We start from the raw sequence: 115343 nt of genomic DNA, 5'->3' as shown, positions 1-115343 counted from the left end.
GCGCGGCAGAATTTTTGCACGCAGAGAGGTCGTTCTGACGGCCGGTGCGATCCAGACACCGCAGCTTCTTATGCTGTCGGGTATCGGGCCGCAACAGCACCTCCGGAAACATGGTATTCCGGTCGCCGTGGATCTGCCGGGTATCGGCTCCCATCTTTTGGACCACGTCTGTGTTTCTGTCTGCTGGGAGTTGAAGGAGCCTGTCCCGCAATGGGTTCATACCCCTTACCAGGCGACCCTGTTGGCCAAGATTGACCGCGATGCTCCGGCACCGGACCTGCTATTTCATTTTGGCCTGCGTCCGGACGATGCGCAGAATCCTGGCGCGTCGTCTCACGCGGATCCTGCGGACTGCGTTGTTGTTCAGCCGAACGTTGCGCGTGCCCGGTCAGAAGGTTGCGTAAAGCTCTCCTCTGCCGATCCGTTTGATAAGCCACTTATCAGACTTAACTATCTGTCTGACAAGGACGGGTATGACCTGCGCATGCTGTGGGAAGGGCTGAGGCTGGCGCGGCGTCTCGGTTCTACTCAGAGGATGGGACAGCTGATAAAAACAGAAACAGCACCTGGTCGTGACATCCAAAGTGATGACGGGCTCAAAGCCTATATCCGTGAAGCCTGCAAAACCGTATTCCATGCATGCGGGACCGCTGCAATGGGGAATTCGGAAAACCCGCAAACAGTTGTTGACCCCCGTTTACGGGTAAAGGGTGTTACAGGATTACGGGTCTGCGATGCGTCAGTGTTTCCATCCTTAGTAACGGTCAATATCAACTGCACCGTCATGATGGTTGCAGAGAAAGCAGCTGACATGATCCTGGCGGACAGGCGCTGAGTTTACGAGTTGCGCCTGCTGTCTGAACGGGAGCGGCGGTGGTTACCGTAATCTCTCCCTTGCAATATCAAGTACATACTGCCGAGTAAGGGGTGCAAGCAGGACAGAATGGGCCTCTTCCGGCCGCATCCACAGAACCTCCGAAAGCTCCGCACACGGCTCTGCTTCAAATCCAATCCTGATCAGAAACAGCTCCGCCCGGACTTCAAGGTCGTTTTCATTAGCCGCCCGGGCCCGGAACCGGCCAAGGTATTCCGGTTGTTCAGGTTCAATCTGCAATCTCAGTTCCTCACTGAGTTCACGACACAGGGCTTCAACGGCAGACTCGCCGGGTTCGATCTTACCACCGGCCTGCATGAAGGCATCTGTGAATCTCTTACGAACTAATAAAAGTTCTCCCTGTTCGTTAATGATTACTGCAGCGGCTATTCGTATTTCATTCATCCTAAACCTCGTACAAGTGCTAAATCATCTTGATGATCAGATTTACTTAGCCTTGACTTTAATTACGACGCGATGCCGTTTCAGTTTGTGACGTTGCGCGGAGCCGCTCCTCAGAACCGAAATACAACTGCCCCCTGACAGGCTCTCCGAAAAATTAGGTAGTCCGGGCTTGAAACGCTGTATGGTCCAAGAATCGCATCCCCGATCTAGCAAGCGTATCCTGACGTATGTAATTCAGTGGCGCCCACGTCCGATACAGGGATATCCTCAACCCTAACATCAATGTCGTGACTTTCGAGGAACGAAACCGCGCCAGCTGGATCTCGGTGTCTCTCTGCAAAGAATATTCCCCCCGTGCGGGGCTCGCTGCCGTCCAGACCAATCGTGTGCGTGACATGTAGGACAGCACCCAAAGCCGTGAGGTGGGTTTGCGAAACCGCATCACGTAAAAAGATTTGTCGCCGGATCTCCTGACCGTGCTTCAGTGTGCCGTGAATAGTAACGGTAACCTCATGTGGTGCACCTTCTCCGGGGTTGTATAGTAAGGAGTTTCGGAACGAGTCAAACTCCTCTGCCTGCAGTTTTGACCAAATACCTGAGGTCACCAGCCGCGCCATCAGATCCATCGTCGACTGATCGTCATAGGTTATTCGGGTAGCTACGCTTGAAGCTCCTGTGACTGCCGGCAAGGTTAGATGGTCAGGTGTATCAAACCTGTAACATACGCCTTCCGAACCGCCGAAAAACCTCGCCGGTTTTGGGTCGGACAGGCCCGACATCTCTTTCCAGACACCGTTTTCAAGAACCGGAAACGGCGCGGCAAGACGGTCCACATATTCAACGGAATCTGGCCCAGCTTGGTCTGCAAGGCTATAGCGGATATCTGTATTAATCGTTTCAATTCGTTCGAATGTAGCCGCCTCATGTGATGCGATCAGTGCGGGAATACCTGCCATCCAGGAAGACGCAAAGACAACGGGAGATTGCAGATTTGCGAGCGCAGCCTCGATCACTCCTGACCGGACACGATCAGTCCACCGGGTAATGTCTACAAAGGGTATCGACTGTGAGATGCATGAGCGCATCAACCTGCTCTCTTTATCGTTGACCGCAGTGACGACCGCCGACAAGGGTTCTGGAAAGTTGCTCAGCGGGTCCTTGTCTTCTCCGAGGTCGAAGAAATAGGTGCCTGCATTGGGAAGCTGCCCCGAAAGTTCTGCTGCTTTTTGCTGATCTCTGCCTCCAACGACGACCCTGACACCGGGAAACCCTTCCGCCAGAATTCTGCAAATTTGTGACCCGACAACACCATATCCACCGGCAACCAGAATCGTTGCTGAATTTTCACCTAACATCTGACTTTCCTTTTTAGAGCCTGATTTGCTGAAGTGGCTTGCACCAACAGTTGGTAAAACTTAAATAGGTCAATCGTATTGTTTTTTTCAAGCCCGGTATAAACAAAATTGTAGGCTGGACAATCAGGAGGCATTATGCGGCTCTGGAAAACCACCCGGCCTAAGCCGGTGATTGTTCAGAGCCCAGAGTATCTGGACTCCCGTGTAGAAGAATGGAAACAACCATTGTCAGATCAGGAAAATTCCCCCAAGCACGAACATCCTGTCGCAAAACACTCAAAAGGGCGCCTTAAGGCGCAACAAATTTTAGACGCCGCAACTCGCCTTCTGATCAATGGGGGTTACAGCGCACTTAGCATGCGGACGGTATCTTCGGCCTGTGATATTTCGTTGGGAAATTTGCAGTACCATTATCCGACAAAGGGAGCTCTATGGAGGGCGCTGCTCCGGCGCGAGATCGAAAGATTTGAAGAAAATCAGAAGAAGTGGGGCGCTAATGCCTCCGGAGGAGATGCTGAAGGAGTTCTAGAGCATGCCGTCCGATATCTGCTTGAAGATCAGAAAAATACAGGTAGCTGTGCGCTATACAGAGAGCTTTGGGCATTGTCGTCGCACGACAGTGAGGTCGCCGACGTTATGACCGATATCTATGATCTCTACACATCCAAAATTGCAGATCTGGTATGTCAGGAAAATCCGCACTTGTCTGTAGCTGACGCGGGTCACCGCGCGGTTATCATCGTTTCTCTGCTGGAGGGCGCATCGCTGTTTCGTAGCGGCAGTTTTATCGCCGTTGTCCGGGAAGATGTGGTTCAGGAAGATATACTCGGCCTCATTTTGACCATAGCCCGTGCGAAAGGTACGCCTTTAGGTGGCTTGGTGCTGTAGGCCGGAAGTTGGCGTTTATCTGATGGGATCGTTCAACCCGTTATTGCAACGTGCTCAGGCGCCGCGTCCAACCAAACCTCTTCTGAGGAATTTCTGTCCTACCCACGTCACCTGACCGGGGTCCGGGTCGTCATATCTGCAAACCAACGTGCTTACCGGACCCGTCCGGGAGATCTGCAGGAGCGTGAAGTGACAGATATCTCAAACCCTCAAAACGCCAGATGGCGCGACCTGATAACCCCGGAGCACCTGCCATATTCGGCAATTCTGGGCGGTGGCGTCGTACTGCATGCAATGAATGTTTTTGTCTCCACCACGATCTTGCCATCGGTAGTAAAAGACATTGGAGGGTTGAGCTACTATGCGTGGAGCACGACGCTATTTGTTGTTTTTTCCATTGTCAGCGCCGCACTGACATCTCGGCTAAAAAACGCACTTGGTCCGCGAGAGGCTTACCTAACAGCCCTCGCAATTTTTGCCGTTGGCACGATCCTGTGTGGATCCGCGACCAATATTGCTATTCTGAATGCAGGCCGTGCGGTTCAAGGCGCGGGCGGAGGAATTCTTTACGCTCTGGCCTACACGGTTATCCGGATGGTTTTCCCGGAAAAGCTCTGGCCGATCGCAATCGGGCTGATTACGCTCATGTGGGGCGTCGCGACACTGCTTGGGCCTGCCGTTGGAGGTGTCTTCGCGGAAATTGGGCAATGGCGCATGGCGTTCTACGCGCTACTACCAGTATCAGCATTCATCGCTTTACTGAGCATCATCAGCCTTCCCGCTACTAGAAACCACCTGGTTAAAGCAGAACCAATTCCCGGTATTCAGCTTCTCGTTCTTGTTGCTATAGTTGGCATCCTGTCGATCGCAAGTTCTGACCCCACGATTAAATCGGTGGTTTATGGTCTCCTAATTTGCTTTGCGCTTGGCTACATTGCGATACGTGTCGAAAAAAATGCTAGAGGTCGAATACTACCTCGTGGGGCACTTAATTTTCTTTCGCCCTTTGGCGCACTGTATGCCTGTGTCGCATTTCTTCTAATCGGTATGCAGCCTGAAACTTTCGTACCGTTTTTCCTCCAGAAACTACATGGGCAGTCGCCGCTGATCGCGGGATACATCGGAGCCCTGATGGCCCTTGGCTGGACACTAGCCGCTTCAATATCAGCGGGTTACACCGAGGAGCGCGCGAACCGCACAATTTTACATGGCTCAGTGATAAGTTTAGGGGGATTGATCATTCAGGTGGTTTTTCTTCCCTACACCGTGAGCAGCCTCGCAATTTTGAGCGCAATCTGCGTCGGGCTGACCATGGTTGGTTTTGGGATTGGCTATTGCTGGCCGCATGTCACCACTAAAATTTATCATGCCGCGCCATCCGACGAAAGTGATTTGGCTGCAGGGGCGATTACGACCGTTCAGCTCTTTGCAACAGCCCTCGGCGCGGCACTCGCAGGTATGGTGGTAAACTTGGCGGGGCTTGCGGAGCCTGGAGGCATCGAAGGCGCCTCGTCCGCTGCATTTTGGATGTGTCTGGTATTCCTTGCAGCTCCCATGCTTAGCATTTTTTTCGCAATTCGAGCCAACAAAGGTGTCCAGATAAAACAGGAGAAAGCAATATGAGCAGTACTATTTTCCAGCCAATAGCCCTAATGTGTCTGACGGGAGGACTCGCTTGCTGGACTACATTGGCAGCGCTTAACAATCTGCGCTCATTTAGACATGGTGTCGGCTATATGGGCTTTATCATGGGAATGAGCGCCGTAAACTTGCCCGATACTCCTGCAAACCCACTAACATCGCGTGCTGTACACAGCAGCGCTCTACATAAAGCAGCGCTTGGTGTAATTATTCTAACCGAAGTCTGCGTCAGTACACTACTCTGGGCGGCAGCAGCAGGCGTCGTAATCCATATTTTTAGTGATGGGCCAGAACTAGCGGCCATGCAGACTGTGTACGTATCACTAATAGCGTTTATGTCGTTGGCATTTCTGCTATTAGTCAGCGGTTCCTGGTTCGCCTATTACACACATATGGAACAGTCGCAGATAATGCATTTCATTATGATTGGCACCGCTTTACTAGGGCTGAACTTAATTTAGGGGCTTCCCGTCAGCGCAACAGTCAATCGCTGGAAATCATCACGAAACCCGCGATTGACTAGTGTTTTCAAGTTTAGATTTGATGGGGAACAGTTCTGCTGCCTCCGCTGAGCAAATAAGTTGGACAACTAGGCAATGTCCTACGTCAGTTCCAATTTATGGGAAGTCTCGAGGTTTAGTTTGCCTCTGATTGAACGGAGAAGCCGTACAGCGACTGAAACTGTTAGGGTCAGTCGAGCGACGTTCACAACAACTAAAGGACGCAAACTAAAAAGGATAGCAGTCTTCATGAAACCAAAACCCACCGTCCGTGATCCGCTCTTTAGGTTTGCTCGGGCAACGTCAGAGCACCTTTTATACTTCTCCCAGGAGTATTGTTACGGGGAGCATAAAGAGTTTTTGCAAACAGTGAGTACTACTTTACTCGCACCGAAAACTACGTTTGACGCGGCAGAATCGCGAGTGCCTACCCCCGTTCGTGCTTTAAAACATATGCCTAAAATATTTAGAGACAACTCGCACAAATCATCAAGTTATCTACAAGAATCTGCAATTTTGGCATTTGGCTTTGTTAATTGGTCGGAGTACTTCCCCGATAGCGGGAGTAGCCAGACATTATCGTCAGAATATGCAATTGGCGAAGGTATTGGTCCTTATGGAACACTGAGAAGCAAAAATACTGCCTTAGGGCTGTTCATAATCGGACCTAACACGTTATATCCTCCGAAAATACAATCTGTTGCTGAGTATTTCATAGTACTCTCAGGTGACGCCGCATTTCAAGTTGGAGCCGATACTCATTTTTTGAAAAAGAAATCGGGAGACATCATTGTTCACAAAGGTGACCAACCATATGCAATACAAACCGGAGATAACCCCCTCTTTGCTGTTTTTGGTCGGATTAGCAAAACGCACTATTGAAGCTGGTGTCGCAATGACGTGAGCGGTCTGTCAGAACAACTGGTATTCTGGAAATCTGGAAACGACCTTCGCTCGAGCTTCCTGCTGCAATCCACCCTGTTGACTGATTGCTGCAGACGCTCGCTCTCTATCGACTAGTCGGGTCCAGTTTCGTTATGCCGATTGCGCCAGGGTGGCCATAGTTCGGCTCCACCTGAAGGCCTCAAGCATCACACCCATGCGCAGCATCCCATAGGGAAATGCACACCTACCATTTTAGTTTCGGGCTAGTTGGGTTGCGCATTCACAGATCTCTGTGCTCTGGTTTCCCTTAATTGCTGTGGGATAAATCCGTGATAGGTATCGAGCCGAGAAAGCAATTTCCTGAAGGGCATTGTAATGTCTGTTAACGGTTCGCGCCGACAATAGCCTTCAGCCAACAGGGTGAGGAATTGTCTAGTAAAAATTCCAAATTCGGTTACGAACAAACTTATCCTATTGAAATTATGAACCTAAGCCGCTGGCTCCAGAAAATTCTATCAATACTGCACAAAAAATATCTTATGAACACGTCACTTCTTTTTCTCAAGTTTCGTCAGGTAGTAGGGGGCTGATAGGAACCCTTGATCAAAAGTTGCTAACTGGAAGTGTAGTATGTAATGCGCGTTACATGTTGGAAAGGGGCCGTTGCTGAGAAACCCGCGCATGAGACAACCTGACCTTTCCCAGCCATTTTGTCCTATGAGCCGGCAAGGGAAAACCTGAAGCCCAGTAGCACTTGTGATTTCTGACCACATATCTAACTCAGCCGGTATAAATTTGTTAAATCTATTCAAGTTAATCAAGAAAACTGCTTCGCACGTCTTAAAACTGGGAACCGAACTCATCTCGCGGGTTCTTAACTTAGGGAACACAAATTTCCCAACGTCAAACATAAAAAGAAGATTGAAACGTATTCACAGAATATCGATTACCTTTTACATAGCCTTTCAATCGTCAAATGAAGCGAACGAAGTTCATTCACTACTAGAAAACAAGGGTTTCGAAGTTTTTCGGAGAATGGCTATATTCGACCCTTACCCGTATACAGTTATGGCGAAAACTTGGATAACGGGTGATGACTACGAACTATTTAAACATGATGAGTTTTTTCAACAACTTTCAAATACTTACTCCGCTCGTTACGACGAGTACCTTTTTGATGTAGCACTACCAGAGGGCGATTGGGTTTGAAAATGTTACTACGCCCACCTTTTTCATGTTTATCGCGAAATAGTTGACTTGGACTATGAGAGTTGGGGTAAGGGCTGTAATAGCAAGACTAGACTGATTGAACCACGACAGCAGGACATCTACTGAACCAGCGAATCCGGCCAAATTTGGTGACGCCAGCAAGGTGGCTAGCCTGCTATTTGTGGACGGTGCACCAAAAAGATTCCAGTCTTTAACCTACGAAGACGCGTGCGTATTGTGTGGTACTCTGCCTATCGAGTGACAAATCTGTCATTGCACTGGACCGTCAGCGGCAATTGCGGAGGCCAATTGCAACTTCTTCAGTGGGAACCGGCAATTGTAGTTCTGATCGAACTATAACCGCAACCCTGCAACAAACGACGCTGCCATCGTGGGATCAGTTCGCTACTTCAACCTCCGACTTGCTCGCCACCTAGAAACTTACAGGCCCGCGTCACAAAGTTGCTTGCAACTTCGTCGTTAAGGCGAACAACAGAATGAACTTGGGGACGTCCATTCGATTGGGCGGCGCTAAACCGAGCCTTGCAACGCAGGCGCCGCCTTGGAGGGCTGGCATACCGATTGGGCCAGCCCTCCACCTTTGTGACTCCCTCAATTCAACGCTCAATTCCTAGGTTCCAGAGTCAAGGGTATAGTGCCAGAGTAGAATGGTATCTGCGAAAGCGCTGGCCGACAGGCAGAGCATTCGGGCTTCTGTCGCACCAAACAGATTTGTGGCGCGCATTTCAACTTCGAGCGCAGGACCTAACTGCCCCGCGATAAGGGTCTGTGCGAAAACAATACGCGTCAGAAACGCAATCGCGCAGCAGCTAGTCAGCCGATGGAAGATATTGCAAATGGGCAGTGTATTCGCTGACTTACCCAGCGGATAGAAAGAAACAATGGGGGTTCGGGGCCTTTAATAGTGGGGTGGAATTTAGTATTCATGCCACCCGGTGCATCCCTTCAGCCATCCGCCCCCGTTTTCCGTTGCAAGCTGGAGGTCGTGCGGTGCGCTTTGAGTTAGGGGTCTGCTTTGTCAGTCATGATGATCTTGTATCGGTACCTTCCGCGGCCAGCCGAGTCATGATCTGAGTGATTACACCCATATCATTCCACAGGGTGTACAGGGTTCTGAGCGGGTCATATTAGCGCGGCGCATCGGACCACCACATCCCATCGCGCCTGATGAAGATAAACCCACTCAGAACACGCGATCATAAATCCTCGGCTTGCGATGGCTCTTTAGAGAATAAGGCTGATACCGCCCATCTGTTCGCCGGAATATCCGAATAGAATAGGGAAGCTCACGGGACTGGACGGTCAATGCGCGCGACAATGGAAGAACACGTACAACCTGGAAACTTGGAAGTCGTTTTGGAGGGATGCACGACAGATCTCCCGCCCTTCTACCTATACTTTCCTAAACAGATTACAGAACTGGAATCACTTGGGTTACTTATAGAAGCCGTGAAGCAACATATATCCAAATTCTAAAGATTTAACCCTCTCGGCTATCTGGTGAACTGACAAGCTAAACCCTTCACCATCAGACGTCACAAGCAATTCAACCTAATTTTGCGGTCATAACCCGCCGACACTGGCGTTCTGGGCCTTGATCCAAATCACCACCAGCTGACCCAATTTCTGGCCGCCGGTCTTCGGAAACTGAGTTAGACGCAATAAAATGATACACTAGAAGATTTACTTGACTATCGTATGCATTTTTCAAGTAGTTGAACGCTGCGCATTTTGATAGCTTTCTTTAGAAGTTTACTTGGACCTATACAAACTGAACTTTCGGTTTGTTGATAAGTGGGTTTCTGGAAAATCGCTTGGTCGGTACCCATCCAAATAGGCCTGCAACAGCCGAATTGTACTTGGATGGGGCTCCACTTTCCCGTATTCGATCGCGGACAACTCTGCGGTCAATGGTAACCCCAAGAGCGGGGCCATTTCTCGCTGCGAAAGACCAAGGGATAACCTTGCAATTTTGACTTCACTGGAATGTTCCGTACAAATGTAACCTGGTTGGGAGTCGTTTGTTTTCTGCTTCATTTTGGTATCAAGAGCTTCCTAAGTAGCAGCACCGTATCGGTGTGATGACGATTCAAGTTATCGATCTGTGACAACTCACTCGTTGCAAAGATGGATGTGAAAATCAGATGGTTACGAATTGAAAGTGCGTTTCTGCGCGATTACCATTGCCAACAACTACTGTTCACCGGCCTACAATCGTCTTTCATAAACGCCATATTGCATATGAGCCTTTCCAACTAAATTTACCCACCGCTACAATGTACTTGCGTTTCGCTTCTGAGTGTAGCTGTCATAAGTGAACATATGCTCGGTGTTTGGACGTGCTGCGGGTTCCATCACCTCTCTGGAAAGTAAGTAGCTATGGGTGTCACTCCTAAACTGGCAGCAATTGCTGTGCTAATTCGGAACAAGAAAGTACTTTTGGTGAAACGCCGAAATGCGCCGGATATAGGGCTATGGGGATTTCCAGGCGGTCACGTAAATCTTGGAGAGACAGCAATGGATGCTGCTGCACGAGAGTTACGTGAAGAAACTGGAGTTGTTGCAAAACCTCTTAAGTATCTGACAAACGTAGATGTTATTGTAAGAAATGAGAAAAAAAATCTACGGTATCATTTCCTGCTTGCCGCTGTGTGGTGCCAATACCTTTCGGGTGAACCTATTGCTCAGGACGATGTGAGTGAAGCTGAGTGGCACCCAATTTCCAGTGTAATGTCAGGAAATCTTCGATGTAGTGAACAAGTTGACACGGTAGTCCAAATTGCAGAAAAACACGAAAGGAGTTTATCCTATTAGTTTTGTACAGCGAGTACAGCCATTCCATTCGTGAGGCGAACAGCGCGAGCAACTTTGCACCCGGATTGGTTGAACCAATCCCTCCGTCAAAGCCCAGCAGCCATACTCTTGACCATGACGTCGCGAGTGAAAAAAATGCAAAAAAGCCACTCAAATTCTGTCTCAAACCGAAGGTTCGATACAACTGATTTTTTAGGTCTGCTCTTAGCCGAGGAAACTAATTTCAGTCTCTAGCTAAAAGCATCGCAAGAGCCAACGCAACATCACCAATTACCCAGGACGTTATAACTAACCCGGTGCTATCCAATAAGGTCAATTTCTCGAAAGCTTGCGGCACCCTACCACCAAATTGTTGCACCGATGTTCTCATGTTTTCGGAACTAGCTGCCATCCATATGGCCATGGGAACGTTAAACAGTAGAACTGCCAGCTTCATCGATATTTTTAAACAAGCGCCACTCGCACCTTTTGGCAATGTTCCACAACATGGACATCTCAAAACCGCTTTCCGTTGCGCCCTTGTAGGTGGTAACTGACGAAACTTGCGCATGAAAACCAAATTCCATTTTCTTACCCGAGGTCAACTTATTGAGAAATTGACCCCCGAGTCTACATTTTTCATCCAAAGGTTGTGAGGCTGGCTGGTCGAACCAAGGGTGGGCGGTATGAATACCAAACTGCATGCCGCCATACCTGGACTTCAGCTTGTAGAACGTGGCCGGGCTAAGCCCGTGTCGACGGCAAACCTCCGCCGTCGGCATGCCTGCCTCCTGTTCCTTGATCATCCCGATAATCTGCGCCTCGGTGAAACGGCTCTTTCGCATTCGTCTGCTCCTTCAAGGTTGGGCAGACTCTACATCATGGTGAGGGATTTCGCGGGGGGCAGGTCAGACGATTTAAAATCTGCTATATCAAGGTTTATGACGTTCGTCTCTGGGACATAACTAATTTGTCTGCTTAGTGTATCTTGTTCGACCCATCCTTCTATTCAATGAACTCCTCGGCAAACCCTCTACTCGGAAGGTATGGTAGAGAGCGTTGAACTAGGTAATCGGAAACTGCATTGGCGTTTCGCATGAATTTCTTCGCCGAAACTCGAAGCCCTTCAGGAGCAGTGTATTCGTAAATACTCATGTTAAGTGCTGCGGCGTTTTCGCTAGCGGCAGACCGATTATACCAGACTTTGCTTATTATATTGCCACCATTTTCTCTCAGATCTGCAATCTGAAACATATCCCGATCATTCTCGCCTATACTTATTATAGGCAGAACTACATGCCCCCGCTGTCCGACCTGCAAGTCGGGCTCCACATCGGAGATGTACTGAAGGATGTCCGTTAACGTGAGGGCATAAGAGGTTAGAGTTTTCAGGTCGAACCCTTGTACACTCATCGGTACAACAAGCGTTGAAGCCGCTACAAGACCATTCATATGCAACGGTGTGATTGAAGATTGTTGGTCTATGATAATCACATCTAGTGTTTCATTAAGGGCTGCCTGATAAGCTTCTAAATTGAAGCTACTGTCTGATCTCCGTAGATCTGCTGGATGTGTCTTCGGAGGATAAGCTTTATCCCATTGGGCGATTGCGTCTTTCAGAACGCAGTAGACTCGGGTCTTCATTTTTTGACCCATCAGATACAGATTTACATCCCCAGATAGGATGTTTGGGCCGCCAGCCATCAACCGAACACCTGGCCAGGAAGTTTGTTGCCAAACAGCATTGAGTTGCTCGTCCGTGCGTGCGACTGGGACCTCGCCGAAAGAATCATCCATTCCCAAAAAATTGACCAAAGATTGCGCATCACCATTCTGTATGTCGTGTTGAGCATCGGCAAAGTAGCGGCTGATGGTGCCTTGCGGATCGCTATCAATCACTCCAACTCTGAGGCCATACGCCAAAACGAGATACTGGGCGAAGTGCGTTGCAGTTAGGCATTTTTCTATGCCGCCTTTTTGCGCGCCAAAAGTTATGACGGAGAGAGGTTCGCCAGGCCTTCTCCAATGAATGTGACTGCGCTTTAAATGTGACTTAGATCCCATAACAGCCCGCATAAGGCAAATGTCTTTAGGAGAGTAGGAGAGCTCGCGACCGGCGCGCTCTCCTAGTGGAAAGCAATCGCTATCGCTCTTCGCTGTGTAACTCAGAAGCTTATGATTTATTCCCAAAAGCTCAGCTACCTCCCTCTTACTAAATCGCCTTAACACGCGCTCATTAGGCGCTTCGTCTCGAAACGACCAACTATCCAGTTGGGACATTGCGACGTCCAAACGTTTAGCGAATTCGAGGATCGATAATTTCGGTGCTTCGGCCGTCCCACCAAAACTCAATGCTTCCATCCTCAACTCCCATACATCCTGTTATTCAAGCGTTTTTCTACCATTAGGAGAAACTACGCCGCCTTTGGCAACCCAGAACTTGATTTGAGCCATGTTGAGTAATGTGAAGCAATTACTCTAAGCGCTATTCCTTGCTGGTCATAACTCTTGGCCTTTTCGATCATCCCGGCGAGTTGCTTTGGGGCAGGGGGTTTGCGCCAGAATGGCTTCCAAAGGGTTTTAGCGACTTGCAAAAAGTATTCAAAGTCAGTTGTAGTCATTTGCTTTTGTCTCATCATTGCGAGTTGCACTTTCAGATCTTCTTGACCTAGATCGACGCCAAGATTCGACCACAGAGCTTTGATATTTTCAGTTGTGACAGTCGTCATACTCTCCCGACAAGCGGGCTTTAGTCGCGCAAGAACTTTGTCTGTCAAGTTTATAAGCTTGGAACACGGTGCTTCTCGGTATGAAGCATAGCTTTGGCCCTTCGTTAGCCATAACCATTGATCGAGAACTTGGCGAACTTCACGACTGACTTCGCTCGGCGTTAGCGCCGTAGAAGTATTTGTTTTATCTTTTTTGTGTTTTTCCGAAGGAAGGCGTTCAGTATTCTGAGCGCGGCGATCATTCAGCTGAACCGACTTGAGTTTCTTTTTTCGGATCCCAATCCACTCGGACCAAAATATCACTTGGATTTTCAGCCGGTAGTTATATCCGCTAGCCATCTTCTGGTTCACAGTTCCAATAACGCCCTCCTTGCGTAATTCAGCGATGTAAGAACTAATCGATGCTTTGGAACGATTTAGCTTTTCCCCGAGCTGTTTGAGAGATGGCCAGCACCATCCGTCATCGTTGGCAAGATTGCAAAGATGCGTGAGAACCCGAAAGGCGCCTGGACTTATATTTAGGTCAAGAACCTGAGCGGGTAGCGCGACAAATCCCCTAGCGGGGTCGATCTGAAGTGGATTGGGCATGCGATCTCCATTGCCGCAAGAAATAATTCTTGCGAGCCGATACAAGCCTTGTTACCCTGAAGGTGCTAATCATAGGGGCGTTGCAAGGCGTTTCTGATTTCCGAGACCGGGCAGGTGCAACTGTTCGGTCTCGTCATTTTTGTGGGAGCTATGTCATACGCTACCTCGTGCTCGTTGTGAGAGGTACACTATGGCACCCTTAACCTCAATTGAAACGCAGATTTTTATGTTCTGTGTTGTACCTAATTGATTGAGTAGGTTGGGGAATAAATCAAGAACTTTCATTTGGAACTCTCCTGGGCCTCAGAATTCCAACAATCGAACTCACTAAGACTGTTGATTTTATTAAATAAAAACCGCGTCAAATCAAATTTGACTGGAGATTGCTCAAAGTTCAACGGGATACTAAATCCGTGCGTCAAGCACTCTGGTTGCCACAACATATAGAATCGAAGGTTGTTAAAGCCTTTGACGTAAAAGTTTTAATGGGTATTGAGTAATTCATCCCATATCTTGTTTTCTTGACATGATCGGTCGGAGAACCGGATTTTGCAGTACATAATTTCAACGCCTGTGAACGACCATGTCCGAACAACATTGTTTTGAACTGTCAGGCTCTTTTCGTAAGGCCCTGAATGAGCCTGTTTGCGTCGAACAGCGCAGCGTGTAGGTTTCTGCTGGTGATCGCATCACCAAGCCGGACAAGATTGAAGGTGGCCGAGGGATTTATCTGTGGAAACGTCATTTCCCCTTTCGTGAACGCCCTCTGATCGAACTGCCCCGCATTGCGCGATTGATTCAGAAGCTCAAAATAGAGCTCGTCCATTGGTGTGCAACCCGACTCGACAACCACATGATCAAAGGTCCGTTGCGTCGAAAACCCCGATAGTGTGTTCCGCAGATGCACGGTTTTGCGGTCTCCATCTGGCTCAATTTTCTCCACTTTAATATTGGGAATGAATTGGACGCCCCTCTCATACAGGTGTTTCATGGCAACCGATTGGGTCGTGGGTCCCAGCTCGGTAAGAGGACATGCATCTGGAGTGGCGAAAGTAAGCGGCGCGCAATGATCCCCAATGAAATCGGCCGTGACCGAAGCTGGTTGATTTCCATGCATGTCCCACAACAGCACGTCACCAGATATCCGGACGTTGCCGCTGAGCACGTCCCATGAGGAATGCGCAAGATTGCTCCCCATGAAAGCGGGTTCCGACGACCAGCCTCCTGTCGCAATAACAATCAAATCGGGGTTGATTGCCAAAATATCTTCCGCTTCGGCATAGGTGGCGAGATGGACCCGCGCCGAAGAACACTCGACCTCCCGAACCAACCAGTCGAGGATGCTATCGATCTGCCGTCTTAATGTTCCCTTACTTGCGAGAATGAGTTGACCACCAAGCCTGTCGGCGGCCTCGAACAATTTCACATCGTGACCGGCTTCTGCGGCAAGACGAGCGGTCTCCAGCCCGCATGGGCCACCACCGACAACCACAATCTTTTGGGGATTTGCACTTGGCAGAAGACGATGCTGCAGAAAACCCTCTCGACTTGTGACAGCATTCTGGCCACATATTGCGTCTTTCCCCTGGTTCACACGATCTACGCAGTATCCCAGACCGACACAGAGCCTGATCCGATCTTCCTGACCAGAAGCCATTTTTTGAACCAAGTGGGGGTCGGCCATATGCGCTCGGGTCATGCCAACCAGATCGACCATTCCTTCCTGAACTGCAAAACGCGCGGTGGCGAGGTCGTTGATGCCACCTGCGTGAAGAATAGGCAGATCGACCGCTGCGCGTATCCGTTGAGCAACTTTAAGGTCGCGTGCCGAAGGCAAACCCATTGGCGGCACCCATCCCGCCAACCCGAGATCGTCATAAGGTGCGCCCGCCAGAATATTCAGGAAATCCACGTGGCCGCTCTGCTCCAGCCTCCTTGCAATCTCGACACACTCATCGGCGGTCAGGCCTCCGTCGATAAACTCGTCGCCCGTGATGCGCATGCCAACAATGAACTCAGACCCCACCTTGGTGCGAACGGCATCCAGAGTCTCTAATGTTAGGCGCAATCGATTTTCGAGTGAACCGCCATAAGCATCTGTTCTATCATTGACAAATGGTGAAAGAAATTGGCCCAGCAAGTGGGAGTGAGACAGGATTTCGATACCATCAAACCCGCCTTCTTTGCAGCGCCGCGCCCCTTCCGAAAATTCCAGAACGATTCGATCAAGATCGCCTTTTTCAGCAGTCTTTGGCATCGCACGGTGAGCCTGCTCCCGCCGCCCGGACGGACCGACGACAGGAAGCCAATCTCCTGTGTCCCAGCCCGTTCGCCGCCCCATATGGGTGATTTGACACATGATTGCTGCCCCATGTGCCTTGACCCCGGACGTAAGCTTTTTAAACCAGGGAATAATAGAATCGTCCCCAGCATAGAGTTGACCAAAGACAGAGGGGCTGTCGGGCGCGACGTTGGTTGACCCGCCGATCATCGTCAGTGCTATGCCACCCTTAGCCTTTTCCTCGTGGTAAAGACGGTATCGGTCCTTTGGATGACCATCCTCCGCGTAGGCCGGCGCATGTGCCGTACTTATCACGCGGTTGCGCAGGTGCAGGTGCTTCAGCTTGAACGGATGAAGGAGTGGGTCTGAAGAGGCTTGTCTGTCCATCGCTGCCTACTTTCGAGTTATTGGCTGAGCTGTAACATAGCAGCGACGATGGCTTCTGGCGCGTCCTCTTGAACCAAATGTCCAGCGTCCGGGATCACCGTGATCTGCCCTTCAGTCAACAAACCTGCCAATTTGTGGCCGCGTTCCAGAGGTATCCAGTCATCCTTTGCGCCCCAAAGCAACGTTGTGGGACAATCCAGCGACACATACTGGCTTTCAACCTCATCCGTGTATTTCTGATCCATCTGAGCGATCTGACGATAGAAAGCAGGCTGCCCCACCTCTCCTTGCCAAGGTTCCATGTAGATCTGTAGCGCTTCCTCCGTGAGTTTCTTGTGCGCGGCGCTTTGCAAATAGACCTGCAAAAGCGCATCATGGGCATAGGCTGGAAGACCTGCAAATGCGGCTTCGTACTGTCTGACATGCGCAACGAATGGCGATCCCCAAGGGGCAACCGCGACAGGGTCAAAGATCGTCATGCGCTTATATCTCAGGTTATTCAGATAATAAGCCCGCAGAACGGTCGCGCCCCCAAAATCATGACACAGGATCTCGGGGCGGTACAAACCCCAATGGTTGAACATTGCGGCCAGAAGATCGTTCTGCACGGCCAGAGATACATCCTGATTATCTGTCTTCTCCGACAGGCCGTAGCCAATCAAATCGAAAAAAAAGACAGTCCATCGCTGGGCCAACAGAGGCGCGATCCGTCGCCAGACCTGAGACGAAAAGGGCGTCCCATGCACTAAAACAAGAGGGTCACCCGTTCCCATTTTCCCCCAGGCTATAGATTGTCCATTGTGATTGTAACGTTCGGAAAGCGACAGCATGGCAATTCTCCTGTAATGGTTTATAATAGAAAAGAGGTTACACGTATTTCCAATAGATGTAACCTATAAAGTACTATATAGGGTTACTATGTGGTCAAATGAAAATTTCATCGGGGGGCACATAGCCTTGGATTTCCTCAACACCGTTGGGGACACCGATAAGTCGCGGTCAGACAACCTGATCACGTCACCGGACGTGCTGTTGGATTGGCTCACGGCCAGCAATACTGAGGTTGAAGACGCAAAAGGCATCCCACCATCGCAAGATGACGTAGACGCGCTCGTCAGGTTTCGGGAGCTTGCGCACCGCGTTCTATCGTACTCATTGGAAAATAACACAGTCGAACCTGACGACATCCAGACGTTTGAGGCTCAGATCAAGTCCTCGCTGGGACGCGCACATTTGGATTTAGGCACCGCTCCAGCCAGATGGATCACCGCCGGCGACAATAGTCACTACTGGATTGACCGATTTGTCCTACTTGTCGAAGGATTCCTCAGTTCTCCCGAAGCAGCAAAACTGCGCCAATGCGAAGGATGCAGTTGGTTCTTCTTGAACTCAGGCAGGGGTCGGGGCCGTCGTTGGTGCAATATGTCAACTTGCGGCAACCGTCATAAAGTTGCCGCGCATCGCAAAAGGCTTTTGGACGGTGATCAAAGGTAACAAAAAAGGGATGCAATGCTGCCAATGTGTCAACCGCTTTCCCCAAATTCACCTCAAGTTTCTGCTTGCGTTTCCGGAGGCGACCACACATTAATGTTCGATCCTGTTGGCCCCCAAAAGGGAAGCCTCTTGAGGTGGTGCATAAATCAGGTGCGTATCGTAAGATGTTTAAGTACACCGGGGTCATGCTTTTGGGATACGCCTGAGCGTCCAGCCACGGACAATCCCTTGATCGTCAGATCGGTGTTTTGAGCGCGACGATCGGTGACAGGATTATCCGAGCGAAAGTATCTGGGAAAACGCTGAAGAGTCGGCCTCAACTTGAGTGCGCGATAGACGCGCTTGGGTATGCGATGTGATTGTAATCGCAGATTGGGACAGGGCCACACGATCCATGATCCATGGCATCATTTTCATCTAGTGGATCGCAGATCGTAGGGCTTTCGTAAAGGTGCGTGATAAGCCCTGGCTCGATCTGACCACTCCAATAGGCCAGGGCATCCTCGCTTTCCTTTCCGCTTTGGCCGAAGACGTAAGGGAACGTATCACTCGACGCGCGAACGAGGGTCGTGCCATCGCTGCGAGAGCGAAATCAGATGCAACCTGAACTCACGCAGCGCGGACATAGCAAACATTCGCTACACCCGTGCTAATGTCTGTTGTTAGTAATCTGCGATATAGAATACTCTTTGGTGACCTCTCGAATTACTTCGAAAATCCCCGACAACTCCTCTTTCGGAATACCACCAAATGCTAAGCGCAAGGCCTGAGGAGTTGCAACTGAAGTTGCAAAGGGCTCGGCTCCAGATGTAGAGATACCACGCTCCTTCAAGCGCGTGACAACAGGCTCGGCTCTGACACCCTTTTCGAGTTGCAGCCAGGCAAAGCCTGCGTTGTGATGCGCGAGAATATCCGATCCACCAAGAACGGCCCGACAGATCTGCTGACGTTCAGCACCATCCCGCCTCCTGGCATCTTCGGATTTGGCGAGCGTGCCGTCTTCGATCCAGCCCGTGACCAGCCCGGAAATCAAAGCTGGAGCGTTCCAGGTCGTCGCTCTGATCACCTCAAGTAATCTATCGATGTGTGATTTGGGGGCAATCACGTATCCGAGGCGTAATCCCGTCCCAATGCTTTTCGAGAAACCGCTCACATAAATCGTCCGCTCCGGCGCAACGGAGATGAGACTTGGTGGTGGGTCAGTTTCGAGGAAGGCATAAGCGGCATCCTCAATGATCAACAGGTCATGTTTGAGAGCGATCTCTATCAGTCGTAGTCGTGTCGCGGCATCCATAACCGTGCCTAACGGGCTATGGACAGTCGGCATCACATAGATCGCCCGCAGTTTGCGTGCGCAGCATTGTCGTTCAAGATCCTCAGGGTTCATCACACCGTCACTGCCTTCGACCGGAACGAGTTCGAGACCCTTCAGCGCCGCGACGGATTTGAAGCCGGGATATGTTATAGTGTCGACCGCGATTGCCTCCCCAGATCGAAACAGCCCTAGTGCAATGATTGCCAACCCATGTTGACCACCGGATGTGACCAGAAGGCATTTCGGATCAATGGGTCCGAGGGTGCTGCCGAGGCTTTCGGCTATAATTTTGCGTTCATGCGCTCGCCCACCGTGAGGTTGATAGCGCAGCATCGTCTCAAGGTCGCCCGCTGATGCAAGTCGCCGGAGCCCTGTGCGAAGCATATCAGCATCAGATGCCTCGCCTGGCATATTGAAGATAAGATTAACAAGGCCATCGGTATCAGTTTGCTGAACGCCGAGCGTTGGCGGCAATCCGAAGTCGCGCACGAATGTACCCCGACCGGCTTCGCCGATTATCATGCCTCTCTTTTCAAGCTCTCTGTACGCACTCGTTGCGGTTGCAAGAGCTACACCAGCCTGTTCCGCAAATGCTCGATGCGTCGGTAGTTTTGTGCCCGGAGCCAGCTTGCCATCCTGGATCGCGGTAGAAAGCATGTCGGCCAAACGCACGTACTTGGGTTTCCTCATAATTTCACTGTACCTAGTACAATAGAAAAATTGTCATAAACAGTTCATCATGGCATTTCGATCTCAAGTCAATCTCGAGGTCCCCCCATGCCCAAAGCGATCCCGATTTCATTTCTCGCTGTTGGTCTATTCACGGTAACATTTGCCGTGAATCTTCAGGCCCCTCTCTATGATGCCTACGCGGCGGAAAGTAATGTGGGTGCGACGGCCGTAACGGTAGCATTTGCGGCCTATGTCGGGGGTCTTATGCCAACGCTGTTGTTGCTCGGCGGCCTTTCGGACCGGATTGGTCGGCGGATTCCGATTGCCTTGGCATTGATCCTTGGCACCACGGCGACAGCGCTACTTGTGCAAGCCCCAAGCTGGATTAGTTTGGTGATCGCACGTTTCATGCTCGGGATCGGCACCGGCCTCGCGACAACAGCTGGAACCGCCTACATGACAGAAATCCTGGGTGCTGACCGTGCCAAGAATGCTGCTCTCATTGTGACTTCGGCTACGTCTCTTGGATTTGGCGGTGGCGCACTGGCAACCGGTATCAGTCTCGGCCTGCAAGGTCATACGCTGGTACCGGCCAGCTACATTGCACTATTCGTCGCGGCTCCTGTCCTGGCGATTATTGCCCTGACATTGCCCCGCATCGACAAGCCAAGGCCAGTCTCACTTTTGCGCCTTCCGGTGTTCCCTAGTGGAACATGGGTCTTTGGAGCGGCAATGGCACTGGCATGGTCCACAACAGGCATGACCATCGCTGTCGTTCCACTGGAGCTGGCTGCAAACGGTTTCGGAGGATGGACCGGCCTCGTTATCTTTCTGGCAATCTTCGTGGGGTTCCTTTGCCAGCCGATTGCGCGGCGCATGACCAACGGGCGCGCTCTCGCTCTGGGTTTCCTTCTGATCCCACTTGGCTTCTTGGTTCTTCTAGCCGGTGTTTGGATGAAAGTGCTGGCATTTGTTCTTCTTGGCACCTGCATCACCAGCGCAGCAAGCTACGGTTTCACCTATCTGGCCTCCTTGGCAGAGGTCTCCTTGCGTGCGCCGGATGATCGGGCACGGGCAATAGCGGGACTATTTGTCTACGCTTACTTTGGCTTTTCTCTTCCGGTGATCGCTAGCGGAGCACTTGCGGATATGTTCGACCTTCAATCAGCGATGGTGGTGTTTGCGATAGCCCAGATCACTGTGACTGCGGTCATCGTACTAGTATGGAACCGGAGGCCAGAACCTTCTGCGGCCGCAATCAATGCAGGATAAGAACATGAAGACGAACAAGAATATGAGAAGCGGCTGCGCGTGATGGTGCTATTTGGCGGCGTGGGAGGAAAAGCTAAAATTTGGTTTGTGGAAGCTTCATTGGGCGGTGATACTGAGGGCAAATTAGACTGTGTCTCGCCATAGCTTTTCAATTGATGTGGTTCTGCCGCGTGACAGAAACCAAAGCGACCGAATTGGGAAAGTAAGAAAAGCTGAGAGTTCACGATAAGGATCCCTCGCTGGTTGCACGAGGGGACAAAAGGTATCAATTAAAGCATCGTGTCTACAAAAGAATAGGAGACAAGATGCAAATTGATCACAAGAAGCTTGACGTGCTTTTAGGGAAAATTCTTGATGCGCATGCTTCTGGCGAGGTTTCCATGATGGCGGCCACAGGTGCTATTGCGCACGTGATTGCTGCTGTTGAGAAGGGTAACGAATCCGAAGTTGAAAAGTGGATTAATGATCCGGATGTTTTTGAGCGCTGGGTAAAGCTGGCTGGTGAATAATCGATAGGATGCTTGGGTGCAGTTTCATCTGCACTCAGGTCCGCAAAATTGGAGATAGAATTACAATGGCGAAATGCCCCCATTGTGAAAAAGTGCTGATGAGTACGAATTTTCAGGCGATAGAAACAAAAGAAAAGTTCAAGATGAACAATGGTTTCCGTGCTGTAGCGCACTGCTGCCCTATGTGTGACTCGGTGCTTTCGGTCGAAATCGACCCCATCGCTGTGAAATCAGACATACTAGGTGGGCTTAAGAAGCTGCTGGGTAGATAAAACATCTGTGGTGGGCGGATGCTGAAAAAATGTTCCGCCCCGCAGTTAACAATAACGAGCATCCGTGGCAAAAGACTTCGAACATACCAACCCGAGAGCCCGCAAGCCGGGTGAGTTCAAGGGCACGTGGAAGGCGCGGAATTACCGCCGTGGTGTTGTCAGGGCCTTGGCTATGAACTTGCTGATTTTTTGTGCGATCCTTGGATGCGCGATATATGCTGTCCACCTCAAGGATGAGGCTAGACAGAACCCCAGAGTTTGGACACTGAGTTCTCAATAAGGAGGCCTCAAAACCTAATTCTCAACTTTTCTTGGAGATTGTCACTCACTCAAAAACCTAAGCCCTGCTTGTATTCTGCATGGACGGTATATGTCTTCGGCTGAACAAAATCAAAATTCTGCGTTCTCATCTGCGTTTCGAGGTTTTTCAGGTCTTCGCTGTCGACAGCGCCGTTGTTATTGTAGTCAATCGCATTCAAATCCGCAGCATCGCCGTAGGCATGTCGACTGTTGGGAACTCCCCCAACGGCGACATTTCGTTTGGGGTTCCGATAACCACTTTCAATGGTGAAGCCAAAATAATGGCCTTGATTTGATAACAACTGAAAAATGTTGTCCAAGGCCAGAACGATTCTGTTGCTCGCAATAAAGTATGAATAATCGCCTTTATTGTAAGTTTCGGGAATCCAAAGGTGGAAGCCGGGGATTGCCTTGATAAAGTGATGCTCACGCGGAACGTACATTCCATACTGCGCGTACTCATCTCTTAATCTGTCGAGTTCAGATATCCAAGATTTTTCATCCAACTGCTTAGACACCGAAGCCGCGCGCTCCCAAAATTCCTTGGCGCGATTGTCGTGCTGAGGCACATTCCACTTACCAAAATCAAACTCAAAAACTTTATTAAGCTCATCCTTAGCTTTTTCAATCGCGGCATTCAGTGCTTTGAGACCTGGATTCCCTGTGGTCATCTGGTCAAAATCGAGACGAGCCCGATCGATATTTTGGAGTTCGGCGTAAACCGAACTCAATTGCTCCTCTGCGTTGTTGAATAACCAAGCATGTGCAGCGCGAGCAGCTTCAGAAGCCCAGGCATAGTGTTGAATAAACTTTGCTTGTTCCTCTTGAATGGTCACTCCACTTGGCAGGCATAACCAATACTCAATCGTATGAGCCACCGCTGTCGAATTGAAATGGTGGATAGCTGCCTCGAGGGCGGCACCATGTTTGCTTTGCTCGTTAACTGAAAGCGCTGCTGCCCTGATTTGAACTAAGCCCATCGTTCGTTCTTGAGCAAACTGCAGAACTGACGCGTTGTGCTGTGCCTGAGCGGGATTGCACTGGTTGCTGGGAACATCAATCGTTATCGTAATTGAACCGCCGTCTACAAGGGAGAACCCACCGTTGAGTGCTGGAGCCGTCCGATCTCTGCTCTCTCGATTGCCGCTTTCGGAAGCAGGTGGCATTCTTGGGTCGTCTTGGCTGGCATAGAGTTTCGCTGTCAATTCCCGGGTTTCGTCATTTGGCGAATATGCTTCCAGTTTTTTTACTATTCTCTGGTCCATAAATTTCCCTCCAAATGTTCTCAGGTTATGTTATTCGGCTGGAGGCACTATGTCACCTTCACAGTAATTTCATCTTATATTTCCCATATATGTCAAATATTTCCCGAATTATGTTGGGTAGGCTTAAAGTTGGCTGGGCTTGCCCTTGAATTCAAGCATGAGTGTGCGTTTGGATCAATGCGCTGCCTGCAACCGCCGAACGCAAGTGCAGCATGACTTTGCGTGGTAGCTCTGGACTCAAACTAGACATTCAAAAGTTCACAATAAGGAGCACTTGCCGCTTCCTTCCGCATGTCTAATATCGCGCGCATGAGCTCCTGACCCCACCGAATCCCGGTCGATCTCCACAAAGAACTTGAAGCCCGCCGTGTCGATGACTGGCAAGCGGTGCTGGGTTGCCCGGCTCGAGCCCGAAGGACGCCTGTAGGCTCAGAGCCGTCATCTGACAGCTTCTATCAAGCTTGAGGCGGATCAGCGGTGCCCAGCGTCCGCTGTGCGGAAGTAGCCGACATTCATCTTAGGTCGCCCGGACAAGTTGGAAGGCCACAGAGTTGACGTTCGCCGCAGGCGCAACACTAGTAACCACAGCCTTAGCAATGCACAGGAGTCGCCCAACGGGGCAAAGATTCCGAACATCTTTAGACACTTCAAGACCCCGTGTGTGTCGCTTGAAGGCATCGTGGAAACTGCAAGGTTTTTAGATCTTTCCATTCTCAGTTTCAATAATTCGGTCTCATTATTAGCGTACTCCGACAAGTTGTGTCGGATCACCTAATTGCTGAGACTGCGGTTGCAACAAAATCAAATACTTAGTGTTTCTAGTTATTGAGACTCTGGAATTTGTGAATTTCTAGCTGACCCATTGATTAGCAGCCATTCGATTGACGCGCAGAGAACGACCGTGAAGAGCTCAAAGTTCCTGATGCTGCGCAAGCACCTTGAGAATTGCCGTGTTCAGTATGAAAATGATCCGGACAGTACAGTCTGGTTGGTCATTGCAAGAGGGTTGATCGACAGCCTAAGACAGACGTGGGAAACTGCCATTGAAGATGCTGTTTCGCCGGTATTGAGAACTTTTTCATCCAAGGTGGACACTAAAGGTTTTGCGAAGCTCTCAGCGATAACGGAAGCGGATGCGACAACTTCGATCATCGCGCTGAACTCAAAGATGCGCATGACCTCTGCTATTGCCTTGAGCATTACAAAGGCGGAGCGGAGGCTTTGCGTTCTGCATTTGACGCCGCACTAGCTGGCAAACACGCAGAAACCGTCAAGGCGGCTTCCCCTCAAGCGCTGTCTGCGCGCGGGCCTATCGCACCATGATCCGGCGCATCAGCCCCTGGCCGAGCCTGCCGCCCTTCGGGGTCTGCACCTTTACCCAAGTGCCGGTCGAGCTGGGTGGACCCGGCGGGGAGGGCGAACTCGACACCAACCTGCCGGAATACGAATGGCTAAACCGCACTCATGTGATCTGGTTTACCGGACGCTCCTACGAGTCGCGCGACGAGCCGCGTCAGTGGGACTGGTCGATCCGCTCCTGCGATCGTGAGAACCGGACCTGCCGTTACATCCAGCGGGTCTACGGCTCCCACACGCCCTGGCCCACGACATTCGTCTCGGAAAGCGGTCAGGAGCTCGCCTATCCGACCAGTGGACGGCTTTGGCACTTCTACGCCCGCAGCATCCTGGTGGAATACGGCGACTACGAGGGCAACATGGGCCACTCGGAGTGGTTTTCCTACTGACCCGGAGCGCCGGATTCCTTCAGGGAGACCGGACGAAGGACGGCAAGGCCAGCATCATAGTATTCAGGATCAACATGCCAGCGGCGGCTCACCGAGCCATCATTCCAACGGTAGTCCGTGAACAGATGAACCTCTCGCCTGCTGTCCGACAATAAACCCTCTTGGAAAGGCCAGGCTGCGCATTTCTTTTCGTTACGCTCACTGAAGTTGCTTGGCCGTTTTATGTCCATAATTTAAAATTGTCTGAATAGTATTGTTGAAGGCGTCAATAAAAAGCGTAACGAAGAAAGAGTTGAGTTTTGCCAGATGATCTCTGGCAAAACTGAATTAGCAGAGTTAGTAAATTTCGATCAATCCTGCAGCACCCTGGCCGCCGCCGATGCACATAGTCACGACCGCATATTTCGCATTACGCCGCTTGCCTTCATAGAGTACGTGGCCAACCTGTCGTGCACCCGTTGCGCCATAGGGGTGGCCGATTGAGATTGAACCACCGTTAACGTTCATGATCTCGTCGGGAATGCCAAGCTTGTCGCGGCAATAGAGCACCTGACTCGCAAAGGCTTCGTTCAATTCCCAGAGGCCGATGTCGTCCATTTTCAATCCTGCACGCTCCAACAGACGCGGCACAGCATAAACTGGCCCAATACCCATTTCGTCTGGTTCGCATCCTGCGATTGCAAATCCACGGAAGGCACCCATGGGCTCGATATTCTGTCTCTCGGCTTCTTTGCCTTCCATCAAAACGCAGGCGGACGCACCATCGGACAACTGTGAAGCGTTTCCGGCAGTGATGAATTTGTCAGGCCCGAAAATTGGCTTAAGGCTTTGCAGGCCTTCCAAGGTGGTATTCGGGCGGTTGCTTTCATCTTTGCTTAGGGTGACTTCCTTCAGCGACACCTCCCCGGTTTCACGGTCTTTCACCTCCATGACAGTGTCATATGAAATGATCTCGTCCCTGTATCTTCCAGCTTCTTGCGCAGCGGCTGTTTTTTGCTGAGAGGCCAATGAATATAAATCCTGATCAAGCCGGCTGATCCCATAGCGCTCAGCAACATTGTCAGCGGTTTCGATCATGCTCATATAGATCGCGGGCTTGTTGTCTGCGATCCATTGGCTGCGGTGACTGTAGAGATCCCGTTTACCCTGAGCCTTGGTAATGGATTCCAACCCGCCAGCCAACATTGCAGGTGCACCGTCTTGAATGATGCTGTTGGCGGCCAGAGCAATGGCCTGCAATCCGGATGAACAGTAGCGATTTACCGTCATACCAGCAGTTGTGACCGGCAGGCCAGCCCGAATGGCGATTTGGCGACCGATGTTTCCGCCCGTTACGTTCTCGGGCAGACCGCAGCCAAAAATGGCATCTTCAAGCAGGTTCGGGTCTATTCCGGAACGTTCAACGGCAGCCGCGGCAGCGGCACCGCCGAAGTCTGCGCCATGGGTGATGTTCAATCCACCTCTGAAGGCCTTGGTCAATGCCGTTCGGGCGGTTGAAACGATGACAGCTTCACGCATCTTGGTATCCTTTACTTGGTCTGGGAAGGTTTGTTGAGCGAGTCAAAGTTTTGCCCACGCTCCGCCAAATCAACGAGCAGTTTGGCTGGCGACCAGAAATCGGGGTCTTCTTCTTCGAAGCGGCGGATGTCAGCCAAAACCGCATCCAGCCCCATCAGGTCGGCATATTTCATCGGCCCACCGCGCCAACGCGGGAACCCGAACCCGAAAATCATCGTCATATCGATATCCAGCGGACGCAGGGCGATGCCCTCTTCGAGGATGCGAGCCCCTTCGTTGATCATGGCGGCCATGAATCGCTTCCGGATGCCTTCTGCCCGAAGGGATCGCGGAGCGATGTCTTTTTTGGCCTGAATGTCAGCGAGGATTGATATAACCTCTTTGTCTGGTTGCCCGGATCGGTCGCCGTCGGCGTAGATATAGACCCCGCGCCCGGTTTTTTGTCCCAGCCGCTCCTGTTGTGTGATCCGGTCCAAATAGTCGGCTGAGTATCGTCCGACCCACCCCGCGGCCAATTTGCGTCGACGGTTGGCATAGACAATGTCCAGTCCAGCAAGGTCCAGCATCTGATGCGGACCCATGGGGAAGCCAAGTGATGTGACCGCCGCGTCGATATCGTAGGGGCTGGTGCCGTCTTCAACCAGATTGGTGACAAGGTTCAAGTAATTATCAAGGATGCGGTTACCGATGAATCCGTCGCAGACACCAGCGCGGACACCAACTTTCTTTAAACGTTTTGCCAGGGCGAACCCGGTAGCCACAACATCCGGACTCGTTTGCTTGCCAACGACAATCTCCAGCAACTTCATGATGTGGGCCGGAGAGAAGAAGTGCAGTCCCAAGACGTTTTCGGGTCGGGACGTCACCGATGCGATTTCATCAATGTCCAGGAATGACGTATTGCTGGCAAGGATCGCGTCAGGCTTGGCGTGTGCATCCAATTGCCGGAATAGGGTCTTCTTGATGTCCATGTCTTCAAACGCTGCCTCAATGATGATATCGGCGTCGCTTAGGTTGGAAACGTCCGTTGTCACGCTGAAGGCAATATTGCTCAGGTTCGTGTGTTGTTCGGCGTTGATTTTGCCCCGTTTCAGTGCCCCATCGAGAAGCGAATGGACATTCGTCTTGCCACGTTCTGCGCCATCTTGATCGCGTTCCAGCATACGGACTTTGAACCCGGCTGTGAGCAGGGCCATCGCGATGCCTGAGCCCATTGTGCCGCCGCCAATGATGGCAGCTTCGTTCAGGTCGCGGGCTTTTCCTGTGGCCAGTTCTGGGATTTTGCCAACTTCGCGTTCAGCAAAAAATGCGTGGATCAAGGCTTTGCTTTGATCCGTTTCCACAAGCGCATCAAAAATCCGTCGTTCTTGTATCAGTCCTTGCTCAAATGGCAGTGATGCAGCGGCAATCACAGATTCAACAGACGTAACTGGCGATTGCTGGCCTTTTGCGTTTCGGCGTGCTGTTTCGATGAGTTCTCGAAACAGGTCTGAGTTCTCGTGGTCCCGTTCTATTTTGTCCGTTTGATCGCATGTTCTGCGTAGCGACCGCCCCTCGGTCACCAGCGTTTTGGCAAATGCGATGCCAGCGACTTCTGGATTCGAACCAACAGCGATTTCGTCAATGATGCCAAGTTCCAGCGCTTCTGCAGCGGGCACCTGACGTCCACTGGAAATGATGTCTGCAGCTGCGGCGATCCCGGTTAGGCGGGGCAGGCGTTGCGTTCCACCTGCACCCGGAATGAGACCAAGGTGTACTTCGGGTAGGCCAACGCGTGATGTCGCCAGTGCAACGCGGTAGTGGCAAGACAGTGCCAATTCCAAGCCGCCTCCAAGCGCGGTGCCGTGTAATACGCAGACGATTGGCTTTTGCAGACCATCCAGCGCCGCGTTGACCTCTTCCAGATCGGGCGCTTGCAACGGTTCACCAAATTCCTTGATATCGGCACCAGCAACAAAAGTGCGACCAGCTCCAACCAAAACCGCTATGTCGGCCTGCGCATCCTCTGAAAAACGGCTAATCGTGTTCACCAATCCGACCCGAATGCCGTGAGACAGCGCGTTGACGGGGGGATTGTTGACAGTGAGAACCGCGACGCACAATGCATCGTCTTGGACAAGCTCATAGGAAATAAGTTCAGGCATAACGTCTCCGCTTTGCTGTGAAGGCAACAAAGGCTCAATTGGTTGAGGTCGAAGGAAAAGACGACGGTACGATGACACGTCATTTTAGATTTTCGAGGGTCCGCCAGCTCAAGGACTAGTTTGGAGGAGGAGCTGGCGGACATCGAGAGGGACTTAGTCCAGATACGCAGGGAACTCTGGCAGTTCAGCAAAATCGCGCTTGTCATGCTGGATGACAAGACGGGCGTTCTGGTACTTAACAATCCCTTCTAGCCGATCCATGGAGGCCAGCGTATCGGCTCGGCTAGTATTAAATGAGGGCACCAAGCGAGCGGTTCGAGTTTCACGCTGGTGGAACGCGTCACCGCAAAGAATGACATTGCCGGCGTTCTGCAAGCGCAATAGCAAGGACTGGTGCCCATGTGTGTGACCAGGGGTAAACAAAATTTGCACCGTGCCATCGCCAAATACATCGTGATCGCCCTGGATCTCAACTTTTTCAGCGGTTTCATAGTCGGCAACCAACGCCTTTTCACCGAGATCATCCTTCATGGTTTCCCACTCGGTCGTGTTCATGATCCAGGTTGAGTCTTTGAAAGTGTTCGCTTCTCCGATGTGGTCGATATGCAGATGCGAGAAGGCCAGATAGTCGATGTCCTTCGGAGTGAGGCCAATTTTTTCCAGCTGAGGGGCAATTGGATTTGCCTTCAACTGCATAAAGCCAAAATCCTGATCAGTGCCATTGCCGGCTTCCCAGATCATGTTACCTTTCGGATGCATAATAAGGTAACTGGGGACGCGCACTTCATGTGATACTCCGTCAAAATAGCCTATGTCCGAAAATGCACCAAAGTCAGGGAGCGCGGCTGTGCCAGCATTGATTGCAAAAAGTTTAATTCCTTCGGATTGCGACATCTTCCATTCCTTGAATAATGTGACCAGCAACTTTCAACTAAGCGATGATCATGAGTTAGTCCGTGTAGGCAAACGCGGTTGTTCCCGGGGTTACCCACACGTTCAATGGTTAGATTAACTTCGGAGAATTAAATCTCAATGAAATTAGGGTTTGAATTGGACTAATACGCATATGTGAACGTATTTACGATTTCGTCGACCGATGACCGCCGTGCCTTGCGACATCGCCTGACCCTATTTCGTGGACGGAGGCTTGAAGATCCGGGCATTTAGCATCGTACTTTCGTGAAGCGCTTCATACAGGTGCCGGTCGCCATCGAACTGTCCGGCTCGAATGCTGGAGCAGAGTTCGGAATTTGACAGGTTTCCAGACGCTTTGGCGATGTTTTCGCTGCAATGGGTCAGTTGTTCACGCGACGCGAGTTCTCTCTCCACAATCCCCACTGCATTGATGACCATGAGGTTGATCAGCTTGCTATTTCCGGCACCAATATTGGCCTGCAGCGACTCCCGGGCGATTTCCAGCAGGTTCTGACCATGGCAACTATCAAGCATGGCTGACCTCACGGCGATATAGAGATTTGGTGGGCGCAGTTGCGCACAGGATGCTGAATTCCAGCTGGTCGGCGATGCGGCCAGTCAGAGCCAGTTCCAACGATCGTTGTTTGCCCGACAGGTGGCGCATGCCTTGTTGCAAGGCGATGCTGGCCCATCTGATATGCGCAAATATCTCCCAGAACGTGACGGCGTCTGGTTGGATTTCTCGGCCTGAGACTTCTTGATATCCTTGATAAAAATATGCCCGACTGCCGATCCCACCGGCTTCCAGATCGGGGCGCGAGAACCGCCAGCACTCGGCGCAGAACCATCCGATGTCGGACATCGGGTCGCTGATGGCTGCAAATTCCCAATCCAGAATCGCAGTCAGGCCATCGTTATCGACCATGAAGTTTCCTGTGCGAAAGTCCCTATGCGCCAACACCAGTTCATTGGTCTGGGGCAGGTTTCGCTCAAGCCACCTGAGCCCCCATTCCAAGGCAGGACGGTTTACTCCGAGTTGGTCCAAGGATTGGCGAATGGTTGCGACCTCAAAGTGCGCGGCCGACGGCTTAGGGGAACCCAGAAAGTCGAGATTCAAAGCGGCATAGTCGATCGAGTGAATACGCGCCATTTGACGACCAAGTTCCCGGGCAAGTTTGACCCGGTCTCCACCCAGTGAAAGGTCTTTTACGACCTTTGGCCCCAGACCTATGCCCTCTACCTTTTCAAAGACGGCAAACGGCCCGCCGAAGACCGTTTCGTCCTTGCAGAAACCAAGGGGCCTGGGAACTGTCACGCCTTGGTCAAACGCTGCTCTTACCAGGGCAAATTCCTCTTCGCGCGAGCGGCTTTCTGCAATGGTCGCCTCGGCGTCCTTGCGCAGGACGAGGGACATCTCCACGCCATCCACCAAGCAGTCCAACAAAACGTTTTCCTGAATCGCCCCGCCCGTTAGGGAGGCGGTTTCCCGGATACTGACCGACCCTGCACTCAGCATGTGTTTCAACCAGTCCTCAAGGCGTGCGTTGGATGCTGGATAGTTCATCTCACGCCCCCCAGCTCCAAAAGTCGTTCTTTTCCTTCTCGTAGAAGCGGGCGAGGACCATTTTGTGCACTTCTGAAGCACCATCCACAAGTTTTGCTTGCCGCGCGTAGCGATAAATCCATTCCAGAACGGTGTCTTTGGAATAGCCCTTGGCTCCACACAGTTGGATTGCGGCATCCGCGGCTTTGTTCAGAGTGTCAGCAACGTGGATTTTTGCCATTGAAACTTCCTTGCGGGCGAAATCACCCTGATCCAGTTTCCATGCGGCATTCATGACAAGCAGGCGCCCGATCTGGATGTCGTAGGCCAGTTCGCCCAGCTTCAGTTGAACGGATTCCCGGTCCGCCAGTCGCATGCCAAACCCATGCCGACGTTCGGTGTACTCAGCCGCAATTTCCATGCAGCGTTTGGCAAGACCCAGCCACCGCATGCAATGCGTTAACCGTGCTGGCCCAAGGCGAATTTGGGTCAGCTTGAGGCCGTCGCCGATCTCCATCAAACGGTTTTCATCGGGGATTGTCAGACCGTCAAAAGCCAGTTCACAATGGCCGCCATGTTCCTCTGGCCCCATGATCGGAATTCGGCGTGTGATTTCCCACCCCGGTTGGTCCTTGTGAAAAAGGAAAGCTGTCAGGTGCTTGCGTTTTTCCTCTGGATCAGGGTTCGTACGCGCAATCAGGATGAAATGATCCGAGGCGGCACCGCCGGTGATGAACCATTTCTTGCCAGACACGACCCAATTGTCACCGTCACGTGTCGCCGAAGTTTGGATCATCGAAGGGTCTGACCCTCCGCCGGGCGCTGGCTCTGTCATAACAAAGGCCGAGCGGACTTTGCCATCAATGATCGGTTGCAGCCATTTCTCTTTTTGCGCTTCCGTACCGACCTTGTTCAGCACGCTCATGTTGCCGTCGTCAGGCGCGGCGCAGTTAAAACAGGCTGGACCAAAAATCGACCGGTTTGCCTCTTCGTACATGGCTGCCCAACCGATAATCGGAAGCGCCATGCCACCTCTTTCTTTGGGCATCTGAGGTGCCCAGAGCCCGGCTGCTTTCACTTTTACCCGAACGGCCTCCAGGACATCTTCCTTGATGTTTTCATGCTCATCAAAGTTGTTGCGATCTTGCTCCAAGGGCAAGATGTGTGTGTCCACGAAGGTTCGAACCCCGGCTCGGACCTCTTCGACGTCGGAGGGAAGTTGGTAATCCATTGTGTTTTCCTTTATTCACAGGCCTGCGGACAAATGGCCGCCGTCAATCGAAATGACCGATCCGGTCATGAAAGAAGATGCATCAGACGCGAGCAGCAGCAGTGGGCCATCAAGTTCTTCCAACTGACCGAGGCGCCGGTAAGGAATGCGATTGATCAGGTTTTGGCCCGCCTTTGTCGCAAAAAAGTCCGCGTTCAATGGGGTCTCAAAATACCCCGGAGCCATGGCATTCACCCGAATGCCATAGCGCGCCCATTCCAATGCAAGGGCTTTGGTCAGCTGAACAACACCCGCTTTCGCTGTGACATAGGGTGCGACACCCGCGGTCACACCCAGCCCGAGGATTGAGGCGATATTGATGATCGACCCGCCAGTCTGCGCCGCTTTCATGCGCCGCGCGGCTTCAGTCGCAACAAGCCACACACCCTTTAGGTCAACGTCCATCGTTGCGTCCCAGTCTTCCTCCGGCATCTCTTCGGCGCGACCCTGGGTCGTGATGCCCGCATTGTTGATGACGACATCAACCGGGCCTTGTTTATCTTCAATCTCCTGGAAGCACGCGGTGACGCTTTCGGCTGATGTCACGTCCAAATGCGTCGCCAATGCGGTTTTACCTTGCGCGTTCAACTCGCCAACGATTTCCTTGAGGGCGAGCTCTCGACGCGCCCCCAAAGATACACGTGCACCATGGGCAGCACCTAGACGAGCGAAATGCTCCCCAAATCCGCTGGAAGCGCCGGTGATCAAAATGTGCTTGTTTGTCAGATCAAACGTGTTTCGCATAAATGGCTCCCTAGTGCTCTTGGCCGCAGGGACTGCTTTGTTGCAATCTAGCGGGCGCGGCGACGCGTTGCAGGACGATGCATAAGAGCACGGCCTGTATCTAAGGCGGCGATGATAGTGATGGGGCTATTAACCTCAATGAAAATAAGTACTTTGTGTCCGCAAAACGCATATGTAAACAGAGTGGCGAGTTTGAGTGCGTTGTTTGGCCCCGCAGCTAAACTCAGAAAGTCTTGAGTTGGAGAGGCTGGAGAGATCAAGAGAGGCTTGATCAAATTCATGTATGTGTTTTGAAGAATGGAACTTGTTAAATTTATTGAATTCAATATGGGGCTGCTTCAAATATGATTATGCAATTGCCCTCCCGCATGACGCCAACCGAAAGAAGTAATTCAAGGCCCATGACCGAACCAACCAATATAAAGCTGGAAGATTTTCGTGCACAGTTGCGCGCGCGCGGGTTTGACCCGGAAGAGAACAGTCTGCGGGAAATGCATGCGGCGTTGCCACACCTCAATGCCCTTAGAGCCAGATTGCGGCGTGGTTACGCTCACTCTGACGAGCCCGCCCATGTGTTCAAACCTGAAGGGGCAAAATCATGAGCGACGCTCTTTGTTTTTTGACGGTTGCTGAAGCTGCCAAGCGCATTGAACAGCAAGCGCTGTCACCGGTCGCCCTGACACAGGCCTTTCTTGATCGCATCGAGAAAATCAATCCCAAGGTAAACGCCTATGTGACGGTCACGCCTGAGCGGGCGATGGAAGATGCGCGGCGGGCAGAGGCTGAAATTAGTGCCGGTCATTACAAAGGGCCGTTGCACGGTATCCCTGTGGGATTGAAAGACATCTATGACACAAAGGGAATTCGGACGACTTGCCATTCCAAGCTTTATTTGGACCGTATTCCGGACGAAGACGCACATACGGTAAAGCTTTTGAAGGACGCGGGCAGCGTGCTGCTGGGGAAGCTCGCCACTCATGAATTCGCATTTGCGGGGCCCGCGTGGGACGCCGCTTTTCCGCCTGCGCGGAATCCTTGGAATACTGACCATTTTACCGGCGGTTCATCGAGTGGTTCGGGCGCTGCGATTGCGGCCGGTTTGGCGATGGCCACTTTGGGTACGGATACGGCGGGATCGATCCGTATGCCAGCTTACTTCTGCGGTGTGTCCGGGCTGAAGCCTACATATGGTCGCGTGTCGCGCCAGGGTGTGTTTCCGTTGGCCTATTCCATGGACCACTGCGGTCCAATCACGCGCACGGCTCAAGACGCGGCAATCGTAATGAATGCCATCGCTGGCCATGATGAAAAAGATCCGGCCTCGGCGTTGGTTGATGTGCCCGACTATACGGCTGCATTGGACGGAAACCTCAGCGGTTTGAAGGTCGGCCTTATCCGGCATTTCTACGAAAGCGACGAGGTCGCGGATCCTGAAGTTATTGCCGCCATGAACAGGTCGGTCGAGCGCCTCGAAGAACTTGGGGCAGAGATCCAGGAGGTGCAATTGCCCAACCTTCGCGACTTCAGCGCCTGCTGTCAGATCATCATCATGTGCGAGGCGCTTGGCATCCATGAAGACACGGTCAAAGCACAGCCGGAGAAATACAGTGAAATAGCACGGGATCGCTTGATGTTAAGCAGCGTTTTGACCGGGGCTGATTACGTTCAGGCGACGCGGATGCGCCGGCAATTGACCTACGACGTCAACAGGGTTCTGGAGGAATTCGACGTGCTGTTGACTGCGGGTGGACTCACGCCAGCGCCTCGATTGGATCAGATCGATAAATTCTACATTCTGCAGAAACCTTTGGTGACGACACCATTTGATGTCACCGGACACCCTGCCATGGCAGTGTGCAATGGATTTTTCGCAAATGATCTGCCTGTCGGCATGCAGGTAGTCGGGCGGGCCTTTGACGAAGCAACGGTCATGCGCGTCGCACATGCCTATGAAAGTGTAACAGACTGGAAAGATAGGGTGCCACTGTTGTGAACACCTATTGGAACCTTGTTGTTGGAGTCACACTTTGCATTCCATAATTAACAAATAGTTATAAATCCAAATTCAATATGATAAACCTTTCTTGTTGCAGTCCGAAGGGACCAAACCAAGCGGAGGGTGTCATGACCGATAGAATTGTTAAATCCTGCGACCGGACGCTGCTGATCCTTGAATACTTTGATCAGGTGCAGCGAAGCGTGACCTTGAAAGAGATTTCCGAACAGCTGAACCTGCCAAAATCCAGCTGTATGATGCTTCTTCGCAGTATGACCACGCTGGGTTACACACATTATGATCTTCGGGAGCGTACGTATCGGCCCACGGCCCGCCTGTCTTTACTGGGTAACTGGGTTGGTGAAGACGTATTTCGAAATGGTAGCCTGATCGAACTGATGCACGGGTTGAACCGACGATCAAACGAGACAGTGGTCTTGGCGAGCATTAACGATGACTCCTCGCAATACATCCGTGTTGTGCAAGATGCTGAGGACCAACGGATGGTGTACCGTAAGCCAGGTACCAAACGATCGCTGTTTAAATCCTCGACCGGTCATGCTCTTCTGGCGCAGCTATCGGAGGACGAAATCTCAGGTATCATCAAACGCGTAAACGCATATCGTTCGCCCGAAGATGAAGTCATTCGGATCGACGAAGTCGAGGGTCAACTGAATGTCGTTCGCTCAAAAGGCTACGCCTATTCGAGCGGCTGGATCACACCTGGAGTGTCGATGATTGCTATGCCCTTGGCACTGCGCGACGCAGATTTACCGCTGGCGATTGGTGTGGCGCGCCGCACGAGGAAGATGCAGCAAACCCATGAAGAACTCTATGAATTCATGAGGGAATCCATTGCTTCCTTCATTTCGGATTATCTGTAATTGACCAAATTGGATCACCGGAGAGAAATTCACATATGTGTTTTGGTCTGTGAAGACCTCTAAAATTATTGTGTAATTTTTGAATCAAATTAGCCTCAAATCCTAATGAGCTTGAATCACAAGCCAAGGGAGGACTGAAAATGAATTCAAAGATGACAAGGCGAACACTGCTTGGACAGGCCGCGGCGACTGGCGCAATTGGTTCTTTGCCAACCATGTCCATGGCGGCGACGTCGGACAAGATCCGGGTGGGAGGGTTGCATGACCTCTCTGGTTTCCTGGACTTTCTCGGTGTGCCGATGAACAAGATGCTCCTGCTTGCGATTGAAGAGGTCAACGCGGCAGGCGGGCTGCTCGGCAAAGAGCTTGAGCCAGTTATTTACGATCCGCAAACAAACATGTCGTTGTACTCGCAGTTTGCGACGCAGCTTTCTCTAAAAGATCGCGCGGCTGTTGCGATTGGAGGCATCACTTCAGCGTCCCGCGAAACGATCCGCCCGATCCTTCACCGGTACAATGTTCCCTATTTCTACAACACGCTTTATGAGGGTGGTGTGTGCGACCGCAACACTGTCGCCTTGGGCACAACGCCGGCTCAGACCGTTGAAAAGCTGGTTCCCTATACGATGAAACTGTGGGGCAAAAAGGTTTATACTCTGGCGGCGGACTATAACTATGGCCACATTACCGCTGCGTGGGTGAAACGGTTTGTCGAAGAAAACGGCGGAGAAGTCGTCGAAACGGATTACTTCCCGCTAGACGTCACCAACTTTGGCCCAACCATTTCCAAAATCCAGAGCGCTAAGCCTGACATGATCATGAGTGTCTTGGTTGGCTCGGGCCATTTGGGTTTCTATAACCAATGGGCCGCTGCGGGTATGAAGAATGAGATTCCAATCGCTTCGACGACATTTGGCGGTGGCGGTGCCGAGATTGAAATCATCAAACCCGAAGTGGCGAACGGGATCGTCAGCAGCTATGGTTACTACCCATCTATCGACACACCGGCCAACCGAGCGCTGGTTGAGAAAGTTAAGGCTCGATACCCGACGGATACCCCGTTGCTGACAGAATTGTCAGTTCTGACCTATGAATCCCTATTGATCTGGGCAAGCGCGGTTCGCGAAGCCGGTAGCTTGGATCAGGCGAAAATCCTGGAAGTTCTGGAGGCCGGTCAGACTTACGACTTGCCGTCCGGGCAAGTCACTATTGACCCATTGACGCACCATGCCGTTCGCGATGTCTACATCGCAGACCTTCAGGATAAGTCGTTTATCATCAAGGAAAAATACAGTCAGGTCCAACCCAGCGACACGCAGCTTGTCTGTAACCTGCAGGAAGATCCGACTGCCAATGTACAGCACGAGATCAGCCTGAACTAATTTCCGCAAGCTATGCTGGCTGCCCGCGCAGCCAGCATTTCAATACTTTTTAGGAGAGCGCAGTGGACTACACCATTGTTGTCGCCATCGAGCTGCTGCGCGCGGTGGCTGGACTTGTACTGATATCGACCGGGCTGGCCATCATCTTTGGCATGATGCGCGTGATCAATATCGCCCATGGCGAATTCATGATGTTGGGCGGGTATACCGTCGTGCTTTCGGCCAAGGCCGGAGTGAATATCTGGATCGCGATGCTCGTATTGGCACCGTTGACCGTGGGCCTGTTTGGCGTGCTGGTTGAGCGGCTCATCATTCGTCACCTCTACGGACGCATCATTGATACGTTGTTGGCGACTTGGGGGCTTAGCCTGTTCTTGATCGGCTTTGTTGCAGTCGTGTTTGGCAACAAGCTCGAAGGTGTCGCGACGCCCTTCTCTGGCATTGCGATCGGGGAATATTCAGTGGCGGCTTACACAATATTCCTCATCGGAGCTGCCTTGGCTTTCGTCGCTTCCATCTATCTTGCCTTGAAGTACTCAAAGGCGGGGTTGATTGCCCGGGCAACGATGCAAAATCCCGAAATGGTCGAGGCCTTAGGGGTGAATTCGAAGCTGGTGTTCATGACCACGTTTGGGGTTGGTGCCGCGTTTAGTGGCTTGGCCGGTGCGCTTTTGGCCCCCATCAGCGGAGTCATTCCTGGCATGGGTGTCAATTTCATTGGACCAGCCTTCATTACTGTCGTGACAGGCGGGTCTTCAATTATTGCGGGGACGCTGAGCGCATCCGGGCTGTTGGGATCCATCAGTCAGTCCACGGCATTTTTGGCTGGCCCTGTCTACGGCGACGCGATGTTGTTCTTTGCTGCCCTGGTTTTGCTGCGCCTGCTTCCGCAGGGCATCACAGGTCGCCTGTTTACTCGTAGTCTTTGAAACATGACCAAAACTTCTTCACTTGGGAGGCACGTCTTGAATCGCACCTTCGTAAACTATCTGGGGCCAGCAATAGCCGTCGGTTCGGGTATTCTGACGCTCATTTTCGCGCCGCTCATTTTGGGGTTCTATGAAATTTTCCAGTTAACCCAATACGTTATTCTGGCGATCTTTGCCGTCAGCATGGCCTACATCTGGGGATTTGGCGGGATTCTGAGCTTTGGCCACGCTGCTGTATTTGGCTTGGGCGGTTACGCCTACGCTGTTTTGGCAATAAATATGGATAGCTCGTTGCTGGCCTTCGTTCTGGCAATTGGCACATGTGGGCTTTTTTCGCTGATTTTGGGCTATTTTATTTTCTACGGCCGGTTGAATGACGTCTATCTAGGCGTGGTGACGCTGGTTGTTGCGCTGATCCTGTGGAAACTGATTAATCATACTTCTGGACCTGGATATGTTATCGGAGATGCGCGCCTAGGCGGGTTTAATGGCATTCCCTCCATTCCGGTTCTGGAGCTGCCTTGGCATGGCGGTGCCGCATTGGATCCCATTCAGATGTTTCGCTGGTTCCTGGGTGGGCTGATCGCTGTCTACGTCGCCTTGAAACTGTTGATTCAGTCCAAATTCGGCCGCATCGCGATTGCCACCAAGGAAAACGAATTGCGCGCCACGCTGTTGGGATATGACGTGCGCCAGTACAAGTTGTTGGTGTTTGTGATTGGCGGCTCCATCGGCGGAATGGCCGGAGCCATGTGGGCGACGTATCAGACATTTGTTGACCCCAATATGTTCAGCCTCGAGGTTTCCGCCAAAGTGTTGATTTGGGTGATGGTTGGTGGCGTTGGTACGTTGCTGGGGCCGATCGCCGGGGTGGTCTTGCTTCAGGCGCTGTCGATCAAGCTTGGCGAAACCGCTTTCATCAACAACCAGATTGTTCTGGGGATGATTTTGATGAGCCTGGTTCTGGTTTTCCCGAAAGGGCTGTTGCCTTCGATGGAACTGCTGGTCACACGCTTCTTTGATCGATCCGCTGCCCAAGGTCAGGGGGTGAGCGGATGACAACCACGAATAATCCCCTGTTGGTAACCAAGGGACTGACCAAACGGTTTGGTGGCCTGGTCGCGGTCAACGATGTAAACCTCTCGGTTTCAGAAGGCCAACTGCATTGCCTGATTGGACCGAATGGAGCGGGAAAAAGTACGTTCTTCAAGTGCCTCACTGGGCAGTTCAAATCGTCGGCGGGCATCGTCACGCTCGAAGGCAAAGAAGTGCAGGGCTTGCAGACTTATGAAATTGTGCAACGCGGTGTCGGCATCAAAACCCAGACACCCAGCCTGTTTGATGGTCTGAGCGTTCAAGAAAACATCTCGCTATCCGCATTGCGCAACCAGGCGTCAAGACAGGTGGTTGAGACGCTCGAAGAAATGCTTGAGCTGTTCCAAATCACTCATCTGACACGGCGTGAAGTCGGGCAGCTTGCTCATGGTCAGCGTCAATTGGTGGAATTAGCCGCCGTCCTTGCAGCAAAACCCAAGCTGGTTCTGTTGGATGAACCTGCAGCAGGCATGACCGGTGATGACCGCATTCGACTGATTCAAACTTTGCGCGACCTTGCTGGCCGAACCACGTTTATCGTTGTGGAACATGACATGCAGTTCATCGGCGACATTGCGACCGGGGTTACGGTTTTCAATCGCGGTAGAGTGTTTGCTGAGGGCAGTTTCGACGAAATTGTGGCGCGATCTGACGTTCAGGAAATCTATCTCGGGAAGGAAGTCGATGTCGCTGCTTGAAGTTCGGAATCTGCGGGCCTCTTATGGCCGTATCCCGGTGCTGCACCAGATAGATTTAACGGTGAATGCTGGCGAAATCGTCGGGGTTGTTGGTCACAATGGCATGGGCAAAACGACACTGTTGCGTAGTCTGATGGGGCATCTCAAAACGAGCGCTGGTACGGTCTCGCTAAGGGATCGCGACGTTAAAGGGCTGAGCGCCCACAAGCGGGCACGACTTGGCGTTACGTTGGTTCCGCAGGGCCGCGACATCTTTGGCAATCTGACGGTACATGAGAATTTGATGCTTGGCGCCTTTGGCACGCAGGATCAAAGCGCCAGAATCGACGAGATGATTTCGATTTTCCCACGACTTGCGGATTTATTGGATCGCAAGGGTGGGGCCCTAAGCGGCGGCGAACAGCAGATATTGGCGCTGGCTCGGGCGCTTTGCAACCGACCATCGCTTCTGTTGCTGGATGAGCCAACCGAAGGTGTTCAACCCTCAATCGTTTTGGAAATGGCCACTGCCCTAAAATCGATCAGCCAGACGGAAAATCTGGCGGTCATCTTGGTCGAGCAAAACATTGCCTTCATCCAAAGTTTGGCCGAACGCGTCTACACTATTTCCAACGGCGTTATTGAACAGGAGTTGTCTGTTTCCGGACCAAATGGCGCAGCGTTGATAACAGAGACTCTCGGCTTCTGAAGAAGTCGTCGGTGCCGAAAATTCGAAGGACTAAATTCATGTCAGACTTAGTCAAGTACGAACTCTGCGATCGTGTTGCGACACTCACACTCAATCGGCCAGAAGAAGGCAACGCTTGGTCTGAAGACATGGAGCAGGCGTTACGAAATTTGGTCCTAAAAGCTGATCAAGGTCCAAATGTTCGGTCAATCGTCATCACTGGGGCAGGGCGGGCCTTTTGTGTTGGCCGCTCCATGCAGGGGCTTTCTTTCGGGGCGGGAAAAGAGACTGGCACGAGAGAGGACATCGAAGCCCATAGAGACAGGTTCTCCTATCTGACCACACTCCGAAAGCCGGTGATCGCAGCGATTAATGGGGGCATGGCCGGCGTCGGATTTGTTTTGTCCTTGTATTGCGATCTGCGCTTCATGTCGGACAAAGCGAATTTCGCCACCTCTTTTGCGCGTCGTGGATTGGTTGCAGAAGAAGGGTCGGCCTGGTTGCTTCCTCGTCTCATCGGCCAAATGAACGCAATGGACATCCTGCTGTCCGGGCGCAAGGTTTCGGCCGTAGAAGCCGGAAACATGGGGCTTGTGCGTGTGGTTCCTGCGGGGGACTTCGCAGAGACGGTTCAATCCTTTGCCGCCGATCTGGCTAACGCGTCCTCGCCCCGGTCGATGGGGATTATCAAGCAGCAAGTTTGGTCGGCCCACAAAAAAACTCTGTCCGAAGTTACACGTGCCAGCAGCGCCCTTGTCCAGGCTTCAGTTGTTCATCAGGACTTTGCCGAGGGGGTGGCTCATTTCAAAGAACGCAGAATGCCGCAGTTCGCCGATCTTGAGGATTAAACTAACAGAGTATTCACATATGTGTTTTGGTCATAATATAATCTTGAATTAATTTACCTTGGTGGCGCGGGTGGCTAAAATTTCAATCAAACGAAGTAATCGAGGTTGAGTATTATGGACGAGCAATTGCCTTTGAGGTCCATCAAGGTATTGGACCTCTCCTCTGTGTTGATGGGGCCGTACGCCACACTTCAAATGGCGGATATGGGCGCGGAGGTGATCAAGATCGAACCCCTTCGTGGTGAGGTGTTGCGACACTATCATCCCTATAAGAATCCGGGGATGAACGGTGTGTTCATGAATCTCTACCGGAACAAGAAATCCGTTGCGATTGATCTAAAGCATCCAGATGGAAACGAGGCGTTCCGACGCCTCGTCACTCAGGCAGACGTCGTGGTCCATAACTTCCGACCAAGCGTCGCGGAGCGTTTGAACATTGCCTATAGTCAACTGGCGGAGATCAATCCGGGATTGGTTTATTGTCAGGCCTATGGGTTCGGCAGCGATGGTCCCTATGGCGAGAAACCAGCTTATGACGATTTGATTCAGGCGGCTTCCGGCCTCACCTCCATGTACCAACGTGTGCGCGGCGATCAGGAATACGTGCCGTCTATGGTCAGCGACAAAACGGTCGGTTTGATGATCACAAACGCGGTTCTTGGGGCTTTGGTGGCGCGTGAAAAATCCGGAAAGGGGTGTGAGATAGAGGTGCCAATGTTTGAGAGCATGGTGTCTTTTAATCTGATGGAAAACCAGAATGGTCAGGTGTTTGAGCCGCCCATCGGAGAGTTTGGTTGGACTCGAACCCTGAGTACGGAACGAAAGCCGTTCAAAACCAAGGACGGTTTTGCCTGCCTTTTGCCATACTCCGATCAGAACTGGCGCGACTTTCTGACTGAAATTGGATCGGGTGATCTGATGGATGACGTCAAATACAGCCGTTTGCCGGAACGCGTGCGCCACATCGACGACCTTTACGCATTGGTGCGCGAGGCCGCACCGACCAAGACGACCTCTGAATGGATCAAATTCTGCGACGATCGCGCCATTCCGGCGGTGGCAGTGAACGATCTGCCGGACTTGTGGTCTAACGAACATTTGCTGGCTGTGGATTTCTTCCAGACTATGCAGCACCCGACTGAAGGTGAATACAAAACTTGGCGTAGCCCGTTCCGATTTGGTGACACCTATCCAGTCGGCCACAAGCCCGCACCAACATTGTCGCAAGACACTGTGACGGTTCTGTCTTCCGCTGGATACACCTTGGAAGAGATTGAACTTCTCGCCGGAAGCGAAGCGATCTTGTTGCCAAAGGATTATGTCGGGGCCACAGAATAATCTGACAGATTCCCGCACCGCAGATCTAGAAAAAAATCAATGGATAAAAATGCGTCCACTTTCTATTAAAGCTATCAATCTGCCACAGCCGTGTGATGCCATGCGCGTGCGTGTCCGCGCACATTTGAAGGATGAGATTGAAAGAGGGTTGTTCGATCCGGACTCCACCACATGGGCCAGTTTCGATCCTGATTTCGCCCGCCGTTTTGCGAAGGCTGGATTTCTGGGAGTGACCTGGCCTGAGCAATTCGGCGGTCAGGCGCTGAGTTTTCTTGAACGCTACGTCATCCTTGAAGAGCTTTTGGCGCACCGCGCACCTGTCGGCGCGTTTTGGATTGGCGAACGGCAAAGCGGGCTTCAAATCTTGCGCTTCGCTCAGGACGCCGTAAAGCAGGCGCTGCTGCCTCGGATCGTCGCCGGTGAGATTTCATTTGGCATTGGCATGAGTGAACCGAACTCCGGATCCGATTTGGCGTCTGTCCAGACGCGGGCCGTCAAAGATAATGACATTTGGACGCTGAATGGCGCAAAAGTCTGGACAACGAATGCCGATAAGGTTGACTACCTGCTTGTTTTGGCGCGCACGGGCGATGCAGGACAAAGCAGACACGAAGGTCTGACGCAATTTGTTGTCGACATGCGAACGCCGGGCATTTCGGTATCGCCTATTCCGGATATGTCCGGCGACAGTGAGTTTTGCGAGGTGGTTTTTGACAGTGTTGCCGTGCCCGCAGAGATGATCCTGGGTGTCCCCGGCGAAGGGTGGAGCATCGTAACTGCAGAACTTGCTTTTGAGCGAAGTGGGCCGGAACGGTTTTTGTCAGCCTATGGGCTTCTTCAAAATTACCTCGGTGTCGCCGCATCGGATCGCTCTGAAAGCAACGTTAAGAATCTTGGTGAAATTGTCGGAGACCTCTTGGTGCTGCGACAAATGTCTCTTGGCGTTGCGGGCATGTTGGAGGCCGGGCAAAACCCAAACGTTCAGGCGGCTTTGGTAAAGGATTTGGGGAATGCGTTCGAGCAACGGATTCCGGAACTGACGCGAACAGCATTGGACAGGTTTGACGAAACGGAACATATGGCAGCGTTTCAAGACCATCTGGACCAAACGATCCTGTCTGCGCCGTCCTGGTCGATCCGTGGCGGCACGCGGGAAATCACGCGGGGCATCATTGCCGCCGGATTGGAGCTCAGATGACCAGCCCGCTTTTTGATCTAATTCACGATACTGCAGAACGATTTCTGATGGATGTTTCAGGCCAGCAAAACTGGGTAGCGTTTGACCAATCTGGTGTGTCGCCGGGATTGATAGACAACATGCGTGCGACCGGACTTTGTTGTGCAGGCCTGCCTGAGGCACAGGGCGGTGCCGGTTTGTCACTGTTGGAAATGATGAAACTGGTGCAGCTCTCCGGCTACCATGCCTGCCCGCTACCGTTCTCTGAAAGTTTGGTGGGTCATTGGATCGCCGGGCTGGCGAAATTTGATCTGCCGGAAGATGCCATTTTGACCTTCGCAGACGACAAAGACCCTACATCTTTGCAACTGACAAACGACGGACGCGCAACGGGCGTCCTGCGGCAAGTGGCTTTTGGCGATGTCGCGACACATGTCTTGTGCAGCGCAAAGGACGTGAACGGTGAAGCCGTGCTTCTCTGCATCGAGGTGGCTGCATTGAACGACTTCATTCGGACCCGGCCTGACCTGGCTAAGCGGCCTCTAGTCGATTTCCAGCCAAATTCCTCTTTTACCAAGGCCGCTTACCCTGCAAGGAAGATTGCAGAAGACTGGGATTTGCGCGCCGTTGGCGCTTTGATGCGGAGCTTTGAGATGGCAGGCGCAATGCGCCGCGCTGTGGAAATGACCGTCAACTACGTTAAAGAGCGTAAACAGTTCGGGCGCCCTGTTGCAAAATTCCAAGCGGTTCAGCATATGCTGGCGATCGCCGCGGAACATGCGGCGGCAACGGAAACCTCTGCCCAATCGGCCGCTCTTGCTGTGTTTGGTTCAAATGACATGTTGCTCAAGATTGCCGCCAGTAAAGCCTGGGCAAGCAAGAGCGTCAAAATCGTCGCCGACGCATGCCATCAATCCCACGGTGCCATGGGATTCACCCAAGAATACCACCTCCACTACTTCACCCGCCGTCTTTGGGCATGGCGTGAGGAGTTTGGGTCAGAGTTTGAATGGCAAAGAGTCATCGGGGATACTGCGTTAGACGCCGGATCAGGCGCGCTTTGGGATTTGGTGATTGGACATCCTTTGGGTGAAGCCAACCAGCCTGCAGGCCAATGAAAATGGAGAATCACATGGCGCCCCAGGGCCAGATCAAAGTAAACCGACTAGACAACATCACCTATGGCGTTCCTTCCGCCACGTCTGTCGCCGATCACGTGGCGGAATTGTCTTGTGAACGTGTGTATCTGATCACCAGCGGGTCACTCGCGCGCAAGACGGACGAAGTCGACAAAATTGCAGCGGCACTTGGTGAAAAGGTGGTCGGGAGGTTTTCATCTATCCCTGCGCACTCTCCGCGCACTGCCGTCATTGAAGCAACGGATTCGGTTCGCAGGGCTCAAGCAGATGTGATTGTTACTGTAGGCGGCGGATCTGTAACCGATGCTGCCAAGGCGATCCAGCTTTGCCTTGCCAATGGCGTGACGACCGTCGACGGATTGACTGCTTTGTTAACGGCAGATGACGTCCAGTCTCCGGTCGTGCGTCAGATAGCGGTGCCAACGACGCTCTCTGGGGGGGAATTTACGGGCGTGGCCGGAGTGACCAATGAAGTGACCGGAGAAAAAGAAATCCACAAGCATCCAGAGATCGCACCCGTTGCCGTCGTATTGGATCCCGAGATTACGCGCCATACGCCAGAATGGCTTTGGACATCTACAGGCGTTCGCGCCGTGGACCATTGTGTAGAGGGCGTCAGTTCGTTGCAATCGAACGTCTACAGCGACACCCATGCCCTTCGTGGGTTGACGTTGCTAAAGGACGGCCTTTTGGCGTGCAAACAGAACCCTTCCGACATAAATGCGCGTTTGGATTGTCAACTGGGGGCTTGGCTGTCGATGGGCACAACCGCCAGCGGCGCGCCGATGGGGGCGAGTCATGGGATTGGATATGTTCTGGGCGCTTTATGTGGCGTGCCACATGGGCATACATCGTGCATCATGTTACCAGCGGTGATGCGATGGAACAAAGAGGCGAACGCAGTACGCCAGCAGCTCGTTTCGGAAGCGATGGGACACCCGGGGCAAGCGGCCGGGGATGTTCTGGCAAAATTTGTCGCCGTCTTGGGTTTGCCTCGTAAGCTGTCAGATGTTGGTGTTGGCGAAGACCGGTTTGATGAGATTGCCAGACAATCGATGAACACGCCGTGGATTCCACACAATCCCCGTGAGATATCAGATTCTTCTCAGATCCGCGAAATTCTCGAGATGGCGAAGTAACACTCAGTTTGCCTTGTCTACGTCAGGCTACTTTATTCCGACTGCAAAACAGTTAGTGGCCTAGGCCGCTCTCTTTTCGAGCGCAATTCCCTACGTTTGTTCACATATGTAGTTTATGGCCATTTATATATCTATTTTATAACACTTTTGCTGCCCAAGGGATAAACTCAAATCAACCGACGCAATCCTCGCGTCGGCCCAGTCGGCATTCAAAAGACTGCAAACAGCAGCAGTAAGGTGCTTTTAAAAACTTGTCCGTTGGGAGGACCAAAGATGAAAAATACCAACCCTTGGAAACGTTCGTTTGCGGCAGGCGGTGTGGCGCTTACATTTATGGCAGGCGCAGCGCAATCAGAAGAGACACTGACCTATGCAACCTATCTGTCAGATGTGTTCTCCGTCAGCAAAGCCTCGCATTGGCTGGTTGACGAAATCGAGAAACGCAGCAATGGCGAAATCAAATTTGAAAAATATGTCAGCGGCTCGCTTCTGACTGCACCTGACCTCTTCCCTGGCCTTGCAAGCGGTGCAGCTGATATCGTGATGGGTGCTCCCCACGCCTACAACGTCAGTGAATATCCGCTCGCGAACATTCTGATGCCCTATATGACGACGCAGATTGACGCGATCACCTACGCCTGGGGCGAACTATATCGGAACAACGCAGATTTTCGAGCTGAATACGAAAGAAAAGGTGTGAAGCCTCTGTTTGTTTCGCCCTATAGCGAAAACACCATCTGGTCCACGCGTCCGGTGGAAACCGTCGAAGACCTTGCCGGTCTGAAAGTGCGGGCAGTTCCTCCTGTGTCCATTGCACTGAAAGAACTCGGCGCGACGCCGGTTGCGCTGGCATGGCCGGAAGGCGTTGATGGGATGCGGCGCGGCGTGGTCGAAGGCATGTCCTCGGCGCCGTTTGACTCTGCTGTGAACGCGGGTCTGTATGAAGTCGCGCCTTACGTGACCGGGGCGGGGACTGGTGCGCTTGGTGTTGCAACCATCGCGATCAGCATAGATCGCTACAACAGCCTGAGCCCAGAGCTGCAGAAGATCATCGATGAGGTATCCGCCGAAGCGACAGCGAAAGGGTTGCAGTTCCTGGATCAGACAACCGATGTGGCGGTCGAAAAACTATGCGGTCTGAAAGAGCCTGTAACTATCAATGTGTTCTCGGAAGCCGAAGTTGCCAAGGCAAACGCTGTGGCATCGGCAAAGCTGGAAGAAGCATGGCTGGAACGTGCAAGCTCTGAAGCGAATGTTGATGGTGTGGCAATGCTTGCCGAATTCAAAGGATACATTCAAAAGTTTGAAGAAACCTCTCAATATGTCTCAGGGTTCGCTCGCTACAACGACACCTGCACGCAGAACTAATTCCCAGAAAAGAAGGCGCCTCGGCTTTTAAAGCCGGGGTGTTTTCGGCTATTCGAAAGATTCCATCGTGTTCAAATCCATTGATCAGATCGAACGCATCATCCAGGGTCTGGGGTCGGCAAGCGGCTTTGCGACAATGGTTATTCTTCTGATTGTTTGCATCGATGTCGTCGGAAGATCTTTTTTCAACGCTCCATTGGACGCAGGCGTTGAAGCCAGTGAACTCATGCTGGTTTCGCTCGTCTTCCTGGGCTTGGCGGCTGCTCAGCAGCGCAAACAGAACTTCGCAATTGATATTCTGTACAACAACCTGCCCGGCGTAGCTCAAAAAGGTCTAGACGTTATCGGATTTATCGTCTGCCTGGCCATCACGGTCACAATGGCGTGGCCCAGCACGATGCAAGCAATCTCTTCTTTTCAAAGAAATGAAATGGGTTTCAGCCTGGTTGCCTTTCCAATTTGGCCCGCGCGGATCGTGATCGCAGGAGGTCTTTGGCTATTGGCGCTGCAGTTTACCTTTGATTTGCTTCGGATCGTTCTGAACCGCCCCCGCGCGCTTGATGAAACAACACTTGCGGAAGGGTTCGCAGAATGATGTTTGCTGAATTGATCCCCGGCCTGATTGTTGTCGCAGTTCTGCTGGGCCTGCTGATAATTCGTATTCCTATCGCCTTTGCGCTTGCGGGTGCTGGCATCTATGGATTGGTTTCAGAACGCCCATGGCCCGCAGTAGAATATCTGCTGTCCACGTTTGCCTACAGTGCAACCGCGCACTACGCCTATATCGTTCTGCCATTGTTTCTGTTCATGGGGCAGATGGCGTTTTCGGCAGGGCTGTCGCGAAATGCTTTTGATGCTGGTCAGACCTGGTTGGGTCGGGTGCCCGGTGGTCTGGCTGCCGCAACGGTGTTCGGCTGCGCCGCCTTTTCCACAATCAGTGGGTCCAGCGTCGCAACCTCTGCAACTATGACCCGCGTGGCGTTGCCGGAAATGCTGCGTCACGGGTATCTGCCACGGCTTGCTGCAGGATGTATTGCGGCCGGCGGAACGCTGGGTGTTCTGATCCCGCCAAGCGGGATTCTTGTGATCTACTCGATCGCAACTGAGGCCTCGTTGGTGAAGCTGTTTATCGCCGCCTTTTTACCGGGGGTCATGACCGCAGCACTTTACATTCTGGGCATCTACGTATGGGTCAAGATCCGGCCCGAGCTGTCACCGAAACCTGCGGCAGACACCGCGCCAACAACGGCTGAAAAGTTCAAATCCCTCGGACGGGCGTGGGAGGTTGTGATCCTCTTTGCTGCAGTGATGGGCACGATCTATTTCGGCATCGCGACCCCGACTGAAGCCGCCGCAATGGGCGCATTGTTTGCACTGTTCGCTGTGCTCCGCCGCCCGAACCGGACAAAGAACGTGATCTGGGGATTGAAAGAAACCGGTGGCGCGACCTGTTCGGTGTTTGCCCTGGTTGTTGGGGCAGGGATGTTCAGTCTGGGCCTTTCCACAACACAATTGCCGACGCTGCTGGCGTCGTCATTTGCCGAGCTCGACTGGTCACCGACAGCGATGATCCTGATCATCCTGCTGCCTTATCTGATCCTGGGCTGCTTTGTGGACGGGATTTCCATGATCCTGATCACGATGCCCATCGTCTATCCGATTGTCTTACAGGTCGGCTTTGATCCAATCCTGTTCGGTCTTCTGGTCACCAAGGCCGTCGAAATCGGAGCCATCACACCGCCGGTCGGATTGAATGCTTTTGTCGTCAAAAGCATGGCGCCGGAAGTGGAGATCAAGGAAATCTTCATGGGCTGTATTCCCTTTGTCGTGATCGAGATATTCATCGTTATCCTTTTGATAACATTTCCGGAAATCGCGCTGTTCGCGATCACGGACTGATACAGTCGTCGCCCTGCCTGAAGAATTGAGAGAAGAAAATGAACGAAGAACTGCTTTACGAACAAACGGATGGGGTTGTGACCCTGACCATCAACAACCCCGAAGCGCGCAACCCATTGTCGGAGAATGTTATCGACGGGTTGGTGCGTGCTGCGGACCGCATCAATGCGGACAATGCTGTGCGATGTGTGATCCTCACCGGCGCGGGTAAGGCTTTCTCTGCCGGTGGCAACGTCAAGCACATGCGCGACAAAGTCGGGATTTTCGGCGAAACGCCCAGCCAAATGCGGGAGTCCTATCGCAATGGCATTCAGAAAATTCCCAAGGCTATCTACAACCTCGAAGTGCCCACGATTGCCGCAGTGAATGGGGCTGCAATCGGGGCAGGGTTTGACCTGGTATGCATGTGTGACATGCGTATCGCGTCAGAACACGCCAAATTTGCTGAAAGCTTTGTAAAGCTGGGAATTGTACCGGGCGACGGCGGCGCATGGTTCCTGCCGCGCGCGATTGGACGCTGCCGGGCGGCCGAGATGACATTCACCGGCGATGTCATCGACGCAGGAACTGCATTGGAATGGGGTTTGGTCTCGCGGGTGGTTTCTGGTGAGAACTTGATGAGTGAAGCCAAAGCTCTGGCTGCTCGTGTTTCCGTTAACCCACCGCATTCGCTTAGGCTGGCCAAAAAATTGATGCGCGAGGGTGAGCAAGCGTCACTCAACAGCCTGCTGGAACTGTCCGCTTCCTTCCAAGCACTGGCGCATCACACCCATGATCACAGCGAAGCAGTGAATGCCTTTTTTGAACGACGAGCAGGAAGTTTTCGCGGAGACTAAGCGACACATTTTGAGTGTTAGGATGTTGCTTCTTGAAGGGAATAGTCCGTCGGTTCTCAAGAATGATAGCTATGACCGGCATACTGCAGCTCTGGAGCATCAAAATCCAGGTGTGTGATTTGTCATTAGGATTTGTAGCGAAGCGGTTTGAGGTTGCGTCCGTGGCTCTACGAAGAAAGGGCGCGACGCTTTCTCAGCGCTGAATTCAGGAAACGCGTGCTTCACTCCCCGAGCGTATAGGTTGGCAGGCACTTTGTTTTTCGAAGTGTCAGCCAACTGGAAGGTGAACAAATAGGAATTGAGGTCATCGACCATGATCCGAAGTAACCTGGGTATTTGCGAGGAAGGGAGTCATCAGCCCAGAAGTTGCGTCTGATCTCGCGGAAAATCGTTGATTTGTGACGTTTCAGAACCCGCGCCATTTCAGCGACCGGGACCTTCGCATGCCACCAGTTTTCTATTCTACGACGTTCAGACAGCGACAGTTGCGAATAAACGGCTCCCATGGCAATATCCTCTCATTAGATAACACGTTGTTTTCTAACAAGAGTCGCACTTCAGGGTAGCGCGCTCCCTCCGCACATATATGATCGTATAAGCTTAATTATGTTAAATATAGGCTACCCCGCGCTGCCCAACTTTTAATCTACCTCCGCAACGTTTTCATACAAGGCGGTTAACAGAATTCTTGCCGCTATAATCTGACAAACAGAACCCGGCCACATCATCCTGATCTAAGCTGAGACGCTCTCTACTATTGGCAAAACTGAAACTGTGCCTTCGCTCATCCAGTTGATCGCAATTCCGTTGAGTTGTTTTTCCGGCCACTCCTTTCGGATCAGATCTGCATACGCCCTGAGTTGAGGCCGATAGGTAGCGAAACGCGCCTCTGGATCGGGACAGGCGCCAGACTTGTGGTCTACGATCAACAAGCCGTTCGGGCCTTCGGCCAACAAGTCGATGATCGCATTGGTCTCGGAACCATCCTCAACTACCCGCTGGAGAGGCAGTTCGAAATGCAATCGGCTATAGCCTTGATCATCGAGCCAAGCGGTGAGTGCTTTGGCCTGAACCGTGATTTCTTCAAGGGTTTTCTCCGACAGACCGGTCGCGGCTTGCAGTTGATCGGCTTTGTCCGGAAATTGGACAAGTACACGAAACGCCAGATGCCATGCCGTTCCGCGTGCAGCCGGATCAACCACTTTACTGTCTGTGACTGGTGCTCCAAGGTCTAGTGTGGTCAGCTCACCAACCGCTACTTCGTCTACGCCCTCGAAAGTCGATGGACTTTGCCGCCATGCAGTCCTGTCAGCCGACCTTAATGCGCGCCTTTCACCAAAAGCTGGCCGCGCTGTGTGTTCCGCAACTGATGGCGTTTCGGGGGCGTCTGTTTTCCCGTCAATAATCTGTGCTTGAAAGGTGCGGCCACAAAGGGAAATCCCGGCTTCGTTCACCGCAAGACCCCCGTGATCCCGCAGAATGTCTACCATCCGCTCAGGCAACACTCGAGCAGCCCTACGCTCTTTTGGCAAAGCCAAGATCAGTCTGTCTCGCGCGCGTGTCAGTGCCACATAGAGCTTGCGCGTGGCGTCTTTCATGTCTTCTGGATGGCGCGGTGCATCAAACAATTGCTGACTCTCTGGGGCTGCAAAGTCTGGCAAGAAGCCAAGGCCAGCGTTGTCGAGCACTCTTGAAAGGTCGTCGAAGCTTTCGAATTCAGCACGCAAGGTGCCCGGCCGCTCGGCGATCTTCTGGTCAAGACCAGCTACGATTGTGATTGGCCATTCTCGGCCCTTCGCAGAATGCCATGTGCAAATCTCTACACCATTGCCCGACCAACTATCGGGGTTTGGGTGGCGATCCCAGTCTCTTTCCGTCTGCCCCGAAATCCAACCAAGGAAAATCTGCATGTTGCAGCCATGGAAGCCGGCTGCGGCGCGGAGCCCGGGAAACATCCGGTCAAACTCCTGCGCTTCACCATCCAGACGGGCCAAATCCGCTAAGGCCTGTGTCGCGTCGGGCATGCAGGTAGCCCAGTCTCGCAAACCGGTAGACTGCAGCACCAAGGCAACCGCGTCAGCGATCGGAAGCGTTTCGATTGCTTGGTTCAACCCTCTAAGGGTCTCCAAGGACTGATGTGTATATAGGACTCCATCCACGGCGTTGCGAAGAGCATCCTCCAGCGCCACACGAGGTGGCCCTAGCGTGAGCCAGGTAAGTGCCGCGTATTTATCATTTGGGTCAGACGCGTAGGCCAGCGCCGCGCGCGCTGCACACATAGCAGGTGCGTTGAGCCAGCCCGTCTGCTGAATGCGGACAGGAATGCCATGTGCCTCGAGCGCTGCGGCGACACTGCTGGCATGACCGTGCGTGTAACACAGCACAGCGATGTCTTCTGGACGAACGGAACGAAGCTCTTCTCGCACTTTGTCGAACACATTTGTTGCGTTGGCCAGAAGCTCGGCGACTCGGTTGGCGATGCAGGGAGCTGCTTTCACGAAGTCGCTACGTGGCAAGTTCAGGGCTTCGAATGCCGTCTCACCGGTTTCAGCCCTCACTGGCGAAAGAGCATCATAGTTATCTGGGAAGAGTGTTGGTCCAAGGGTGTTGACGAGTTCCATGATCCGCGGATCGGATCGCCAGTTGCGGTCAAGCGGTGCAATAATATCCGGATTGGCCGTTTGCAGCGCTGCTGACAGCCGGGCGTCTGCGCCCTGAAATCCCATGATCGACTGTTTGGTGTCTCCGACGATGAGTGCATGCTTGGAACTACAGGCAAGCCGCCAAAGTAGGGCGAACTGAACCGGGTTGGTGTCCTGAAATTCGTCGATCACCACACAATCGATCTCGCCAATAACCGATTGCAGGATTGCGGGGTCCCTACCAAGCAGGGCTTCAGTTTCAACGATCATGTCGGCATAGTCGATGAGGCCCGCCACGCGCTTTGCAGTTTGATAGGCGGAGAGAACCTCCTGTGCACCGGACACAATTGCGGTGAGATGGGCGCAAGCATCCTCTAGCGGCCCCGGATGGCGTGGCAAGCAATCTGCAGCTGCGACCACGGCAGCTGCGCGTTCGTCGTAGCCCTCAGGGGTTTGAGAGCCCCGCTTCGACTGACGAAGATTTCTCAGCTTTTGCCATAGTTTCCAGTCTCTCTCCAAAGCACCGGGCTCCAAAGCGCGACGCAGATCCTTGTGGTTGCCGGAAAAATCCTTCACGGCAGAAACATTACCTTGGAATTGACTTGCAAGGTTGTGCGGAAATGCATCCAGAAGAGACTGCACCGCCCGTCTCAACGCATCTGTCAAGGCGGAACCATCGGCTTCGCATTCGCCATAACCTTCGGTCAATTCCGCCAGCGCTGAGATCAGAATGTCCGGAGAACTACCTCGCTCGCCCAAGCCTCGGATCAGATCGACAGTTTGCAAGAGTTTCGCGCGGAATTTCTCCTCGGCACTCATGCCTGTCTGGGGATCCCAAGCATAACCAAATCGTGCCAAGCCAGTCATCAACGGCTTCAAGGCCTCACAACGCCCCATCTCCAAGCGGATAAGAAGATCGCGCTCGGGATCTGTCAAAAGACGGCTCTCGGGGGAACGCCCGCCGGCGAAGGCATGTTCTGTCAGAAGTCGCTGTCCTAAAGCGTGGATAGTACCGATGTATGCTCGGTCAATCTCAAGCGCATCCCCGATACGCCTCCGCGCCATCAATGCGCCACGGATACGGTCTCGCATCTCCGAAGCAGCAGCTTCCGTGAATGTTACTGCCAGAATCCGGCTGGCGGAAACCTCGCCACCCACCACCCAATCGGCAAGCGTTTCCTTGATGTGATGGGTCTTCCCGGCCCCTGCTCCAGCCGGAACAAGCGTGAGATGTGTCATGCTTTGTCCTCCTCGGGCAAAGTAAAGGCCGCGACCAGAGGATTACCTTCGAGTGCGTAAGCTTTGATGCCGCGCTCTTTCTCGAGCCGCTTGGCATCGCTCTCTCGGTTCAATCGCACTGTCCCAGCCCCAACCTCTGTGACGGCTCCGGCCAGATGCGACATGGCATTCACTGAGACGTCTTGGGACGCAGCTTCAACACGGGCAAGGCCCGTTCCAAGGTCATCGGACAAGACAGTTGCGTCGCGCGTTGTGTGATAGGCCGTGACGATCTGAGCACCGTCTTCTACCAATCGTGTTAGCGCGGTCTCTTCGTTGGGACGCTCCAGCATAGCGCGATAGAGTGCGACCTGTAGGTCCCAACCCTTTGACATGCGGTCGCGGCGGTTGCCGGCTCCTGATCTCTTGTGATCAACGACGAGGATACGTCCGTCTGGCAACCGTAACAGGCAGTCGGCCTTGCCATGCAGAAGCAGTCCACCATGATCACCAGTAAGATCGATTTCGTTGTGCAGAATGGTCGCGCCAGTCTCGCTCAAAAAACCGGCCCAGGTTCTTGCGACGTCAAACGCTTCGCTCAAAAGCGATTGGCGCTCCGTGGCCCATGATGCGCCGCTGAGCCATCTCGCGTGTTTCTTGATCGCTGCATCGAGAATATCCGGCAGTGCGGCTTCCAGTGCTTCCGCCTCTGGGATTGGCACGTTTTCAGGGAAGGCATCTTCGAGGACCTGATGGATGATTGTCCCGAGTGTCATCACATCAAGGGTTTCTGGCGCCCAAGTACGGTCTTTCGCATCAAGTTCGTCGAGCAACCAGGCCAAAGGGCTCACAAGCAGGGTTTCGAGGCGCGAGGGCGATTGCGGCAACATCCGCCCCTCATCATCATGCCGGACGCGGAGAAGATCGATGCCGGGTTTGTCCGATGTCCCAAGACCACGGTTGAGCTGTAGAACGCCGTCTTCCGGCAGTTCAGCTCTGCCCCCCTGCGGAAGGCTCTGCGGCACACCCTGGGCGACGGGCCATTGATCATGTGGCAGAACTCGAACGTCCTGCGCAATGTCTGTTGGTTTCTCAGCACCGAGCATATGGCTGATCAAGGCCAAGCCGGTGGAAGGTGACAAAGGTTCACCGAGCAGGTTTTTCGCCGGTGCGAGGAGTGTCAAACCTTCTGTCCCAGCACAAAGTTGACGACGGAAGAGTTCCAACCCACGCGCAAGCTTCTCCCGGCGGCCTTTAAGTTGCAGACCGGTTTTCTGGCGGATCAAGGCAATTTCAGCCTCGGTGAAGAAGGGGTCCGAACCAGGGCTGCGTGGCCAGCGGTTACCATTCATCCCAAGAACCAGCAGCTGGCGAACGGGCCGCCACGGCAGCGCGTTCTCCACGAAGAGTGACACCCCTTCCACAAATCGTTGATGTCCAACGGTGCCGATCTGGTTTGGCGCAGCGAGCTTGTGAAGCAATGCCCAATCGAGCGTTTCGCGGGTGTTTGCGCGCAGCGGCGCGATGTGTGGCTGCAAGTTGGTGTCAGAAAGACATTTATCAACCACGCTGAGACGTGCGAACAATTGCTCGGGTGTCTGCGATGGCTGCAGCGCTTCCAGCAGTTCCTTTGCCGATCCTGTCAACTCGGAGGCAGTTTTGGACCAGCCGTAATCCATTACTTCACGGGCCATTTGGTGACCAACGTCGCGCGTCCAAGGCATCAAGGGAGAGACGTATAGGGATGCCAGCGCCGTGCGCGGAGAGGGCACTGACAACAGGACCAGCAGGAGCGAAAGGAGTTCGCTTGTTAGGTCTCTCTTGGCTGCTTCCTCCGGCGTACCCGAAAGCGGCAATCCGAGGTGTTCGCAGCTTTCTTGCAGTGCCAACATATAGGCTGGGTCATCAGGTACCAAGAGCCCTATTTCGCCCGGGCCATCAACGCTGCCGTCATCAATCATGCGTTGTGCAAGTGCCGCCGCAAACTGTGCTTCTTCCCTCGGATCACGCAGACCGAAACAAGACACGGTGGGATCGCGCCCAACTTGGTCCGTCGCAGCTCCCAAGTGTTTTTGGATGGTACCATAGCCACCAACTGCCGGCCCATCACCTCGCGGCTGACGGCGCCTCCAACTGGTTAGAATTGCTTCTGGTGCGGCGCCGTGTTGATGGGTCAGAGCCTCGACAAGTGCAGCCTCTGCCGCATCAGCGTGTGGACACGGCAATGGATCAAGGACCGGCAGCGGCTCGAGTGCTTCTTTCGCCTCAGAGCAGATCACACGCGCCCAGGCCGCCAATGGCTCAGGCAATTTGCCTAAGTCCTTCCAAAGATCTTTCAAAGCAACGAGATGTGTTTTCGCACGGCATTCTTGCAATGCCGAAACATTGATTTCATCAGGACTGAGACTCTGCGTAGATCGAACCACAGCTGTGAGAGCTGCTTCGATGGCGCGCGTTGTCTCTGCGGGAGCGGCCTCAAAGCTGGCGCTCCAAGGTGCGTTCCGTCCTTCGAGGGTGGCAACCAAGTCCAAATCACGGGGTTTAGGAGCGAGATAGGTTTCGCGCAACAGGTCATCTGTCACAAAGCGCACGGCTCCGGTAATGGGGTTGGCGGTCAACAACGGATCAATACGCATCAGTGGTGCTCTTTTGGAAATTTTGTTGGAGAAAGTGGTTTTTAACTATCTTAACTACTCTATCTTAAAGTTGAAAAGGCTCAATCCAGTGCACTCCTAAAATGAAAAATTCACGTCTGCAGTGCTATCGGAGTCAGCGTCGGTTTAGGTTCACCGTATGGGATCAAGCTCAGTTCTCAAGGTTCGGGGTCCTATTTAGGTTCCTTCAAGCTGCCAAAACTAACCTCTCGCCTCGGAGATCGTCTGGATCAATGCTATTGTCCTCATCACTGCCTTTGCTGTCGAAGCAGTATAGATTTGTGATCCTTGTACCATCCCAGTTGTATCGGAAATGCTCACACTGAACCGCTTGGCCCAGAACATCACCCGTCAAGATAGCTATTTTCGAACCTGTCGGACGTTCGGGGCAATTGAATAGAACACCATCAAAACTGTCTTTGCTCCTGCGCTCCAAAATGGATCTCCCGAATGCTCTTCGAGTCTCGAACGACATATCTGATTGAATACCGCGAGCATCCAAAAAATCGCCTTCAACAGGTCTACTTACCATTCGCATATCCACGCCAATTGGAGGCTCGGCAGTGCGGTTCAGAAATAGCTCGCGCTTTGCCACAGACACAGCAAGTGCCGTTTGCTTCTCTGCCGAAAGCTCAAGGCATTTCGTAAATTGGTCAAAAAACCAACTTCCCTCAGGATTAGAATAAGTGAATGGAGCATGATTCCAATTCTGTAACTTTGGCGATCGTTCAAATTGAGCGTCAGACGTTGCCCCAATGGCCCGATGCTTCTCTCGAAGGCGCGGATTGTATAGCTCAGCAATTTCCGCCACTTCTTCGTGCCGACCAGAGGAGATCCTGGTGTACAGCGCAACGGGCGGAAACCGGGAAGGGATCAAAACGAAGTAGTTTCCGTTTTGCCTCGTGATTGGTAGTTTATCCGCCTCGTTGAGCATCTAGGTATTCTCTCACTTTGTAGATATCGACGACGCTACCGCCCATCATGTGTTCTAGAGCACTTATGTCGCCGAAATACTTGTTTGGGCGTTTTATCCAACTGTCCGCCGACAAGGGATCGGGGAGCAGGATTTGCAGGCACTTATATATTCCAAGTAGGTGCGAAATTCGTTCAATTGTGTCGTTCGGCAGATTTCCTCCTTCTTTCTTCCACTTGAAGAACGTTGAGCGGCCGGGAGATCCCAGCAGTCTAATTTGCTCCTCAGTTGATAGCTTCCAATCATCCGCGAGGTTCGAAAAGGCTTCCATCATTGCTGGAATCGTTTTTGCTCCCGCGTCGCTTCCGACGGCGGGATTAAGCTGTGGCATACATTTTCCCTCCAATAGTCCAAAAATGGACTTGCGTTCAAGAAAGTCTCGATATAGATAAGTCCGTATCGGGACTTGTTGGCAGTATTAGTCCAAGCACCCTGAGATGCAAGTGAAACTTGTCGTTTGACGGCAAAGAACAAAGGACTGCTACCATGCAGAGTATGATCGACATTGAAGACTGGGTGCGCGCCCAGCCAAACGCGCAAATTCCTGAAGCTAAGAGCTACCGTTTGCGTTTGTGGGACGGAGATGGCTTTGACGAAAAGCGCTCGCTGAGCGATGCTAAACCGTCAGGTCGGCAGATTCTGGATGCCTTTGACCAATCGCCGGCCGATGAGCATGTGTTGCTCTACCTCCCTCGTCGCGAAAAGCTGGAAGTGATAGAACTGGACGACACCATCGATCTGCGAGTGCGGGGCCCTGAGCGCTTCTTTGCATTCAAGACCGATCGTCTCCTGAACTTCATCGTGAACGGACACCGGTTCAGCTGGGGAGCATCGACGATTTCTGTCGCTCTCATTCGGCTCATCGCCCGGATTCCTGACAATGACACCCTTTTCCTGGAACGCATCGATGCACCTGACAAGGAACTTACTGATGACGATACAGTCCGTCTGTCAGGCAAAGGTCTTGAACGCCTTGTATCGCGCCAGCCGTCCTGGAAGCTCAATGTACAGGGTGTGTTGTTGACGCTGACATCTCCTGTCGTTGTGGTCAAAGATGCCTTGGCACAGGCCGGTTTTGATCCGAGCGCTGGATGGATTGCGATCCTGAAGCGGAGGGGTGAAGCGAAACTCCAGATCGCGCTGACCGACACAATCGATTTGACCCTTCCGGGGATCGAAAAGCTTCGGCTGACTCCAGCTCAGATCAACAATGGCGAGGTGCAAACAGCGCCTCGCCGTGAATTCGGACTGTTGGAAAAAGACGAGGCATATCTGAATGAGCGCAGCTTGCACTGGGAGACCTTTGTCGATGGTGGTCGCCGTTGGCTTCTGCTGAGCAACTTCGTGCTGCCAGAGGGCTATAATCACTCGGTTGTCGACATCGCAATTGATGTGCCGCCAACCTATCCTCGGTCTGAGATAGACATGTTCCATTGCTTTCCCCATCTGACGCTCGGCAATGGCCGTGTCATTGGCGAAACATCGGGGCGGACAGCCATCGCAGGTCAGACCTTCCAGCAGTGGTCCCGTCATCTGAACGGTCAGACGCGTTGGAATCCTGCGACCGACAGTGTGATGACGCACATTGCTGTTGTTGAAACTGCGCTTTTGAAGGAGGTGGGCGAATGACGAGAAGTCTCACCTTAACAGAGCGTCAGCACGAGGAACTACGGGGCATGCTGTTTCCAGGTGACGGCTTGGAAGCAGCGGCGATCCTGATCTGCAGGTACACCGGTCCAAAACGCGAAAGACTGATCGTTGCCGATATCTTGAATGTGCCTGATGGCGTGTGCGCTACCCGCAAGCGAGATTTCGTGAGCTGGCCAGGTTCAAGTATCGAAGAGGCTATCGACAAGGCCGAACAACATGCCGACGCTATAGTATTGACCCACAGCCATCCTGGAGGCGGGCTCAAGTTTTCTCGTGTCGACGATGCGAGCGACCGCGTAACTATGCCGGGATTATTCGCGGCAATCGAAGCAGATGGTCCCTATCATGGGTCCGCAATCATGACGCCAGATGGAGCGATGAAAGCCCGCGTGTATGACGAAATTGGCAGGCATCAGAAGATTGACCAAGTCTGGCGCATTGGGAGGAACATTACGAACCTCACTACGCCCAGTGCATGCCATGTCATGCCCTTTGGAAAGCAGATGACCGATTCCTTTGCTCGTCAGACCGCATGCGTGATCGGTGTGTCCGGTACTGGAACTTTGGTCGCCGAACTGTTGGCGCGTAAAGGTGTCGGCCATTTGATTCTGATCGATTTCGACACAATCGAACACAAGAACCTCAACCGTATCGTCAATTCCACCATCGCGGATGCCGATGAGAACCGATCCAAAACACAGATGATGGCCGAGGCTATTGCGCGATATGCACCCAATACCAGAGTCACCATCATCGACGCGCCTATTGATGAGCGAAAAGCGGTCATCGCAGCATCATCTGCGGATATCCTGTTCTCTTGTGTGGACAGCATGGTCGGCCGGAGCATCGCTGAACTAATTTCGCGGTACTGTCTGATCCCATTGATCGATATGGGTGTCACGATCCCGACACGTAGGGATGCAGATGGCCATCCTCACATTGCAGACGTTTGCGGGCGCATCGATTTCGTGAGCCCCGATGGGCCAAGTTTGACTGATCGAGGTGTGGTGACGGCGGAGGGATTGCGCGCGGAATACCTGCTTGCCAATGCGCCTGAAGCAGCCAAACGGGAGATTGAGGCTGGGTACATCTCGGGGGTTCACGAAGAGGCGCCCTCCGTCATGGCACTGAACATGCGGGCTGCCTCCGATGCTGTCTTGGAATGGATAGAGCGTCAGTATCTCTATCGGCTCGACGGTAGTACTGGCTTTGCGCGCACGCTCTTCTCTCACGCGGCGGGCGAAGTTGAGCACTTTTCGGAAGATGATTTCGCGTGCGATTCAGTACACGGCATAGCGCAGGGTCTCGTCGAACCACTACTCGGAATACCGGGCCTGGCGCGGCCCAACCGAAAGGATGCAGCATGAGAATTGGTTTTTGGCTCAGATCCCTTTGGCAACGTCATGGTCCCAAGAGACGGCTTGTTGTCGTCGAAGGAGATACACCCCCAGCACCAATCCCTTCGCGTCACGTTTATCTTTGTCGCGACGACGGCGATGATTGGTCAGTAGCTATGCGGTGCCCCTGCGGTTGCGGGGATGACCTCGAGCTCATGCTGTTGAAAGAGGTGAAGCCCAACTGGTCGCTGAAGACAAAAGAATACGAGGCCCCGACCCTTCGGCCATCAGTTTGGCGAAAGTCTGGTTGTGGTTCACATTTTTGGCTCCGCAATGGGCATATCCACTGGTGCTGAAGGAACTACCCCTTCCCTTCCACCAGCCGCGGTTCTTGTCGGACGTCAGCGGCGCATGACCGCCATCCACCTGCACGGTCGCGCGATCAGTAAGGACACGTACTTCTTGATGGGGAATCAATCGTCGGCTGCAGCGACTTGATACGGACGCCTATGGCTTGAGAAGCTCAGTGGCAACCCTTACGTTCTCCATCACGCCACCGCCAATAGGCATGTCGAGCATCGACATGAGATGAACAAGATCGGCGTAACCGATACGTTCAACACCTTTTCGACTCTTGAGCGTACCGTCCCTGGTCAACTCAACGCCCCAGTTCTCTGAAAAGCCACTGCTTGAATTATTTGATCTCGAAATTGGCAAAACCCGCACATAGTCAAACCCGTGTAGCACAGCGTATCGGCGATTCATGATGTGGTGAATGACTTTGCCGGAAATGTCAGCACCAGGAAAAGCCAGCCTGTATGCTCTTCGATATCCACCGTATTTCGGCTTTACCCACAGCTGGCGCTTCGGGTTCAGGACATCGGCGTTCGGATGCTTCCATATTTTCAAGTTTGAGGATGCCGGACCACACTCAGCATAGACGAGCAACGCGTTTTCAAACCGTGTTCCCGAGAGCTGTTCTACCTTTTGACCAACATGTTCCTTTATTGCACCAACGCTTTCAGCCGCTATGGGGACAAGCAGGCTCTCTGGCATAGCTGCTTTGTGTAGCGCGCGCTCCTTTCCTCCAGGATCGGGCTGCAATAAGGGGGTCATGTTAGAAAGCAAGTCCGAAGTACAGCATCGAATGGTGCGCCGACTTTCTTTGATCAACAATCTTGCTAACAATCATCGTGGTGTTTCACTTATTCTTTTGAAATTGAAGGGATCGGCTCCCCAGCCCATTCGAACGTCCAGGTGTCGCCTTGACGAACATTCTGGACCAAGTGCGGTCGCAGAGCGACCAGGCATTGTCCCCCATCGTGTCGGGTGGAGGGATAGAGTAACCCGTTTCCGCCTGAACCAAGCACGTCCTGCGCAAGGGTTTGACCGGCCGGGTATGCGACCGCAGTATCGGGACTCAGTGCATCCTCCCCTGCCCCGCCATTGAGATCGTGCAGTCGCGTTGTGAACCCTGCGAGCAGTTCACGGTAGGCCGTGATGTTCTCGTAGATGCCCGTCGCCTCGAGTTCGCGCGTCAAGTGCCAAGCCACTTCGGTCTGCGCTGTTTCAATGGAATTCTCTCCATAGCTTGCGTACCAGGCGCCGCGCTCCGGTCCGTTAAATCGGTTGCCGGTCGCCTTGGTGTAGCAAAAAGCAGCATTCACATAGGTCCATCCGTACCCAGCCGCCTCGGTCAGAAGCTCGGCTGGATCGAGACCGCCGGGCACGGGAAGTGTGACCGTGCGGCGTGCAGAGGTGAAGCCCTCAATCTGTTCCAGGATTGCCAGGTCGTCCTCATCGTCCGCCAAGGGAGCCATCGCGGGCTCGTCAATATAGGCTGTCGAGATCAGACGAACTGTCGTTGGATCTGTAAACTCTACCTCTTCGAGGTCAGAAGCTCTGATCACACGCCGCCCCGAAGTGCATCTATGTGTTGTCGAACTTTCATCATTGCCGGGATGCCACCTGCGCACATGATCTGAACTGGACTCTTTCCATTAAACCCAGGACCGGAGTTTGCAGTTTTTGGCCATCCATAGGTCAAAGGACCGTTGAACAGGAGCCGCAGGCCTTTGAAGAGACCGATTAACAGACTCGCGCGTGTGACCTTGTCTTGGTCGAGAACGCCCTTGTAGGTGCCAGACTTCATTCGGCTCCAGGTCGCACTTGGTACATCGAAGAGTGCAGCTGCTTCAGCGTTGGACAAATCCCAGGCGTCGGCTGCGCTAACAACGGCTTTGACGATCGCCGCGATCTTGTCTGCCTCCGCAACAGGTTGCACGATGCCTTGATCGGGCGCGTACTGGATTGGTTTCAACATGACTACTCTCCATATGATGTGACCAAGATAATCATATGATAGATCATGTCAAGGATTCATTAAGAATGCGCTCGTTGGTTATGAGAAACACCGCCACGAACCGATTGTTGCTAAAAGTGACTTCAATTGAAATGTTAGGATGAAGGTTCAGGGCCTTACTACGATGACGATTGGCAAAACCCGGCACAAACTCATGGCGCTCAGCGGCGATGCCTTGGCGCTGACCAGGCTCTTAGCTGCGCCCGGAGCCGCGTTGCTCACGTCTCCGCCGTTCGGCGTCGATCCTTCGTGCATATCTCGGATGAGATCGCGGGCGAGACCGCGAACGCTTGAGACAGCGGTCAACGCAGTTTTTTACACCGACCAATGCTCTACTATCTATATCGGAGCGTTTCCTCACTCCCGCAGAATCTGATGCGGAACCATAGTCAACGCCAAGTGGCTATCGGATTCTTTCTTGCGATTCTCTGCGCGATCCCGGCGTTTGACTCGCAACGTGTTGTTTCGATGCGATTCGGTCTTTGTGACTAAAACCCTGATAATACGGGCTGCACAGGGTGTTTTAGTCGGGGTTAGACGCTTCGGTTCTCTGGTTAAACCAAAATTCTCAAAAAAAGTGACAGGCCTCTGAAAGGCCATAGAAGCAAATTGAGCATAATTGCGGGTCCTGAGGACCGATTGCATCAAAACAGAGGCGAGCTCCGTTCTACAGGCTCACAAACGGCTTCCAGGGGTACTAATTTACGTTTGACCCCCAGACAGACAAACCACTAGTCAACCTATTGTTGTAGAACGATTTTTTTCTTGATCCGATGAATCATGCCCGGGTATTCGGGCATTGAGCGGTGCTCATCGAGAAGAATGGTACCCTCAAAACCAACCCGCGCCACCCGATGGTGCCAAGAAAAGGAGCAGCCCATGAGGCAGTTAAAAATCACAACGAAAGCGACAGACGCGCAGCTGGCAGGCTTGACGGCAAGCATAGAACAATTGTTGCAGAAAAGGTCCAAAGCCGTGGCAGAGATCAGCCGTCTGGGGGAGCAACGGCAAACCTCTGACCAATGCAACAAGGATCAACCAGATGCCATTGAAGACAAGATTGGCGGTGTTCGGGCAGAGCTCCTGGACATCGAAATCAACCTGATACAATACCGTTCAGAACAGGCCGATCTGGAAAACACACTCCTTCAGCCACTGGCTGAATGCCTGGATCGCGTCAATGGAAAGGCTGCAACCTACACGCTGGGGGCAGGAGACATAATACTGCTCGCAGAAGAAGTAGAAGATGTTCTCAACCAAAAAGGTGTGAAGCAGAAAAACCGGGCCGGCACCGAGATTGAATTTCGCCCCGGCGGGAAACAGGCCTCCAACCGGTATGCGAGAATGGCAAGTGCAAGTATCACGACGCGGGTGAAACTGCGCCGGGTCAATGACGGCTGGCGACTGGTTGAAGCGGCCCGGGACCGGTGTTTTGTCAACCAGCCCGAGTTCAGGCAGATCCGCATTCGACCCGCCGCGCATGCCGACATTCTTCGAACTGCAACGGACGGCATCACGGTACTGCGCGGCGCGCCTGAAACCTGACGCCCCTGCTCTGTCTGCCGCCTGAATCAGACACCGACTGATCGGTTGCCCAACTTGGGCTCAGTCAGACAGGGCCTGACTTCCTAACCTCAATACACACCAGGCACATCGTCCCAACGGATGGTGACGGGACAGCTGTGCCAAATTGAAAGAGATATCATGACGACTCAATCACCAGACCTCCCCACAATCCAAAACCCGATGCAAAGAACAGGCGGGGTCAACACACCCCAGCTGAAGACACTGGTTCTGGTTCATCCCGGCAGTATGTTCGGAAGCGGTGACTTCAATGTCGGGCCCATGGCCGCCGGAAGGTGCAGGGACCAAATCCGTGATCAATTACTGGCCCATGAAGGGCAATTAATCATCATCGACGGATTTTTGTCCGATGAGATCAACGAAGACTTTGAAGAGGCCATTCAAATCGGTCTGAACAATGCGCTCGTTGCTGCGCATCGCGCTGGGAAATTGGAACCCGTGTCTGCAATGCGCCTCTGGGGGTGCGACGCCGGCGAAGACCCTTTTGACGAATGGGAGAGTTTTGGCAGCGAATGCCTGCCCCGCGTGTTCTCGTGCCAGGAAGCAGCTGCGGAGTTCCTATGCCAGTATCTCATGGCTGATGAGATCGAGGTCACCGGCGCCTGGGCCACTGAGGATGGTCGTTGGGGATGTGTGAACTCCGTAGCCGAGGTACTGCGGGATGGCTTACCGGATACCACGGTAAGAATTTCCGAGACGGCACTGTTCGACGAATATCGCTCGCGCACCGACACCATCCTTCCGCTCTTCAACCTTGAACAGGACAACAGCAAAGTTGGAATCAGCCATGGCCATTCTTGATATGAACATGATCCGGGCGTACTTCATGCTGGATCTTTCCACCGCACATCTGCCGCTCGAAACCGTGGAACAGATCAACCGAGGTGAATTTTACCGCAAGGTCTATTTGCGCAGCGACTACGGGTTCGTATTTCATATCTCCGAGTATTACGACTTGGGCGAGCGCGAACAGGAACTCGAAAGATGCCCCTGCCCCGCGTTTCGCGCGGCACTCAAGATCGCATGGAGATACAATTTGCGCTTCATCATGTACGATCAGGACGCCGAGCCTCACTATGACGTCGAGGAACTGCCCATATACGAGTGGTGAAAAAAGCCCCGGATCGAAAGATCCGGGGCGTATCAAGGGCCGCGCATTGGTGCTCATGATCCCGAGCGAGTTCGGATGAGCACCCGACATTGGTGATGGGAAACACCAACTGTGCCTTTCCAATATGGTTGGCCCCACGCCCTCTTCAATAGCCTGCTCGGTCGAACAATAGGAACGTTAACCACTTGTTAAACAGTGTTAAAAACTCACAAACGTTCACCTCTTATAAACTTGAAGTGGGGTTTTTACCTCTCTACTTCCAATCCAAAGAGGCCTCCGAATGCGGGGCTCACTCTTCTCTGCTCAGACGCTCGGCCGCGCTTTGGACAGGGAGAAAACAAAAACGAGCGAGCAGTAGAATGCAAAATCAAATACAAGATACGTGCGACCAAAACGCTTCTGTTTTTGCGCCAATTCCGGCTCAACCCCTCACTATTGTCAGGCACCCTGACAACAGGGCTGGTCGGGAAATGGCAAGGCAGGCGTGGCAGCCCTAAGCACAGAAATCCTTTCTCCAGGCACTTTCCATGTCGAACAGTCAGGTGATGCGCAAGCCTTGCCTGCGCCGCATCGGTTTGCGGGCAAACCCGCCCGTCAAAAAGCTATTGAGACCATCGAAGCCTTTGGCACCCCAAAGAACATGTATATCGGTGTCAACAAGGACACCATTTCGCGCGTTTCGGTTCGCCGCGAAGCGCACTGGCGCTGTGAACACCAGAAATACATCAGCCTGAACCTCGATTTTGCGGAACACCGCAAACGGCGTGTCATCGTGATCGATATCGATGATCGGTGGCAAGATGATGCCTGGTTGAAGATCACTGATCTCATACGTGAGGGTGAGATTCCAAAACCCGCCTTTGCCAGCTTCCGCTGGGCCACGAAGAAAAACGAGTCACGGCGGGTCCGGGCGCATTTCGTCTTCCCGCTCCAATTCGCGGTCAACGAAGGGGACGTCCGTCAGAAGTTTTTCATGAACGCGGTGCTCGAGCATTTCTACGACGTGCTGGAAAGCCATGGGATTCCAGTTGATCGGAACCAGGGCGTCACATTCAAGAACCCCGCCTCCCGTGAATGGGATGTGTTTCACTTTGCCGACAACCGTCACAGCTTGCGCGATTGGGCGGAACTGTTCGGCATATCCGATCTGGAGAAAAGTGAGCAAAAGGCGATCAACATCGCGCGGCGCAACAGGAAGCGCGCCCGCCGTGCGGCCAGAAAGGCCAGCATAACCGGTGAGCGAAACCTGGACGTCTTTGAGATGGCCCGACACAAATGCTACGCCGCCAAATTTCGCTGCGCGAGTCACGAGCAGTTCCACGGCATCGTCTCCGACATCGTGCGGGAAACGCATGCCGCACTGGGATATGCCGTTGGACTGTCTGCCAAAGAGCTGGCTCAGATCGCGAAGTCGATTTCCAGGTGGACCTGGGAGAAATACGAGGGCAGCGGATACTGTGAGCGTGACCGAGGCGCTTGTGCGGGCCTCCTGGTCGACGGGATGGATCTCGAAGATCGGCAACGTGTCGGTGCCGCTTACAGCCATGACAAGCGCGCCCAGAAGGTGATCCGGAAAATCAAGGACTCCTATGACACGCTGCTGGCCGAGGGAAAGAAAATCTCCGTGCGCGTCCTGGCAGCCGCAGCCGGAGTGTCGGCAACAACGGCCCAGAAGTATCGAAAGATCGTCGAGGAGGGCGTCAAGCTTGCGTCCAAAGCTGGTGCCGTCTCCCGGGAAATCAAAGAAAGGATAGCCGCAATAGTCTGCCCCACAGACGATACGGCATCCCCAATAGAACTGTGCCACGATGGTGTATCAGAGTATCCCCCCGTGGATCTGCCTCAGGGCCCTACAAAGAGGCTGACACTGAGGAAGCGCAGAACATCCTACCCTCAGCATCGCAACATCGTCGGGGATTGGCCGCGGTACAGGCCAAACCATTATCCCTCGGGACAAGTCCAGCCCCGGATCGACCGGGCCCGGCGACCCCGCAGGGTCAATCCAGAAGATCAGCCGGGCCTGGCACCGGCACATATCCTCGCTGCGGCTGGGCTCGTCACAGACGGGGAAACTCCACCAGCCGATTCAGCAATACTTATCCCGTCCCGGCAAAACTACACCCGTCCATCAAAAGGAAATCACGCATGGAACAAACTCACAAAAACACATACATCCTGATCGGCGCTGGCCGGCTATGGATCCCGGACATCCGCTCTTTCGGCACCGCCGGTATTCGAGAACTCATCCTTGAAGAAATCGAAGCGCACAATGGCGATCTGTTTGTTGTGGACGACCTCTTCTCAGAAGGCATTGACGAGTGGTTTGATGATGCCCTTTTAGCCAGACTGAACAGGCTAAGCGAGCTCGGACACAATGTTGGCAGATATTGGGGCTGCGAATCCGATCCTTACCCCTACGACGATTGGCTGGGTTTTGGAGCGGATGATGAGAAGGTCGTCTTTCCCACCATCGAAAGCGCCGTCCGGTATCTTGGCCAAATTGTCGTGCCCGGCCACATTCAGATTGCAGGCGCATGGCTGGGCGATTCCAGGGCGACGGGCCAGGTCAATGAAGTGCATGAGGCGTTGCGAGATGAATTCGGGCACACGGACTTCAAGATAGGCTACAGCGCATTTGCGGATCCGCTTCGAAGCTTCTTACCAGCTGCGGAATAACGGTGTCTCTCGGGTTTACCCCTCGCGTTAAACCCGAGATTTACCCCGCGGCTGTAGGCTGAAACGCATTCACAAATGAGTTTCCCACCATGCAGCATTTCAAGCATTTCCCATTAGAATCCCAACGTGTCCTTGTTCCGCCAGAGGAGCTGACCAGCAACGACAACAACGCCCAAAGCGCGGAGTTTTCGGAGCTCCGCACCCGGTTTATTGCGGCAACACGTCAGCTTCGGACAGGGCAAGGCCAAGACATTGCCCGGGAGGTTGTGTTTCAGGTGATCGAGAAATGGTGGAGCCGGCAAGCGCAGAACTGCCTGAGCGGCGCCGGGCTCCGAGACCCCGGGTTTCCATTTTCGACACATGCACTCCTGGAAGACCCGGCCCTCCAGGAGTGCATCACCCGATATGCGGGCCTCGCGGCAGCAGTTTCGGCCCCCATGACCGCCTACCAGATCGGCTTGCTCTACACGGCTCTTCTGCCAGGGGACATCAGATCGCGGCAAGGCTTGTTTTTCACGCCACCAGCGCTGGCCAAAAAGTTGGTTGAGATGTCCGGCAAGGCGGGCACCGACTGGTCGGAGGCCCGCGTGCTGGAACCGTCTTGTGGCAGCGGCGTTGTGCTGGTCACGGCCCTGGCGGAAACCCTGCGCTCGATGGAAGATCTCTCTCCCCAGGTCCTCTCCGGGCATCTGGCAGCCAGACTCCAGGCCTGCGACCATGACCCGTTCTGTGCCTGGATATCCCAGGTCATGGTCGAGGCATGTCTGTTGCCGCGTTTCCGTCATTGCCCGGATGACCTGCCGGAACTGGTCCGGTGCGGGAACACGCTGGAGATGCGTGAAGCCACAAAGTTTGATCTGATCATCGGCAATCCCCCCTTTGGAAAAACCCGGCTCAGCCAGGCACAAAAGAAAACCTACGGGCGCTCCGTTTATGGCCATCCAAACAGGTATGGGCTGTTCCTGGATCACGCCGTGGCAAACACCTCGGATACCGGCGTCATCTGTTTCATAACGCCGACCAGCTACGTGTCGGGACAGTCCTTCAGGAACCTCAGAACCCTCCTGCGCAGCGAGGCACAGCCTCACAGTATCTGCTTTCTCGATCAACGCAGTGGCGTATTTGACGGGGCCAACCAGGCCCTGGCGCTGTCCGTCTTCACCAGAACACGTAGCGAGGATCGCCCACGTGTCGAGCGAGTTCACGTGACACCGAACGAAAGTCTTGATGTGACCGACCTCGGGGGTTTTCAGCTGCCCGAGGATATCGCCGCCCCCTGGCTCCTGCCGCGCCAGGACGAACATGTTTCCCTGGTTTCGGCCGCTTCGAAACTGCCCTGCCGGATGAGGGATTGGGGATACGAAATCAGGACCGGGCCGATGATCTGGAACCGCTACAAAAGGCGGCTGTCCGGCAGGCCCGGTGCGGCAGCATACCCCCTTATCTGGTCGGAGGCCGTACGCCCGGACGGCCGGTTTGAGTGGACGGCGGAGCGAAAGCAGGACCTCCGATGGTTCAGGCTGGAGACTGGAGAAGACCACCTGCGCCAATCGGATCCATGCATCCTGGTTCAGCGCACAACGTCACCGGAGCAAGCCAAGCGTCTGAATGCCGCCCTGTTGTCGCCAGCCTTTCTGCAAGGACATGGATCGGTCGTCATCGAAAACCATCTGAACGTGATTTACCCCGGTAGCGGCACACCGGATGTTCCCCTCGAGGTGCTCAACAGATTTCTGAACAGTGACGTCATGGATCAGCTGTTGCGCTGCCTGTCCGGGAGCTGTGCGGTGTCGGCGGCCGAACTCCACGCGCTCCCCCTGCCCTGCCCCTCGGCCTTGGACCGGTTGCATGGGATGCACGGTCGCGGTGCCCCGAAGATCGATATCGAGGCGGAATGCTGGCGGGTCGTTGCCGGGGAGCTTGCAACTTTAAACCAGTTTCCGTCAAAAATCGAAGCCTGATCACACTTCGCTTGCCTGGATATCCTTACTGGCTGAATTAAGTACCCCTGTTTTACACAAAAGCAGTGATCTGTGTAAAACAGGGGTACTTAAATATTTGTTTTTATTGCAATTTTCCCTTGCCCTCGGATTTCGGGCATGCAATACAGTACGTGTTCGCGCAGGTGGTCCAAAACTAGTTGTCTTTCAATTGCTGGATTGCAGTCTTGAGAGTTAGCTACCTGCGTGAGTATGTCCGATCTTCGGGTCGGTGGATAATAACGACGACTGACCAGCTATCCTTTCGAGGTGGTTACTACAGAAAGACAGAGAAGCCAGCCGGCAACAGTTGGATGAACTTCAAAATCTGATCTGAAAGCCATGTCTTTGGACGTGGTTATGGGGTGGGCCTTACGGCTCACCCAATATTTCTAGTTTTCTGCCACCTGAGTTGACCCTTATTTCGACTGGATCCCTCGGCCTGACCATACAGGCTTGAGGATGGCCTGAAGCGCTTACCTAAGACTGAAATTGAATTCATCACTGATGGTGGCCGCCGTTGTCTTTGTCCCGCGTCCGAGAAGCTGTGGATCGTGGAAGGAAACCACCGGGCATCGAATGCTTGTCGGTGCCCCTGCCCTACAGTGGGGTCGCTTAAGGCTGGGGGCGAAATAGTACGCTAGCGCTAGAACGGCCATTCGGACAACGTGCAGAGAAGGTCTGCAACGAGCCCGAAGTAGCCGATGCTGCGCCTAGGCCAAATGTCTGGTTCACGTTTTCATTTTGGAGCCATCGGTTCGCCCTGTGTGGGCATCAGGGAACTTTTCGTCCAAGCCACCAAGCATGCATCGCTTCAAACATGGGTCTGAGAGCCAGGCCATCCTCAGTGGCACTGTACTCAACGCGTGGTGGAATTTCTGCGAAGACTTTGCGTGTGATCAAACCATCTGTCTCAAGCGCGCGCAGTTGGCTTGTAAGCATGGTCTGGGAGATACTATCGATATCGCGACGTAGCTCCCCGAACCTCTTGGTTCCTTGAAATATCAGGACCTTCAGGATCGATAGTTTCCATTTCCCACCGATCATCGTGAAGATAATCGGTGCGGGGCATTGCGCGTCATCAACTTCGTCAGGACTAGCCAACTAAATTCTCCATTTTTCCACCTTACTACGGAAAAACTGCCTACTTTTCAAATTGGTACAAAGGTGCACATTCATAGCAAATCAACTTTCTATTAGAATCAAGGGCCACTCGACCATGCATGTCATTTTACTCAAGTTCGGAGAAAACAAGGCTTCTGCGCCAGAACATATGGAAGACCACAAAGCTTGGATCGCAAAAGGTATTTCTGATGGTATTTTTCAATGCGTCGGTTCTTTGGACGTCGGCGGCGGTTTTATCCTCGCACACGGTGAGGGCGACGAAGAAATCCGCGCGCGCGTCGCTGCCGACCCGTTTGTAGAGCACAATGTGGTGTCGGCAGAAGTTCTGCAAGTCGATTCGAACCATGTAGTTCCTGAATTGGCGTATCTTGATTCGGCAAAATGATAGGCTGATGCACTGCAAGTCTTGAAAGCCGTCATTGGCGCGGCCGTAGCGAAAGCTCACTTTGTCCGCATGTCGCAAGTTCACGTTGGTTGAGGCGAACAGCAAATGTACGAAAACGGTCCCTGCATTGAGAACGTCATTGTACCAGCCAAATGAAACGCGGTTTGAGGCGATAACACTCATCTTGTCGCTGTATCGGCCAGCGATCCCCTTACGGACACGGCTTGGCGAGCTAAACGTACTATTTTCGCCCCCAGCCGTAAGCGAGCCCTACAGTCAGGCATCGCTTCGGGCTGTGCGACCTCATTTGAAAGCTGCCCCAACGCACCACCGCAAAGAGCCAGGCTTGCAACCAAGTTGAGCCCAAAAGTCTGGCTTACTCCAGGCCGGCTCATCACTCGGCCTACTCTATTCCTTAAACCCGGAAGAAACCTTGGGTCCCTACTCTGTTTCTGAATTTCAGAAGCAGAATTTTATGACAATTAAGAACGACCGGTACAGACAAGGCGGGCTGGACCGATACTACACCAAACCACATGTAGCCGAAGGCCTTGTCCGCATCTTGGCGGCGCATCTCAAGGACCAAAACCAGGATACCCTCTTCGAGCTGGTCATCGAGCCTTCCGCGGGCGCAGGTGCGTTCGTCGACCCCCTGCACTCCTTTGGACATCCAGTCACAGCATTGGACATTGCGCCGGTTGGTCCAGATATCAGATCAGTTGACTTTTTTGATTACACGAACGCTACGCCTGCGCTTTATGCTGGCAATCCGCCGTTTGGAAATGCGGCCCATCTGGCCACACATTTCTTCAACCATGCCGCCAGTAATGGGGCGGAAGTTATCGCGTTTATTGTCCCAAGGACGTTTCGGAAAGCAAGTATCCAGGATCGCTTGCACCGGCTTTTTCACCTGTCACTGGACGTGGAGGTGACAGAAAATGCGTTTCTGGTCGATGGACAGGAACGTAATGTGCCTTGTGTTTTCCAAATATGGCAACGAATGGCAACGCCACGGCCAACCGCCACCCTAAAGTCCTCTCGCTGGATTGAGTTCACAAATTCTAATCAGGGTGACTACGCCATTCGGCGTATTGGTCGCGACGCGGGGCAACTGTTGGATGGGCTCGACCACAACCCATCAACCACTCTCTTCTTCAAAGCGCACCACGAGAAGGTGGCTGTTATTCTGCGAAACAACCCAGACCTAAAACGATTTGGTGACAATACCGCGGGCATCAGGTCGGTCTGCAAAAGCGACATCTTTACCGTCGTGGAAGCCGAGATGCCGCGTGTGCCGGACGATGGCGCGCGCCCGGGAGCTGCTCCCTGAAGACTCCGCCTCTTCATGCCACACTGTGTGCCGGGCGAATTGTCTTTGATTTGGTGTTCAGGAACACAGTCTTCAGGCGTTTGAAACCCGGCCTCAATATAGTAGGCGATGTACTGACTGCGATGTGTTTCAGATGATCGTCGCACTTGAGACGAATGCCGTGGGGAGGAATTTCATTGAGCAGAAACCGGAAACGCTCCTTCAGCTACCAGGAGCGTTATGCTGTTTGGTCTTGCAATGATCAGAGATGCTGGATTTGTGGTCAGCCGCTGCGCCTGATTGACACCCATGTCGATCACGTATTGCCAGAATCCCTGCTCTGGAATGAAGAGGAGCGCATCCGTGTTTATGAGCTTTATAGCCTGTCAGAGGATTTCAATATCAACGGCTTCGAGAACTGGTTGCCGGCGTGCGCGCTGTGTAACTCAAAAAAGGGGAAGAGCGTGCCCGAATTTGTTCCCGGCCACGTAAATCGCCTTCGAAAGCTGATCCGCGATGCCGGTAAAACCCAACAGGTCGCTGCGGACGTCAAATCAAATGTCACGAAAGACAAAATTCTCTCGGTCGTGTTTTCGGCGCTGGAACAGCAGAAGATCACTATGAGTGATCTGGAGGAGTTCCTGATATCCATCATCAAAGAGCCCGAAAAAGCCGGTGTGCCGAAAGATGTGATCATCTTGGACAGCGGTGTCTGGAAAAAGAAGGGTGATATCGTTCGGGAAGGGTATTGCACCTGCGACCGCAATACCTGTGTCGGTAAGCAGGAAAAGGTCTATTGCTACTTCGATGCGCAACTCTCCGAATGGGTGGTGACCACCGGCCTGTTTTGGAGATGTTATGATGAGGTGGTCGCCTGCCCCCGATGTGGAGACGAGCATATTCGCGGGCATATAGGTCGCCGCGATTATTGCGACAATCCCTATGTCGATCAGGTCAATCAAACTGACTGAATTCAGATCACGTAGGCAGGTTCCAGATACATTCTTGTGACCAAATGATGGGCTTTGGTGTCTGATATCAGCACCTGTGGGCCTAATTGAGAGCTTTGCATAACAGAAGGTTGCTGGCTCATCTGACGGGAACGAACATTCACGGTTTTGAAGCAGCCTTTCGCGCGGATTGCGGCATCCCCCGTGGATCTGCCCCAGCGCCCTACAAAGAGACTAACGCTTAGGAAGCGCCGAACATCCTACCCAAAGGATCGAGACGTGGTCGAGGATTGGTCATGGTACCGGCCAGATCGACACCTCCCAAGACAAACCCGGCCCAGGATCAACAGGGATCGGCGGCCTCCTATGGTCAATCAGGAAAAACCGCCGGATCCACCAATGGCAAACAATTGGACAGCCTGCTCAAAGTCCTGCCGGGAGTCAGAAAGGTACCATATATCGATTCGCGATTGACTCCAGTACCATATATGGTACCGTGACTGCGGGGCGTCGTTTCTGCCCTGACCCCTTGTCGGGCATGTCGAAGGCTAGGCTGAAACGTAAAAAGATAAACTTTGTAACCGCATCTGCTTCTTTGAGGTTAGGTGCCCGACCCTGGACCTCTGAGGAGACATAAAAATGTCAGTTTTGTTCACGCCCACTGCCAAACGCGTTCATGATCTGAAACGCACCGCAAAACAAATGAGCAAGGAACATTCGCTTCCGATCAAGTCATGCCTTGATCAGGTCGCTTTCGAGGAGCTCAAACAGGTCGACAAGATTCTGTTGACCGACCACGTCACGCGCAAGGAGGGGGCGGGAAAGGACGCACCGGTGGCATATGTCCAACCCAATGGCTGCTGGGAAATGCTCATGAGTGAGTGTTGGACACTGGATACGGAAGCACGGGAGCTACGCTCAAACCCGCAGCAAATAGACCGAGGTCAGGCTACCTACTTGCCGCCGGTGGTCATCACCTGGGCCTTGAGCCAACCCGACTCCGAAACAGTTCCTTTTTTGGATGCCGAACATGACGGGGATCTAAACCAGTATACGTTGAGTATCTTGCCAACCATCGAGCGGCGTGGACCAGGGAATTACCCCGTCACCATCCATGTTGGAGACCATGACGATTGCTATGTTGTGTTGACCGAAGCTGAGGCAGAACAGCTTCAATCTGATTGTGACATCGAACGTGCAGCGTGCCTGGTTGGATTGGCCCGCGACATGAGACAACGCAGTAAGGACATTTCAGAAACACTTGTGGTTGACGAACGCGCCGCTCTCGAACTGCAATGTGCAGATCTCGACAGATGCAAAACTGTAACCTGCCTCTTCATGCAAGGGCCACTGGATGGCGTCCCAGGGTTTTTGGCAGCATATTTGACCGAACCCACACTTCGCCATGACGAGACCAGTGTGGATGTCCTTAGCCTCAATGACAGGGGTCTCTTTTCGATTGCCAAACTGTCGCTAGTAGCCTGGAACGGTATCGTCTCAGGCATATCCCCCTCGCCTGCCCTTCGCGAAGACAAAAACGGAATTCCTGTTCAGATCCCGATCCGCGGAGAGGATTTCTGCCGTCTGCGGGAAGCGGTTTTTCATTCCAGATATTCAGGGCCGCGATACATCTACGAAGAAGCCCCCTGGATCGTTGACCGCGTGCCCTCGCCGGTGATGAAGGAAGTCGCTGCAATCACTGAAGGGGAGCGCCAGGGCTGGGTCCTGCCAGGCATGGCTGAACTCGTCTGATCTACGGAGTCTCAACGGTTCTGCTGGATGTTCTAACCAGCTGATGCACTCCAGAGGTCGAGGCGATCATCAACCGATACTGTGATCGCTCTGTCCAATTCTGCAAGTGCTGCGGATCGGGCGGCGACCGGCCGACAAAAGGGATCTTCGCTACAAAGGGTTTGTACCGCACATGTCTCAAGCAGTAGTCGACTGGGATAACCCAGGTCCTAGCATCGAGAGGACCTTAGGAATCAATCGCCGAGGTTGGATCGATCAGCTGACATTTGCGTTAGAGGATATCCGACGTGATTATGAGCAGGGTTTGTATATACCCTCCTCAGACGAGCCCAATCGTCTGCCGGAAATTGTCCAGGTGAAGCAGAAATGGGGTGCGTTGGTCGTGTACACGACCGGCCATCCCAAGGCCATCTGGAAAGATATCCAGTTAGCAACTGATCGGATTAGCCAGACGTGTGAGTATTGCGGCAATGCTGCCGAGACCCAGCGCATTCTGGGTTACGCAACGACGTTATGTTGCTGGTGTTACAACGCTGTGATTGAGCGAAGATTTGAGGACTCCGCGGCGAAATGGCCAGATGACCTGGAAATGGACATCGCGGATCGATACCCGGACCTTGTAGGCCCGGAAATAGCGGAGCTCCGGCCAGCTATTGGCCAGGGCTGGCTCGTTATGATTTCACGGCATCTAAACGACATGGAGAGCGCTATTGAGGAAGCTGGCCTGGATCCAGGATCGGTTCAGATCTCAGATGTGAAGACTGACAGGGAAGGGAAAATCTCGATCAGTTTTCATCGTTTTCATGAATGTCTTGAGCCCGTCGAGCAACGGTTGATTTATGAGAGCACGCAAACATGCGCGAGATGCGGCCATCGAGGTGATATCGTCCGCGGGCGAGATAAATCTGACACGCTATGTGCATGTTGCACGACGAGAGCTAAAACATGACCGAATAAGACTACCACGAGCCGCTGGCTCTGGGCTTGTATTCGACCAGGTTTGACGGCTGGTCAGCAGAGGAACTGGAGGCGCTAAGAGGAAACTGCATTGAGACAGCCACCGAAGCTGAGCTGTTTGCAGAGGTAGATCGACGCCGAAGAACCGGTCTGTTGCGGCCTTATTTTACGTGAGAACTCTTACAGGCACTTAGCTGAGCGTTCGGATTCAGTTTCGATCAGCTCTGCAAAAGTGTACAGAGCTCGCACGTGATCAGGGTTGTCCGGCAGCATCGGAAACTCCACTCGGAGGGCGCTATACTTATTTTTAACCGATGCGTGAGCACCAACCGCTGCTGCCATAGTTTTTATCGCCTCTGCCATTTCATCCCAGGTCGGCGTATTCTCACTCATTCTAGGCTCCAAACGGTTACTCGCGCGATATTACTCATATAATACCAGAGCTGGCCGTGGTTGACAGAAGTTGAATGACACGGACGATCCGAAAACTCAGTGGAAAGCTTTTGAAGAACGCGTTCTTAGTGCGGTCGATGAGGATGCAGAACTAAACAGGGCTGCGGTCAGGCAATGGGTTGAGGATTCTGTACTCCAGGTAAGATGAAGATGTCATGAGCCGTCTTCTTCGGACGATCCCTTTCGACCCTTTTTCTGATGCTGGTAGTCATCAATGAGCATTGCTCGGACCTTAGTGTCATCTTTGAATACTCTTTCAATTTCTTCGTCTGTAGCCGGAGTTGGTTCCTTGGGCAGATTTCGCCACGTCAACCAGCAAGCTACTAATCCACCGACACCAATGACGACTGTGAAGATTATGACGAAATGATCAGGATCCATGCGCGCATCTTATCACAACTAAACTGAGTGTATAAAACTAGTGCGTACGCGATGGGTGCCATAGCCTTCCTCAGCGGCGTAGTTGCAATGGGCCTTTTCCTTGAGCGAGGCGAGTAGCGCCCTGCCCTATTCTTGATAAATGTGAAAGAATTAGGACTCACGTCAACTGTGAAGAATTTAGGACTATCCTTGTTAATTCTTGGAATCCCGCGAGTTGGCAAGGATAGTTCGAGTCAACTGTGAAGAATTTAGGAGTAGTCCTCAAGGATAGGCATTTGCGATTTGCTCAACTCGGCAACAGGTTCAACCGTCTCAACGGCGCCTGCGATCCTAGCCTTCCGACCTGATTTATGGCGGCTCAGCTCCTGATAAGCAGACTTCTTTTCATCGATAGATTTCTCGTGCCAGAAGATGTTGACATGAGTCACCTTCTTCCCTGTTTTGATCGGCATGATCTGAATGTTAAAGTCCGCCAAAGCGTTGATTTCACTAACCGCTTTCTTGATGACGTGCTTGTTCAGAGATCCAAAAGCCGGATACTTCTTTTCTTCGATGGCGATGATGCGACGGAACTCATCGATGGGCATTTCTTCGTTGTGTTTATACCGAAGTTTCACCCATTGGGACGCCTGCTCGTAGAGTGAGATTGCGTACTTAGACGACAGGTGCATCAGCACCGGAATCTCGATGCTGCCCCAGATTTCCGAGTCTTTGATGAACTCAAACATCTCATCTGTGAACCGGTACTCCAGCACACCGTTCCGCTTGGAGACCCCCTTCTCTATCGTTGAGCTCAGCAGTTGTGTGGAAACACGCGTATCGGTCGCTGGATTATACATTACAACCAACGTCTTCTGGAGGCGCTCCAGGACCTGCTTCATTTCAGATGAAGATGCGTTATAGCCCTGAGCTGCAAGATCACTGACGGGAATCGTATAGACCTTACCCTTTTTGATCTTCTGCTGATGTGCATTGTGCCAAAGCACTGTCACAGCTCGTCTTTCAACAAGACTAAGCTGTTGATCTGCTTTCATTTTAATCAACTCCGCCGGCTTCATGGCTTGATCTGGAGTTGGCGTCAAATTGATGACAAGTTGCTTATCGTTACTGCTCATACCCGCAGCTTAGAGTGAGTCGCATAAAAATGAAAACACAATATTCCATTTTCACAGTAATCCTAAAAACCTCATAGTTAGGAGTCCTAAATCCTTCACAGAAAGTGGCTCCTAATTTCTTCATAGTTGGCATACAGCCTATGGATAACTCTTGGAGGTACTCCTAAAAACTTCACAGAAAGCTCCTAAAAGCCTCACAGAAAACGCCGGATTCTCCTAAATCCTTCACTCAACCACCTAAATCCTTCACATTTAAGTCGATAAGCCTTTGAAAATATTTATGTAATCGCTCTTGAATCTTGAATCTTAGAATAAGATAGAAGGGAGAGCTTGGAACTAAGACGACAGTGGGACCGCCCCACAGACTCCTAAATTCTTCACTTTTGCATTCTGCATTGAAATGTTTGGAACATTGAGAGGGTAGCATCTCATGACCAAGTGGCCAGCCAGAAACCCTCACGATCAAAAAATGAAACTCGGGAGCTCGCAAAATGTCACTATTCTGAAATTGGCCAAGATCGTTGAGCTGTATTCAAAGGATAGCTAGAGAAGCGCTCTGTCCAAACGCCTGAACGGCTGCCAACAGAGCTTGAAATTCCCTCATGGCATAAACGGTCTTAAAAATGAAAACGCCCAGAAAATCTCAACCTAGGCGTCTTACTGTGAAAAATGTAAGGCCCTGCCCTACTGAGCCGAGTATCTATCCATCATCTACTCCGCTGGATTAGCTCCAAAAGGATATCCATCGGTTCCGCGTTGCGCCCACCAATTTCTAACTCGAGCAACTTGTCTTCCAGGTCTAGAAGGCCCGCGATCTTGTCGTAGTATGAAAGTCGAGCGCGACCCACCTGACAGCTGCCTTTGAACCGCTCTATGATCTCGTGAGGGCCGCGAATGGAGACCTGAGCTTCGAGAGACACTTTTGGCTTACTTTGACGCTCCACAGGGGCCACAGGTGCCGATGCCGGGCTTCTTGACGGCCATTGTTCAACAACGGCCCCCTGCCCTTCCGGTTCGACCGGTTTTGGTTTGACAGGGCCCTTCAGAGCTCCGAAATCGAGATCATTGCGCTCGTTCATGCCACGGCCTCCTGCTTCGCCTGCTGGAAGGTCGCGATGATTTCTTTGGCGATCTCCCGGGCGTTTTCCTTTGCCTTGTCTACGCCACTCACATCACTTGGCAGACTATCCAAGTTGCCGCCGCTATTGTGAATGCTGGAAAATGCTGTTCGTGTCTTAAGCTCAGCCTCGAAGCAATCGACATTGTCCCGCATTTGCTTATTCAGCTTCTTCTCCAGCCGCGATTTAACTGCTGCTTTTGTGCGTGCGAACAGTACTTTGGCTGGAATATCGCGTCGCGATGCCCGGCTATCCAGTTTGATCTGCTTCAGTGTTAGGATTGCGTCCTCGACATCCTGCTGCTCGTCACCTGTCGGTACGATCACAAGGTCAGACATAGAAAACACGTAGCTGTTTAGTTTAGATGCCACGCCTTCTAGATCGACCAGAACGACGTCCGATTTTTCCTGCTCAGCTTCGATCACATCCATGATCCTATTTTCGTCGGCGCATTTGATCACTGTAATGCTTTTGGGATACGGACCCTTTTCGGCCCATCTGTTCACCCTGTGTGCGGGATCTGCGTCGATGATGCTGACTTTTAGTTGGTCTGCGAACGTCGTCCCCAAAACGATGCAAGCCGTGGTCTTGCCAGCACCACCTTTTGAAGTGGCGAAAGAGATTACGGACATTTTTTTGCTCCTGCTATTACCTGCCTTTGGATCAATCTATGCAGAGAAATCTCGCTCTAGCTAGATGAAGATAGATAGATAAATAATGATCTACCTTTCTGTTGCTAGACAACCATACATCTAGCTTAGTCTAGCTAGGTCTAGACTTCACCACATAAGTACAAAATTGCCGATAAAAAACAAGTGTCAACAAGTCTACATTAATATTTATCTAGATATCTTTAGATACATCTAGCATAGTCTAGACTAAAGCGAAGAGCCCAAAATTTTTGGTAGAAGCACAAAACTTGACATTCATCGAAGCCCGTACAATATACTGTACAACTCAAGAGGAGCTTAAAACATGGATGTCATGACGTACACCGACGCTCGAAAAGAGCTCAAAGGTGTCATGGATCGCGTTATCAATGACGCTGAAGAAATTGTGGTGACACGCAAGAACCGTGAATCCGTCGTAATGGTATCTTTGGAGACCTGGAACTCGATTCAGGAGACAATGCATCTTCTGTCGACGCCCAACAACGCGACGCGCCTGCGTGCATCTATTGCTCAGTTGGATGCTGGCAAGGGTGACAAACGAGATCTCATCGAGTGAAGTTAGTTTTCTCGGACCAGGCCTGGGAAGACTATCTGCACTGGCAGGTGGCTGATCCAAAGATTCATCAGCGCATTAACGACATGATCAAGCAGACGATGCGAACGCCATTCCAAGGTGTTGGTAAGCCTGAGCCGCTAAAGGGTGATCTCAGCGGCTGGTGGTCACGCAGGATCACCAAAGAAGATCGCATAGTTTATCGCGTAAGCGGCAAGGGAGATGCCCAGGAACTCGAACTCGCACAGTTAAGGTTCCATTATTGAGAGGGCAGGGGGGTATTACCCCCTTTGTAAGCTCGCTCCTTACATGAGGGGGTATGTCCCCTATTCATGGCACGTGGCAAGGTCGCCACTTCTGTTCTTGATGCTGCAAGATCGTGAAGAGCTGCAGTTTCCAATTTGTGACCATCAGAAGGAAGCTCTATGGACAATTCCTTCACCGGAACACCAAGTCCTGGCACGCCGCTGTAGCACGCGTTCAGCGATCAACAGGTTGGAACGCCCGGGCACCCATCTGGAAATATTTGGAAGAAAACTGAAAAACTCTTCTCTCCCCATTACTTCTTCCAAAAGAAAACAATTTCCTCGGGTAGGTAACCAATTTGTGGCGCCGTGAAGTAAGAAAAATCCGTTGAAAGGTACGAAAAGACCGGCGCAATGATTCAGGGTAGAAGAGGCACAATCCGGGAGCGGGGCAGGGGCCCGACGTCCGTTTTCTGAGTAAATCCATTTAAGCCTGATAAGGGATACTTATCGGGTGTAAATGGGATTTGAGAGTGTGTCGAAAGTAACAAGCAAAAATATTAGATTATGAGCGTAAAAAGGGAAGGGTGCCTAAAATCACTACAAAACCCGCTTCGGCTCTAAGGAAAGTTTGAGATGGCTCTGTTGCTAAGTTTTGGCTGTTGACGCCCAATCAAAACTGCTGTTCGAAAATGGAAGTCGTGTTGCTTCACTCTGAATAAACGTGGTTCGTTCACTGGATTGTTCCGTTTTTGGTATTGGGTGCCTTACCGTGATCTAAAAGAGATCATGCTTGAACGAGGTGTACTGGTGGGTCACAGCACGCTGAACTAAATGGTGACGCTATTCTTCGCTTATGGGTTTGAGGTAAACGGATAGCCGCGCAAGATTGTTATCGACAAAAGCGGGACCACCTCCGCTGGCACCAAAGCCATAAACAAGATGCTGAAAGGATTTGGGAGTCCGATGCGGATCGAGATGGTCAGGCCTAAATACCTGAACAAAATCGTGGAACAGGATCATCGTTTCATGAAGAGACGCACTCGGCCAATGCTGAGGTTCAAATCCTTCGCTTCGGCGGCGGCAATGCTCGATAGAAATCAATGTGACGCACATGATCCGCAAAGGCCAAATTACGCTTTATATCCGCACGTTTCAGAAGTTCCCGGAGCTGGTGGGATAACCGGCTCACCAACTCCACTGATGTTGTCGCCACAAAATTTGCGACAGAACCCGCCTACAATATTGCGCGTTGATTGAAGACGCTGTGCGGTCCCACTCCTTGTGGCTACAACTGTACACTCTGGACATTAGAGCCAGGTCGATTCATCCTAGACCCAACTCACTAGATACTGGGATTGAATACCTAGACGCTTTCTACTTAAGCTTGCACAGCATCATTTGAGTGAACTTCCGATGTGCTCAAAAGTTGCTCTGAACTTCTGTAAGCCAGTCGATGTAATTGGCGACATTTGTATAAACGCCAAAGAGTTCCGGCCGAGCGCAGCCGATGCCCCAACTCACGATGCCAAACTGAATCCAACCATCACCATTATTGTCGCTCTTTATTCCGATAAAGCCGCCACTATCACCCTGACAGCTATCGACGCCGCCTTGGGGGCGGCCGGCGCAGAACATATTGTCGGTGATGATCGGAGCTCCGCCGGGTAAGGTATTAAGGAACTGGCCATAATTCTCTTCGCAGGTGTCCCTCGGTTGCAATGCGACCGAAACTTCCTGCAGCACCGGCGTGCTTTGGCCGCCCTCCGAGGTGTGCCCCCAGCCAATGACAGTAACTTCGGCGCCATCCGCTAAGGCTGTAGAGAAATTGTCAACGGTCGCGGGCTGCGTCGTCTGGATTTCGATCGGGCGTTCAAGCTTCAGAAGCGCGATATCGTTATCCTTAGTCGCGGCATCGTATTCCTGATGCGAAACGATACGTTCCAACCCCACGCGTACGCCGGCCGGAGCAGCACCATTACCCGTGGGCAGCGTTTGCGATCCTGCATAAATTTGGACTTCCTCGGGAGCTGTAGCAGGAACACAATGTGCCGCAGTCAGGACCCAATCCTTGGCCACAAGCGAGCCGCCACAGAACTGGCCGAAGGCCTCGCTCCCTTCGGCCACATGCGACGCTATGAGCGCAACTTGGAAAGGAAACGCGCCCGGCTCGGCGGGTTCGCCCCCTACAATCTTGGGGGTCGGCATCTCCGCTGTCTGAACCTTGATGCGGTCAATGGGTCGGTCTTGTTGAGCGGTGGCAATTTGGGCCTGGAAGGTCAGTGCGAGACACAGGGGGAAAAGGCGGGAATTCCGAAGATAAATAGTCATGATACACCCTTGATTGAATCAAATTAATAATCATAAACTATATCATATTGATACTTTCGATCAAAACAGAGGTTTTGATGGATTTTAAAGCGCTAACATACGTTCTTTTTGCGATTATCGTGGCACCTCAAGCCACCGCCCAAACTGTCGAAGATGTGGCCTCGCGTGTCGAAGACGCCCGAAGTCTGTTGCGTGACCGATTTGCCGAAAGTGAAGTGACCGGGCGTTTTCTGGAAAAACTGGCGGGCGAATATGTCTTTTCACCTGAGGAGAGGATATTGCCCGTCGCCTTGGTTGAAAACCCGGATAGGATTGGAGCAATGGCCGTTGGCGTGCTTCTCGGAGTAAGCGGCGCGCTTGGGGAAACCGGGTCCCTAACAGTAGAGGAGTACAGGGTTGTCGCAAAACGCCAAGTTCAGACGGAGGCGGCACAAGCGACTGAACTTGTCCCTTTTTCAACGATTGGGGAAGGGTCAGGGGGCGCCCCCATCCGCCAGATTGTCGCGGGATTTGAGGCGGCCTCGACACCCGGCGCAATGAATGTTGCCACCAACACTCTTGACCGGTCGACCCCACTTGGCGTGAGGACGCTCGATAATGTCAGCGATATCCTTAGACAATATGCCCAAGCGGATTCCGCTGGACGTGCAAACTTGGCTCGAGAATGGCGATGGTTGCGCGTAACAATTGCAGATTTCTTCCCGGATACGCCTGGGTTCAAGGCGATCTATGGCCGTGTCGACAATTATCCAGCATGGCGATACAGTCGCATCTTCGAAGATTCCGCCTCTGTCGTCGCCATTGCGAAGGCGGGCAGCAACCGTGCGGTTTGTACCGGAGTGCTGGTTGCCGAAGATCTTGTGTTGACGGCAGGTCATTGTTTTGAAGCGCCTCCTGAGCATTACGAAGTCTGGTTCGGTTATGTGCAATTTCCAAACCTGACAAATGGCACGGTTGTGCGTCGGGAAATTGACCCGATGCCGGTCGCTCCCGCACTCGACAAATGGCCCAGGATCATTGCGCGCGATTTCGACAATGTTTTGCTTGACTATGCACTGGTTCGGATTGTGCCACCTGACAACGACGCCCATTTACCAGAGGCCGAATTGCTGCCCGGACGCAAGGTCGCTCCCAAACCCCAATGCCTGCGCGAGGGCTCTCCTCAGCGTGGAGATCCGATCTATGTGGTCGGCTATCCTCAAGCACGGCCGGCAACGGTACATGACAATGCGAGAGTCGAATTTCCATTCCGGATTCTTGATGGCAGCGACTTCGACCTTTTGAGGCTCGACGTCGAAGCCGACTTCATTGATACATCAGACCATTCTTCCGTTCTTGCAGAGCTTGACCAAAGCTATGTCATCGAAGACTCCAACGCCGCAATTCTTTCTTGGCGCAGGTTCTACGACATTCGCGAGGGCGGCCAGCCACGCATGGGGATTGTGGCAGACACCTTCCGTGGAAATTCCGGAGGACCAGTTTTCGACCGCGAAAACGACCAATGTGTTGTCGGCATCTTAAACAAGGGCATGCCTGACACGGGGTTACGCCGATCGGCCAGTTGGAAGGTGCACGAACGGGTCTTGCCGGCCACTGCGATCATTGAGGATCTGCGCCGCCATCCGGCTAGCGCTACTCTCATCGACAATAAGCTCTTGGATATCCGGAGATGATACGTCTTCTGCTGACGATATTGCTCCTCTCACCGAGCCTGTCTTATGGTCAGGCGGCTGAGCCACGGCTTCTTGTTTTCGCTGCTGGGATTGAGAATTACGAACACCCTGAGCTCGACAAACTTGAGTTCGCCGCGGATGATGCCAAGGATATCTTTGAGCGCTTCAGTGTAGTCGCAAATCTGGATGAACAAAGCGAATTGCATCTGGCAGATGATGCAGATGGTTCACATCTGACGGAACATAGACTGCGCAACGCGGTTCGCAGCTTTGCCAGAAAAATCAGGAATAACGACACGGTGGTGGTGTATCTTGGCGGCCACGGCACCCTTTCAAGCACCGGCGAGCTTCTGATCCTTCCCAGCGACTACGACCCTGTACCCGAACTAAACTACTTGGAATTCGACAGCCTTCGGGAAATTCTGGAGGAGCAGATTTCAGGTAACGACATCGCAGGGGTCAAGATCGCTTTTATCGTCAATGTCTGCGGAGCAGGAAATGCCGCCGAGCCTGGCGCAATACTGATGAACGTGCCAACGGATGACCGCATCATCGAGGAAGTTGCGCGACTCGCACGCGAATTGAGCATAGGCGAAGCCGAGGTTGCGGTGATTCCAGCCACGCCCAGGGGACGGAATACATTCGAGCAGGTCGAACTTGGACGCAGCATCTTTGCAAAACACATGATCGACGCGCTTGATGGCGCTGCGGCTGGCGTAGACGGTCTCCTAACAACAGGGGAAATTATCGGATATGTTGAAACGGCGCTTAAAGAGACCTTGCCGCGCAATGATGGCTTCGCAACGGATATCGTTCTTGGCCAGACCAGCCGACAACGTGGCAGCGATCATCTGAAATTAGGGACGGCATTGATGGGTGCAGCTTGGGCCGTTCAAGATTCCGATATTTCTCAAATCCTGAACGATCTTGCGCTTTTTCATTTTGACGAGGTACGTGGTCGCAATCCGGAGCAGTCGTCCAGGGCCCATTTTCGCAGCCTGCAACTGCGTATTCTTGGGCGGAAAATAAACAGTTTTGACGCCGCAACCGAGGCAGAAACCATATCACGAGCGGCACTGGCGGAGTCCGAAACTGAATTCCTGGACCTTTTCTCTGAAGGCCATGCCTCCCCGGTTTATGCCAGTTTTGCCGACTATCTTGATGCGCTCGAGGCTGATCCGGACGCGCGTATCCTGGTTCTGAAGATGAGCAATAGCTTCGCGACGAATTTCCCGGTAGCCGACGCGCTTGCGCTGCGGTTTGGTCGAAATAAAATCTTGTCGGTGACGTTGCCCGAATTTGGAACATCAACAGAAAAAAGCATGTTGCTTGCAGAAGCGGGCGCCTATCTCGGCCAATCCAGCGCCAACACACCACCGCTGGTCGTCTATTCCGGCAGTGAAGGAAAACCTCTTAGTTTTGACGGTGACTTGGGAGAATGTGAGCTCATATACCCGTGGGACAGAATTCTTGCAGAACTGCGCGAGAGCAACGGCGCGCCTTTTGTGTTTGTCTTTGATGCGCCTTGCGGCGGTATCCTGAAACAACAAGTGCCTAAAGACCAGATGCTTCTTCTGACCGCTGGACAGCCCAACGGTATGACCTTCACTTCCAATCCTCCCCAGCAACTCGGGTTTTCGATAGCTACACAAAATTCGCTACCCATGATCGCCCGCGATGGCACCAGCTCCATTCTTTTCAAAGGAATTTTAGAGAAGCGAACAGACGCCGAAATTTTTGAGGCGATACGCCTCCTTCATTCGAATTTCAACGAATTTTCGCCTAGCGATAACTGGACACCAGGAGAGCCCCTCTGGCAAGTCGCGGGCAGCTTTGATTTGTTGGCGCCTCTCGTGGATTCATTGGCGCCGCTAAGCGAAGTAGCATCAATGGCTGCGCAGGGCTGTCTGGACCTCGATCTCGCTACTTGTGTGACGCTGCAGAACAACGTTAGCGATTTCAGCATCTTCGGAATATTGGAAGACGCCGCACGTGCCGATATGGCGGGCGATATTCACAGCGCGGCTGAACTTTACGAAAGGTCCCTTGCCGCCATTGAGGCCCTTCCAGAAAATGGCGAAACACCCGGTCAGGCCGCCACCCAATCCGCTTTCGACGAACTCTCAAAATCGATCCTATCACGAATGCACGATCTGACTGGATCGGCCGCGCGGCGTGTCATAATCGCGCCGGTTGGTGTCGAGACTTATTTGTCTCCACTGATCGGCGATGTTCCGCATGCGCTTAAAGACCTTGAAGCCTATGTTATTGGCTTGGAACAAGCCGTAAGGCTCTCTGCGAGAGGCGCCGGAGGCAACGTGATCGAAATTGAGGCGATTCCTGCTCTCGTACCTACCACCGCCGAGGATATTCGTAGGCATATTTCTGATCTGGCTCAGATGACCACTGACCGGCCAAACGATGTGATCTTGTTGGTGTTCAGTGGTCGTGGGGATGAGCAGAGCGGGCGGCGGTATCTCGTCACGGCCGGGCAGGAATATATATCATCTGATTCTGAACTGTTGGAATTCTCAGACTTCAGCCAGCGGCTACGCGATCCCTATGCGTATCGGTTCGATCTGGCCGAGTTGACGGACATTCTGGCCGATCGTTGGGTCCTGGCAATTTATGATACTCAATTTTTCCGACCTGTCTTGTCGGACCGGCGAGATGTTATCCTCGAAAAACATCTCTACTCTTCGCACCCGCAAATTTCCGATTTAGAACCCGCATCAACCTGGTCGCGCGTGGTTCCCGTTGAGCCGCATACGCTGCGTCAAGTTCATCTCTGGGTCGATGGTCGTCTGACGCAGGCTATGACTAGACGCCAGGCCTGTGATCCAGGTGTCGAAACAGTGGACATCGCTTCTCCATTCGCAGCCGCGATTCTGCGAACGTTTGCGCAGTCAAATGGCGGGACATATCGTGAATTTTTGCGAAAACTAGAGGAGGATGACTGCATAGGAAGTGACAGGCTACCCGGGTCACTCGTAATGCAGGGGGATGTTGATCTGCCGGTTTTCGCCAGCGGTGATGGCGCGCGCTTCGTTCAATACTTCAGAAACGGCCAGGCGCGGATCGGCAGTGCTGTTCAGGCAGCATCGTATATGGCACAAGGCATGTTAGCACGCCACAGCGAAGCCGAGTTCGCGCTGACCGCAATGGCGCTTGAGCTTGCCAACGCGCGCCTGGCTCGCCGCAGGACTGAAATACCAGGTCGATCACCTGCTTACTGGTTGGCGCAGGCCCGTCAGCGAAACACGCTGGCTTCGCAAGTCGAAACGTCACAGATGAAGGCCCTGTATTGGGAAATAAATACGCGCGTCTATGCGGAAGGTGGTGAATTTGAACAAGCCCGCGAAAAACTGCGCGCAGCGCCGCTGGAAGTCCTAGCTAAGCGTGGTTTATCCAGCCTTCTTATCGAGTTCGCCGAAGGATCCTTGAGAACGCAACCTATCGAAGTCCTGACCCGGGTTGGCGAGCGACTGGAGGAACTGGAAGCCGCTACGGATGGCGAGATTGCTGGGATTTCACTCACGGCTCAACGTCTTGAGGAGCTGATACTGGCCGAACGAAATCGGTTGTCCGAAGGATATCGCATTCGCCCCTAGAGCATCTGGCATTAACTTCGTCTCTCTGTGGTCTGTAACTAGGTTGCCAAACAATCGAGCACAATGGGTAGGCTACCGCTGATTGAGTGCGTCGCGTGCTACGGCCAATAGGTTTGAGGAGGGGCGTATCAGGGTAATTATGGTATTAAATTGGGGCGCGGCTTTGAAGTATCCGGTCAACCGCTTAAACTGTTTTCCGCGGCGGTCCAGTCCTAAGTATCTTAAGGCGTTGGCTCCCAGGATGGCAATTTGGTCAGATTTTTCGAGTACGGATTCCTTTAACGCCTTGCGCACGTCGTTATAATAGCCCGCATGCTGGTTTTCACGACCAAGCATAGTCCAGTCCGAACCATACATCAGTCGAGATTTGAGGTTTTCGCTCCGATTCAACAGGTTATCCAGCAAATCTATGATTTCTTGCGACTGATCGCGATTGCTACCTGTAACGTCGGTCCAGTATCCCAGATCGACATAGACATTATTGTATTTCGCGATAAGTGCTGCGGCTTGCCATTCGTAGGCTTGCGTCTGGATTGGGCATCCGGGGGCGGTCCGGAACCGTTCTTCATCAAAGCCGCCAAAATGGGCGATGTTTAGTCTCAGGCCACTCCACTCCTTGGTTTCCAACACCGGTTTCCAATTTGCGGCCGATGCGTTTTGCCCGGTGCAGGCATCCGCGCCCAGTGAATTGTTGCCATGTGTTTTTATCGGGACATCTTCGGCAGCGCACCAGTCGTATAGGGCGCGCAACTCGTTGTCGATTTCTTGCCCGGTGATCCCGAGCTCCTGCAAGGCGCGGGGCTTGCCGGAGCCCGGTGCGTCGAATCTGGTGTTGCCCAACGGTAAAAAACCCATTGGTGGATAAAGTTTGATGCCCGCAAACCCTTGGAAATCGACGGATTTTTGGATGGTCCTCAGCCAGTTCGGGTTCCCGTTCTTGCGGTAAAATGCGGCACGCAATGGGCAAAAGGGTGCGAAAGGCAATATCAAAGCTCCGCGCTCCAGCAAAGCCATACGCGACAGGAGATCAATCTGATCCGTGATGTCCCGCCCGCTGCGATCAGCATCCCGGACCTGTCCGTCCTGAAGCCAATAGGTGAAATCCACAAGGGACGGAGAGAATACCTTGATACCATTGGACCCAAGAGGGTCGTTCGTGTCGGCCTTTGCAGTTTGATGGGCATATAACCGGATCAGCTCACCTAGGATGTCAACGCGGCTGCGCGTCAGTAGCCCGGCCCACATCAGGGTTTGAATCAGGCTCAGATCCGGGTTTTTGCGCTCGGACAGGGATTTGAAGCTTGGGTCGTCCCGAAATGCTTCATCCGCGTAGATGGCATCGGCGATCTGGCGGGCCTGATTGCCGGCACGGGCAGAATCGCGAATGTTACCGGCCCGTCCAACCGGATTTACCGGGATGTCACTTTCGGTCGCAAGCAGTGAAAACAGGATTTCGTCGCCGGTTGGCACGGGCAATGTGCCGTCGGTGATGAAAGCCCCCTGACGTGCGCGCCCAGCCGAATCCACCCGGCTTTCTAGCGCAACCAGCCCTGCCTCGACCGAACGGCGATCTTGTATCAACATATCCCCGCCGTCACGAACAGGCAGTCGTTGCAAATTCGCAGTTTCAATCAGTTCTTCCGACGCGGTAGGTGTCCCCCGGGCGGCCAACACGATGTCAACGACTAGGCGTACGAGGGATCGTGCGACTGATGGCCCTCCGGGTACCGGCGTCTCAGGGTCGCGCAGCAGCACCTGTTCTACAAACCCGGGTATTGGCACATCGGTTGCGTTGAATATGTGATTGTGAATGTCCACCGGCACCGAGGGTAGGCCTTCGGGGCTGATATTTCGGCCCTCGCCCTGGCCATAACATCCAGGCAATGCAGTCGCCGCCAAGCCCCCGAACAGTACTCTGCGCCTCGTAGGCATAACTGCGGTTCTAGTAGAATTCATAGAATTCTTTCCAGCTCTCCAATGATGAAAGCGTAGCCGATATCACTTTTATTTCAACTGGCATCATCGCATGGATTAGCGTGGATGGTCAGTTCTGACGGGGCCGCAGGCTGGGTTCTGTCGCAAATTTTGTAGCGGCAGCATCAGTGAAGTTTGTGAGCCGGGTATCCCGCCAGTTGGGCGAACTGCTGAAACGGGCGGAGTCCAAGCGTAAACTGACCCTTGCGGATAATGTCGACCAACTCAATGCCATTCAGGACAGATGCGGCTGAAGCGAAGGAATTGAAGCCTAGCATGGGCCTGATCCGTCGTTTGATGAATCGATGGACTTGTTCAATAGTGTTATTGATGTCCTTCCGCCTGACCATCTCAATCGGTATTGAGCAACCAAAGCCTTTCAGCTTCTTGTTTATGGCCGTGTTGGCGCCACTTTTGTCGATGACGATCTTGCGTTCTGTCCGTTCACCTAGGGGGCGCGAGCGAAGAACTTCGTCGCAGCGGCCTTGTTCCAGAACTTGGGCAGCATGAAGTCAAGAGCTTTGCCTTATTTATCGATGGCTCTATAAAGGTAAATCCATTCGCCTTTAACATTAACATACGTTTCATCCATGCGCCATGAACGGATTGTGGGGCGTTTCCTATACCGCGCGGCATCAGCTACGAGGTCGGCGTATCGACTGACCCAACCGTTAAACGTTGTATGATCGAGATCTACGCAACATTCCGCAATTAATTTTTCCAGATTGCGATAGGAAGCATCGTAGCGCAGATAGAAGAAAACGGCCTGTAGGATCACATCCTTTGGGAAGTGCGCACCTTTAAATGAAACCATCTTCTGTGCATTCCCAAGTTGAAACTCGGGCTGCTGGTATCCTAGGGGTTAAAACTCAAACATAAAGTTAAAGAAACTTGCGACAGAACCGAACCAATGTCGACGCGATTTTTGAAAGACACTCTACTATGCGTGCGAGAGAATTCGCAATTCAGCTAAGCGGCTGACCCGCCTCGGATCAATAGAAATTCAAACACCCGGCATCTTCCACTGCCACAATGCGTTCACTTCTGGTCATAGTCTCTTGGCCTGGTCGGGTTACGAAATGTGTTCGAAGGTCCGATTGTCCTGGACTTGGTCAAAGTGGCCTTCGCGTTGAAACCAATGAGATCCGAGATGTATTGGACTTCGGGATTTACACGGTTGCATGGTCGTCAAACGCGATCCCTTTGAAGTTCCGTCCAGCATTTGATCAATTACACTCGCTCGGATTAGCACGGCAGATCGCCAGTCGTTCCCGTTGTTTGATCAAGTCGGCCTCCGCCTTGAGCGCATTGGCCTGGTCGGCTGCGCTGGGTCCTTGAAGCTCGCCAACTGTTGATTCCGTAATACTTATCGCGTCCGCTGTACCTGACTCAGAAGCGTATTTCAGGGTTGAAAGTGAACCGGACTCAGAAAATGCAACCTGGAATTCTTGTTTCCCAAATGCGGGTCGACGTGGTATCGGAATTTTGTAGTCATTCCCGGGTAGCGCCATAAGGACGGATCCATTCCAGATTTTTTCATCTTTTTTGTCTGTGTGAATTCGAATTCGAACTTTGGTCAATTGCCGAGCCCACAAATAGTCAGACTTGTCCTCTGACCCGATTTCCACCGGATGGCTGAGGCGGGTCAGATCTGAACGGTCAATGTGGGCATGAACACTTCCAAATTCTTCTCCAATTAGTCTCGACAGGTAGTTGTGGTAGATTTTGCTCACCCCAACCGGTTTGAGTACTTGCTTACCAGCACCCGGAACGTTCATTGATTCAGAATATTGCAGCGTGAGTATGCCTTTGCTTCCATGCTTCTCAATATAGTCACACGGGGGAATATCTCCTGGCAGTGCGGATTTTGGGGTCCCTGTCAAACCAATAGTGTTCACCAAAGACAACGACGATTCAATTATCTGCTTTGCAGTCCCTGTTTGTGTCGCATTTATACTTTGCAATCGACCATCATCGTAGAACTTCACTGTGACACTCGGATCAGTAAATGTGGATTTAAGTTTTTGTAAATCGAATTCTCGACGCGCGCCCAGATCCGCTGAATTTACGATCACAGGGCTGACGGCATCGGTGATTTCAATCTGACCGCCAGAGCTGCAAGTCAACGCTCGTGATACATCCAGACGTAGCGTGCTCTTAGTCAGGTAGTACTGCGTCGAAACATCGGGAATCTTTGTACATCCGGAAAGAATGAAGCAAATAATGAAAAACACTCGAGAGAACATAAAAAAAGTCGCTCTTTTATATCGGGTCTTTGGACAGATTCACACAACCTTTGAGAAGCCGCAATGATTTTTACTCTCCTAGTTGAGTAATATTCAATATTTTTATTGATCCATTTCTGAACTGGAGTGAACGGCTCGAAATTGGCAAACCTATTTACACAGGTTTGAATTTAACGCCTTGAACATCTTGATTGTATTGGTCCAATGCGACTTAGCTATGAAGCCTAACACAGGCTACCATCAACTGCACAGTCAAGAGCAATTCTTGCCTTCAGCATCGCGTACGCACCAAGGCGTCTTTGCAATTGTCGTCACAATTGGCAATTAGGGTCTCGCCGGACAGGCGTTCAGCGCATCCAGAAGTCGCAACATTGGAACGCCCGAACTAGAATTCGTAGATGATTGAACCATGCAGTCTATTGCTTCAATTCCGGAATACCCCGGCCTAACCAGGGAAAAAAGCAATTGCCCGGAAGCACAATAAGGTGAAGCCATGGATGTCCCGCTCATCGTGCCATAGGCATTGTGCGAAATAGATCCATTAGGATCGTGTGCAACCGCACTGAAAATATTTACACCGGGACATGAAATATGCCCGCCTGTATTGGAAAACGCAGCCCGATCTCCATTTTGATCATGAGCTTCCACAATCACGCCGTTGTTCGCCAGACCCTGCTCTCGCGCGGTGACGGCTGCCCAATTGAATGGGCTTGCGAATTTTGCTTCGATAGGTGTGGCAAGATCAAAGCTGTCGTTGCCGGCGGCGGAGAATATCACGCGGTTGTTCTGTTGTGCCAGTTCAAGCAGGGGAACAAGAAAAGTACCTTGTGAAGCAACCAAGGTGCGCCATTGGGCGGATTCCGGCAAATCAGGATTGATCCCAAAATTACTACGCCAGTTATACCCAAGGCTGACGTTGAATGTGTGCACGTCATCCTGCGTATCGACAAAGGTTTCAAGTGTCGCAAGAATCTGGCTAAACAAGACCATGAAGTTCAGGACTTGGCCGCCTTCGACACTGTTGAAGAACACATCCCCTGACCGTGCACGAACAAAGCAATTGGGTAGAACACCTTTGATACCCACTCCATTGCCGTGTTGGCCGCAGCCAATGGCCGCCACGTGATTTCCGTGGTCGTCCACGGCGGTCTCAGGAAGGAACCCTAAAAAGACGAGATCTTCGTGCCGTGTGAAACCAACGTCCATAACCCCTAGGAGCACACCGTCATTGGCTCCGGGCAGCGTCCATAACTGGTCAGCTTGAATATCCGTAATACCCCAATCGATGGTTTCCATGGATGCTGCCGGATCCGACAAAACGATATCGCTGGGAGTCAATAAGTTGGTGATCTGAATCTCTGCAGGTGGATCGCCGGACTGATCACGTAATACTAGGTCGGGCGTAGCACTGCGGATTCGTGGATCGGCCTGAAAGTCCTCAATCGCCGTGACCATACCGCGGATCAGAGCGTCATTTGCACTATTGTCATTCAGGTCCGGTTGAAAATACTCACTGAGATCTCCAGTTGCCTGGATCGCACCGATTTTGGGAAAGGTGCGCACAACCTCAAGTTGTCTCTCTTCAAGAAACGCCTCGACATCCGCATCGCTGACATCGGTTTCGAATTGCAGAAGTACGGTGTTTGGTGCAGCGAAGGGAATTTCAACCTGTTGATCGTCCGACAGATTTAATCCTTTCTGGATCTGATCCGGTATCTGATCGGCCGTTACGCTATACTGCAGAAGGTTCTGATCGCGAATATCCGAATGCTGAATCTCTGTCTTCTGACCGTCGACGGTGACAGACTCTTTGGGGGTAAGCTGGCGGATCGTGTTTTGAGTCGAAATGGATGGAAGGCTTGTGTTTTCCTTGTTTGTATTGACTTGAGCACTGACCAGATTAGCTGTCACACAGGTGGAAATTGCTGTCGCAACTACTAATTTAAACATCTTGTCCTCCATTATCACTGAGTATCAAAAACCTTGGTGATCCCGATGAAATCGGGTTCTCGGGCAGCACATTGAAAATCTCGCGCCTCGAACCGTAAGTGTCAGAGCGACTTTAGGTATTCCAATAGAGCCCTGCGTTCTTCCGCTGACAGGCCGCTCCCGTACTCGTGACCACAGCGGCTGTTGCCTGAACTCACGTCCGAGCAATCAGTTGTTTCCAATGTGTGGTCGAACTCGGACTGCTCAACCGCAAGGCCGACCGCTTGGATGTCGTAATCTGGTCCGAGCTTGAATGAGGCCGGGCGCTCAGACACTGGCAGCAACAATGCTTCTAGGGTTGGAACAGATCCGTTGTGCAAATAAGGCGCAGAAGCCCAAATTCCTTCGAGCACACGCGCTTCATAGGCGCAACCAGAGGTGTTTGTCGCGGCGGCCACCCCAGGTACTGTTGTTTCAATGTTGCGGAATGCACCTTTCAATTGCTCAAGCTCAGGAGGCAGGACTTTGACCTCTCCACCGGACATGCTGATGTCTTCAGCTCGACCGAGGCTGGTGATTCTTTGAAAAATTGTACCAACGACCGCCGTCGCGAGGACGTTGAAGGACGTGTCCTCAAGCAACACTGGATCCGTCAGGAATGGAACTTTCGCACCTTCCATAACCCCCGTCACAACCTTGCGCTCGAGAATCTGACATTGGCGGTTGTCAGTGCCGACGTCCTGAACCGGCGTGGCCCAGGTCCCACGTATCGTCCACCTGTTTTTTCCAGGTCTAATCCCGTGACATTCAATACAGCCTCCAGCACCGGATGGGCGTTCAAAGATACCTTGACCCTCCTCAATGAGTGCTTGGTCGAGTTGCCAAGGCCATTGTGGCGGGCCTATTTTCCAGATGAGATCCTCCAAATCCTGCAAGCCTTCGAAATTTGCCGAGTTGTTTCCGAGATAGTCCCGATTGAGGATGGCAAACCCAGCGTTCTTCGAAGGATGCAACACGCCGAAAACGCCGTAGACTTCGCCCAGATTGCGTGCCAGTCCAAGAAGGTCATTGCCGTTATCGGCAAAACCAGGCCATTGCGTCTGATCTTGTCGCGCCGCGTTCCACAGAAATGGATATCGGGTTGGCGCATCCGCTGGATAAATATTCTCCGGTATGAGGTATGTTGGGGGCTCCCCGATATCGAGCCCCGTCAACCGATTGAAGATCATGGAAACCGCATCCAAACGTCCCGGTCCCCAAGGCGTATTGGGCAATGAACGGTCGATCAAAGTGTCGAACCGCAGATGCCAGAGATCGACCGCCAATTTCAGCTCACGCTTGTCGATGTCAGAAATGTTGGTTCCACCGACGCGTTTGGAAAACTCATCAAATGCAGCATCACTTTCCAGAACATTGCCGACGGCAGTTCCAAGATCTGACAAGAAGGCTTGGAAATCCACCATTCCCGGTCCGCCATCGATCCGAAAGGGGGTTCCGTTGACGTTGACTTGTCGCGTGTGACACGCGGCGCACGTCATGCCAATCGACGGTTCACCTTGAAAATCGGCAATGGTGAATCCTACCGGCACGTCTTGTTCTGGTCCATCCGGGTTATTCAGATAACCATAGCGAGCAAGCGCACCGTCAAGAAACCCGGTTCCATTAGGTTGTCTTAATGCGCGCATCCAAGCCAGTGGCATTATTCGCGATCCTTGATCGCGGGAATAAAAGTCCGTGCGGTGCGCTGGTGTCCAATCCGGTCCCTGATCCGTATAAACAATCTGTGCCAGCGCGGATGATCCAAAAACCAAACACGTTACCAACAAAAAAGAGATATTCCGCAACAAAAGGAGGAATAGGCCCCAAAAAAGCGACATGGTACTAATTCCTAAAACATACAAATATGAATGGGAAAATCGTACCCCTTTGCGCGATTCGGTACAACTCTAACGAATATCGCTCATGTGGTCCGACCGTTTAAAAGCATAAATTGAGCGGATTGCCTTGTTTTTTGACCGCTCGGTAGAGCTAAACCCACGCGCCCTTCACCTTGATGTAGGTCTGGTCCATCCGCTAGGAGCGGACACACGGTCCCTTACGCCTACGCGCTACGTTGGCAATTTCGCTGGCGTATTTTGTCACCCAGCGCCTTAGCGTCGTGTGATCTACCGCGAGCTCACGCTCGACCATGATTTCTTCTAGATCACTGTTCGACACACCGTATCGGTCTTAGAAGAACACTGCGAAGAGGATAACATCCTTCGGATATTGGGTGCCTTTGAACGAGATCACGAGCCGACTTTCGACTAATTGGGATCGAAAGCCATTCACACTCATAAGCTAAGTGCGTCAACAGCCAAAGCTTTGCAACAGAGCCTCGTCAATCCATACCTAAAGTTTGCGGCACAGCCGGACGATACCACTCTCGTACTGCCTCAGATATATCGTCAGGCGCGTCCTCCTGAATGAAATGCCCTGCTTGAGGCAACGCTCGCTCTACATGGTGTGAAAAAATGGCCCTGAAGCGATTGCGTTCGAATTCTCTAAATGCAAAGTCGTTGTCACCCCACAGGATGAGCGCCCGTTTGTCTGCGATCTCCGGGAGGCGTCGCTCGATTTCACTCAAGAACTCGTTTGCAGCTGTAAGCTGCTTTGGGAAAACATGTGTCGGCCGCCTGTCTTGTCGTCGGCGGAATGGAGCGAGGTACATTTGCCAAACCTCATCAGCCAAACGGGTGACGACGCCTCGGGTGAAAAATAATCGAACAATACCGTTGAACAGCGCAGCGCTGACACGGCCCGGCATACCACCGATGATGGCAGAAAATACACGCGGCCCGATGCGTGTGAACGGCCATGCAAAAGTGTTGCCAATGATCAGCCGTTCAACAATTTCCGGTCTGGTCTGCGCCAGAAAAAAGCCGATCGGACCACCCCAGTCCTGCATCATCACGCCGATGTCTTTAAGGCCAAGGAGATCGACGAATTGAACGATGGCTTGTGCCTGCTCGGATGCTGTGAATCCGTAGCCTGCTGGAGCTTGCGACAATCCAAACCCAGGGAGATCAGGGGCAATGCAGCGAAATTGTCCGCGAAGATTGAGAATGATGTTGCGGTAGAGAAAGGACCAGGCGGGATTGCCATGCAGCAGAAGGAGAACCGGCCCGTGTCCCTCGTCAACATAATGAATGTGCGATCCATCCGCGAGGGTCGCCCAATTGGAACGAAACGGGTAAAGCGTCAGATCGGGTTCAAACTTTGGCATGTCGGCAGCTTTCTGCCCTGCGCTCCTGCAGAAGGCGCGCGATGGCGATGAAGTGAAAACCTAGGAAGATCGGGACAAAGTAGGCCGGGAAGAACGCCAGTGGGTGGTCGTTAATGATATTCGGCGCGTTATGGTGGAACAGATGCGCGAACCCCTCCGAGGTTACGATGCCAAGCAGAACTGCAAGGATGAAATCGGCAATGCCGATGGCGATTGCTCGCGCCAGTAGCCGATGTGCATTCGGCGCTGACTGTTGCAATGCGCGGCTTGCTTTCCAGCTTGCAATTCCGGCCCAGATGTCGCCCAGGCCGGCAGGAAAGGCGAACATCGCCGGGATGTCACCCGTCCACCAACCGATTAGGAAAAGCCCGCCCATCACGCGTGGGATCTGGAAGGCGGCGATGGCGCTTAGCGGCGTTGCCTCGGAAATCTGGCGGCCAAGCGGCGTCCACCAGGCCATGACCCAGATCAGGGCCGATGCACCAAAGAGAAACATCAGCACAACTGGTGGGTCACCAAAAGTTGCGGGGACATTGAATGTCCCTCCCAGTGAAAGAGGCAAAGCCCAAGCGTACCACACTCCAAAGAGCATCCCAGCAATCACAAGGAAAATACCGATCTTGTTAGCAGAGAGGTCGCTGCGCATGGCCCCGATCATGCCGACGGCCACCGAGAGAACCGGTAGTGCCACTGCAAAGGCAGATACGTAGAATTCATAGAAATTCAGCATCCCAGCGCCGCATTTCAAACGTGGTTGCGAAGGTCTGAAAGTGTCCGGCTTGGCGCGATCTCCTCAATCAGGCCTGTCTCCACGTCATACAGCACCGCTGAGACACTCAGAGTGCCAGACAACTTTGTTGCAGCCTTGAGGCGGTCGATATCGCCCTTCAAGTCAGACTTCTGATCTGTAATTGCATTGGCGGATACATCCACACCGATTTTGTCCTTCAGGGTGCTGGCAAGATCCGGGTTGCTAAAGAATTCGGCGCCACATTTCGTGTGTTGCATCAACACGATATCAAACTTTGCTTCTGGCATCTCTGTCATTTTGGCCACTAGCAGTGCAAGCGCGGCCACCTCGTCGATAAAGGCGGTGGTCACCCGTCCGCCGTTGTTGCGAAAAACCACGGCGTCCCCGAGCTCCAGCCCCAGTACATGCGCGGGATCAACCCGAGCATCGATACACGTGAGGACCATCGTTCCCAGTTTCGGCAGCGCAGGCATGTCGTGCTGGGTAAAGTCATCGGCGAACGCCCGGTTACGTTCGATCAGAAGCGGGTTTGCTGACATTTAATGTCTCCTTGGGGTTGGAAATAGTTTGCTGGTTCAGGTGACATGGCCGGGCTGATCAGGCATAGGGTTGGCACGGTCCAGAAGGAGCAGCCTCTCGTTCTTTGCGGCAGCCTGCCAATCTGGATTCTGGTGTCCAAGATGCGGCGCCGAGAGCCGGGCGTGGCCTTCGAAAGCCGCCAGATCGCGGAAATTGGGTGCAGGTGTCAGAAGCATTTTCACCATGAAACCCATCGCCCCAAGGGTTGAGGTATCGTGGACATTCGGGGCCAGGCGTTTCACATCGGCGGCGTATCGCGCGGCTGTGTCGCGAAAGCTTTCGGCCGGGGCGCCTGTCAGCTGCATGACATGATTGGTCGGCGCGCCGATGGCAAAGGCACCCTCAGCGATTTCCTTGGCATAGTGGCGCAGATTGTAGGAATCGAAATCCGAAAACCCCATGGCGCGTGCCGCCTTGGAAAACATCTTGAATGAAATCGGTTGGTATTTGACTCGACGGTCGAACACATCGCAGAGAATATCGGCCACATCTGACGGTGTCAGAAGTGCGGGACCTGTGGGCCGCCACGTTGTACCGGCAAAAGCGGAAGGGTTTGACAGCAAAGCGGCAGCGCAACGTGCGATATCTCTTTCGGAAACTGGGGCATTCGCACCGCTTCCAAAGGGTAGCGGCAGCACACCCAGCTTGCGTGTAATAGGCACCGTCAACAGATAGGTGAAAGCAAAGATGCCGGGATTCAGGTGAATAACACTGACATCAGGCATCCATCGCGCAATATTGTTGGCGATCCAATGTTCTCGGGTGAGCATTGACGGGTGTTCTGGACTTGGATTCCAACCAGAAAGCAACACTAGAGCTTCAAGCCCCGCCTTTTGGGCGGCGAGGCAAACCAACATCGTGTTGTGCAACAGATGCGGTGCAAATGGAGGAATGTGAAACGCCTGACGGACCTCTGTCATAGCATTGGCTAGGTCGTTAAAGTCAAATAGGTTTCCAAGAACAACCTCGGCTCCCATGGCCTCTAGCTCATCAGATCTCCAGTCCTGACGATGCACGAAGGCGCGCACTTCATGGCCGTCTTGCAGCAGTTGTTTCACAGTATCACGTCCAACGCGCCCCGCGGCAGAGGTGACAAGGATCTTGGGCGAAGAGGGCATCATGAACCTTTAGATGATAATTGTAATCTAAATTCATTGATGATGCCTCTCATCTTAACTGTCAACCCCATGTGCAAGGTTTGCCGATGCCCAAGAAATCGAAGGCCGAGAAACGGAATTCCCATGAAAAAATCATTTATGTTGCGGCAGAGTTGTTTCTTGATCAGGGAATTGCTGAAACAAGCGTGTCTGAAATCATGCAAAAGGCAAGAATAACCCATGGCGGTTTCTATCGCCATATTCCGGCAAGGACGAACATGTAACGAATGCAATTGGTCGAGCAGTTGACCGCGCTTTGGGGCCGGTGGAGAACGCCACGACCGACAGTAGCAGGCGCGCAGCGCGCGCGAAACACATTAGGACCCATCTTTCCCTTGCGCACGTAAAAGAAAAGGGCAAGGTTGCCCGTTTACCGCGCTGCGTTCGGAAATCACGCGTGGCACGGGCGACACGAAAAACTAAAACTCCACCGCTATCTCCTGGGTCGCATCACTACTTCAGGACGTGGGTGCCCAAGAATGCGGCTCCCAAAGATTTGCCATTTTGGCAGGCGTCGTCACTTTGGCTTATCTTATCAAGGTTGGTTAGCAGGCGCAGTCAATCTAAGATGCCATTCTGTAGATCTTTTAGCTTGAAATAGTCACATAATTTGACTCTGTATTCTGAGTGTAGAGAATCCCACGCGAAGACAAGCGTCCGAAAATGATGATACTGAGATCTACGGCCCAAGTTGCTTCCGTTTAGCACCTATGACCTCGATTCGAAGGAATGCAAAACGGAAGGTCTCTTGGTTCAACGCAAGTGTCACAGATTTGCGATAATACTGAAAATTGGGACCGACAGATCGATCGCCTATTAGATCATCAACAATGTGTGATGCAAGACACGCGAGCACCATTCGGCGGAAGAGATATCCGCATCGCCCTGAAGGGTCTGGGTCCTAAGTTGATTGTAGCAGGGTTTTTTTTGTTCCCTGGATTTTCCTTGGCAACTGAACTTTAGCCGAATCTCTCGGGTTTCATTATTGTCAGAACTGGCCAATGAGATCGTTTTCGATTCCTTGATCAAGAAGGCGTTGTGAGATCATTGAAGCCAGATCGGCGGAAGCTTTGTCATACTCGTCTTTATCCTCCCAATTTGATCGGGGGTTGAGGTATTGTACCGTCCCTCGCGGCCCAGTTTCCGGAACCATTGTTCCCCAAAGCGGATCGCGACGGAAACTCACCGCCTCAAAGTCGCCGTCCAGTACCGCATTGATTAACAATCTTGTCACTCTTATCGGCATTCGTTTGCCATTTTGGGCACCCCCGCCAGTCCAGCCAGTATTGATCAGCCAGACTTTTGCGTCGCTCCGTGATACTCTGTCCTCAAACATATCAGCATAGACCTCCGGATTCCGAGTTAGGAAGGGGGCTCCAAAGCAAGTCGAGAAGGTTGGAGTAGCTCCTACTACCCCTCGCTCTGTTCCGGCAACTTTGGAAGTGAAGCCGAGGAGAAAAAAGGTACGAGCCTGTTTAGGTGTCAGACGGGACACTGGAGGCGTAACCCCATATGCGTCGCAAGTTAAAAGAAAGATGTTTTTGGGCGCTGCACCCTTTGAATCTGGAGAGGTGTTATTAAGAATGCTCAACGGGTAAGCCGCGCGAGTGTTTTCGGTGTGCTTATTATCGTCTAAATCTAGTTGGCGGGATTCTGGATCGATTACCACATTCTCTAGTACAGTCGCCGGAGAATGTGTGGCATGCCAAATGTCAGGTTCAGCTTCGCGTGATAATTTTATAGTCTTTGCATAGCAGCCACCTTCAAAGTTGAAAACGCCGGAATCTGACCACCCGTGTTCGTCGTCTCCTATTAGTAACCTTGTTGGGTCTGACGACAGTGTTGTTTTTCCTGTCCCGGAAAGTCCAAAGAAAATAGCTGAGCCACTTACTCCATCCTTTGCGTCTGTGGCTGAACAATGCATCGGAAGAATCCCTACTGCAGGATATATGTGGTTCATGATGGTGAAAGCGGCCTTCTTGTTCTCACCTGCGTATTCCGTACCCCCAATTAGGACAATTTTCTGATCAAAACTAATGACGATAACAGTCTCAGATTTGGTGCCATGCCGTTTGGGGTCTGCTTTAAAGCCTGGTGCATTTACAATCGTGTAATCTGGAACATAGGTTGAAGTTTCTCTCAGGTCAGGACGGCGCAAAAGATGGCGAAGAAAAAGCGCGTGCCAGCTTAACTCTGCAACTAGTCTTACAGAAACAGAATTCTCTGAATCAGCGCCACATTCCAGATCCTGAACCTCAACCTCGCAAGACTTTAAGTAGTCAAAAAGATCGGTCTTTAGTATTTCAAAATGCTCTGGCGAAATTCTGTTGTTCCCTTCCCACCAAATGCTTTGCGTCGAGGTTTTTTCATCAACGATGTGTTTGTCACTTGGGGATCGCCCCGTGTACTGACCGGTTGACACTACCAATCCGCCACTGCGACTTAGTCTGCCCTCGTTCCTTTGCAAAGCTGTTTCGAGTAGGGGGGTCTCGCGAGCGTTGTACCTTGCTCTTTTGGTGACGAGCCCCAGGTTTTTTATGCTCGCCTCTTTATTGTGTGGCCCGATTTCCAACATGTCGTCTCCGCATCTAATTGTATGTATAGCTTCGCTCGTCACGAGTTTTGGTTGCTTCAAGACCTTGCGGTTCTGATTTGAGGTTAAGTTAGCGGAATGCTAAAAAAAATGCAAACGATTGCACAAACTTCTTTGTGTCGCTTCATTGGTGCATCAAGCTGCTCAGTTTCACGGTCAATCGGGGGTTTCTCGTGGTTCAGATGTACTATCTCGAACTTTCAGCTCAACTGGGAGGACTGTGCCCACCGCACCGTGGTTGTCGCCTCGAATGGACTTGAGTAACAACTCCGCGCTTGCGCGGCCAGCTTCAAACTTCTGCACACGTATTGTTGTCATTTTTGGGCGCACTAGGTCGAGCATTGGCATATCATTGAAGCCGGTTACAGAAACATCCTCTGGTATGCTCAGTCCCTCTGCCTGAAGTCCTAGGTAGGCACCGAATGCAAGTCGGTCGTTGGCGCAAACTATTGCAGTTATGGTTGGACAATTCTGCAGTAGTTCCAATACGCACCGCTGCCCCTCTGTTTCATCAAAACTTTTTGCGTAAGAAATAACTGTAGAGCTTTCCGCTAACCCTAGCTGTTCACAGGCTTCTTTGTATGCCATCGCACGGGCGTTGCCAGTGGAAAACTCTTTCGGTCCGGCGATGTGACCGACGGATCTATGTCCGAGTTCAAAAAGATGTTTTAAAATTAGATTTATTCCGGATTTTTCGTCACTTACAACATATGGAATTGGCGATTGATCCAGTCTTCTGTTGAGTGTGACAACAGGTGTTCCCTGATCGACAACATTTGACAATCCTGGGTCAGAACGCATTGCAGCAACATTGATGATCCCGTCAACGCCACGCTCCCTGAGAACTTCAGTCAAGCGGTGCTCACGATCTGGATCGTTGTCTGTATTCACAACGATTGTCGCGTATCCAAGGGGTTCCAGGACGGATTCGATGCCCCTTACAATGGGGGGAAACATGGTGTTGGCAATATCTGGAATCATCACTCCGATAGACATAGATCGGTTCGTGCGAAGTCCAGCGGCCAACCGGTTTGGGCGATATCCAAGCTTCTTTGCTGCTTTGCGAACGCGTGAGGAGACTTCGTTAGTCAATGAAATATTGGAGTTGGGGTCTAAGGCTCTTGATACGGTTGAAACATGGACACCTGCCTCGCGGGCAATGTCTTTTAGAGTAACACGATTGCTCATTGCTTGTGGTCCGTTGGCTGTCCTTTGATCCACTTTGCCATATGTTGAAAAGGTGTGCAAACGATTGCTAAAGGGTATTGACTGGGGGGTCGTGACATCTCTATCATGCAAACGATTGCGTAGCTTACGGTGATTCTTGTTTGCGCAGAGCGGATGGCTAGTCCGGGTCAGAGCTCAGGCTAGAAAGAGGAGTATCTAGGGTGAAAAAACTTAAAATTGGCTGGATTGGTTTTGGGCGAATGGGTTATCCGATGGCTGAACGCCTAGTGGTTGCCGGCCACGATGTTCACGTATGGAATCGCACCAAGGCAAAGGCTGAGCCGCTCGTGGAGATGGGGGCAACATTGGTTGGTTCGCCTAGCTCGCTTAGTTCTTGTGATGTCCTCTTTACAATGGTCTCTACCGGGAAGGACGTTAACCAAGTGTATTTTGGGGAAAATGGAGTCTTGTCCGGTGATGAAACGCCCTCCATTTTCGTTGACTGCTCTTCGATTAGTGTTGAGCAGTCGGCGGAGCTTCGCGAGCGCCTTAGCGCCCGTGGTGCGCAATTAGTTGCTGCCCCCGTTAGCGGCAACGGAAAATGTGTGCGAGCTGGTAAGCTGAGTGCAGTGTCATCAGGGCCGAGAGATGCATTCGAAAAGGTTGAGCATCTTCTTGATGAAATCGCAGGTCGTGGCGTCAGTTATGTCGGTGAAGGAGAGCTTTCTCGCGTTTGCAAAATTGCTCATAATGTCTTCCTTGGTGTCGTGACGCAAAACCTAGCAGAGATCACCCTTCTTTGCGAAAAAGCTGGAATCTCACGGCATGCTTTTCTCTCATTCATAAATAGCTCCGTGATGGGCTCCGTTTTTACGCAGTATAAATCTAATGCACTGGTGAACCTGGATTGGGCGACAACTTTTACTCCGGAGTTGATGCGCAAAGATTTGGATTTGGGTTTGGAAGCGGCTCGCAATTGGGGTGTTACGATGCCTGTAACCGCAGCGACACGGGAAGCCTATCAAGCCCATTTTGGCGCGGCATCTGTGCAGCATAATCCTGAAGAATACTTGCAACAAGACTTTGCTGCAGTCTTGGAAACTGTTGCGCTGATGTCAGACATGTCTTTGGTTAGCGAGAAAATTCCAGTTCCGACTGGTTTGGAGGCGTCTGAATGAGAGTTGACCCCTTTGCGGGTGAATTCTGACGCAGATACGTGCGCCAGACCCGCCAACGCTAAAATTGCGGTTAGGCAGTCAGGAATGGTGTGCGTTTTCAACGGGGCGATGAGGTCTAAGGGCGTGTGCGACTGGTCTAATAAGTTGACCGGTAGCCCCTTGTCATGGCCCACAAGGTAGAAGTGAGAAAGCTAAATGAGTCAAGCTCTGAGACCCAACATGCTAACCCCTCAAGATCTTGAGCCCAATTGGGAATGGCGAGATCGCTTGCCAGCGTGGGGGCACACTTCAGTTGATTTTGAGCGGAGGATCGACCACGATCGCTTGCGCCGGTACAGGTTGGCCCGTACGCGTCAGGCTTTGCAAAACTCTCCTGCGGGCACCCTGCTTCTTTTTGATGTCAACAACATTCGTTACGTTTCTGCTACAAAGATTGGCGAGTGGGAGCGGGACAAGATGTGCCGCTTTTGCCTGCTAACGGGCGACGATTCCCCATATGTTTGGGATTTTGGTTCCGCGGCAGTTCATCACCAGATGTACTCAGATTGGCTCGAACCCGATCATTGCCTTGCCGGCGTTGTAGGCATGCGCGGAACTATCCCTCCCGAGTTCGGCCTAATGAAGAAATACGCTAAGCAGATCGCGGGACTAATTCGAGACGCGGGCATGGCCGATATGCCAGTTGGTGTGGACTACGCCGAAACTGCAATGTTCCATGCACTCAGGGAAGAAGGTCTGCATGTGATTGATGGTCAGCAGATCATGCTTGCGGCAAGAGAGATTAAGAACTGGGATGAGATCCAGTTGTTGACCCAAGCCGCGTCGATGGTCGATGGCGTCTATCACATGATTTACGAAGAATTGAAGCCTGGGGTGCGTGAAAACGATATTGTCGCCTTGTCTAACAAGATGCTTTACGAAATGGGTTCGGATGATGTGGAGGCAATCAATGCCATTTCGGGGGAACGCTGCAATCCACACCCCCATAACTTCACGGACCGCCTGTTCCGTCCGGGTGACCAGGCGTTCTTTGACATACTGCAGAGTTATCAGGGCTATCGAACGTGTTACTACCGCACATTTAACATCGGTAAGGCGACTTCAGCGCAGAACGACGCTTACGTTAAAGCGCGTGAATGGATTGATGCGTCAATCTCAATGATTAAGCCAGGAGTTTCAACTGACAAGGTGGCTGAGGTTTGGCCCAAGGCAGAAGAATTTGGATTCCCGAATGAAGACACCGCATTCGGTTTGCAGTTTGGCCACGGTTTGGGTCTGGCTTTACACGAACGGCCAATCATTAGCAGAGCTATCAGTCTTGATCACCCGATGGAAATCAAAACGGGCATGGTTTTTGCATTGGAAACCTACTGCCCTGCAGCAGATGGCTACTCTGCAGCCCGGATCGAAGAAGAAGTAGTTGTGACTGAAACTGGTTGTGAGGTGATTTCGCTCTTCCCGGCAGAAGAATTGCCTATTGCAAACCGGTACTAGGCTCCCCGAAACTGCCCGGCCCAAAGGGGTCGGGCGCCTTTTTGAAGAGAGTTCCAGATGAGTCCCATCAAGAAGTCCTCAAACGCGAAAGATTACTTACGAATGTACACGCAAATGGTGCGGATACGTACGTTCGAGGACAACGCCAATCAGCTGTATCTGGCGGCAAAAATGCCAGGACTTACACACATGTATTCTGGTGAAGAAGCCGTCGCTGTCGGGATATGTGAGGCCTTGCGTACAACCGATAAAATTACTTCGACCCACCGCGGGCACGGACATTGCGTCGCTAAAGGTGCCGAGTTTAAGGAAATGTTTTGTGAACTTCTGGGCAAAGAAGAGGGATATTGCCGGGGTAAGGGTGGCAGTATGCACATTGCAGACCAATCAAACGGCAACCTTGGTGCGAATGCCATAGTAGGCGGATCAATGGGTATAGCCACCGGCTCGGCACTTACCTCGAAATTTTTGGGGAAAGACGATGTAACCGTTTGCTTTTTTGGGGATGGAGCGACCGCACAAGGGTTGATGTACGAGGTCATGAACATGGCGTCGCTTTGGAGCTTGCCGGTCATATATGCATGTGAGAACAACGGTTATTCGGAGTACACTCGCACCGATGAAATCGCCGCCGGTTCTATCCTGGCGCGTGCTGAGGCCTTTGGAATTGAGGCACATCAGGTAGACGGCCAAGATGTATTGGCGGTTAACGCCCTTACTGAAAAGCTAGTCGAACGGTCTCGGAAGGGCGAGGGTCCTTTTTTCATGGAATTAATGACGTATCGCTACCATGGCCATCATGTAGGGGACATAAACCGAGAATATTACCGCTCCAAGAAAGAGGAGCGGGATTGGAAGGAAAATCGCGACCCAATCATCAAATTTCGGGGCTGGCTCGTTAACGAGGGTATAGCAACTGAAGATGAGATTGATGGTTTAAACGCAGAGGTTAAATCCGATGCGTCTGCGGCTGTAGAATACGCACTGAACGCCAAATTCCCCGACGTGTCCGAAGTCGATATGCATGTTTTCACAGACGTCGAACACGCACTGGCCTGAGGAAAGAGATATGCGCAACATCACTCTGTCACAGGCTGTAAACGAAGCCCTCGCCGAAGAAATGCGACGCGACGAATCCGTATTTATCATCGGAGAAGACGTCGCTGAAGCGGGCACGCCTTTTAAAGTTTTGAGCGGGCTTGTTGAAGAGTTTGGCACCTCACGCGTCGTAGATACGCCTATTTCTGAACCCGGGTTCATGGGGATTGCAGTTGGCGCGGCTATAACCGGCACACGGCCTGTAGTCGATTTGATGTTTGGAGATTTTATCTTTTTGGTCATGGATCAGCTCTGCAACCAAGCTGCAAAAACTCACTATATGTCAGGTGGAAAACTAAATGTACCTTTGGTCTTGCGAACGAATCTAGGTGCGACCCGCAGATCTGCGGCGCAACACAGCCAATCTCTGCATGCGCTGGTTGCGCACATCCCCGGCGTAAAAGTAGCGCTACCGTCATCAGCTTATGAAGCTAAAGGCTTATTGAAGACTGCTATCCGGGATAACAACCCGGTCGTGATCTTTGAAGACAAGCTTATGTATAACGAAAAGGCGCTAGTTCCCGATGATGAATTTCTAATTCCATTTGGCGAGGCCAATATCAAGCGTAAGGGCCGAGATATTACGCTGATAGGTACGTCGTCTATGGTTCAGGTTTGCGAAGCCGCAGCTGAAATACTGGCCGAGGACGGCATCGATGCAGAGGTCATCGATCCGCGTACTATAGTTCCCTTGGATGAAGAAACTCTACTGAAATCTGCTAAAAAGACTTCTCGTGTGATTGTCGTAGACGAAGGTCACCAGAGCTATGGCGTTACCGCCGAAATTGCCAGTCGAATCAATGAGAAGGCATTTTACTATTTAGACGCGCCAGTGTTGCGAATGGGTGCGATGGACGTTCCAGTGCCTTTCAGTCCAGCGTTGGAGGATTTTACAGTTCCAACCCCTTTGGGAGTTACCCAAAGTGCGCGCAGGCTGATGTCTGGGGAGATGATACATGCCGCTTGAAGTCATCATGCCGGCACTTGGTATGGCTCAGGACAGCGGGGTTCTAGTGGCTTGGCACAAGAGCCTTGGTGATGCGGTGGATGAAGGCGACATTTTATTCGAGGTCGAAACCGACAAGGCAACGATGGAAGTCGAGGCGCAAGGGACAGGCTTCTTGACTAAAGTCCACGTTGAGGCCGGGACCACGGTTCCAGTTGGCGAACGAATTGCCACGATTTCTGAGACGCTCGAAATCCACAGCGAGAGCGTAGCCGTGCTGAAGCAAGACACATTTCCAGCTAAAGCAGAAGATCAAAGCGAGCCGCCGATCGGTCAGGAGATCATCATGCCCGCACTTGGCATGGCGCAAGACACCGGTCTTATTGTTAGTTGGCGCAAACAGCCCGGTGAGGCAGTTGCTGCTGAGGATATTTTGTTCGAGGTGGAAACAGACAAGAGCACAGTTGAGGTTGCGACAGGGCACAATGGCTTTTTAGCGGGCGTTCTTGCCGGAGTGGGAGATAATGTCCAAGTCGGTCAGGTTATCGCTGTGGTCACCGCCGATGCGCCTGATGTGCCTTATGTGCGCTCAAGTAAAGTGACGACGAAGGTCGAAAAAGAAGCCACGTCCGCCGAGTTACTTACAACGGAATTCAAGACAAGTCTGCCAATAGAACCTGTGGGTAATCTGCAGCGTGAAGCTGACCGTATTTTGGCATCCCCAAAGGCGCGACGGCTGGTGCTGGAGCAGGGGCTCGAACTTTCACAGCTAGTCAATTTGGGGTACCCGCAACCCTATCATGCGGCAGACATCGATCTATTGAAAGCTCCGTTGGAGAAACCAAATATCGCAAATGCGGAATCGACACGGCATTTGGTTGCAGAAGTCACTCTCGGCGAATTTATCGAATTTTCAAATTGGGCTGCCGACATGGCTGGCATCTCTGATCCCAAAAGTCTGTTGGCTAGTTTTGCCGCAGCAAGCCTAGGTCATCCAGCATGTATCGAAGTTGAAACATTCGGGAAAGTCCACCGGTATAAGGCGACATCCCGTCTTGGGGCCACAGTAAATTGCCCCAGCCAGTCCGACGATACTCCAGACCTTCGTCTACGAGACTTGCGGAACACCTCGGTGAAAAAGGTTCACTTTGGTCCAGAAGAGGTGCCAGTTCTAACAATGTCACAAAATGGTGCCCTCCTTAGGGTCACCTTGGAATGTACCAATTCCCAATTCTCAGCAAGGGATGCGGCGACACTACTTGCAGAATTCGCGGGGAGATTGAATCAACCCCTGCGTCATTTGCTCTGACACGAGGACTCCAAAATGACCGTTATGGAAGAGACAAACAGAAATCTGGCTTCCGACCTCTATATAAACGGGGCTTGGAAAAAAGGAGCTTCCGGCGAACGGTTCGAGGTCGTTAACCCGGCCACGGAAGAATTGATCGCCTCGGTCGCCTCCGCTGAGAATAGTGATGCGGATGCCGCGCTTGATGCGGCTGAGATAGCGATGCGAGATTGGGCTGCACGCACGCCTCGTGCTCGCTCGGAAGTTCTCCGCAGGGCGTGGAAATTGATCACCAAGCGCCAAGAAGAGTTCGCTCAATTGATTACGCTGGAAAACGGCAAGGCATGTGTAGATGCTTTGGGTGAAGTCACCTACGCAGCCGAGTTTTTTCGCTGGTTCGCAGAAGAAGCCGTACGTGCCGATGGTCTGATTACTCACGCACCAAACTCTGGCGCCCGTATTTTGGTGCAACACAAGCCCGCAGGCCTTGCTGTTCTGGTAACACCATGGAACTATCCAGCAGCTATGGGTACTCGCAAGATTGCTCCGGCATTGGCGGCGGGCTGCGGCGTTATCATTAAGCCCGCTTCAGAAACTCCCCTTACTATGCTCGCCTTGATGCCGCTGTTGGAAGAAGCGGGAGTACCCCGCGGTTTAGTCAATGTGCTGCCAACAAAACACTCGGGTGCCCTGGTTGACCATATGCTACATGATCCACGGGTTCGCGTAGTGTCTTTTACGGGCTCTACAAATGTCGGTCGGAAATTGTTGCATTCAGCGGCGGATCAGGTGCTTAAACCAGCGATGGAACTCGGGGGCAACGCCCCACTGATTGTATTTAGCGACGCTAATCTGGATACCGCCGTAAAAGGAACGATGCTGGCTAAGATGCGTAATCTTGGAGAAGCCTGTACTGCCGCCAATCGTATCTACGTACACGAGAGCATTTCAGACGCCTTTACTACAAGGCTTGCTGCCGCCATGTCGCAGTTGAAAGTAGGTGACGGCACAGATCCTTTAGTCGATGTCGGGCCTTTGGTTAACGCAGATACACGTAACAAGGTGGCAGCATTTGTTGACGACGCCGTGGCCAAGGGAGGGCGGTTAGAATGTGGCGGGGTAATGCCGGAAGGTAAGGGTTTTTTCTATCCACCCACGGTGATTTCAAATGTCCCGGAAACTGCAGCCTGCGTAAATGACGAAATTTTTGGGCCGGTAGCCGCAATTCAAACTTTCCGGGACGAAGAAGATGTAATCAACCGAGCCAACAATACAGAGTATGGACTTGTCGCTTATGTGTTTTCCGAAGACATGAAAAGCGCCCTGCAGGTTTGCGAAAAGTTGGACTACGGCATGGTTGGCCTGAACCGGGGTATAGTTTCGGACCCAGCAGCACCATTCGGTGGCACCAAACAGTCTGGTTTGGGGCGTGAAGGCGGCCACGAAGGCATGTTGGAATTTATGGAAACTCAATACATTTCGGCAAGTTGGTAGGGGGCGGTCATGAAGGATGTCATCGCATCACCATCAGTCAGGGCCCTTGCATTACAGAAAGGTATTGATCTGAAAGAGTTGGCCAGCGCTCTTAACCGTGAGACGATTACGCGCGAAGATCTTCAAGGCACTTCTCGAAATATCACTCAGATATCCACTGGCACGTCCCATTGGGACGTAGATCACGCCGCCTTTGGGCCAGTTCGCCGCGAACCAATGACTCGATTTGCTAAAGTGGCAGCTGCCAATCTCGAAGCTTCCAACGCAATGATTCCGCAAGTCACCCATCATGATCGCGCTGATGTTAGCATGATCGAGGCGTTGCGCGCAGACTGGAAGGAGGAAGCACAGGTTCGAGGGGTCAAGCTCACCGCATTGGCATTTCACGTTAAAGCGCTTGCACATGCACTACGTGCCTATCCTCGTTTCAATGCTTCTCTGGCTGCTGATACAGAAACTCTAATCCTTAAGGACTACGTCCATATTGGGGTAGCGGTGGACACCGAACATGGTCTGATGGTGCCGGTTGTTCGTGATGCAGACCAAAAGGGTCTTTGGTTGATAGCTTCGGAAATCGCGGCTCTGGCCGCACGTGCCCAGAGGCGAAAAATCGGGCCGAACGAGATGGGGGGAGCGTCGATGACTATTACGAACCTTGGCGGTCTTGGAGGAACAGCCTTTACACCGATAGTGAACCCACCCGAAGTTGCAATACTTGGAATTACAAGAGTTGAAACGGTTACAGTCTGGGACGGTGAAAAACCCACTCCCAGACCGATGGTTCCTTTAGATCTCAGCTATGACCACCGAGTAATTAATGGAGCCGACGCTGCACGTTTTATGAATCATCTTTGCGGACTGTTATCTGACCCGCGCCAAATGACGATCTAAGGGATGATATCATGGCTGATAATCATGCTGAGTTCATCGTATTGGGCGCTGGCCCCGGTGGGTACGCTTGTGCCTTTCGTGCTGCTGACCTGGGACGAGAGGTAGTTCTGGTCGATCCCAGGGCCTCATTGGGTGGAGTATGCCTAAATGAGGGCTGCATCCCGTCAAAGGCTCTTCTACACGCCGCTGAACTGATACGCGACGCGCAACATAGCGATGGATGGGGCATTTCAACGGGAAATGTTTCGGTCGATATCGACAAGTTGCGAGCGCGAAAGGATGGCATTGTCGCACAGCTGACTGCCGGTCTGAGCAGTCTAGCAGAGCGTCGCAACGTTCGTATCATACGGGGCGAAGCAGCGTTCACGGGACCAAAGACTTTGGATATCGACGGTGACTCATGGACATTTGAACAGGCGGTGATTGCCGTAGGGTCCGCTCCCGTGCAGCTACCTGGTTGGCCAGCGGATAACCGTATCTGGGATTCGTCTGCTGCGTTGGAACTGCGCAAGGTACCTAAACGCTTGGCGATCGTTGGAGGCGGTATTATCGGCTTAGAAATGGCCACTGTTTATGCCGCGCTTGGCGCTCGAGTCGTCGTAATCGAGTTCATGGAACAAATCGCCCCGGGAGTCGATTTTGAGGCTGTAAAGGTTTTACACAAAGCTCTTGAGAGCCAGGGCGTCACAATCCATACACGCACCAAGGTTTCTTCGGTCAAGGCTACCAAAACAGCTCTTACCCTAAGTTGTGAAGGAATGTTTTCAGGCGATGTCAAGGTCGACGCAGCAATTCAGGCCGTTGGTCGACGCGCTTCCGGAGGAATAGTAAATGCTGATGCTGCGGGTGTGACAACAGACGAAAAAGGAGTCATCGTCGTTGACTCACACTGTCAAACTAATATCGAAGGAATATTTGCCGTCGGTGATGTAACTGGCAATCCCATGGTGGCTCATCGAGCAACCTACCAAGGTCATGTGGCTGCGGAAGTTGCCTCAGGTCATGCAGTTGCTTTTGAAACAACTCTGATTCCATCTGTGGCCTACACCAACCCAGAGCTTGCTTGGGTAGGGCTGAATCAAGGGCAGGCTAAAGAGCAAGACATTACACACGAAGTCGTTGGCTTTCCTTGGAGCGCTAGTGGTCGCAATCTAGCTTCTGGCTCGGAGGAAGGATTTACCAAACTGGTCTATTGCCCCAACAGCCACAGACTGCTTGGGGCTACGCTTGTTGGCCAGAACGCGGGAGAACTTCTTTCAGAATGCGTTCTGGCCATCGAGATGGGCGCAACATTGAAAGACATTGCGTTGACGGTTCACGCGCATCCAACACTTTCAGAGACGATTCAACTTGCGACCGAACGGGCTCTTGGTTCCATCACAGATCTATAGGTCTGGCGGAACAAGCTTTCAATGGACAAAAGGTATGAAGATAGGCACACCGAAGGAAATATATGGCGGCGAGAACCGCGTCGCGATGACGCCGGACTCTGCTGTGCAGTTGCAGAAACTGGGCTATGAGTGCCTGATTGAGAAAGGCGCTGGGGCTG

The 115343-nt window shown here is 52.4% G+C and carries 96 protein-coding genes and 5 pseudogenes (1 of these 101 running past the window's edge); 57 read left to right on the top strand and 44 right to left on the bottom strand.

Features of this window, described 5'->3' with window-relative positions:
- Positions 1–835, top strand: the 3' portion of a protein-coding gene (locus GOX21_RS16975; RefSeq protein ID WP_170378788.1) for a GMC family oxidoreductase. Its footprint begins 737 nt before the window's first position; 835 of the gene's 1572 nt are visible here — the last part of the coding sequence; its start codon lies beyond the left edge, outside the window; it ends in the stop codon at positions 833–835.
- Between the two features lie 42 nt (positions 836–877).
- Here GOX21_RS16975 and GOX21_RS16970 read toward each other — a convergent pair whose 3' ends face one another.
- The gene (locus tag GOX21_RS16970) at positions 878–1279 is read right to left on the bottom strand and encodes an NUDIX hydrolase (RefSeq protein WP_170378786.1); all 402 of its coding nucleotides are present in this window, start codon (positions 1277–1279) and stop codon (positions 878–880) included.
- Positions 1280–1485: 206 nt separating this feature from the next.
- Positions 1486–2634: a hypothetical protein gene (locus GOX21_RS16965; protein ID WP_170378784.1), complete on the bottom strand. Its 1149-nt coding sequence runs from the start codon at positions 2632–2634 to the stop codon at positions 1486–1488.
- Between the two features lie 135 nt (positions 2635–2769).
- Between GOX21_RS16965 and GOX21_RS16960 the strand changes: the two genes are divergently transcribed.
- The 4 genes from GOX21_RS16960 to GOX21_RS16945 all read left to right on the top strand — a co-directional run bounded on the left by GOX21_RS16960 (position 2770) and on the right by GOX21_RS16945 (position 6545).
- Positions 2770–3522, top strand: coding sequence for a TetR/AcrR family transcriptional regulator (locus GOX21_RS16960; RefSeq protein ID WP_170378782.1), 753 nt, complete (start codon positions 2770–2772; stop codon positions 3520–3522).
- A gap of 189 nt (positions 3523–3711) precedes the next feature.
- A complete protein-coding gene (locus tag GOX21_RS16955) occupies positions 3712–5145 on the top strand; it encodes an MFS transporter (RefSeq protein ID WP_170378780.1) in 1434 nt (477 codons plus the stop codon).
- Positions 5142–5624, top strand: a complete 483-nt coding sequence (locus tag GOX21_RS16950; RefSeq protein WP_170378778.1) for a DUF2165 family protein — start codon at positions 5142–5144, stop codon at positions 5622–5624. Before GOX21_RS16955 ends, GOX21_RS16950 begins: the two co-directional genes overlap by 4 nt.
- 288 nt (positions 5625–5912) lie before the next feature.
- Positions 5913–6545 carry a dimethylsulfonioproprionate lyase family protein gene (locus GOX21_RS16945; RefSeq protein WP_170378776.1) on the top strand — a complete coding sequence of 211 codons (633 nt, stop codon included), beginning with the start codon at positions 5913–5915 and terminating at the stop codon, positions 6543–6545.
- A 2985-nt stretch (positions 6546–9530) separates the two neighbouring features.
- Here the strand turns inward: GOX21_RS16945 and GOX21_RS21765 are convergent.
- On the bottom strand, positions 9531–9815 hold the full coding sequence (locus GOX21_RS21765; protein ID WP_170378774.1) for a helix-turn-helix domain-containing protein: 285 nt from the start codon (positions 9813–9815) through the stop codon (positions 9531–9533).
- Between the two features lie 342 nt (positions 9816–10157).
- On the opposite strand from GOX21_RS21765, the gene GOX21_RS16935 reads away from it, so the two are divergent.
- On the top strand, positions 10158–10592 hold the full coding sequence (locus GOX21_RS16935; protein ID WP_170378772.1) for an NUDIX hydrolase: 435 nt from the start codon (positions 10158–10160) through the stop codon (positions 10590–10592).
- A 677-nt stretch (positions 10593–11269) separates the two neighbouring features.
- Here the strand turns inward: GOX21_RS16935 and GOX21_RS16930 are convergent.
- The 5 genes and pseudogenes from GOX21_RS16930 to GOX21_RS16910 all read right to left on the bottom strand — a co-directional run.
- Positions 11270–11416: pseudogene (locus GOX21_RS16930) on the bottom strand (transposase); the annotation flags it as partial.
- A 160-nt stretch (positions 11417–11576) separates the two neighbouring features.
- Entirely contained in the window at positions 11577–12932 is a 1356-nt protein-coding gene (locus tag GOX21_RS16925; RefSeq protein WP_170378770.1) for a ParA family protein, read from the bottom strand.
- 53 nt (positions 12933–12985) lie between these two features.
- The gene (locus tag GOX21_RS16920; RefSeq protein WP_170378768.1) at positions 12986–13888 is read right to left on the bottom strand and encodes a helix-turn-helix domain-containing protein; all 903 of its coding nucleotides are present in this window, start codon (positions 13886–13888) and stop codon (positions 12986–12988) included.
- A 610-nt stretch (positions 13889–14498) separates the two neighbouring features.
- The gene (locus tag GOX21_RS16915) at positions 14499–16556 is read right to left on the bottom strand and encodes an NADH:flavin oxidoreductase (protein ID WP_170378765.1); all 2058 of its coding nucleotides are present in this window, start codon (positions 16554–16556) and stop codon (positions 14499–14501) included.
- Positions 16557–16573: 17 nt separating this feature from the next.
- The gene (locus tag GOX21_RS16910) at positions 16574–17386 is read right to left on the bottom strand and encodes an alpha/beta fold hydrolase (protein WP_170378763.1); all 813 of its coding nucleotides are present in this window, start codon (positions 17384–17386) and stop codon (positions 16574–16576) included.
- 127 nt (positions 17387–17513) lie between these two features.
- Between GOX21_RS16910 and GOX21_RS16905 the strand changes: the two genes are divergently transcribed.
- A complete protein-coding gene (locus GOX21_RS16905; protein WP_170378760.1) occupies positions 17514–18050 on the top strand; it encodes a CGNR zinc finger domain-containing protein in 537 nt (178 codons plus the stop codon).
- 649 nt (positions 18051–18699) lie between these two features.
- Here GOX21_RS16905 and GOX21_RS16900 read toward each other — a convergent pair.
- Entirely contained in the window at positions 18700–20055 is a 1356-nt protein-coding gene (locus GOX21_RS16900; RefSeq protein WP_170378759.1) for a PLP-dependent aminotransferase family protein, read from the bottom strand.
- Positions 20056–20142: 87 nt separating this feature from the next.
- On the opposite strand from GOX21_RS16900, the gene GOX21_RS16895 reads away from it, so the two are divergent.
- Positions 20143–21309: an MFS transporter gene (locus GOX21_RS16895; protein ID WP_170378757.1), complete on the top strand. Its 1167-nt coding sequence runs from the start codon at positions 20143–20145 to the stop codon at positions 21307–21309.
- 305 nt (positions 21310–21614) lie between these two features.
- Entirely contained in the window at positions 21615–21818 is a 204-nt protein-coding gene (locus GOX21_RS16890) for a hypothetical protein (RefSeq protein WP_170378755.1), read from the top strand.
- A 601-nt stretch (positions 21819–22419) separates the two neighbouring features.
- Here the strand turns inward: GOX21_RS16890 and GOX21_RS21450 are convergent.
- Entirely contained in the window at positions 22420–23655 is a 1236-nt protein-coding gene (locus GOX21_RS21450; RefSeq protein WP_217353052.1) for a D-Ala-D-Ala carboxypeptidase family metallohydrolase, read from the bottom strand.
- A gap of 901 nt (positions 23656–24556) precedes the next feature.
- Here GOX21_RS21450 and GOX21_RS21430 point away from each other — a divergent pair.
- Together GOX21_RS21430 and GOX21_RS16875 are read left to right on the top strand one after the other, a co-directional pair.
- Positions 24557–24904 carry a hypothetical protein gene (locus tag GOX21_RS21430; RefSeq protein WP_174818931.1) on the top strand — a complete coding sequence of 116 codons (348 nt, stop codon included), beginning with the start codon at positions 24557–24559 and terminating at the stop codon, positions 24902–24904.
- 70 nt (positions 24905–24974) lie between these two features.
- On the top strand, positions 24975–25400 hold the full coding sequence (locus tag GOX21_RS16875; RefSeq protein ID WP_254428587.1) for a hypothetical protein: 426 nt from the start codon (positions 24975–24977) through the stop codon (positions 25398–25400).
- A gap of 336 nt (positions 25401–25736) precedes the next feature.
- On the opposite strand, the gene GOX21_RS16870 is transcribed toward GOX21_RS16875, so the two are convergent.
- The 7 genes from GOX21_RS16870 to GOX21_RS16840 form a co-directional block, all read right to left on the bottom strand.
- Positions 25737–26918 (bottom strand): acetyl-CoA C-acyltransferase, encoded by a 1182-nt coding sequence (locus GOX21_RS16870; protein ID WP_170378754.1) that lies wholly within the window; start codon positions 26916–26918, stop codon positions 25737–25739.
- An 11-nt stretch (positions 26919–26929) separates the two neighbouring features.
- Entirely contained in the window at positions 26930–29062 is a 2133-nt protein-coding gene (locus GOX21_RS16865; protein WP_170378752.1) for a 3-hydroxyacyl-CoA dehydrogenase NAD-binding domain-containing protein, read from the bottom strand.
- A 153-nt stretch (positions 29063–29215) separates the two neighbouring features.
- Complete coding sequence (locus GOX21_RS16860; RefSeq protein WP_170378750.1) at positions 29216–29956, bottom strand: N-acyl homoserine lactonase family protein; 741 nt, start codon at positions 29954–29956, stop codon at positions 29216–29218.
- A gap of 234 nt (positions 29957–30190) precedes the next feature.
- On the bottom strand, positions 30191–30511 hold the full coding sequence (locus GOX21_RS16855; protein WP_170378748.1) for a DUF6285 domain-containing protein: 321 nt from the start codon (positions 30509–30511) through the stop codon (positions 30191–30193).
- On the bottom strand, positions 30504–31541 hold the full coding sequence (locus tag GOX21_RS16850) for a phosphotransferase family protein (protein ID WP_170378745.1): 1038 nt from the start codon (positions 31539–31541) through the stop codon (positions 30504–30506). The genes GOX21_RS16855 and GOX21_RS16850 overlap by 8 nt, the downstream gene beginning before the upstream one ends.
- A gap of 1 nt (position 31542) precedes the next feature.
- Complete coding sequence (locus tag GOX21_RS16845; RefSeq protein WP_170378743.1) at positions 31543–32751, bottom strand: acyl-CoA dehydrogenase family protein; 1209 nt, start codon at positions 32749–32751, stop codon at positions 31543–31545.
- A 15-nt stretch (positions 32752–32766) separates the two neighbouring features.
- Positions 32767–33534, bottom strand: coding sequence for an SDR family NAD(P)-dependent oxidoreductase (locus GOX21_RS16840; protein WP_170378741.1), 768 nt, complete (start codon positions 33532–33534; stop codon positions 32767–32769).
- 401 nt (positions 33535–33935) lie between these two features.
- Between GOX21_RS16840 and GOX21_RS16835 the strand changes: the two genes are divergently transcribed.
- The 17 genes from GOX21_RS16835 to GOX21_RS16755 all read left to right on the top strand — a co-directional run bounded on the left by GOX21_RS16835 (position 33936) and on the right by GOX21_RS16755 (position 50929).
- On the top strand, positions 33936–34136 hold the full coding sequence (locus GOX21_RS16835; RefSeq protein ID WP_170378739.1) for a hypothetical protein: 201 nt from the start codon (positions 33936–33938) through the stop codon (positions 34134–34136).
- Positions 34133–35527 carry an amidase gene (locus tag GOX21_RS16830; protein ID WP_170378736.1) on the top strand — a complete coding sequence of 465 codons (1395 nt, stop codon included), beginning with the start codon at positions 34133–34135 and terminating at the stop codon, positions 35525–35527. Before GOX21_RS16835 ends, GOX21_RS16830 begins: the two co-directional genes overlap by 4 nt.
- A gap of 131 nt (positions 35528–35658) precedes the next feature.
- Positions 35659–36414, top strand: a complete 756-nt coding sequence (locus tag GOX21_RS16825) for an IclR family transcriptional regulator (protein WP_170378734.1) — start codon at positions 35659–35661, stop codon at positions 36412–36414.
- 140 nt (positions 36415–36554) lie between these two features.
- On the top strand, positions 36555–37796 hold the full coding sequence (locus GOX21_RS16820; RefSeq protein ID WP_254428586.1) for a transporter substrate-binding protein: 1242 nt from the start codon (positions 36555–36557) through the stop codon (positions 37794–37796).
- 62 nt (positions 37797–37858) lie between these two features.
- On the top strand, positions 37859–38725 hold the full coding sequence (locus tag GOX21_RS16815; RefSeq protein ID WP_170378733.1) for an ABC transporter permease subunit: 867 nt from the start codon (positions 37859–37861) through the stop codon (positions 38723–38725).
- Positions 38726–38761: 36 nt separating this feature from the next.
- Complete coding sequence (locus GOX21_RS16810; RefSeq protein ID WP_254428585.1) at positions 38762–39784, top strand: branched-chain amino acid ABC transporter permease; 1023 nt, start codon at positions 38762–38764, stop codon at positions 39782–39784.
- Positions 39781–40518 carry an ABC transporter ATP-binding protein gene (locus GOX21_RS16805; protein ID WP_170378729.1) on the top strand — a complete coding sequence of 246 codons (738 nt, stop codon included), beginning with the start codon at positions 39781–39783 and terminating at the stop codon, positions 40516–40518. The genes GOX21_RS16810 and GOX21_RS16805 overlap by 4 nt, the downstream gene beginning before the upstream one ends.
- The gene (locus GOX21_RS16800) at positions 40505–41206 is read left to right on the top strand and encodes an ABC transporter ATP-binding protein (RefSeq protein ID WP_170378727.1); all 702 of its coding nucleotides are present in this window, start codon (positions 40505–40507) and stop codon (positions 41204–41206) included. The genes GOX21_RS16805 and GOX21_RS16800 overlap by 14 nt, the downstream gene beginning before the upstream one ends.
- A gap of 11 nt (positions 41207–41217) precedes the next feature.
- Complete coding sequence (locus GOX21_RS16795; protein ID WP_217353051.1) at positions 41218–42033, top strand: enoyl-CoA hydratase-related protein; 816 nt, start codon at positions 41218–41220, stop codon at positions 42031–42033.
- A gap of 114 nt (positions 42034–42147) precedes the next feature.
- The gene (locus GOX21_RS16790) at positions 42148–43371 is read left to right on the top strand and encodes a CaiB/BaiF CoA transferase family protein (RefSeq protein WP_170378725.1); all 1224 of its coding nucleotides are present in this window, start codon (positions 42148–42150) and stop codon (positions 43369–43371) included.
- Positions 43372–43471: 100 nt separating this feature from the next.
- On the top strand, positions 43472–44569 hold the full coding sequence (locus GOX21_RS16785; RefSeq protein WP_217353050.1) for an acyl-CoA dehydrogenase family protein: 1098 nt from the start codon (positions 43472–43474) through the stop codon (positions 44567–44569).
- Positions 44566–45666 carry an acyl-CoA dehydrogenase gene (locus GOX21_RS16780; RefSeq protein WP_170378721.1) on the top strand — a complete coding sequence of 367 codons (1101 nt, stop codon included), beginning with the start codon at positions 44566–44568 and terminating at the stop codon, positions 45664–45666. Before GOX21_RS16785 ends, GOX21_RS16780 begins: the two co-directional genes overlap by 4 nt.
- Before the next feature lie 14 nt (positions 45667–45680).
- The gene (locus GOX21_RS16775; protein WP_170378719.1) at positions 45681–46826 is read left to right on the top strand and encodes an iron-containing alcohol dehydrogenase; all 1146 of its coding nucleotides are present in this window, start codon (positions 45681–45683) and stop codon (positions 46824–46826) included.
- A gap of 273 nt (positions 46827–47099) precedes the next feature.
- Entirely contained in the window at positions 47100–48194 is a 1095-nt protein-coding gene (dctP, locus tag GOX21_RS16770; RefSeq protein ID WP_170378717.1) for a TRAP transporter substrate-binding protein DctP, read from the top strand.
- Between the two features lie 136 nt (positions 48195–48330).
- A complete protein-coding gene (locus tag GOX21_RS16765) occupies positions 48331–48789 on the top strand; it encodes a TRAP transporter small permease subunit (protein ID WP_170378715.1) in 459 nt (152 codons plus the stop codon).
- Positions 48786–50093 carry a TRAP transporter large permease gene (locus GOX21_RS16760; protein WP_217353049.1) on the top strand — a complete coding sequence of 436 codons (1308 nt, stop codon included), beginning with the start codon at positions 48786–48788 and terminating at the stop codon, positions 50091–50093. Before GOX21_RS16765 ends, GOX21_RS16760 begins: the two co-directional genes overlap by 4 nt.
- Positions 50094–50131: 38 nt before the next feature.
- A complete protein-coding gene (locus GOX21_RS16755) occupies positions 50132–50929 on the top strand; it encodes a crotonase/enoyl-CoA hydratase family protein (protein WP_170378713.1) in 798 nt (265 codons plus the stop codon).
- 317 nt (positions 50930–51246) lie between these two features.
- Here the strand turns inward: GOX21_RS16755 and GOX21_RS21760 are convergent.
- The 5 genes and pseudogenes from GOX21_RS21760 to GOX21_RS16730 form a co-directional block, all read right to left on the bottom strand.
- Positions 51247–51435, bottom strand: a pseudogene (locus GOX21_RS21760) (helix-turn-helix domain-containing protein); the annotation flags it as partial.
- A gap of 228 nt (positions 51436–51663) precedes the next feature.
- Complete coding sequence (locus GOX21_RS16745; protein ID WP_170378709.1) at positions 51664–54810, bottom strand: UvrD-helicase domain-containing protein; 3147 nt, start codon at positions 54808–54810, stop codon at positions 51664–51666.
- Positions 54807–57425, bottom strand: coding sequence for a PD-(D/E)XK nuclease family protein (locus GOX21_RS16740; protein WP_170378707.1), 2619 nt, complete (start codon positions 57423–57425; stop codon positions 54807–54809). Before GOX21_RS16740 ends, GOX21_RS16745 begins: the two co-directional genes overlap by 4 nt.
- Before the next feature lie 205 nt (positions 57426–57630).
- Positions 57631–58377 (bottom strand): RES family NAD+ phosphorylase, encoded by a 747-nt coding sequence (locus tag GOX21_RS16735; RefSeq protein WP_170378706.1) that lies wholly within the window; start codon positions 58375–58377, stop codon positions 57631–57633.
- Positions 58358–58747 (bottom strand): MbcA/ParS/Xre antitoxin family protein, encoded by a 390-nt coding sequence (locus GOX21_RS16730; protein ID WP_209016276.1) that lies wholly within the window; start codon positions 58745–58747, stop codon positions 58358–58360. The genes GOX21_RS16735 and GOX21_RS16730 overlap by 20 nt, the downstream gene beginning before the upstream one ends.
- Positions 58748–58902: 155 nt before the next feature.
- Between GOX21_RS16730 and GOX21_RS16725 the strand changes: the two genes are divergently transcribed.
- Genes GOX21_RS16725 through GOX21_RS21755 form a run of 3 tightly spaced genes read left to right on the top strand, consistent with a single transcriptional unit; the run spans position 58903 to position 61759 of the window.
- Positions 58903–60045 (top strand): multiubiquitin domain-containing protein, encoded by a 1143-nt coding sequence (locus tag GOX21_RS16725; protein ID WP_170378704.1) that lies wholly within the window; start codon positions 58903–58905, stop codon positions 60043–60045.
- Positions 60042–61433: a ThiF family adenylyltransferase gene (locus GOX21_RS16720; protein WP_170378702.1), complete on the top strand. Its 1392-nt coding sequence runs from the start codon at positions 60042–60044 to the stop codon at positions 61431–61433. Before GOX21_RS16725 ends, GOX21_RS16720 begins: the two co-directional genes overlap by 4 nt.
- Positions 61430–61759, top strand: a complete 330-nt coding sequence (locus tag GOX21_RS21755; protein WP_368040032.1) for a DUF6527 family protein — start codon at positions 61430–61432, stop codon at positions 61757–61759. Before GOX21_RS16720 ends, GOX21_RS21755 begins: the two co-directional genes overlap by 4 nt.
- Positions 61760–61910: 151 nt before the next feature.
- Here GOX21_RS21755 and GOX21_RS16715 read toward each other — a convergent pair whose 3' ends face one another.
- From GOX21_RS16715 to GOX21_RS16705, 3 genes are all read right to left on the bottom strand, one after another.
- The gene (locus GOX21_RS16715; protein WP_170378700.1) at positions 61911–62519 is read right to left on the bottom strand and encodes a hypothetical protein; all 609 of its coding nucleotides are present in this window, start codon (positions 62517–62519) and stop codon (positions 61911–61913) included.
- A gap of 89 nt (positions 62520–62608) precedes the next feature.
- Positions 62609–63313 (bottom strand): RES family NAD+ phosphorylase, encoded by a 705-nt coding sequence (locus GOX21_RS16710; RefSeq protein ID WP_217353048.1) that lies wholly within the window; start codon positions 63311–63313, stop codon positions 62609–62611.
- Positions 63310–63726, bottom strand: coding sequence for an antitoxin Xre-like helix-turn-helix domain-containing protein (locus GOX21_RS16705; protein ID WP_170378698.1), 417 nt, complete (start codon positions 63724–63726; stop codon positions 63310–63312). Before GOX21_RS16705 ends, GOX21_RS16710 begins: the two co-directional genes overlap by 4 nt.
- Before the next feature lie 1014 nt (positions 63727–64740).
- Between GOX21_RS16705 and GOX21_RS16700 the strand changes: the two genes are divergently transcribed.
- From GOX21_RS16700 to GOX21_RS16675, 6 genes are all read left to right on the top strand, one after another.
- Entirely contained in the window at positions 64741–65310 is a 570-nt protein-coding gene (locus tag GOX21_RS16700; protein ID WP_170378696.1) for a hypothetical protein, read from the top strand.
- A gap of 159 nt (positions 65311–65469) precedes the next feature.
- Positions 65470–66150, top strand: coding sequence for a hypothetical protein (locus GOX21_RS16695; protein ID WP_170378694.1), 681 nt, complete (start codon positions 65470–65472; stop codon positions 66148–66150).
- Positions 66137–66460 (top strand): hypothetical protein, encoded by a 324-nt coding sequence (locus tag GOX21_RS16690; RefSeq protein ID WP_170378692.1) that lies wholly within the window; start codon positions 66137–66139, stop codon positions 66458–66460. Before GOX21_RS16695 ends, GOX21_RS16690 begins: the two co-directional genes overlap by 14 nt.
- A 484-nt stretch (positions 66461–66944) precedes the next feature.
- Positions 66945–68639 (top strand): hypothetical protein, encoded by a 1695-nt coding sequence (locus GOX21_RS16685; RefSeq protein WP_170378690.1) that lies wholly within the window; start codon positions 66945–66947, stop codon positions 68637–68639.
- Positions 68606–69136: a hypothetical protein gene (locus tag GOX21_RS16680; protein ID WP_170378688.1), complete on the top strand. Its 531-nt coding sequence runs from the start codon at positions 68606–68608 to the stop codon at positions 69134–69136. The genes GOX21_RS16685 and GOX21_RS16680 overlap by 34 nt, the downstream gene beginning before the upstream one ends.
- An 89-nt stretch (positions 69137–69225) precedes the next feature.
- Positions 69226–71097 (top strand): HsdM family class I SAM-dependent methyltransferase, encoded by a 1872-nt coding sequence (locus GOX21_RS16675; RefSeq protein ID WP_170378686.1) that lies wholly within the window; start codon positions 69226–69228, stop codon positions 71095–71097.
- A gap of 792 nt (positions 71098–71889) precedes the next feature.
- Here the strand turns inward: GOX21_RS16675 and GOX21_RS16670 are convergent.
- Positions 71890–72162 (bottom strand): winged helix-turn-helix transcriptional regulator, encoded by a 273-nt coding sequence (locus tag GOX21_RS16670; protein WP_170378859.1) that lies wholly within the window; start codon positions 72160–72162, stop codon positions 71890–71892.
- Between the two features lie 172 nt (positions 72163–72334).
- Here GOX21_RS16670 and GOX21_RS16665 point away from each other — a divergent pair, with 172 nt between their 5' ends.
- From GOX21_RS16665 to GOX21_RS16645, 5 genes are all read left to right on the top strand, one after another.
- Positions 72335–72625, top strand: coding sequence for a YciI family protein (locus GOX21_RS16665; protein WP_170378684.1), 291 nt, complete (start codon positions 72335–72337; stop codon positions 72623–72625).
- 475 nt (positions 72626–73100) lie between these two features.
- Entirely contained in the window at positions 73101–73955 is an 855-nt protein-coding gene (locus GOX21_RS16660; protein WP_170378682.1) for a hypothetical protein, read from the top strand.
- A gap of 176 nt (positions 73956–74131) precedes the next feature.
- Positions 74132–74905 (top strand): HNH endonuclease, encoded by a 774-nt coding sequence (locus GOX21_RS16655; protein WP_170378680.1) that lies wholly within the window; start codon positions 74132–74134, stop codon positions 74903–74905.
- A 618-nt stretch (positions 74906–75523) separates the two neighbouring features.
- Positions 75524–76636 carry a hypothetical protein gene (locus GOX21_RS16650; protein WP_170378678.1) on the top strand — a complete coding sequence of 371 codons (1113 nt, stop codon included), beginning with the start codon at positions 75524–75526 and terminating at the stop codon, positions 76634–76636.
- Positions 76637–76808: 172 nt separating this feature from the next.
- Positions 76809–77585: a hypothetical protein gene (locus tag GOX21_RS16645; RefSeq protein ID WP_170378676.1), complete on the top strand. Its 777-nt coding sequence runs from the start codon at positions 76809–76811 to the stop codon at positions 77583–77585.
- Between the two features lie 188 nt (positions 77586–77773).
- Here GOX21_RS16645 and GOX21_RS16640 read toward each other — a convergent pair whose 3' ends face one another.
- The 5 genes from GOX21_RS16640 to GOX21_RS16620 form a co-directional block, all read right to left on the bottom strand.
- Entirely contained in the window at positions 77774–77986 is a 213-nt protein-coding gene (locus GOX21_RS16640) for a hypothetical protein (RefSeq protein WP_170378674.1), read from the bottom strand.
- Positions 77987–78199: 213 nt separating this feature from the next.
- Positions 78200–78427 (bottom strand): hypothetical protein, encoded by a 228-nt coding sequence (locus tag GOX21_RS16635; protein ID WP_170378672.1) that lies wholly within the window; start codon positions 78425–78427, stop codon positions 78200–78202.
- A 248-nt stretch (positions 78428–78675) separates the two neighbouring features.
- Positions 78676–79542: a replication initiation protein gene (locus tag GOX21_RS16630; protein WP_170378670.1), complete on the bottom strand. Its 867-nt coding sequence runs from the start codon at positions 79540–79542 to the stop codon at positions 78676–78678.
- A 707-nt stretch (positions 79543–80249) separates the two neighbouring features.
- Entirely contained in the window at positions 80250–80621 is a 372-nt protein-coding gene (locus GOX21_RS16625; RefSeq protein ID WP_170378668.1) for a hypothetical protein, read from the bottom strand.
- A complete protein-coding gene (locus GOX21_RS16620) occupies positions 80618–81292 on the bottom strand; it encodes a ParA family protein (RefSeq protein ID WP_170378666.1) in 675 nt (224 codons plus the stop codon). Before GOX21_RS16620 ends, GOX21_RS16625 begins: the two co-directional genes overlap by 4 nt.
- A 343-nt stretch (positions 81293–81635) precedes the next feature.
- On the opposite strand from GOX21_RS16620, the gene GOX21_RS16615 reads away from it, so the two are divergent.
- The 3 genes and pseudogenes from GOX21_RS16615 to GOX21_RS16605 all read left to right on the top strand — a co-directional run.
- Positions 81636–81887 (top strand): type II toxin-antitoxin system Phd/YefM family antitoxin, encoded by a 252-nt coding sequence (locus tag GOX21_RS16615; protein WP_170378664.1) that lies wholly within the window; start codon positions 81636–81638, stop codon positions 81885–81887.
- Positions 81884–82150 (top strand): Txe/YoeB family addiction module toxin, encoded by a 267-nt coding sequence (locus tag GOX21_RS16610; protein WP_170378661.1) that lies wholly within the window; start codon positions 81884–81886, stop codon positions 82148–82150. The genes GOX21_RS16615 and GOX21_RS16610 overlap by 4 nt, the downstream gene beginning before the upstream one ends.
- 825 nt (positions 82151–82975) lie before the next feature.
- A pseudogene (locus GOX21_RS16605) lies at positions 82976–83312 on the top strand (DDE-type integrase/transposase/recombinase); the annotation flags it as partial.
- Between the two features lie 239 nt (positions 83313–83551).
- Here the strand turns inward: GOX21_RS16605 and GOX21_RS16600 are convergent.
- Positions 83552–84460, bottom strand: a complete 909-nt coding sequence (locus GOX21_RS16600) for a serine protease (protein ID WP_170378659.1) — start codon at positions 84458–84460, stop codon at positions 83552–83554.
- Between the two features lie 77 nt (positions 84461–84537).
- Between GOX21_RS16600 and GOX21_RS16595 the strand changes: the two genes are divergently transcribed.
- Together GOX21_RS16595 and GOX21_RS16590 are read left to right on the top strand one after the other, a co-directional pair.
- Positions 84538–86133 (top strand): trypsin-like serine peptidase, encoded by a 1596-nt coding sequence (locus tag GOX21_RS16595; protein ID WP_170378657.1) that lies wholly within the window; start codon positions 84538–84540, stop codon positions 86131–86133.
- Entirely contained in the window at positions 86130–89744 is a 3615-nt protein-coding gene (locus tag GOX21_RS16590) for a caspase family protein (protein WP_170378655.1), read from the top strand. Before GOX21_RS16595 ends, GOX21_RS16590 begins: the two co-directional genes overlap by 4 nt.
- Positions 89745–89816: 72 nt before the next feature.
- On the opposite strand, the gene GOX21_RS16585 is transcribed toward GOX21_RS16590, so the two are convergent.
- The 10 genes and pseudogenes from GOX21_RS16585 to GOX21_RS16545 all read right to left on the bottom strand — a co-directional run bounded on the left by GOX21_RS16585 (position 89817) and on the right by GOX21_RS16545 (position 101606).
- On the bottom strand, positions 89817–91628 hold the full coding sequence (locus GOX21_RS16585; RefSeq protein WP_170378653.1) for an amidohydrolase family protein: 1812 nt from the start codon (positions 91626–91628) through the stop codon (positions 89817–89819).
- Positions 91629–91843: 215 nt separating this feature from the next.
- Positions 91844–92532 (bottom strand): annotated as a pseudogene (locus GOX21_RS16580) (IS6 family transposase).
- Positions 92533–92944: 412 nt separating this feature from the next.
- Positions 92945–93952: a hypothetical protein gene (locus tag GOX21_RS16575; RefSeq protein ID WP_170378651.1), complete on the bottom strand. Its 1008-nt coding sequence runs from the start codon at positions 93950–93952 to the stop codon at positions 92945–92947.
- A 336-nt stretch (positions 93953–94288) separates the two neighbouring features.
- Entirely contained in the window at positions 94289–95914 is a 1626-nt protein-coding gene (locus GOX21_RS16570) for a S8 family peptidase (RefSeq protein ID WP_170378649.1), read from the bottom strand.
- 101 nt (positions 95915–96015) lie between these two features.
- Complete coding sequence (locus GOX21_RS16565) at positions 96016–97770, bottom strand: di-heme-cytochrome C peroxidase (protein WP_254428584.1); 1755 nt, start codon at positions 97768–97770, stop codon at positions 96016–96018.
- A gap of 154 nt (positions 97771–97924) precedes the next feature.
- Positions 97925–98230: pseudogene (locus GOX21_RS21545) on the bottom strand (IS6 family transposase); the annotation flags it as partial.
- A gap of 43 nt (positions 98231–98273) precedes the next feature.
- Positions 98274–99158, bottom strand: coding sequence for an alpha/beta fold hydrolase (locus tag GOX21_RS16560; protein WP_170378647.1), 885 nt, complete (start codon positions 99156–99158; stop codon positions 98274–98276).
- Positions 99145–99888 carry a hypothetical protein gene (locus tag GOX21_RS16555; protein ID WP_170378645.1) on the bottom strand — a complete coding sequence of 248 codons (744 nt, stop codon included), beginning with the start codon at positions 99886–99888 and terminating at the stop codon, positions 99145–99147. The genes GOX21_RS16560 and GOX21_RS16555 overlap by 14 nt, the downstream gene beginning before the upstream one ends.
- 14 nt (positions 99889–99902) lie before the next feature.
- Positions 99903–100448, bottom strand: a complete 546-nt coding sequence (locus GOX21_RS16550; protein ID WP_170378643.1) for a carbonic anhydrase — start codon at positions 100446–100448, stop codon at positions 99903–99905.
- Positions 100449–100484: 36 nt separating this feature from the next.
- Positions 100485–101606 (bottom strand): NmrA family NAD(P)-binding protein, encoded by a 1122-nt coding sequence (locus tag GOX21_RS16545; RefSeq protein ID WP_302476819.1) that lies wholly within the window; start codon positions 101604–101606, stop codon positions 100485–100487.
- 86 nt (positions 101607–101692) lie between these two features.
- On the opposite strand from GOX21_RS16545, the gene GOX21_RS16540 reads away from it, so the two are divergent.
- Positions 101693–101869 (top strand): TetR/AcrR family transcriptional regulator, encoded by a 177-nt coding sequence (locus tag GOX21_RS16540; protein WP_170378639.1) that lies wholly within the window; start codon positions 101693–101695, stop codon positions 101867–101869.
- Positions 101870–102633: 764 nt separating this feature from the next.
- On the opposite strand, the gene GOX21_RS16535 is transcribed toward GOX21_RS16540, so the two are convergent.
- Together GOX21_RS16535 and GOX21_RS16530 are read right to left on the bottom strand one after the other, a co-directional pair.
- Positions 102634–104220 carry a phosphoenolpyruvate carboxykinase (ATP) gene (locus tag GOX21_RS16535; protein ID WP_170378637.1) on the bottom strand — a complete coding sequence of 529 codons (1587 nt, stop codon included), beginning with the start codon at positions 104218–104220 and terminating at the stop codon, positions 102634–102636.
- A 174-nt stretch (positions 104221–104394) separates the two neighbouring features.
- Positions 104395–105426, bottom strand: a complete 1032-nt coding sequence (locus GOX21_RS16530) for a LacI family DNA-binding transcriptional regulator (RefSeq protein ID WP_170378635.1) — start codon at positions 105424–105426, stop codon at positions 104395–104397.
- Positions 105427–105626: 200 nt separating this feature from the next.
- On the opposite strand from GOX21_RS16530, the gene GOX21_RS16525 reads away from it, so the two are divergent.
- The 9 genes from GOX21_RS16525 to GOX21_RS16485 form a co-directional block, all read left to right on the top strand.
- Entirely contained in the window at positions 105627–106583 is a 957-nt protein-coding gene (locus GOX21_RS16525; protein ID WP_368040031.1) for an NAD(P)-dependent oxidoreductase, read from the top strand.
- 195 nt (positions 106584–106778) lie between these two features.
- Positions 106779–108077 (top strand): M24 family metallopeptidase, encoded by a 1299-nt coding sequence (locus GOX21_RS16520; protein WP_170378632.1) that lies wholly within the window; start codon positions 106779–106781, stop codon positions 108075–108077.
- Positions 108078–108134: 57 nt separating this feature from the next.
- Positions 108135–109136 carry a thiamine pyrophosphate-dependent dehydrogenase E1 component subunit alpha gene (locus tag GOX21_RS16515; RefSeq protein ID WP_170378630.1) on the top strand — a complete coding sequence of 334 codons (1002 nt, stop codon included), beginning with the start codon at positions 108135–108137 and terminating at the stop codon, positions 109134–109136.
- A gap of 10 nt (positions 109137–109146) precedes the next feature.
- Complete coding sequence (locus tag GOX21_RS16510) at positions 109147–110142, top strand: alpha-ketoacid dehydrogenase subunit beta (RefSeq protein ID WP_170378629.1); 996 nt, start codon at positions 109147–109149, stop codon at positions 110140–110142.
- Positions 110132–111430: a biotin/lipoyl-containing protein gene (locus tag GOX21_RS16505; RefSeq protein ID WP_170378627.1), complete on the top strand. Its 1299-nt coding sequence runs from the start codon at positions 110132–110134 to the stop codon at positions 111428–111430. The genes GOX21_RS16510 and GOX21_RS16505 overlap by 11 nt, the downstream gene beginning before the upstream one ends.
- A gap of 15 nt (positions 111431–111445) precedes the next feature.
- A complete protein-coding gene (locus GOX21_RS16500; RefSeq protein ID WP_254428583.1) occupies positions 111446–112903 on the top strand; it encodes an NAD-dependent succinate-semialdehyde dehydrogenase in 1458 nt (485 codons plus the stop codon).
- A 9-nt stretch (positions 112904–112912) separates the two neighbouring features.
- Positions 112913–113794, top strand: coding sequence for a 2-oxo acid dehydrogenase subunit E2 (locus GOX21_RS16495; RefSeq protein ID WP_170378625.1), 882 nt, complete (start codon positions 112913–112915; stop codon positions 113792–113794).
- Between the two features lie 11 nt (positions 113795–113805).
- On the top strand, positions 113806–115185 hold the full coding sequence (gene lpdA, locus GOX21_RS16490; protein ID WP_170378623.1) for a dihydrolipoyl dehydrogenase: 1380 nt from the start codon (positions 113806–113808) through the stop codon (positions 115183–115185).
- A gap of 34 nt (positions 115186–115219) precedes the next feature.
- A partial coding sequence (locus GOX21_RS16485; RefSeq protein WP_170485409.1) for a hypothetical protein occupies positions 115220–115343 on the top strand: 124 nt, incomplete at its 3' end.

Origin of the sequence: Ruegeria atlantica, from assembly GCF_013032005.1 — a bacterium.
Taxonomy (GTDB): Bacteria; Pseudomonadota; Alphaproteobacteria; order Rhodobacterales; family Rhodobacteraceae; genus Ruegeria; species Ruegeria atlantica_A.
Note: the sequence above shows the minus strand (reverse complement) of the source record. Positions and strands in the feature narration are given on the sequence as shown.

What these genes read in the sequence shown, in the direction of transcription:
- GOX21_RS16660 (WP_170378682.1), top strand. Translation starts at nt 73,101, where the DNA reads ATGACAATTAAGAACGACCGGTACAGACAAGGCGGGCTGGACCGATAC.
- GOX21_RS16970 (WP_170378786.1), bottom strand. Translation starts at nt 1,279, where the DNA reads ATGAATGAAATACGAATAGCCGCTGCAGTAATCATTAACGAACAGGGA.
- GOX21_RS16675 (WP_170378686.1), top strand. Translation starts at nt 69,226, where the DNA reads ATGCAGCATTTCAAGCATTTCCCATTAGAATCCCAACGTGTCCTTGTT.
- GOX21_RS16640 (WP_170378674.1), bottom strand. Translation starts at nt 77,986, where the DNA reads ATGAGTGAGAATACGCCGACCTGGGATGAAATGGCAGAGGCGATAAAA.
- GOX21_RS16590 (WP_170378655.1), top strand. Translation starts at nt 86,130, where the DNA reads ATGATACGTCTTCTGCTGACGATATTGCTCCTCTCACCGAGCCTGTCT.
- GOX21_RS16500 (WP_254428583.1), top strand. Translation starts at nt 111,446, where the DNA reads ATGACCGTTATGGAAGAGACAAACAGAAATCTGGCTTCCGACCTCTAT.
- GOX21_RS16820 (WP_254428586.1), top strand. Translation starts at nt 36,555, where the DNA reads ATGAATTCAAAGATGACAAGGCGAACACTGCTTGGACAGGCCGCGGCG.
- GOX21_RS16870 (WP_170378754.1), bottom strand. Translation starts at nt 26,918, where the DNA reads ATGCGTGAAGCTGTCATCGTTTCAACCGCCCGAACGGCATTGACCAAG.
- GOX21_RS16875 (WP_254428587.1), top strand. Translation starts at nt 24,975, where the DNA reads ATGATCCGGCGCATCAGCCCCTGGCCGAGCCTGCCGCCCTTCGGGGTC.
- GOX21_RS16680 (WP_170378688.1), top strand. Translation starts at nt 68,606, where the DNA reads ATGGAACAAACTCACAAAAACACATACATCCTGATCGGCGCTGGCCGG.
- GOX21_RS16670 (WP_170378859.1), bottom strand. Translation starts at nt 72,162, where the DNA reads ATGATCGGTGGGAAATGGAAACTATCGATCCTGAAGGTCCTGATATTT.
- GOX21_RS16855 (WP_170378748.1), bottom strand. Translation starts at nt 30,511, where the DNA reads ATGCTTGATAGTTGCCATGGTCAGAACCTGCTGGAAATCGCCCGGGAG.
- GOX21_RS16625 (WP_170378668.1), bottom strand. Translation starts at nt 80,621, where the DNA reads ATGAACGAGCGCAATGATCTCGATTTCGGAGCTCTGAAGGGCCCTGTC.
- GOX21_RS16550 (WP_170378643.1), bottom strand. Translation starts at nt 100,448, where the DNA reads ATGTCAGCAAACCCGCTTCTGATCGAACGTAACCGGGCGTTCGCCGAT.
- GOX21_RS16960 (WP_170378782.1), top strand. Translation starts at nt 2,770, where the DNA reads ATGCGGCTCTGGAAAACCACCCGGCCTAAGCCGGTGATTGTTCAGAGC.
- GOX21_RS16895 (WP_170378757.1), top strand. Translation starts at nt 20,143, where the DNA reads ATGCCCAAAGCGATCCCGATTTCATTTCTCGCTGTTGGTCTATTCACG.
- GOX21_RS16720 (WP_170378702.1), top strand. Translation starts at nt 60,042, where the DNA reads ATGACGAGAAGTCTCACCTTAACAGAGCGTCAGCACGAGGAACTACGG.
- GOX21_RS16555 (WP_170378645.1), bottom strand. Translation starts at nt 99,888, where the DNA reads ATGCTGAATTTCTATGAATTCTACGTATCTGCCTTTGCAGTGGCACTA.
- GOX21_RS16755 (WP_170378713.1), top strand. Translation starts at nt 50,132, where the DNA reads ATGAACGAAGAACTGCTTTACGAACAAACGGATGGGGTTGTGACCCTG.
- GOX21_RS16900 (WP_170378759.1), bottom strand. Translation starts at nt 20,055, where the DNA reads ATGAGGAAACCCAAGTACGTGCGTTTGGCCGACATGCTTTCTACCGCG.
- GOX21_RS16635 (WP_170378672.1), bottom strand. Translation starts at nt 78,427, where the DNA reads ATGGATCCTGATCATTTCGTCATAATCTTCACAGTCGTCATTGGTGTC.
- GOX21_RS16495 (WP_170378625.1), top strand. Translation starts at nt 112,913, where the DNA reads ATGAAGGATGTCATCGCATCACCATCAGTCAGGGCCCTTGCATTACAG.
- GOX21_RS16865 (WP_170378752.1), bottom strand. Translation starts at nt 29,062, where the DNA reads ATGCCTGAACTTATTTCCTATGAGCTTGTCCAAGACGATGCATTGTGC.
- dctP (WP_170378717.1), top strand. Translation starts at nt 47,100, where the DNA reads ATGAAAAATACCAACCCTTGGAAACGTTCGTTTGCGGCAGGCGGTGTG.
- GOX21_RS16740 (WP_170378707.1), bottom strand. Translation starts at nt 57,425, where the DNA reads ATGCGTATTGATCCGTTGTTGACCGCCAACCCCATTACCGGAGCCGTG.
- lpdA (WP_170378623.1), top strand. Translation starts at nt 113,806, where the DNA reads ATGGCTGATAATCATGCTGAGTTCATCGTATTGGGCGCTGGCCCCGGT.
- GOX21_RS21755 (WP_368040032.1), top strand. Translation starts at nt 61,430, where the DNA reads ATGAGAATTGGTTTTTGGCTCAGATCCCTTTGGCAACGTCATGGTCCC.
- GOX21_RS16535 (WP_170378637.1), bottom strand. Translation starts at nt 104,220, where the DNA reads ATGTTGGAAATCGGGCCACACAATAAAGAGGCGAGCATAAAAAACCTG.
- GOX21_RS16845 (WP_170378743.1), bottom strand. Translation starts at nt 32,751, where the DNA reads ATGGATTACCAACTTCCCTCCGACGTCGAAGAGGTCCGAGCCGGGGTT.
- GOX21_RS16830 (WP_170378736.1), top strand. Translation starts at nt 34,133, where the DNA reads ATGAGCGACGCTCTTTGTTTTTTGACGGTTGCTGAAGCTGCCAAGCGC.
- GOX21_RS16800 (WP_170378727.1), top strand. Translation starts at nt 40,505, where the DNA reads ATGTCGCTGCTTGAAGTTCGGAATCTGCGGGCCTCTTATGGCCGTATC.
- GOX21_RS16765 (WP_170378715.1), top strand. Translation starts at nt 48,331, where the DNA reads ATGGTTATTCTTCTGATTGTTTGCATCGATGTCGTCGGAAGATCTTTT.
- GOX21_RS16890 (WP_170378755.1), top strand. Translation starts at nt 21,615, where the DNA reads ATGCAAATTGATCACAAGAAGCTTGACGTGCTTTTAGGGAAAATTCTT.
- GOX21_RS16565 (WP_254428584.1), bottom strand. Translation starts at nt 97,770, where the DNA reads ATGTCGCTTTTTTGGGGCCTATTCCTCCTTTTGTTGCGGAATATCTCT.
- GOX21_RS16935 (WP_170378772.1), top strand. Translation starts at nt 10,158, where the DNA reads ATGGGTGTCACTCCTAAACTGGCAGCAATTGCTGTGCTAATTCGGAAC.
- GOX21_RS16505 (WP_170378627.1), top strand. Translation starts at nt 110,132, where the DNA reads ATGCCGCTTGAAGTCATCATGCCGGCACTTGGTATGGCTCAGGACAGC.
- GOX21_RS16725 (WP_170378704.1), top strand. Translation starts at nt 58,903, where the DNA reads ATGCAGAGTATGATCGACATTGAAGACTGGGTGCGCGCCCAGCCAAAC.
- GOX21_RS16910 (WP_170378763.1), bottom strand. Translation starts at nt 17,386, where the DNA reads ATGCTGTCGCTTTCCGAACGTTACAATCACAATGGACAATCTATAGCC.
- GOX21_RS16920 (WP_170378768.1), bottom strand. Translation starts at nt 13,888, where the DNA reads ATGCCCAATCCACTTCAGATCGACCCCGCTAGGGGATTTGTCGCGCTA.
- GOX21_RS16925 (WP_170378770.1), bottom strand. Translation starts at nt 12,932, where the DNA reads ATGGAAGCATTGAGTTTTGGTGGGACGGCCGAAGCACCGAAATTATCG.
- GOX21_RS21765 (WP_170378774.1), bottom strand. Translation starts at nt 9,815, where the DNA reads ATGAAGCAGAAAACAAACGACTCCCAACCAGGTTACATTTGTACGGAA.
- GOX21_RS16785 (WP_217353050.1), top strand. Translation starts at nt 43,472, where the DNA reads ATGCGCGTGCGTGTCCGCGCACATTTGAAGGATGAGATTGAAAGAGGG.
- GOX21_RS16850 (WP_170378745.1), bottom strand. Translation starts at nt 31,541, where the DNA reads ATGAACTATCCAGCATCCAACGCACGCCTTGAGGACTGGTTGAAACAC.
- GOX21_RS16560 (WP_170378647.1), bottom strand. Translation starts at nt 99,158, where the DNA reads ATGCCAAAGTTTGAACCCGATCTGACGCTTTACCCGTTTCGTTCCAAT.
- GOX21_RS16705 (WP_170378698.1), bottom strand. Translation starts at nt 63,726, where the DNA reads ATGTTGAAACCAATCCAGTACGCGCCCGATCAAGGCATCGTGCAACCT.
- GOX21_RS16595 (WP_170378657.1), top strand. Translation starts at nt 84,538, where the DNA reads ATGGATTTTAAAGCGCTAACATACGTTCTTTTTGCGATTATCGTGGCA.
- GOX21_RS16570 (WP_170378649.1), bottom strand. Translation starts at nt 95,914, where the DNA reads ATGTTTAAATTAGTAGTTGCGACAGCAATTTCCACCTGTGTGACAGCT.
- GOX21_RS16615 (WP_170378664.1), top strand. Translation starts at nt 81,636, where the DNA reads ATGGATGTCATGACGTACACCGACGCTCGAAAAGAGCTCAAAGGTGTC.
- GOX21_RS16620 (WP_170378666.1), bottom strand. Translation starts at nt 81,292, where the DNA reads ATGTCCGTAATCTCTTTCGCCACTTCAAAAGGTGGTGCTGGCAAGACC.
- GOX21_RS16735 (WP_170378706.1), bottom strand. Translation starts at nt 58,377, where the DNA reads ATGCTCAACGAGGCGGATAAACTACCAATCACGAGGCAAAACGGAAAC.
- GOX21_RS16630 (WP_170378670.1), bottom strand. Translation starts at nt 79,542, where the DNA reads ATGAGCAGTAACGATAAGCAACTTGTCATCAATTTGACGCCAACTCCA.
- GOX21_RS16540 (WP_170378639.1), top strand. Translation starts at nt 101,693, where the DNA reads ATGCCCAAGAAATCGAAGGCCGAGAAACGGAATTCCCATGAAAAAATC.
- GOX21_RS16650 (WP_170378678.1), top strand. Translation starts at nt 75,524, where the DNA reads ATGTCAGTTTTGTTCACGCCCACTGCCAAACGCGTTCATGATCTGAAA.
- GOX21_RS16730 (WP_209016276.1), bottom strand. Translation starts at nt 58,747, where the DNA reads ATGCCACAGCTTAATCCCGCCGTCGGAAGCGACGCGGGAGCAAAAACG.
- GOX21_RS16715 (WP_170378700.1), bottom strand. Translation starts at nt 62,519, where the DNA reads ATGACCCCCTTATTGCAGCCCGATCCTGGAGGAAAGGAGCGCGCGCTA.
- GOX21_RS16965 (WP_170378784.1), bottom strand. Translation starts at nt 2,634, where the DNA reads ATGTTAGGTGAAAATTCAGCAACGATTCTGGTTGCCGGTGGATATGGT.
- GOX21_RS16695 (WP_170378694.1), top strand. Translation starts at nt 65,470, where the DNA reads ATGACGACTCAATCACCAGACCTCCCCACAATCCAAAACCCGATGCAA.
- GOX21_RS16760 (WP_217353049.1), top strand. Translation starts at nt 48,786, where the DNA reads ATGATGTTTGCTGAATTGATCCCCGGCCTGATTGTTGTCGCAGTTCTG.
- GOX21_RS16665 (WP_170378684.1), top strand. Translation starts at nt 72,335, where the DNA reads ATGCATGTCATTTTACTCAAGTTCGGAGAAAACAAGGCTTCTGCGCCA.
- GOX21_RS16945 (WP_170378776.1), top strand. Translation starts at nt 5,913, where the DNA reads ATGAAACCAAAACCCACCGTCCGTGATCCGCTCTTTAGGTTTGCTCGG.
- GOX21_RS16530 (WP_170378635.1), bottom strand. Translation starts at nt 105,426, where the DNA reads ATGAGCAATCGTGTTACTCTAAAAGACATTGCCCGCGAGGCAGGTGTC.
- GOX21_RS16545 (WP_302476819.1), bottom strand. Translation starts at nt 101,606, where the DNA reads ATGCCCTCTTCGCCCAAGATCCTTGTCACCTCTGCCGCGGGGCGCGTT.
- GOX21_RS16690 (WP_170378692.1), top strand. Translation starts at nt 66,137, where the DNA reads ATGGCCATTCTTGATATGAACATGATCCGGGCGTACTTCATGCTGGAT.
- GOX21_RS16840 (WP_170378741.1), bottom strand. Translation starts at nt 33,534, where the DNA reads ATGCGAAACACGTTTGATCTGACAAACAAGCACATTTTGATCACCGGC.
- GOX21_RS16825 (WP_170378734.1), top strand. Translation starts at nt 35,659, where the DNA reads ATGACCGATAGAATTGTTAAATCCTGCGACCGGACGCTGCTGATCCTT.
- GOX21_RS16950 (WP_170378778.1), top strand. Translation starts at nt 5,142, where the DNA reads ATGAGCAGTACTATTTTCCAGCCAATAGCCCTAATGTGTCTGACGGGA.
- GOX21_RS16860 (WP_170378750.1), bottom strand. Translation starts at nt 29,956, where the DNA reads ATGTCGCAATCCGAAGGAATTAAACTTTTTGCAATCAATGCTGGCACA.
- GOX21_RS16805 (WP_170378729.1), top strand. Translation starts at nt 39,781, where the DNA reads ATGACAACCACGAATAATCCCCTGTTGGTAACCAAGGGACTGACCAAA.
- GOX21_RS16835 (WP_170378739.1), top strand. Translation starts at nt 33,936, where the DNA reads ATGACCGAACCAACCAATATAAAGCTGGAAGATTTTCGTGCACAGTTG.
- GOX21_RS16600 (WP_170378659.1), bottom strand. Translation starts at nt 84,460, where the DNA reads ATGACTATTTATCTTCGGAATTCCCGCCTTTTCCCCCTGTGTCTCGCA.
- GOX21_RS16775 (WP_170378719.1), top strand. Translation starts at nt 45,681, where the DNA reads ATGGCGCCCCAGGGCCAGATCAAAGTAAACCGACTAGACAACATCACC.
- GOX21_RS21450 (WP_217353052.1), bottom strand. Translation starts at nt 23,655, where the DNA reads ATGGACCAGAGAATAGTAAAAAAACTGGAAGCATATTCGCCAAATGAC.
- GOX21_RS16520 (WP_170378632.1), top strand. Translation starts at nt 106,779, where the DNA reads ATGAGTCAAGCTCTGAGACCCAACATGCTAACCCCTCAAGATCTTGAG.
- GOX21_RS16745 (WP_170378709.1), bottom strand. Translation starts at nt 54,810, where the DNA reads ATGACACATCTCACGCTTGTTCCGGCTGGAGCAGGGGCCGGGAAGACC.
- GOX21_RS16915 (WP_170378765.1), bottom strand. Translation starts at nt 16,556, where the DNA reads ATGGACAGACAAGCCTCTTCAGACCCACTCCTTCATCCGTTCAAGCTG.
- GOX21_RS16790 (WP_170378725.1), top strand. Translation starts at nt 42,148, where the DNA reads ATGGACGAGCAATTGCCTTTGAGGTCCATCAAGGTATTGGACCTCTCC.
- GOX21_RS16645 (WP_170378676.1), top strand. Translation starts at nt 76,809, where the DNA reads ATGTCTCAAGCAGTAGTCGACTGGGATAACCCAGGTCCTAGCATCGAG.
- GOX21_RS16515 (WP_170378630.1), top strand. Translation starts at nt 108,135, where the DNA reads ATGAGTCCCATCAAGAAGTCCTCAAACGCGAAAGATTACTTACGAATG.
- GOX21_RS16510 (WP_170378629.1), top strand. Translation starts at nt 109,147, where the DNA reads ATGCGCAACATCACTCTGTCACAGGCTGTAAACGAAGCCCTCGCCGAA.
- GOX21_RS16780 (WP_170378721.1), top strand. Translation starts at nt 44,566, where the DNA reads ATGACCAGCCCGCTTTTTGATCTAATTCACGATACTGCAGAACGATTT.